The sequence below is a fragment of the Rosettibacter primus genome, from assembly GCF_036860675.1.
GTDB lineage: Bacteria > Bacteroidota > Ignavibacteria > Ignavibacteriales > Melioribacteraceae > Rosettibacter > Rosettibacter primus.
Window position 1 is genome coordinate 57,672 of record NZ_JAYKGK010000004.1, and the last position, 115,343, is coordinate 173,014.

95 protein-coding genes (2 of these 95 cut by a window edge) are annotated in these 115,343 nt (G+C 30.4%); 26 read left to right on the forward strand and 69 right to left on the reverse strand.

Features of this window, described 5'->3' with window-relative positions:
- From fliQ to VJY32_RS06755, 28 genes are all read right to left on the reverse strand, one after another.
- Window positions 1-251: the 5' portion of a flagellar biosynthesis protein FliQ gene (gene fliQ, locus VJY32_RS06620; protein ID WP_353677117.1), read on the reverse strand. Its footprint begins 19 nt before the window's first position; 251 of the gene's 270 nt are visible here — the first part of the coding sequence; it begins with the start codon at window positions 249-251; its stop codon lies off the left edge, out of view.
- Window positions 251-1,009 carry a flagellar type III secretion system pore protein FliP gene (gene fliP, locus VJY32_RS06625; RefSeq protein WP_353677118.1) on the reverse strand — a complete coding sequence of 253 codons (759 nt, stop codon included), beginning with the start codon at window positions 1,007-1,009 and terminating at the stop codon, window positions 251-253. Before fliP ends, fliQ begins: the two co-directional genes overlap by 1 nt.
- The gene (locus VJY32_RS06630; protein ID WP_353677119.1) at window positions 1,006-1,347 is read right to left on the reverse strand and encodes a FliO/MopB family protein; all 342 of its coding nucleotides are present in this window, start codon (window positions 1,345-1,347) and stop codon (window positions 1,006-1,008) included. Before VJY32_RS06630 ends, fliP begins: the two co-directional genes overlap by 4 nt.
- Complete coding sequence (gene fliN / locus VJY32_RS06635) at window positions 1,347-1,730, reverse strand: flagellar motor switch protein FliN (RefSeq protein ID WP_353677120.1); 384 nt, start codon at window positions 1,728-1,730, stop codon at window positions 1,347-1,349. The genes VJY32_RS06630 and fliN overlap by 1 nt, the downstream gene beginning before the upstream one ends.
- A 7-nt stretch (window positions 1,731-1,737) precedes the next feature.
- Window positions 1,738-2,721 carry a flagellar motor switch protein FliM gene (fliM, locus tag VJY32_RS06640; RefSeq protein WP_353677121.1) on the reverse strand — a complete coding sequence of 328 codons (984 nt, stop codon included), beginning with the start codon at window positions 2,719-2,721 and terminating at the stop codon, window positions 1,738-1,740.
- Window positions 2,722-2,723: 2 nt separating this feature from the next.
- Entirely contained in the window at window positions 2,724-3,263 is a 540-nt protein-coding gene (locus VJY32_RS06645) for a flagellar basal body-associated FliL family protein (RefSeq protein WP_353677122.1), read from the reverse strand.
- An 817-nt stretch (window positions 3,264-4,080) separates the two neighbouring features.
- Window positions 4,081-6,216 carry a flagellar hook-basal body complex protein gene (locus VJY32_RS06650; protein ID WP_353677123.1) on the reverse strand — a complete coding sequence of 712 codons (2,136 nt, stop codon included), beginning with the start codon at window positions 6,214-6,216 and terminating at the stop codon, window positions 4,081-4,083.
- A gap of 99 nt (window positions 6,217-6,315) precedes the next feature.
- Entirely contained in the window at window positions 6,316-6,693 is a 378-nt protein-coding gene (locus VJY32_RS06655; protein ID WP_353677124.1) for a TIGR02530 family flagellar biosynthesis protein, read from the reverse strand.
- Window positions 6,693-7,370, reverse strand: coding sequence for a flagellar hook assembly protein FlgD (locus tag VJY32_RS06660; protein WP_353677125.1), 678 nt, complete (start codon window positions 7,368-7,370; stop codon window positions 6,693-6,695). Before VJY32_RS06660 ends, VJY32_RS06655 begins: the two co-directional genes overlap by 1 nt.
- A 10-nt stretch (window positions 7,371-7,380) precedes the next feature.
- Window positions 7,381-9,921 carry a flagellar hook-length control protein FliK gene (locus VJY32_RS06665; RefSeq protein WP_353677126.1) on the reverse strand — a complete coding sequence of 847 codons (2,541 nt, stop codon included), beginning with the start codon at window positions 9,919-9,921 and terminating at the stop codon, window positions 7,381-7,383.
- Window positions 9,918-10,508, reverse strand: a complete 591-nt coding sequence (locus VJY32_RS06670; RefSeq protein WP_353677127.1) for a MotE family protein — start codon at window positions 10,506-10,508, stop codon at window positions 9,918-9,920. The genes VJY32_RS06665 and VJY32_RS06670 overlap by 4 nt, the downstream gene beginning before the upstream one ends.
- Entirely contained in the window at window positions 10,505-10,942 is a 438-nt protein-coding gene (locus VJY32_RS06675; RefSeq protein WP_353677128.1) for a flagellar export protein FliJ, read from the reverse strand. The genes VJY32_RS06670 and VJY32_RS06675 overlap by 4 nt, the downstream gene beginning before the upstream one ends.
- The gene (fliI, locus tag VJY32_RS06680) at window positions 10,942-12,264 is read right to left on the reverse strand and encodes a flagellar protein export ATPase FliI (RefSeq protein ID WP_353677129.1); all 1,323 of its coding nucleotides are present in this window, start codon (window positions 12,262-12,264) and stop codon (window positions 10,942-10,944) included. Before fliI ends, VJY32_RS06675 begins: the two co-directional genes overlap by 1 nt.
- Window positions 12,261-12,884 carry a FliH/SctL family protein gene (locus VJY32_RS06685; RefSeq protein WP_353677130.1) on the reverse strand — a complete coding sequence of 208 codons (624 nt, stop codon included), beginning with the start codon at window positions 12,882-12,884 and terminating at the stop codon, window positions 12,261-12,263. Before VJY32_RS06685 ends, fliI begins: the two co-directional genes overlap by 4 nt.
- Complete coding sequence (gene fliG, locus VJY32_RS06690) at window positions 12,877-13,926, reverse strand: flagellar motor switch protein FliG (protein ID WP_353677131.1); 1,050 nt, start codon at window positions 13,924-13,926, stop codon at window positions 12,877-12,879. Before fliG ends, VJY32_RS06685 begins: the two co-directional genes overlap by 8 nt.
- A complete protein-coding gene (fliF, locus tag VJY32_RS06695; RefSeq protein ID WP_353677132.1) occupies window positions 13,916-15,517 on the reverse strand; it encodes a flagellar basal-body MS-ring/collar protein FliF in 1,602 nt (533 codons plus the stop codon). The genes fliG and fliF overlap by 11 nt, the downstream gene beginning before the upstream one ends.
- 1 nt (window position 15,518) lies before the next feature.
- Complete coding sequence (gene fliE / locus VJY32_RS06700; RefSeq protein WP_353677133.1) at window positions 15,519-15,809, reverse strand: flagellar hook-basal body complex protein FliE; 291 nt, start codon at window positions 15,807-15,809, stop codon at window positions 15,519-15,521.
- 1 nt (window position 15,810) lies between these two features.
- Window positions 15,811-16,035 (reverse strand): hypothetical protein, encoded by a 225-nt coding sequence (locus tag VJY32_RS06705; protein WP_353677134.1) that lies wholly within the window; start codon window positions 16,033-16,035, stop codon window positions 15,811-15,813.
- Window position 16,036: 1 nt separating this feature from the next.
- Window positions 16,037-16,537, reverse strand: a complete 501-nt coding sequence (flgC, locus tag VJY32_RS06710; RefSeq protein WP_353677135.1) for a flagellar basal body rod protein FlgC — start codon at window positions 16,535-16,537, stop codon at window positions 16,037-16,039.
- Window positions 16,534-16,926, reverse strand: a complete 393-nt coding sequence (flgB, locus tag VJY32_RS06715) for a flagellar basal body rod protein FlgB (protein WP_353677136.1) — start codon at window positions 16,924-16,926, stop codon at window positions 16,534-16,536. Before flgB ends, flgC begins: the two co-directional genes overlap by 4 nt.
- Before the next feature lie 120 nt (window positions 16,927-17,046).
- Window positions 17,047-17,292: a hypothetical protein gene (locus tag VJY32_RS06720; protein ID WP_353677137.1), complete on the reverse strand. Its 246-nt coding sequence runs from the start codon at window positions 17,290-17,292 to the stop codon at window positions 17,047-17,049.
- Window positions 17,285-18,358 (reverse strand): protein-glutamate methylesterase/protein-glutamine glutaminase, encoded by a 1,074-nt coding sequence (locus VJY32_RS06725; RefSeq protein ID WP_353677138.1) that lies wholly within the window; start codon window positions 18,356-18,358, stop codon window positions 17,285-17,287. Before VJY32_RS06725 ends, VJY32_RS06720 begins: the two co-directional genes overlap by 8 nt.
- On the reverse strand, window positions 18,351-20,123 hold the full coding sequence (locus VJY32_RS06730) for a chemotaxis protein CheA (RefSeq protein ID WP_353677139.1): 1,773 nt from the start codon (window positions 20,121-20,123) through the stop codon (window positions 18,351-18,353). The genes VJY32_RS06725 and VJY32_RS06730 overlap by 8 nt, the downstream gene beginning before the upstream one ends.
- Complete coding sequence (locus tag VJY32_RS06735) at window positions 20,123-20,881, reverse strand: protein phosphatase CheZ (protein ID WP_353677140.1); 759 nt, start codon at window positions 20,879-20,881, stop codon at window positions 20,123-20,125. The genes VJY32_RS06730 and VJY32_RS06735 overlap by 1 nt, the downstream gene beginning before the upstream one ends.
- A 13-nt stretch (window positions 20,882-20,894) precedes the next feature.
- Window positions 20,895-21,272: a response regulator gene (locus VJY32_RS06740; RefSeq protein ID WP_353677141.1), complete on the reverse strand. Its 378-nt coding sequence runs from the start codon at window positions 21,270-21,272 to the stop codon at window positions 20,895-20,897.
- Between the two features lie 10 nt (window positions 21,273-21,282).
- Entirely contained in the window at window positions 21,283-21,648 is a 366-nt protein-coding gene (locus VJY32_RS06745) for a response regulator (protein ID WP_353677142.1), read from the reverse strand.
- A gap of 9 nt (window positions 21,649-21,657) precedes the next feature.
- Window positions 21,658-22,557 carry a CheR family methyltransferase gene (locus VJY32_RS06750; protein WP_353677143.1) on the reverse strand — a complete coding sequence of 300 codons (900 nt, stop codon included), beginning with the start codon at window positions 22,555-22,557 and terminating at the stop codon, window positions 21,658-21,660.
- A gap of 8 nt (window positions 22,558-22,565) precedes the next feature.
- Entirely contained in the window at window positions 22,566-23,963 is a 1,398-nt protein-coding gene (locus VJY32_RS06755; RefSeq protein WP_353677144.1) for a HEAT repeat domain-containing protein, read from the reverse strand.
- A 306-nt stretch (window positions 23,964-24,269) separates the two neighbouring features.
- On the opposite strand from VJY32_RS06755, the gene VJY32_RS06760 reads away from it, so the two are divergent.
- Both VJY32_RS06760 and VJY32_RS06765 read left to right on the forward strand, forming a co-directional pair.
- Window positions 24,270-25,499: a sensor histidine kinase gene (locus VJY32_RS06760; RefSeq protein WP_353677145.1), complete on the forward strand. Its 1,230-nt coding sequence runs from the start codon at window positions 24,270-24,272 to the stop codon at window positions 25,497-25,499.
- Window positions 25,500-25,508: 9 nt separating this feature from the next.
- A complete protein-coding gene (locus VJY32_RS06765; protein ID WP_353677146.1) occupies window positions 25,509-27,482 on the forward strand; it encodes a PAS domain S-box protein in 1,974 nt (657 codons plus the stop codon).
- Window positions 27,483-28,302: 820 nt separating this feature from the next.
- Here VJY32_RS06765 and VJY32_RS06770 read toward each other — a convergent pair.
- The 11 genes from VJY32_RS06770 to VJY32_RS06820 form a co-directional block, all read right to left on the reverse strand.
- Entirely contained in the window at window positions 28,303-28,977 is a 675-nt protein-coding gene (locus VJY32_RS06770; protein ID WP_353677147.1) for a sigma 54-interacting transcriptional regulator, read from the reverse strand.
- 17 nt (window positions 28,978-28,994) lie between these two features.
- Window positions 28,995-29,699 carry a sigma-54-dependent transcriptional regulator gene (locus VJY32_RS06775; RefSeq protein WP_353677148.1) on the reverse strand — a complete coding sequence of 235 codons (705 nt, stop codon included), beginning with the start codon at window positions 29,697-29,699 and terminating at the stop codon, window positions 28,995-28,997.
- Between the two features lie 5 nt (window positions 29,700-29,704).
- The gene (locus VJY32_RS06780) at window positions 29,705-30,412 is read right to left on the reverse strand and encodes a sensor histidine kinase (protein WP_353677149.1); all 708 of its coding nucleotides are present in this window, start codon (window positions 30,410-30,412) and stop codon (window positions 29,705-29,707) included.
- A gap of 122 nt (window positions 30,413-30,534) precedes the next feature.
- On the reverse strand, window positions 30,535-31,479 hold the full coding sequence (locus VJY32_RS06785) for an SDR family oxidoreductase (RefSeq protein ID WP_353677150.1): 945 nt from the start codon (window positions 31,477-31,479) through the stop codon (window positions 30,535-30,537).
- 7 nt (window positions 31,480-31,486) lie between these two features.
- Window positions 31,487-33,397, reverse strand: coding sequence for a molecular chaperone HtpG (gene htpG, locus VJY32_RS06790; RefSeq protein ID WP_353677151.1), 1,911 nt, complete (start codon window positions 33,395-33,397; stop codon window positions 31,487-31,489).
- Between the two features lie 80 nt (window positions 33,398-33,477).
- Window positions 33,478-33,648, reverse strand: coding sequence for a twin-arginine translocase TatA/TatE family subunit (gene tatA / locus VJY32_RS06795; RefSeq protein WP_353677152.1), 171 nt, complete (start codon window positions 33,646-33,648; stop codon window positions 33,478-33,480).
- A 53-nt stretch (window positions 33,649-33,701) separates the two neighbouring features.
- Window positions 33,702-34,196, reverse strand: coding sequence for an Aq_1264-related membrane protein (locus VJY32_RS06800; RefSeq protein ID WP_353677153.1), 495 nt, complete (start codon window positions 34,194-34,196; stop codon window positions 33,702-33,704).
- Entirely contained in the window at window positions 34,193-34,711 is a 519-nt protein-coding gene (locus tag VJY32_RS06805) for an FMN-binding protein (protein WP_353677154.1), read from the reverse strand. The genes VJY32_RS06800 and VJY32_RS06805 overlap by 4 nt, the downstream gene beginning before the upstream one ends.
- Before the next feature lie 22 nt (window positions 34,712-34,733).
- A complete protein-coding gene (locus VJY32_RS06810; RefSeq protein ID WP_353677155.1) occupies window positions 34,734-35,798 on the reverse strand; it encodes a putative outer membrane beta-barrel protein in 1,065 nt (354 codons plus the stop codon).
- Between the two features lie 195 nt (window positions 35,799-35,993).
- Window positions 35,994-36,380 carry a peptide-methionine (R)-S-oxide reductase MsrB gene (msrB, locus tag VJY32_RS06815; protein ID WP_353677156.1) on the reverse strand — a complete coding sequence of 129 codons (387 nt, stop codon included), beginning with the start codon at window positions 36,378-36,380 and terminating at the stop codon, window positions 35,994-35,996.
- A 12-nt stretch (window positions 36,381-36,392) separates the two neighbouring features.
- The gene (locus VJY32_RS06820) at window positions 36,393-37,214 is read right to left on the reverse strand and encodes an SPOR domain-containing protein (protein WP_353677157.1); all 822 of its coding nucleotides are present in this window, start codon (window positions 37,212-37,214) and stop codon (window positions 36,393-36,395) included.
- Window positions 37,215-37,415: 201 nt separating this feature from the next.
- Between VJY32_RS06820 and VJY32_RS06825 the strand changes: the two genes are divergently transcribed.
- The 11 genes from VJY32_RS06825 to VJY32_RS06875 are packed head-to-tail and all read left to right on the forward strand — an operon-like array spanning window position 37,416 to window position 47,700.
- A complete protein-coding gene (locus VJY32_RS06825; RefSeq protein WP_353677158.1) occupies window positions 37,416-37,829 on the forward strand; it encodes an NADH-quinone oxidoreductase subunit A in 414 nt (137 codons plus the stop codon).
- 3 nt (window positions 37,830-37,832) lie between these two features.
- The gene (locus tag VJY32_RS06830; RefSeq protein ID WP_353677159.1) at window positions 37,833-38,324 is read left to right on the forward strand and encodes an NADH-quinone oxidoreductase subunit B; all 492 of its coding nucleotides are present in this window, start codon (window positions 37,833-37,835) and stop codon (window positions 38,322-38,324) included.
- Window positions 38,321-38,851 carry an NADH-quinone oxidoreductase subunit C gene (locus VJY32_RS06835; protein ID WP_353677160.1) on the forward strand — a complete coding sequence of 177 codons (531 nt, stop codon included), beginning with the start codon at window positions 38,321-38,323 and terminating at the stop codon, window positions 38,849-38,851. Before VJY32_RS06830 ends, VJY32_RS06835 begins: the two co-directional genes overlap by 4 nt.
- A gap of 12 nt (window positions 38,852-38,863) precedes the next feature.
- A complete protein-coding gene (locus VJY32_RS06840; protein WP_353677161.1) occupies window positions 38,864-39,979 on the forward strand; it encodes an NADH-quinone oxidoreductase subunit D in 1,116 nt (371 codons plus the stop codon).
- On the forward strand, window positions 39,979-41,046 hold the full coding sequence (nuoH, locus tag VJY32_RS06845; RefSeq protein WP_353677162.1) for an NADH-quinone oxidoreductase subunit NuoH: 1,068 nt from the start codon (window positions 39,979-39,981) through the stop codon (window positions 41,044-41,046). The genes VJY32_RS06840 and nuoH overlap by 1 nt, the downstream gene beginning before the upstream one ends.
- 2 nt (window positions 41,047-41,048) lie before the next feature.
- Window positions 41,049-41,582, forward strand: a complete 534-nt coding sequence (locus VJY32_RS06850; RefSeq protein ID WP_353677163.1) for a NuoI/complex I 23 kDa subunit family protein — start codon at window positions 41,049-41,051, stop codon at window positions 41,580-41,582.
- Window positions 41,583-41,596: 14 nt separating this feature from the next.
- Window positions 41,597-42,103 carry an NADH-quinone oxidoreductase subunit J family protein gene (locus VJY32_RS06855; protein WP_353677164.1) on the forward strand — a complete coding sequence of 169 codons (507 nt, stop codon included), beginning with the start codon at window positions 41,597-41,599 and terminating at the stop codon, window positions 42,101-42,103.
- Window positions 42,104-42,120: 17 nt separating this feature from the next.
- Window positions 42,121-42,435 carry an NADH-quinone oxidoreductase subunit NuoK gene (gene nuoK, locus VJY32_RS06860; protein ID WP_353677165.1) on the forward strand — a complete coding sequence of 105 codons (315 nt, stop codon included), beginning with the start codon at window positions 42,121-42,123 and terminating at the stop codon, window positions 42,433-42,435.
- Between the two features lie 4 nt (window positions 42,436-42,439).
- Window positions 42,440-44,524 (forward strand): NADH-quinone oxidoreductase subunit L, encoded by a 2,085-nt coding sequence (gene nuoL, locus VJY32_RS06865; RefSeq protein WP_353677166.1) that lies wholly within the window; start codon window positions 42,440-42,442, stop codon window positions 44,522-44,524.
- A 53-nt stretch (window positions 44,525-44,577) separates the two neighbouring features.
- On the forward strand, window positions 44,578-46,155 hold the full coding sequence (locus VJY32_RS06870) for a complex I subunit 4 family protein (RefSeq protein WP_353677167.1): 1,578 nt from the start codon (window positions 44,578-44,580) through the stop codon (window positions 46,153-46,155).
- Between the two features lie 30 nt (window positions 46,156-46,185).
- The gene (locus tag VJY32_RS06875) at window positions 46,186-47,700 is read left to right on the forward strand and encodes an NADH-quinone oxidoreductase subunit N (protein ID WP_353677168.1); all 1,515 of its coding nucleotides are present in this window, start codon (window positions 46,186-46,188) and stop codon (window positions 47,698-47,700) included.
- Between the two features lie 71 nt (window positions 47,701-47,771).
- Here the strand turns inward: VJY32_RS06875 and VJY32_RS06880 are convergent, their stop codons facing one another.
- The 5 genes from VJY32_RS06880 to VJY32_RS06900 are packed head-to-tail and all read right to left on the reverse strand — an operon-like array spanning window position 47,772 to window position 58,324.
- Complete coding sequence (locus VJY32_RS06880) at window positions 47,772-49,667, reverse strand: sodium:solute symporter family protein (RefSeq protein WP_353677169.1); 1,896 nt, start codon at window positions 49,665-49,667, stop codon at window positions 47,772-47,774.
- A 58-nt stretch (window positions 49,668-49,725) separates the two neighbouring features.
- Window positions 49,726-50,907 carry an ROK family protein gene (locus VJY32_RS06885; RefSeq protein ID WP_353677170.1) on the reverse strand — a complete coding sequence of 394 codons (1,182 nt, stop codon included), beginning with the start codon at window positions 50,905-50,907 and terminating at the stop codon, window positions 49,726-49,728.
- Between the two features lie 18 nt (window positions 50,908-50,925).
- Window positions 50,926-53,868, reverse strand: a complete 2,943-nt coding sequence (locus VJY32_RS06890) for a GH92 family glycosyl hydrolase (RefSeq protein ID WP_353677171.1) — start codon at window positions 53,866-53,868, stop codon at window positions 50,926-50,928.
- 7 nt (window positions 53,869-53,875) lie between these two features.
- Window positions 53,876-56,374: a carboxylesterase family protein gene (locus VJY32_RS06895; protein ID WP_353677172.1), complete on the reverse strand. Its 2,499-nt coding sequence runs from the start codon at window positions 56,372-56,374 to the stop codon at window positions 53,876-53,878.
- Between the two features lie 15 nt (window positions 56,375-56,389).
- Complete coding sequence (locus VJY32_RS06900; RefSeq protein ID WP_353677173.1) at window positions 56,390-58,324, reverse strand: sodium:solute symporter family protein; 1,935 nt, start codon at window positions 58,322-58,324, stop codon at window positions 56,390-56,392.
- Between the two features lie 299 nt (window positions 58,325-58,623).
- On the opposite strand from VJY32_RS06900, the gene VJY32_RS06905 reads away from it, so the two are divergent.
- The 4 genes from VJY32_RS06905 to VJY32_RS06920 are packed head-to-tail and all read left to right on the forward strand — an operon-like array spanning window position 58,624 to window position 66,834.
- Complete coding sequence (locus tag VJY32_RS06905) at window positions 58,624-60,873, forward strand: family 20 glycosylhydrolase (protein ID WP_353677174.1); 2,250 nt, start codon at window positions 58,624-58,626, stop codon at window positions 60,871-60,873.
- A gap of 17 nt (window positions 60,874-60,890) precedes the next feature.
- The gene (locus tag VJY32_RS06910) at window positions 60,891-63,158 is read left to right on the forward strand and encodes a glycoside hydrolase family 20 protein (protein ID WP_353677175.1); all 2,268 of its coding nucleotides are present in this window, start codon (window positions 60,891-60,893) and stop codon (window positions 63,156-63,158) included.
- A gap of 18 nt (window positions 63,159-63,176) precedes the next feature.
- Window positions 63,177-64,607, forward strand: a complete 1,431-nt coding sequence (locus tag VJY32_RS06915) for an alpha-L-fucosidase (RefSeq protein ID WP_353677176.1) — start codon at window positions 63,177-63,179, stop codon at window positions 64,605-64,607.
- Window positions 64,608-64,614: 7 nt separating this feature from the next.
- Window positions 64,615-66,834 carry an alpha-L-fucosidase gene (locus VJY32_RS06920; RefSeq protein WP_353677177.1) on the forward strand — a complete coding sequence of 740 codons (2,220 nt, stop codon included), beginning with the start codon at window positions 64,615-64,617 and terminating at the stop codon, window positions 66,832-66,834.
- A 3-nt stretch (window positions 66,835-66,837) separates the two neighbouring features.
- On the opposite strand, the gene fucP is transcribed toward VJY32_RS06920, so the two are convergent.
- From fucP to VJY32_RS06990, 14 genes are all read right to left on the reverse strand, one after another.
- Window positions 66,838-68,106, reverse strand: coding sequence for an L-fucose:H+ symporter permease (gene fucP / locus VJY32_RS06925; RefSeq protein WP_353677178.1), 1,269 nt, complete (start codon window positions 68,104-68,106; stop codon window positions 66,838-66,840).
- A gap of 42 nt (window positions 68,107-68,148) precedes the next feature.
- A complete protein-coding gene (locus tag VJY32_RS06930; protein WP_353677179.1) occupies window positions 68,149-71,466 on the reverse strand; it encodes a glycoside hydrolase family 38 N-terminal domain-containing protein in 3,318 nt (1,105 codons plus the stop codon).
- Window positions 71,467-71,518: 52 nt separating this feature from the next.
- A complete protein-coding gene (locus VJY32_RS06935; RefSeq protein WP_353677180.1) occupies window positions 71,519-73,312 on the reverse strand; it encodes an L-fucose isomerase in 1,794 nt (597 codons plus the stop codon).
- A 111-nt stretch (window positions 73,313-73,423) separates the two neighbouring features.
- Entirely contained in the window at window positions 73,424-75,778 is a 2,355-nt protein-coding gene (locus tag VJY32_RS06940) for a glucosamine-6-phosphate deaminase (protein WP_353677181.1), read from the reverse strand.
- A 16-nt stretch (window positions 75,779-75,794) separates the two neighbouring features.
- A complete protein-coding gene (locus VJY32_RS06945; protein ID WP_353677182.1) occupies window positions 75,795-76,904 on the reverse strand; it encodes an ROK family protein in 1,110 nt (369 codons plus the stop codon).
- Window positions 76,905-76,918: 14 nt separating this feature from the next.
- Window positions 76,919-78,103, reverse strand: a complete 1,185-nt coding sequence (locus VJY32_RS06950; protein WP_353677183.1) for an MFS transporter — start codon at window positions 78,101-78,103, stop codon at window positions 76,919-76,921.
- Between the two features lie 125 nt (window positions 78,104-78,228).
- Window positions 78,229-80,004, reverse strand: coding sequence for a T9SS type A sorting domain-containing protein (locus VJY32_RS06955; RefSeq protein ID WP_353677184.1), 1,776 nt, complete (start codon window positions 80,002-80,004; stop codon window positions 78,229-78,231).
- Window positions 80,005-80,112: 108 nt separating this feature from the next.
- Window positions 80,113-83,082 (reverse strand): TonB-dependent receptor, encoded by a 2,970-nt coding sequence (locus VJY32_RS06960; protein ID WP_353677185.1) that lies wholly within the window; start codon window positions 83,080-83,082, stop codon window positions 80,113-80,115.
- A 169-nt stretch (window positions 83,083-83,251) separates the two neighbouring features.
- Window positions 83,252-85,831 (reverse strand): glycoside hydrolase family 3 C-terminal domain-containing protein, encoded by a 2,580-nt coding sequence (locus tag VJY32_RS06965; protein WP_353677186.1) that lies wholly within the window; start codon window positions 85,829-85,831, stop codon window positions 83,252-83,254.
- Between the two features lie 7 nt (window positions 85,832-85,838).
- Window positions 85,839-87,170 (reverse strand): glycoside hydrolase family 125 protein, encoded by a 1,332-nt coding sequence (locus tag VJY32_RS06970; RefSeq protein ID WP_353677187.1) that lies wholly within the window; start codon window positions 87,168-87,170, stop codon window positions 85,839-85,841.
- A 2-nt stretch (window positions 87,171-87,172) separates the two neighbouring features.
- Window positions 87,173-88,288, reverse strand: coding sequence for a carbohydrate-binding family 9-like protein (locus VJY32_RS06975; RefSeq protein ID WP_353677188.1), 1,116 nt, complete (start codon window positions 88,286-88,288; stop codon window positions 87,173-87,175).
- Entirely contained in the window at window positions 88,272-89,234 is a 963-nt protein-coding gene (locus VJY32_RS06980) for a glycoside hydrolase family 130 protein (RefSeq protein WP_353677189.1), read from the reverse strand. Before VJY32_RS06980 ends, VJY32_RS06975 begins: the two co-directional genes overlap by 17 nt.
- 17 nt (window positions 89,235-89,251) lie before the next feature.
- A complete protein-coding gene (locus VJY32_RS06985) occupies window positions 89,252-91,627 on the reverse strand; it encodes a GH36-type glycosyl hydrolase domain-containing protein (protein WP_353677190.1) in 2,376 nt (791 codons plus the stop codon).
- A 336-nt stretch (window positions 91,628-91,963) separates the two neighbouring features.
- Complete coding sequence (locus VJY32_RS06990; protein WP_353677191.1) at window positions 91,964-92,362, reverse strand: hypothetical protein; 399 nt, start codon at window positions 92,360-92,362, stop codon at window positions 91,964-91,966.
- Window positions 92,363-92,559: 197 nt separating this feature from the next.
- Here VJY32_RS06990 and VJY32_RS06995 point away from each other — a divergent pair, with 197 nt between their 5' ends.
- From VJY32_RS06995 to citF, 8 genes are all read left to right on the forward strand, one after another.
- Entirely contained in the window at window positions 92,560-93,081 is a 522-nt protein-coding gene (locus tag VJY32_RS06995) for an O-acetyl-ADP-ribose deacetylase (RefSeq protein WP_353677331.1), read from the forward strand.
- A gap of 90 nt (window positions 93,082-93,171) precedes the next feature.
- Window positions 93,172-94,350 (forward strand): isocitrate/isopropylmalate dehydrogenase family protein, encoded by a 1,179-nt coding sequence (locus tag VJY32_RS07000; RefSeq protein WP_353677192.1) that lies wholly within the window; start codon window positions 93,172-93,174, stop codon window positions 94,348-94,350.
- A 225-nt stretch (window positions 94,351-94,575) separates the two neighbouring features.
- Window positions 94,576-96,210 carry a carbon starvation CstA family protein gene (locus VJY32_RS07005; protein WP_353677193.1) on the forward strand — a complete coding sequence of 545 codons (1,635 nt, stop codon included), beginning with the start codon at window positions 94,576-94,578 and terminating at the stop codon, window positions 96,208-96,210.
- An 11-nt stretch (window positions 96,211-96,221) separates the two neighbouring features.
- Complete coding sequence (locus VJY32_RS07010) at window positions 96,222-96,755, forward strand: HDIG domain-containing metalloprotein (protein WP_353677194.1); 534 nt, start codon at window positions 96,222-96,224, stop codon at window positions 96,753-96,755.
- Between the two features lie 68 nt (window positions 96,756-96,823).
- Window positions 96,824-98,797, forward strand: coding sequence for a homoaconitase (lysF, locus tag VJY32_RS07015; protein ID WP_353677195.1), 1,974 nt, complete (start codon window positions 96,824-96,826; stop codon window positions 98,795-98,797).
- Window positions 98,798-99,147: 350 nt separating this feature from the next.
- Window positions 99,148-100,581 carry an MmgE/PrpD family protein gene (locus tag VJY32_RS07020; RefSeq protein ID WP_353677196.1) on the forward strand — a complete coding sequence of 478 codons (1,434 nt, stop codon included), beginning with the start codon at window positions 99,148-99,150 and terminating at the stop codon, window positions 100,579-100,581.
- A 96-nt stretch (window positions 100,582-100,677) separates the two neighbouring features.
- The gene (locus VJY32_RS07025; protein ID WP_353677197.1) at window positions 100,678-101,913 is read left to right on the forward strand and encodes an aldolase/citrate lyase family protein; all 1,236 of its coding nucleotides are present in this window, start codon (window positions 100,678-100,680) and stop codon (window positions 101,911-101,913) included.
- An 86-nt stretch (window positions 101,914-101,999) separates the two neighbouring features.
- The gene (citF, locus tag VJY32_RS07030) at window positions 102,000-103,556 is read left to right on the forward strand and encodes a citrate lyase subunit alpha (RefSeq protein ID WP_353677198.1); all 1,557 of its coding nucleotides are present in this window, start codon (window positions 102,000-102,002) and stop codon (window positions 103,554-103,556) included.
- 15 nt (window positions 103,557-103,571) lie between these two features.
- Here citF and VJY32_RS07035 read toward each other — a convergent pair whose 3' ends face one another.
- From VJY32_RS07035 to VJY32_RS07065, 7 genes are all read right to left on the reverse strand, one after another.
- The gene (locus VJY32_RS07035; RefSeq protein ID WP_353677199.1) at window positions 103,572-104,315 is read right to left on the reverse strand and encodes a hypothetical protein; all 744 of its coding nucleotides are present in this window, start codon (window positions 104,313-104,315) and stop codon (window positions 103,572-103,574) included.
- 55 nt (window positions 104,316-104,370) lie between these two features.
- Window positions 104,371-105,717, reverse strand: coding sequence for an MFS transporter (locus VJY32_RS07040; RefSeq protein ID WP_353677200.1), 1,347 nt, complete (start codon window positions 105,715-105,717; stop codon window positions 104,371-104,373).
- 1,075 nt (window positions 105,718-106,792) lie between these two features.
- On the reverse strand, window positions 106,793-107,689 hold the full coding sequence (locus tag VJY32_RS07045; protein WP_353677201.1) for a DUF1848 domain-containing protein: 897 nt from the start codon (window positions 107,687-107,689) through the stop codon (window positions 106,793-106,795).
- Window positions 107,690-107,757: 68 nt separating this feature from the next.
- Window positions 107,758-108,846, reverse strand: a complete 1,089-nt coding sequence (locus VJY32_RS07050; protein WP_353677202.1) for a hypothetical protein — start codon at window positions 108,844-108,846, stop codon at window positions 107,758-107,760.
- Entirely contained in the window at window positions 108,839-109,723 is an 885-nt protein-coding gene (locus VJY32_RS07055; protein ID WP_353677203.1) for a hypothetical protein, read from the reverse strand. The genes VJY32_RS07050 and VJY32_RS07055 overlap by 8 nt, the downstream gene beginning before the upstream one ends.
- A 14-nt stretch (window positions 109,724-109,737) precedes the next feature.
- On the reverse strand, window positions 109,738-110,811 hold the full coding sequence (locus tag VJY32_RS07060; RefSeq protein WP_353677204.1) for a hypothetical protein: 1,074 nt from the start codon (window positions 110,809-110,811) through the stop codon (window positions 109,738-109,740).
- Entirely contained in the window at window positions 110,804-111,265 is a 462-nt protein-coding gene (locus VJY32_RS07065; protein ID WP_353677205.1) for a hypothetical protein, read from the reverse strand. Before VJY32_RS07065 ends, VJY32_RS07060 begins: the two co-directional genes overlap by 8 nt.
- 243 nt (window positions 111,266-111,508) lie before the next feature.
- On the opposite strand from VJY32_RS07065, the gene VJY32_RS07070 reads away from it, so the two are divergent.
- A complete protein-coding gene (locus VJY32_RS07070; protein ID WP_353677206.1) occupies window positions 111,509-112,348 on the forward strand; it encodes a DUF3078 domain-containing protein in 840 nt (279 codons plus the stop codon).
- Window positions 112,349-112,418: 70 nt separating this feature from the next.
- On the opposite strand, the gene VJY32_RS07075 is transcribed toward VJY32_RS07070, so the two are convergent.
- The 4 genes from VJY32_RS07075 to VJY32_RS07090 all read right to left on the reverse strand — a co-directional run.
- Window positions 112,419-113,945: a hypothetical protein gene (locus tag VJY32_RS07075; RefSeq protein WP_353677207.1), complete on the reverse strand. Its 1,527-nt coding sequence runs from the start codon at window positions 113,943-113,945 to the stop codon at window positions 112,419-112,421.
- 142 nt (window positions 113,946-114,087) lie between these two features.
- Window positions 114,088-114,456, reverse strand: a complete 369-nt coding sequence (locus VJY32_RS07080) for a hypothetical protein (RefSeq protein WP_353677208.1) — start codon at window positions 114,454-114,456, stop codon at window positions 114,088-114,090.
- 8 nt (window positions 114,457-114,464) lie between these two features.
- The gene (locus tag VJY32_RS07085; protein WP_353677209.1) at window positions 114,465-115,262 is read right to left on the reverse strand and encodes a hypothetical protein; all 798 of its coding nucleotides are present in this window, start codon (window positions 115,260-115,262) and stop codon (window positions 114,465-114,467) included.
- Between the two features lie 34 nt (window positions 115,263-115,296).
- Window positions 115,297-115,343 carry the final stretch of a hypothetical protein gene (locus tag VJY32_RS07090; protein WP_353677210.1) on the reverse strand. The gene runs 325 nt beyond the window's last position, so 47 of the gene's 372 nt are visible here — the last part of the coding sequence; the start codon falls outside the window, past its right edge; the stop codon is at window positions 115,297-115,299.

Sequence of the window (115,343 nt, forward strand, 5' to 3'; positions counted from 1 at the left end):
AACATTGTAAACATTTTATTCGTAAGTGCTGTAAGTTTATCAACAATCCAGGGCAAAAGAAAAATTATCACAACAACTGTTGCAATTAATTTTGGAACAAAAGTCAATGTCATTTCTTGAATAGAAGTTGCTGCTTGAAATATTGAAATAAAAATTCCAACAATTAATGAAACACCGAGGATTGGCAGTAAAATTATAAATGCAGTAAAGAAAGCATCTTTTAATACTTCAATAATTACTTCTTCAGTCATTATGAAAAACTCCTGACAAGTGAACCAATAATTAAATTCCAGCCATCAACAAGAATAAAGAGTAAAATTTTAAATGGCAGTGATATCATCATTGGAGGCATCATCATCATTCCCATTGACATTAAGATACTTGAAACAATCATATCAATCATCAAAAATGGGACAAACAGGAAAAAGCCAATTATAAATCCTGCTCTTAATTCACTTAAAACAAAAGATGGAATTAAAACATAAGTTGGAAGTTCACTTCTGTTTTTAGGTCTTGGCATTTGAGATAAGCTTACAAACAGTTCCATATCTTCATCACGAGTATTTTTGAACATAAATTCTCGTATTGGTTCAATTCCCTTGTCGTATGCTTCTTTAACAGTAATTTTATTATCCATCAATGGTTGAAGTGCCTGTTCATTTACTTTTGACCATGTAGGAGCCATTATAAAAAATGTAATAAACAATGCAATCCCAGCAAGCAATTGAGAAGGCGGCATTTGCTGAGTGCCCATAGCACTTTTCAAAAAATGGAATACAATAATTATTCGTAAGTATGATGTGGTCATTATGATAATAGAAGGAGCAAGGGAAAGAATTGTCATCAATAGAAGTATCTGAAGCGTTACCGAAACATCTTCTCCTTTCGTAGCGGTGCCAATATCAAGATTAATTTTTGGGAATGGAATTGTTTGAGCTTGAGCAAATAAATTACCTGCGGTTAAAAATGTCATAACAAAAAAAGTTATCAATAAAAATTTCTTTTTCATCTTATACCTAAATTCTGCTTCAATAAATCCAAAAAAGTTTTTTTGACTTCACCTTGAATCAAATCGTCATCTAATGACGGAGAATAATCATACTCTTTGAGTAATGTTATACTGTTTTCACTTATTCCAAGCAATAAAATTTTATCCTGAACTTTTACAACAGATAAATATTTTTTAGGCATTATTAAATGATTATTAATTACTTCTATCTTTAGTAACTTCGATCTTTTACCATTAATTGAAAAAGAATATTTTCTAACCATTAAAAGAGCAAAGAAAAGAAGCCCGAATATTAAAATTAATGGCAAAAATGTTTTTATAATATCTAAGAATGACATTAATAAATATCCTTAATTCTTTGTGCTGGGTCTACAAGTGCAGTAATTCTAATTCCAAAATGTTTATCAATTACAACAACCTCACCTTCTGCAATTTTTTTATTGTTGACAAATATATCAACTGGTTCACTTGCTAATTTTTCCAGTTCTATTACATAACCTCTTTCGAGTTCAAGGATATCTTTAATTTGCATTTGAGTTCTGCCAAGTTCAATGTAAACATTCATCTGAAGGTCTTTGAGCAAACTAAGCTTTTCTTCAGCTCCTCCCATTGTTCTTGTTGAATCATCAAACTCGTCAAATTGAGCTAACGATGCCTGGAAATTATCTTCAATGTTTTCAAAGTTATCCATAGTGTTATTGGTTGTGTTATTTTCGTCCATAACAACCTCATTTAGATTTTTTTTCAAATACTTTTTCTGTGACTTTTACTGCTTTGTGATTATTTGAAATACCAGCTCTTCCTAAAAATAAAATTCTATCGCCAGTTTTTACTTTTATATCTTCGTCAATTTTATTCTTTAGCTTTATAATATCTCCAACTTCCAATTCCATTAATTCTTTTAGAGATAATTTTGTAGTACCAAATTCAACTCTTATTGGAATTGATGTTCTGGTTAAATGATTAGTCAATAATTCTCTTGAAGTAACTCCAAAATATTTCGTTGCACGTATAGATGACAATTTTTGAGTTGTCATCTTTGCTAAAATGCTGTCGAAAGCAAATGTAGCAAAGCAAATATTCATCAAGTAAGATTGCTCGCCAATAACAATTTCAAATGTGATTAAAAGTACTGATTCGCTCTGAGATGTTATTTGAGCAAAGTCTATATCAGGTTCAAATCTTTCAACAACAAATTCAAGGTTATCAATTATTTGCCATGATTTGTTCAAATCATACATTACTCTGTCAACAATTACACGAAGAACTTTTTGTTCAATTGGTGTGATTACCTTTACCTGTTTTGTTCCTGTTCCGCTTCCTCCCAATAACTTATCTACAAATAAAAATGCCAAATCATTATTAATTTCTAAAATTCCTTTAATATCAGTGTTTTTGATTTCGAATGTAAACAAACAAGCAGGATTTGAAACCGATAAAACATATTCTGAATAATAAATCTGGTCTACTGTTGCTACATTAATGCTTACCGTTGTTTGCAGTTTAGTAACAAGAAATGATGTAAAGCTTTCAGCAAAATTATCGCAAATGCTTCTTATAATACGAAGCTGATTTTTGGAAATTCTATTCGGCAGCCTGAAATCAAAAAGAACTGCTTCTTTTTCAGAACTTTGTTCAATCTTCTGCTCCTGTCCACTTTTAAGATTATTGAGCAGTTGGTCTATTTCCTGTTGCGATAATATTTCTGCCATAATTATTGTAAAATATATTTGCTGAAATAAACATTATTAATTTTTACATCTGGCATTAATTGATTAATTCTTTGAGAAATTTCCATTCTCAATGTGTCGCGATAAACTGCATCACTTAAGTGTTGTAAGTCTTTGCTGCTGAGAACTGAAATTATGGCATCTTTAACTAATACTTCTTTTTCTTTCAGTTCTTTTTGATGTTGTTCTGTGAGAAGGTCGAAGCCAATGGAAGAAAGAAGAAGTCTTTTACCATCTGTGCCGGCTGGGTTAATTATTAAGTCTTCTACTACATAAACATATTTTCCTAATTCTGCATGCTGAACAGAATCAGTTCCATTGGCTTCGCCTGTCTCTACGGAGTCTGTTGCGACAGAAGAGGTGTGTGATTGAATTTTGGGCAATAATATATTTGCTGTTATAAAATAAACAGCAATTAATTGAATTATAAATAAAGGCAATCCAATTAATAATATTTTTGAATTGAATCCTCTGGATTCTTTGATTCTCTCTTCTGCCTTTTCTACGATATTTTGATTGTTCATCTCTTCCATAGTGACAATGATTTTTCAATTCTAATGCCACTAAAAATCATCAAAAATTGTAATGTTATAGCAGGCAGGCAAGATTTTATTGGCTAATATTAAGCAGTTGGATAAGTTTACAATATTTTTTTCTCGCAGATTTCACAGAGATTTGTACTGATTATTTTCTGCGAACATCTGCGATAATCCGCAATAATCCGCGATATCTGCGTGAAACTTATTATGTCATTCTGAGGAATCCGCCATTATTTTTTTCCTGTCATTCTGAGGAGTCTCACCGTTAGGTGGACGACGAAGAATCTAATCTTTTTTTAATAGATTCTTCCTTGCCTTCGGCGAGTCAGTATGACAGTGTTATTTCTTTCCTGTCATTCTGAGGAGTCCCACCGTTAGGTGGACGACGAAGAATCTAATCTTTTTTAAGAGATTCTTCCTCGCCTTCGGCGAGTCAGAATGACAGTGTTATTTCTTTCCCGTCATTCTGAGGAGTCCCACCGTTAGGTGGACGACGAAGAATCTAATCCTTTTTTAAGAGATTCTTCATCCGCTTCGCTCCATTCATAATGACAGTGTTATTTCTTTCCTGTCATTCTGAGGAGTCCCACCGCTAGGTGGACGACGAAGAATCTAATCCTTTTTTAAGAGATTCTTCCTTGCCTTCGGCGAGTCAGTATGACAGTGTTCTTTCTTTCCTGTCATTCTGAGGAAGGGGTGTCTAAAAAGTAATTTTTAATAATATCTGTGAAAATCTGTTAAAACCCGTGTTATCAGTGTTCTATTTAAAAATCTTACTTTTTAGACAACCCCTTAAAATCAATTATCTAATTAAGTTAGTAATTTCTTGAAGCATTGTATCTGCTGTTGTAATTACTCTTGCATTAGCCTGAAAACCACGCTGCGATATAATCATCTTGGTAAATTCTTCAGACAAATCAACATTCGATTGCTCGAGAGCACCGGATTGAATCGTAGTAACAGAATTTTCGCCTGGAGTATCAATTCTCGGGTCACCGCTGTTTGCAGCTACATTGTACATATTATCACCAACACTTACCAAAGCATTCAAGTTTCTAAATGTTGCAACCATAATTTGAGCTAACTTAAGTGAATTACCATTTGAGAATATTCCAATAATATTTCCATACTGGTCAATGTTAAGATTGGATAAAGCTGCAGAAGCAGACCCATTTTGTGAAAGTGCTGCAATTTGTGAACTCAAGTTTGTTTGAGTAACTCCTGCTGTCCCTTTACCAAAGTCTAAATCAACAATTTGAACTTCTGCACCTGTAGCTGGTGTAAATGTAATTTGTGGAGTTGGCGGTGTAGTTGTAACCTGATTACCAGCCTGCCATATACTTTGAATTTGTCCACTTGCATCAAAATAAATTTCACCAAATGCATTTGGGCTTAATGTTCCGCTTGTTGTTGGCACACTAACTTTCCAGCTCCATCTGTTATTATCAATATGTTCAAATGTTATAGATAAAGTATGTGAATTCCCAAGAGAATCAAAAATTGTTACTGCACCTAATACTGGCTCTGGAACTTCGCCTTTATCAACTCTGCTTATTGGATTTGTAGTGGCATTTAAGTTTGTTAAAGAATTCAAATTAATTTTGAAATCAAGCTTATTTGTTGAATTTGAGAAATTAACATTAGTTTCACTGCCATCTTCTATTCCAGTTAATAATCCAGTAATTGAATCGAAGGATAATTTTATTTTACCATCACCATAAGGGGAAGCTAACGGTTCTGAATCGTCATCATTACTTGCTGTATTTTCATTATTTACTAATAATCCGTCACTATCAAAAATTTTATAATAGTAATACCAATCAGAACCATCAAATTCATAATAATTTACTAATGAGAATTCTTTACCATCTTTACTATAAATTTTATTCCCTGTAACTGGTTGAACAGTTCTATCAATACTTGAACTTCCTGCTAAGTTGGTAATTTCTGTTAAATCAATTTTGAATTTTAAATCTTGGAAGTCGGGCTCATCATCATCATTTGCATCATATAATCCAATATCAACAATATCAGTTCCATCGAATTCAATTGATTCGGTTTTATCATTTGCAGAAGAAATACTACTTTGTTGAGAATTATATAATTGATACTTCATTTCCCATTTACTTGAAACGGAATTATACTCAAATTTATAGTATAAATAATAAGGTTGATTTTTATTATCGTAAACAAGCATTTCCTTATAACCATCAACTATATCTGTATCACTCGAGCTTGGATTGGGATATGGTGTTGTTGTATCTGAACTGCTTAAGTTTCCAAACATTTTTAGGTTATAAGTATAACCATCATCAGGGTATCTTGAATTTATAGGTGCAGTATTACTTAAGTTACCAACTAAATCTACAACATCAGTTCTAATTGTAGGTGAACTGCTTTGCAAGTTACCACCCCATGAAACATTCGTAGTTTTTACTGCAGGTAATCTCATGTTTTTATCAATTACAATATCCTGCAAAGTTGTTCCTGGAGGAATTTCACCCAAGCCATTTGCAATTTTACCTTGAACAACTGCGCCGTTTTGAGGGTTAACAAGTTTGCCGTCTGCATCAAAAATAAATGCACCGGCACGGGAATATAGCTGCTGACCATTGCTCTTTAATATGAACAATCCTGGTCCCTGCAATGCTAAATCTGTAGTTATACCAGTTCTTTCAAAAGTTCCCTGGTTCCAGTTGCGGTCAATTGAATTAATCTTGGTACCTAATCCAATTTGAAATGAATTTGTTCCACCAGTTGATGCTGTTGGATTAGTACCAGCTTTAACAAACTGATTGAAAGTATCACTAAAAGTAACTCGTGAACCTTTGTAACCAATTGTGTTAACATTAGAAATATTGTTACCAATAACATCCATCATAGATTGATGGTTACGAAGACCGGACACTCCGGCAAAGAGTGAGTTTAGAAGTGCCATATTTAACCTCCTTTAGATTTTTTGATTCGGCTTCAGTCAGTCCACCGAATCTGGAGCGTCCTCGGAAGGTCCCGCTCCATTGTTTATTACTTTAGTTAATTAAAATGCAAATACTACACTATCAATATTTGTAAAAACACTTTCGTTCGAGTTTTCGACCTCGATTGCAGTTACAACAGTACGATTCGGAATATTGACAATAAATGCAGTGTTATTCATTAATATTAAAGAATCACGCGAACCTTTTGCTTCTGCTTTTTCTACAGCATCTTGAATCTTTGCAATTTCTTCTTCACTTAATTGAATTTTTCTGGATTCCAATCTTTTCATAGCATGATTCGAAAATTTAATTTTCTCAAGCTCTTCCTTAAATATCGAATCAAAAGATGCTTTAACCGGGTCACGGTGATTCCTTACCGAATCGCTGCTGCCTGTAATCGGAATAAATGGAACAGATATTCCATTAATTTCCGGCATTAATTATCACCTCCCTTTTTATTGATTATTTCAAGTATATCTCCAGCTGAATATTGAGCACCATTAATAATTAGAAGTGTTCCATTTTCTGTATACTTTATTCCATCAATTAATCCAAGAACATACGATGTAACATTTACACCATTATCTTTATAATCACTTGCTATCACTTCGAACTTATAATCCCCATTAATTACTTTTTCACCATTATTATCGGTTAAATCCCACAAAAGTTTATTGCTGCCTTTTCTATTAGAAGCTTCAATTGATTTAATTAAAGTTCCATATTGATTGTAAATATTTACTTTTACTGATTTAACACCTTCAGGCAAATCATATCCAATGCTAATATTTTCTTGTCCATTCACTTGAATTTCTTTCGAATTTACTTTTACTTCCTTACCAATCAAATTTGCAAGCATAGTATTGTTAATTGATTGAGTAAGCATATAATTTGCATCTATACTTTGCTTTAGATAGGAATTTAAATTTGTTATTTGCTCGAGTGAACTGAACTGTGCTAATTGAGCAGCATATTCAGTTCCATCCATCGGATTTAAAGGGTCTTGATTTTTTAATTGAGCAATCATCAGCTTTAAAAAATCATCTTTCCCCAACACACTTTTGTTCGAAGATACTGTCGTAGTGTTCGAATTGTTATTAACCCCGCTTACCATTTTTTGCCTCTCATATTAAATAATCATATGTGTTATAGCCCATCAATTTCTTTGTTGATGGAGCTTTTGGATTTTCTACTTTAATTTCTTTACTGTAAGATTTTGAGTAAGATTTTTTCTTGATATTAGAATTTCTTAAAGATTTTTGTTCATAATTTCCTAAGCTTACATTGACATCATTTAGTTGAATTCCTGATGACTGCAATGAATTTTTTAATTGCTCAATATTATTCTGTATTAATAGCTTAACCTGTTCATTCTCAACTTCAATATTTGCACGCAGTTGATTTTCTATAAAGTCAATCGAAAGAGTAAGTTTACCAAGATTTTCTGGACTTAATTGAAACGTAATGCTTTGTTTGTTTCCGCTGTTGATATATTTTGAAAGTTCTTCCCCAATTTGATTGGCATTAATTACTTTTATTGTTTCTTTTAAATTCCCAAATTCATTCTGAATTTTGCTCTTTAATGTATTTATCTGATTATCAGTCAATTCAATTTTGGAACTTGAATTTTCATGAGTACTTGCCTGTATATTTTTAGATAGTTCTTTTGTAACCATTTGTTCAGATTTACTTATATTTTTTTCAAAATCTTCAGCTATTGATTCTGCCTGCTGTAATGTTTTCTTTGTTCCTTTTTCATCTTTACTGCCTTTAGAAAAATTAGTTTCGTTTGAGCTGTAAGTTTGGTTTACTTTAATTTCATTTATTCTTAAAGATTGAGAATCAACATTTTCATTTAATCCGGGTTTATGAGTCAAATTAATTTGATTTGTATTTACATCGACTTTATTATTTTCATCTAATTTACTTGTATTAATTGATTTTGTTTTATCAGAAACATCTGATGTTTGATTCTTTTTATTTTCATTTATGAATGACTTTAAACTTACTTTCGAAAAACTTTCAATTAATTTTTCTGGCTGTGTTTCTTTTATCTGTTCAGAACTCTCAGAACTTGCATTTTGATTATTATAAACTTCATTTGAATAAGATTGACTCTTGAAATTTCCTGATGTTTTAATATCTCCTTTTTGACCAGCATTTTTTACTTCAATTTTTATGCTTTCTACATTTAATTCATTTATTTTACTTTCGAATTCATTTGCAGCAAATTCATTTTTAACCTGAGTAAAATCTTTTTTATTAACATCTGCCGATTTATTATCGATGACTTCTGGATTAAACTTCTTTATATCCTGCTCAGCCGCATCTTTAATAACTCTTACTTTGGAAAATTTCCCTCCAGTTAATAAACGAAAATCTATTTCAGAACTTGTGGAAGGAATAAAACTACTTTCTTTTAATGGATTGACTTTATTGAAAAGATGAATGGAATTATTAGAAGATTGCTCGAACTCTTTTTTTATATCTTTTTGTTGAGCATAAGAATATTCATCAACAATATTTTTATTCTCTTTAATTTGATTTAATCCATTTGCAGAATCATACTTTTCTAAATTGATAACATTATTACTTTCGTCATATGTTTTATTAAATTGAACTTGATTTGACTTTTCATTGGCTTCAGATCTTTCAACAGGATTAATAACACCTGCAATTTTTGATGAATCAACTTCATCATTTGAAATAAAAACTTTTGTTTGTGTATCACTATTTTTTTCTAAGGATAAATTTTCATTAAAAGTGTATGCTTTAACATCTTTGCTTGGCGCATAAATAAAATTATTATTTTCAAATGATGTATGAATTACCTCCAATTTATAATACTTTACTTCAGAATTAGTATCTAATTGATTTTCTATAGTCGTATTTTGCTCTGCATACTCATTTACTTTTGTTTTATCTAATTCATAAAAATTATTAAGGACTACATCATAGTTCTGATATTTATTCGAAGCAATGAAATCATTTTGCGATTTATTTCCCAGAAGCTTTTTATTGAATTTATTCTTGTTCTCGTTCGAAGGGTCGGTGCTTGAAATTGTTAATGTTAATTTTTCTCCATTTGTTTTAAGAGTAACATTAAAAATATCTTTATTATCAATTGATTTAATTATTGCTTCAGGATTAAAGCCAATAAAATCATATTCACTTGAACCAAAAGAATTAGTTTGTTTGTTCTTTATTTCTTTTTCGTTGAGATATACAATATTTGAATCCTGGGAGTCATTGGTTTTAGAAAAATCTTTTTGTTTGAGCGACTCATTAATCTTATTAAAAAACAGTTCTAAGTTTTCGTTATCAAGAATAAAAATTTTTGAAGTAATATGAGCTGAATTAACATTAACTGAACTGGAGTTTGATATAAGAGCAATATTTTCTAATAATTCTATTGCCTGCTGAATACCTTCAACGGTTTCTTTATTTGATTTGGTGATAGTTAAATTCTTCAAATCATTTATATCAAGAAGTATCTCTTTTTCTGTAGAATTTATATTCGACTGGTTGGAGTCAAGTTCTTCTTCACAAATCTTAATGATATCTGAGAATAAATAATTTTTGTTAGAATTACCCGATGAACTTAAAAAGTTCTTATTCTCAATTAAAAATGTTTTATCAAAAAATAATGGATTAAAGTTCATCATTGCACACTAATTATTCTATTTGCCACTTCTGGTTTAAGTTCTGCAATTATTTCTGCTGCTTTTTTCTTCTTCATCGAAAAGATTATATCTCTTGCTATATTATCGGAATAACTCTGAATAATTTTAGCAGCTTTTTTCGAATCCATTGCTTCATAAAGTTTTACTGTATTTTTAATCCAGACCTTGTAAGCACTATCTTTTTTTATTGCTTCTTTATTTTTATCAGGTTGAACATTGACCGGAACTACCTGTTTAGCTTCTTTTTCTGCTTTCAATCTTTTTAATTCTTCCAGCAAAATGCGCAAGCTATCAATCAATACAGAATCTTTTACATTCATTGATAAAACGTCATAAGCTGATTTTTCTTTATAAGCTTGAAGAGAGTCAATGAGTTCTTTTCTCAACTTTGAAATATTTTTACTTAAGTTAACTGGTGGTACATCTGATTTAGTTGCTTGAATATTACTTACTGGAGTAAAATCAAATGTAAATACATTTCTGTAATTTGATGCTGCATAAATCATTAATAATGTCACGATAATAAATGCAGCTGTAAATGCAAATCCATAAATAATTTTTTCTTTCACGATTCTTTCCTGTTAAAATTATTTATAGCAATTTCATTCAGTTGTTTTAGTTCTTCTCTATTTGATTCAAATAAAAAATCTTCATATTGTTTTTCTTTTAATGCTTCGAGTATTTTTTTTTCTTTCTTACGTTCAAGTAATTCATTTAATTTTTGTGACTTCTTGATATTCCAATCTTCTATTTTTCTTCCCAAATTCGAAATTTCTTTTTCTAATGTCCTGCAAAGTGATTTTGCGCTTTTATAATCAATTGCTTTTATCTTTCCGCTGCTAATTTTATCTCCAAGTATCTTTCTCTTTGTTATTAATTTCTTTTTTTCATCTTCGAGTTTTTCAATTTCTTTTTCTATTTCTGAAATTTCTTTTAATATTTTTTTTTCAAGTACTTCTTTAATTCTTAAAATTGATTCATACTTATAAACAAACTTCGACATCAGTTATCCATTATGTGATATAATTTATCTATAGTATCAGGATAATTTGCTTTTTCAAAAATATCCTGCTTCAGAAATGTTCTTAATTGATTAATTTTGCTTATAGCTCTGTCAATTTGCGGATTGCTTCCTTTTACATAAGCACCAATGTTAATTAAATCTTCTGCTTCTCGATAAGTTGCAAGCAATTCATTAAATGCCATAATTTTTTTATAATGTTCCTGGTCAATAATATCAGGCATAACTCTGCTTACACTTTGAAGAGTATCAATAGCAGGATAATGGCCTTTATTTGCAAGTTTTCTTGAAAGAACAATATGTCCATCAAGAATCGAACGAACTGCATCTGCAATCGGTTCGACCATATCATCCCCGTCTACAAGAACTGTATAAATTCCAGTTATTGAACCGCGTTCAGAATTTCCTGCACGTTCGAGAAGTTTTGGAAGTATAGCAAAAACAGAAGGTGTATAACCTTTTGTCGTAGGCGGTTCTCCTATAGTTAATCCAATTTCTCTTTGAGCCATAGCAAAACGAGTTACAGAATCCATCATGAGCATTACATCTAAACCCAAATCTCTAAAATATTCAGCTATAGTTGTTCCAACATAAGCACCTTTCATTCTAATTAATGGGGATTTATCACTTGTTGCTACAACAACTACTGAACGTTTTAATCCTTCTTCACCAAGATCTTTTTCTATGAATTCGCGGACTTCTCTTCCTCTCTCTCCAATAAGAGTAATAACATTTACATCTGCACTTGTATTTCTTGCAATCATACCAAGAGTTACACTTTTACCAACCCCACTTCCAGCAAAAATTCCAATTCTCTGACCTTTACCAATTGTTAATAATCCATCAATTGCACGAATTCCTGTTTGAATTGGTGTAGTAATTCTTTTTCTTTCAAGTGGATTAGGTGGTTCACGATGTGCTTCTCTGTATGATGTATAAAAAATTTCTCCCTTGCCATCGATTGGATTTCCAAGTCCATCAATAACTCTTCCAAGTAATTCTTTTCCTACTCCTACTGTAAATCCTTTTCCTGTTGCTTTAATTTCGCATGCAGGAGAAATATTATGAACTTCGCCAAGAGCAATAGATAAGACTTTACCGTTCTTAAAACCAACTACTTCTGATTTACAGATTTCATTTCCATTTTGGTCTACAATTGTGCATACTTCTCCCATTACAACATTTGGTCCTACTGATACAATAATTAATCCAACAACATCAACTACTTTTCCATTTACTTTTAATGTATCAGATTTTGAAATCACTTTCTGATATCGTTCGAGTATGTCACTTACAATATTCATTTTTCTTTCTTAGGAATACTTTCTTCTAATTTTTTTCTTAATTCATCAAGTTGACTTGAAATTCTTGCATCAACATTTCCAATTTCTGTTTCTACAAGACAACCTCCTTTTTCAATTCTATTATCGGGTTCAAATTTTATTTTATTGAAAGAACTGTTATTCAAAAGATTTTTGCTGTATTCATTCAACTTATCGAGGTCATCAGGATTTAATCTAATTTTTACTTCATTTGCTCCTATAATTTTTGAAATTGCTGCTTTGAGATTTTCGTTTATTAAAGTCGCAATTTCAATTTCACGTTGAAGTATTTTTTTAGAAATTTCATACGCAGTATTAATTACAAGGCTTTCAAAAGCAGTTTCAAATTCTTCCATTCTCTGGTCGTATGCAGAAAGTATGTTAAAAACCTCTTCGTATTTTTTATAAAGTTTTTCAGAAAATTCTTTTTCTAAATCTCTTCTTAATTTTTGCTGACCATCATTAAAACCTTTCTTATACGCATCTTCAATTCTCTTTTGTATTGATTCAGCTTCCCTTTCTTCCTGAATTGACTCTTCACCAGAAAGAACTTTTACAATGGGTTTAGCTTTTCCTGCAGTAACTTTCAGAACATTAGACATAAACTTCTTCTGGACCTCCTCTAATGTTAAGAGAAATTTCACCAGCTTCTTCAAGTGCTTTTATTACATCAATAATTCTTGCCTGAGCTGCTTCAACTTCTTTTAATTTTACCATTCCCATGTATTGTAATTCTTCTTTTAATAAATCAGCAGCACGTTCAGACATATTCTTGAATATTTTTTCTTTAAGTCTATCATCTGCAATTTTAAGAGCTAAAGCCAAATCTTTTCTATCAACTTCGCGCAATATTTTTTGAATATCTCTATCAGCAATGTTGATAATTTCGTCAAATATGAACATCAGTCTTTTTACTTCATAAGCAACTTCGGGATCTTTATCTTCTATTCGATTAAGAATTTCTTTTGTAAGGGATACATTTAATCTATTTAAAATTCCTGCCAATGTTTTTGGACCCCCAAGTTTTCCAACTGACTGGCTCATCGACAAACCTGCAATTTCATCAACTACATGTTCAATTTGTTTTAATGTTTGGGGAGCTATTTTGCCTAAAGTTGCAATTCTGAATGCCACATCAATTCTTAAATCTTCTGGAAGTTCCTTCAATGCAGCTGCTGTTTGGTCAGGACTTAACTGTGAAAGAATTAATGCCATTGTTTGAGGATGTTCTTTATTCAAGAAATTAATTAATTGTGCAGGTTCAGCTCTTTTAAGAACATCAAAGCCTTTAAGTGTTGTAAGTCTTTTTACTTTTTCAATAATTTCCTGTGCTTTAGGTTTACCAAAAGTTTTTTCTAGAACAGCTTCTGCATAATCAATTCCGCCTTCGAGAACATATTCACGAGCAGTAACCATATTATAGAATTCTTCAATCACACTATCAGCAACTTTTGAAGGAATATTTTTCACTTTTGTGATTTCTGCAGAAAGAACTTCAATATCAGCAGGATCAAGATGTTTCAGAACTGCTGATGCTGCTTCTACATTCAAAGCAACCATCAGCATTGCAGCTTTTTGCATTCCTGTTATTTCTGAAAGCTGATCTTGTTTCTGTGGTGTTTGTACATTTGCATTAGATTTCATATTCATGCATCCATGCGTTTATTAGTTTTGCTGCTTCTGCAGGATTTTTTGTAACATAGTTAATAATTTTTTCCTGTTGATTTTTCTTTAATAAAGCTTCATCAGAAATTTCATCTTCTAAATCACCAATAGGAATAAGTGGCCGTTTTTTAGATGCAGCTAATTGATTCATTAAGTTCGATTCTGATTTTTGCTGCAAAGCAGAAGTTGTTGGGACAACAGCTAAATCGCCTGGATTTATTGTACCTATTACAATTTTTTCTGTTTTTAATTTTTTCATTAAGCTCTTTAGAACAAATATCGAAGCAACAATAGCAATAAGCATAAAGATTACATTTGTCAGTTCATCTGCATTTGGTATTACTGTGTTTTTTTCTTCAAAACCTTCTTCATTTGTCCTTACTTCAAAAGGTATACTGACAAGCGAAAACTGGTCATTTCTGTTAGGGTCAATACCTACAGCATTTTTAACAAGGTCTTCTAATTTTTTAAGTTGTTCTGGTGGTCGAGGCTCATATACAATTTCTGTTTTGTCTCCATTTTTTACTTCCTTCGGAATATCATTAATAACTGCAGCTACACTTAATCTCTGAATGTTACCGCTTCCTTCAATTACCTTTTGAATTGTTTTGCTGATTTCATAATTGGTCAAAGTATTTTCATTGTTCTGTGCAGTAGAATCTTTAGAACTAACTCCCTGATTATTTGATTTAATTGTTTGTTCACTTACTGCAACTTGCGATTCAGGGTCATATTGTTCCATTGTTTTTTCTACCTGGTCAAAATTCAAATCTGCATTAACCTGAACAACAGAATTTCCATAACCAACAACATTATCAAGAATAGCCTGAGCTTTTTTAGCAAGATAATTTTCAACTGATTGTTTTATTTCATATTGTTTTGTTGATGCAAATGCAAGTGGTCCTTCTTCATCTTCATTTGAAAGCATTCTTCCTTTTGTATCAATTATTGAAACTTTGCTTGGTTGTAAACCTTCTACACTTCCACAAATTAAATTAACAATTGATGATATATTTTCTTTACTGATAAATGCTCCATTTCTTAATTTCAACACAACAGAAGCAGAAGGCAGCTTTTCTTCTTCTTTAAAAATTGTTTTTTGTGGAATCACAATATGAACTCTCGCACCCTGAACCCCATCCAATTGTGAAATTGTTCTTGCAAGTTCTCCCTCAAGTGCTCTTTTGTAATTAAGTTTTTGCATAAACTCAGACATCCCCATTGATGTCTTATCAAATATTTCATAACCAATCACACCAGAGCTTGGAATACCGCGACTGGCAAGTGCCAATCTTGTTTCATAAACTTTTTCTCTTGGGACTTTAATAGTTTGCCCACCATCATCAATTTTATACAATATTTTTTGACTTGATAGATATTCCACAACTTTAGATGCATCTTCAGCAGACAATCCACTGTAAAGCGTTGTATAGGTTGGTTCATTCAGGAAAAAAATCATTACAACAAGTAATACTGCTGTAAGCAGTATTCCGCCAATCAACATAAATTTTTGTTTGGGATTAAGTTTATTTATAATTCCCAGCAATGCTTGTAATGGATTTGAATTCATATTAAACTGGCATCCTTGTTAATTCTTTATACATATCAATTGCTTTGTTTCGAATTTCCATTAAAAGTTCCAGACTGGTTTTAGCTTTTTCCCCAGCAATCATAACTTCATGAAGTTCAACACCATTACCAGAAACAAAATCTTCTATAGCTTTTTGTGACTCTTTTTGTGCTTGATTAACATTATTAATCAGTTCTGCAAAAGTATTTGTGATGTTATTTTCTTCGTTCGGCTTCTTTACTTCTGAATTAAGAGAATTAACAACAAAATTATTTAGTCCTTCTATTTTCATTTTATCCTCTCCTATCAATTATGGAACCGATAGTAACTCCTGTAACTTTACCTTTTGCATTGTAGAATTCATAACTTAAAATTTCTTTTTGTTTTTCTGGATAAAGATTTGCAAAGAACTTTTTTTCTTCTTGAGTTACTTCCGGTTTTTTAATTTTATTGGTGTTGTTTAATGTTCCATGATTAACTAAAGAATAATTCCCAATTGAATTTGTAGTTATTTTCATTTTATATCTCCAGTGAATCTTTTACCATTTGTTTTGAGGAATTAAGTGCAGTTAAATTTGCCTCGTAAGCCCGGGTAGCAGCAATCATATCAACCATTTCGTTAATGATATTTACATTAGACATCTGAACATATCCATTCTTATCTGCATCAGGATGGTCGGGCATATAAACAACATCGCCAGGTTTTTCATCGGTTAACTCATTTATCTCTACATTATCATTCACTGGCGGCAATGAGACATTCTTAGTTTTAACTCCAGTAAAATGATTTTCTTTTGTTGTGTTTAGTTTAAGAATCTGCCCTTCAATTGCAAGTTTAGAAGCAAAGCTTGTCTTTTCTTCCTGCACTTTTAAATATTTTCTTTGATATGGTTCGCCGTTCTCCGTTCTTACTGTATCTGCATTTGCAATGTTCTGAGCAATGAGTTCCATTTTTCTTCTTTGAATACTCATTCCTCGAGCACTAATTCCAAAACCAAATAAACTTCCTAAGATTTTCAAGTTCTACCCCCTCCTCGTATTACATTTTGTAATGTTTTATAATATTCCCCTACTTTTTTTGAAGCAAATTTGAATCGTAGTGTATTTTCTGCTAATTCAGACATTTCTTTTTCGATATTTACATTATTAATTCCAGAAATATTTTCACTGCTTTCATCATAAATTATTTCAAAAGCAGGATTATTATCTTGAGTTGAATTTATTGCAGGCAGATGTTTACCGTTAGTAGTCTTTAGAATTGCATCGGAATTTTCTTTCAAAAGACTTTTAAAAGAAACATCTTCTCTCTTATAATTTTCTGTATGAACATTGGCAATGTTATTTGCAATAACCTTATTCTTTACAACACAGTAATTAAGCAAGTTTTCAAGCAGTTTAATTGTCGACATACACTTTTGGATTTTTTGAATATTATATCCAAAAGAAATGCCATAATAAATGATTGATTTTTAATGAAATGTTTAAATGATAACTAAAAAGATTGGCTAAATATGAACAGTTGTAAATTATTAATCATTATAATCAAGAATAATACTTTTAGTTTGACCACATGAACATACAAATTTAATTTCCTTTACAATATCATTTGCATCTTTCTTTATAAATATTTTAACACCCTCAATATCATCTTCTTCAACAGTAATTTTTGTATAACCTTTGATTTCAACATCCGAGGCTTTAATTAAATTGCCTGTATGAATTTTGTTCTTTGTAAAAATATCTTTCATTAAAGCTTCTTCAAAACGATTAGGCATGGCAAAGCACCTTATTAATTTGTTCTGGAATTTTTTCTAATGGCAAAACTGCATCTGCAAGACCTGCATCAACAATTGCTTTTGGCATCCCATAGACCACACATGATTCTTCATCCTGAGCAATTGAATAACCGCCAACACTTTTCAAATATCTTACTGCTTCCAGTCCATCTTTCCCCATTCCTGTCATTATAACACCAAGTGTATGCTTACCATAAAAATCTACAACTGAACTCATCATTACATCAACAGAAGGTTTATGAACTGAATCCTTTGGTTCTTCTGTAATTTCAATTGCTGCATTTGTGAGATTAATTTTTTTCAATTTCATATGATAACCGCCTGGTGCAATATAAATAACTCCATTTTGAACTGATTCTCCATTCTCAGCTTCTTTAACAGATAAACTGCATATTGAATTTAATCTATCTGCAAGTGATTTTGTAAACTTAGGAGGCATGTGCTGAACTATAAAAATGGGAACTTTGATGTTAGATGATAACATTGGTAAAATTTTTTGTAATGATAAAGGTCCACCAGTTGATATTCCAATTGAAACTGCACGAAAATCATTTCTTGAAATTTCTTTCTGCGAAACTGAAACAGTTTTTTTCTTATTAATTTCAGAAGATTTGGCAAGTCTTTCTAATCTTTCCTTAAGAAATTTTTGACGATAAATTTCTTTTACTTTTGTAATTAAGCTGTCTTTAATTTTTGTTATGTTAACATTAACATAAGACAATTCTTTAGGAATAAAATCAACCGCTCCTAATTCTAAAGCAGTTAATGTTGCTTCTGCTCCTTCTGTAGTAAGCGAACTGACCATTAAAACTGCGGTTGGTGCTTCTGCCATTATTTTTTTTAATGCAGTAAGCCCATCCATCACGGGCATTTCAATATCAAGAGTTATAATGTCAGGTCTTAATTTTTTTGCAAGTTCAACCCCTTCCTGACCATTGCGTGCAGTTCCAATTACTTTTATTTTTTCATCGCTTTCAAGCATTAAAGAAAGAGATTTACGCATGAAAGCAGAATCATCTACCACCAAAACAGAAATATTAGGCATTAATTTTCTTTTCCAGTTTGTTAAACAATTCGTTAATATCAAGAATTATTACAACTGTTCCGTCTCCCATGATTGTTGAACCTGCAATGCCATCAATTTTTCCGAGGTAATTGCCAAGCGATTTAATAACAACCTCCTGCTGACCAACTAAATCATCTACTTTTATCCCAAATCTTTTTTCTGCTACACCTACTTCAACAATATATTGCCATTGTGTTTCTTTCTTATGACCATTTTCTCTATTGTCTATAAGTTCTTCTAAACCAATAATCGGTAAAATTGAATCCCGTAAATTAATTACCTCTTTACCTCGTACTGTTTCTATTTGATTTCTATTTACTCTAATTACTTCAATTACAGAATGAAGAGGAATAACAAGAGTTTGATTGCAGGCTTTTACAATCATTCCTGAAATAATTGCAAGTGTTAAAGGAAGTCTCAAAATTATTTTTGTTCCTTTATCCACTTCTGATTCAACAGAAATTGTTCCTCTTAATTTTGCTACATTAGTCTTGACTACATCCATCCCTACTCCACGACCTGAAACATTGGTAACAACTTCTGCTGTGGAAAATCCTGGATGGAAAATTAGATTGTATGCTTCCTGTTTAGATAATTCTTTTGCTCTTTCTGCAGTAATGAAACCTTTACTAATTGCTTTTTCTTTAATTACTTCAGGATCAATTCCTTTTCCATCATCTTCAATTTTAATTACGATATTATTTCCTTCATGTTCAGCAGATAAAATAACCGTGCCTTTTCTATTCTTTCCTTTAGCCAATCTTACATCAGGTTTTTCTATTCCATGGTCTATTGCATTTCGAACGAGATGAACAAGTGGGTCGTTTATTTCTTCAATTAAATTTTTATCAACTTCAGTATCTTCACCATAAATTTTTAGTTCTACTTCTTTTTCAAGTTCTTTACATAAATCTCTTACAACTCGTGGAAATCTATTAAAGACTTTTCCAATTTTAATCATTCTTAATTTCATTACAACAAGCTGAAGTTCACTTGTCATCAAATCAATTTGCTTTGTTGCATCAGCTAAATCCTTAGCAATGTTTGAATTTTCAAATTCGAGTGCAACTTGACTATTAACTTGCATCAGACGATTTCTTCCTAAAACTAATTCAGAAGCAATATTTAATAATGCATCCAGCCTTTCAACTTCTACACGAATTGTATTATCTGTTTTCTTTGATTCCGCAGTAGAAGATAATTTAGCCGCAGCATTTTTTTCTTTTACAGTTGTATTAACTGATTCTATATTGGGCTGATTTGCTTCAATTTGACTTGTAGTTTGGACATGAGTTTCAATTTGAATATCACCTGCAGGATTATTCCCCATGCTTTCTAGTAAACCTGCCAGAACCTTAATAACATTTTCTACATCTACATCTTCATTTTTTTCATTTTCAATTTTTATTAGCAGTTCTTTAATTGTATCATAACCTAAAATGATCCCATCCATTAAATTAGAATTTAATTTTGCTTCTCCCTTTCGCAGCTTATTTAAAATATCCTCGCACTTATGTGTAACTGCAGGCAATTTTTCCAGACCGAGAAAGCCAGATGTTCCTTTAATTGTATGAAACGAACGAAAGATTTGATTTAATAAATCCAAATCATCCGGGCGTTTTTCAAGTTCTATTAAGTCGACATTGAGATTTTCGAGAATTTCTTTTGTCTCCAGCAAAAAGCTGTCGACAATCTCCTTCATCTCAGGGTCGATTAGCATCGGATTTTGAGTTGTACCTTCCATTATTTACCAAACAATTTATCTATTTCTTCCTGTGAAGTTTTATTGTTACCATTAATTAATTCATCAGCAACTTTTTGCATTTCATGATTTCTATCATATTTAGCATTTGGATTATAGGGCTTTTTATGGTCATGTATTTCTTCAAAATGAGGAATTTGAAAACCATCCTGTTTATTAAAATCAAAAAGCAAAGAAGAAAGCCGCTTTTGGACAGAATCTATTAAATGATTTACAGAAGCTAATTGCTGAGCAGTTATATCCTGCACCTGAAGTGAAATTGTAATATTTGTAATATCATTTTCTATTTTTTGAATGACGCTTTCTAATCCAACAACTTTACTTTCTAGCTCATCAATAACAAGTGCAGATTTTAATTCTTCAAGTCTGCCATTGAGACCTGGATATTCATTAATTAATTTATCTAAAGCTACTCTCTGATTAAAAAATCCATTCTTCAAATCTTCAAGTTCATTTTTAATTTTAGTCATATCCGTAGACATTGAATCAACAATATCAAGAATTTCACTTGTTGCTATTTCAGTTGCATTTGTAACACTGTTAATCTGATGAGCAGCTTTGGGCATTTTACTTGTTGTATCTTGAATTGAATTATTTACATTTTCAAGCAGAGGAACAATATCGGTCATAAAATCAATAATTTTTTTGAATAAAGGGACAATTTTTTGACCGAATATGAAGAATTGCTTTAAGTCCCCTAACTTTTGAAACACCTGTTCCATGCTTAATTGATTTTCCATATTTAACTCCATTTTATGAACTTGCTAAAATTTGTTCAATCTTCTCCCGCAGAATTTGGGGTGTAAATGGTTTTACTATATAATTATTTACTTTGGCTTGAAGGGCTTCGAGAATATCTTCTTTTAGTCCTCTTGTTGTAACCATTAAGATTGGGAGAGATTGAGTTTTTTCGTTTGAGCGTATTGCTTTTACTAATTCAAGCCCGGAAACTTCCGGCATGTTCCAATCGGTTATAACAAAGTTAATTGAATCATCGGAATTTAACTTTGAAAGTGCCTCTTTGCCATCGGCAGCTTCAACAAAGTTATCATAACCGATTGATTTGAGGGAATTGGCTACAATTCTCCTCATTGTTACTGAATCATCGACTACTAAGAATTTGAGTGCCATAGTTTTACTCCTAATTCAAATATTTTGAAACTTCGTATAAAACTCTTTTGGGATCAAATGGTTTTATTAAATATGAATTAGCTCCGCATTCTAAACCTCTGTGTATATCTTCACTGTTACCTAACGAGGTTAGAACAATGATTGGCAAATCTTTATATTCTTCATTATTTCGGATAGAACGGATAAGTTGAAAACCATCAACATTAGGCATATTTAAATCTGTTATCAACAAATCAATTTTATAATTAGGCAGCTTTTCCAATACTTCCATTCCATCCGAGCAGGTGATGATCTCGTAACCTTTAACACTCAAGGCTACAGATACAAATTTTCTTATTGTCGGAGAATCATCAGCAACTAATATTACCCGTTTCATTTTATATTATTACTCCTTCTTATATCCGACAGTCTTAGGAAAACTAACAAGATTAAATGCTTTCGAAATACCCTGCAAAGTTTCAGAATAACCAATAAACAAATAGCCTCCTCTGTTTAATGAATTATATAAATGCGAAACCACTTTTATTTTCGAAGCATTATCGAAATAAATTAAGACGTTGGCACAAAAAATTATATCAAAATTGTACATTGTTTTCATCATAATATCATCATATAAGTTGAGTATACTAAAAGAAACAAGCTTTTTTAATTCTTGTTTTACTTCGAAAGTATTGCCATTTATTAAAAAATATTTTTTTAAGTAGTATGGAGGAATATTACGAACCGAGTATTCTTTATAAACTCCATTTTTAGCCGTTTCAATAACAGCTGAACTTATGTCGGTTCCAATAATTTCTATTTCAATATTTGGATATTTCGGTTTCACTAAATCATCAAATACCATCGCAATCGAATATGCTTCTTCGCCAGATGAGCAAGCTGCACTCCAAACCCGCACTCTATTTTTCTTTTGTGAAATTTTATTTTGAATTATTTCAGGAAATACTTTAGAAGCAAGTGCGTCAAGCTGTGGTTGATTTCGAAAGAAGAATGTTTCGTTTATTGTTATTGCTTCGTAAAAATATTTCTTTTCTTCTGTATTTCTATTGCTTTTTAATAAGTTGAAATATTCTTCATAATCTTTTAATCCAAGAAACGAAATTCTCCTCTGCAAACGGCTTTCGAGCAAATATTTTTTATTATCCTGAAAATAAATACCAGTCAAATCGTAAATATATTTTCGTATTTCCTGAAATAACTGAAGCGACATAGTCATCTGCTTCGGTAAAACACTGCTTAAGTTCTTACTTATATCAGAAACATTTAATTCAGTAAATTGGCTCATATTTTTAATTATTTTGTAGTGGAATTAATTTTCTTTCTTAATTCAATTACTTCCTGTGCTTTACTTCTAACCATCTCATCTTCATCCTGTGCTAAGCGAATTAATGCGTTTGTCGATTCAGAATTTTCAACGGTCTCAAGTAATTCTATTAATCTTAATTTGTTCCATATATTTTCATCATTAATCATCGAATCAATAAACAGTAGTGCACTTTCCGGGTCAAGATTAAATATTATTTCCATACTTGCTCTTCTTACCTCTTCGTCTGGATGAGTTAAATATTCACTAACAGAATGAATCAGATTACGTATCATCATTAAAGATATTTGAGATTGGGCTTCGGAATTCATGGCGTCCGATATAATTGACAAAAGCAAATTCAAAATATGAACTACATTTTCTGGTTTTTCATTTAGTATGCGGGGCATTTCTTCAAAAACAAAAATTATATTATTTGTTACCTTTGAGCGAATTATTTCATCAAGCTCGTAATCTTCTCCAAGAAATCTTAAACTTGCAAGTAAAATATCTTTATCATTAAAAACATTTATCAATGATAAAGCAATTTTTTTATGTTCAGCATTTCCCTCTCTCAATGTATACATTAACAAACTTTTCATTTTATCATCAAAAGGAATATCAAGATTGTATTTTTCTTTTAATAAAAAGATAGACGTTATCAGTGGCCATACAAGTGGTCCGTGAACATTTAAGATTTGCTCAAGAAGAAAGAAATATGTGTTCACATCTCCTATATATCCAAGACTTTCCAGAATTGAATATTTTGTTAATTCATCTTCAGAATTAAATTTCGAAATTAGAAAATTAAGAGCCTTTTGAGAACCAATTTTCCCTAAGGCTTCTACAATTGTTGGTTTGTATAATTCATTCCTTTCATAGAAAAGAAGCAATATATCAACAGCATCTTCATAACGAATATTGCCAAGTGCTTCAATACAGGCAAGAATAACATTATCATTATCTGTTGTACTCAAAACCTCGATTATATGATTAACTGATCTGGGATTAGCAATTATACCAAGTAAATCGATTATAAATTTATTATCATCATCACTTCTATCATGATTATATTCCATTAATGCATCAACAGATAAATCTCCAAGTTTTGCTAAAATTTCTCCAGCAAGATTTCTAATCGATATATCAGGAGAAGAAATATAATGGACAAGATGAGATGGAGCTTCTTTTGGACGATGATTTAATAACAACATTGTAGCAGCATTACGCACACCTTTATCTTCATGCGATATGAGTGAACATATTTGAGGTACAAACTTTTCAACATCTGAACTTTCATCTAATGAATATAAAACATCAATTATTTCGTCGCTTGAATATTTTTCTAATTCATTAAAAAAATTTTCATTGATAGAACTACTATTCATAAAAGACCATTATTTGTTTTTGAATAACTTTCAAGTTATGTGCCTGTCATTATCATCAAAAAAAATCTTCTTATGTATGTTTTTTAAAGTTTATAATGAATAATATTAGCCAAATGATAATAATCGTCCACTTTGATTATCGAAAAGTTTCTGAAAAGATTTAGCTCGAAATGATTATATTCGGAACCAAAATTTGAATTTTATATTTTGATTTAAATTAAAGAAAACAAAATCTTTTTCGATAATAAAATGTGAAGTAATTTATTTTGTGCAGATAAGTCTAATTTGAATAAATAAATTTTTATAATGATACAAAACAACAATCTTATACAGAATAATTCAGAGAATGTAAAGCTTAATGTAAAAGGTTTGCACACTTTATATTTATTATTAAATGCTTTCGATATTGGATTTTTAGTAAGCGATAATTCAGGTTCGATAATTTATTCTAACACTTCATTACTCAAATTATTTGGAATAAATTACGAAGAGATTCATTCAAAAAATATTCAGGAGTTCATCGATTATCTTGAAAAAAATTGTTTGAATGAATTGGGAAATGTGAATCTCTTAAAAGAATTATCTAAAAATGAAGAAAAAAATGTAAGTCTTATCTTAAGCTGCAAAGAAAACCGATTTATAAAATTTTCTTCTTATCCATTAAAGACTTTTGGATTCCCCTACCGATTATGGGTTTTTGTAGATTATACAGATAAAATTGCAGGCGGGATCACAATTAAATTTGATGTCCAATCAGAAATCACAGAAGTAAATTTAGAAGATTTAATCAGGAAACTCGAAGAAAATAATTTACAACTTCAAAAACAGATTGAAGAATTAACTCAAGATAAATCATCAAAAGAAAAATTTATTTCTGTTATTGCACACGATTTAAAAAGTCCATTTCAAGGTCTGCTTGGAATTTTTGATATAATTTCCGAAACATTTGATGAACTTACAACCGATGAACTAAAAAAATATCTTGGTTATGCTAAGACATCAGTGAAAAATTTATATAATCTTATAGAAGGATTATTGCAATGGTCTCGGTTTGCACTTGGCACTGTTCAATTTAACCCAACAAAGTGTAATTTATATCAAGAAATGGTTAATGTAATTAACTTAAATAAAAACGCTCTCGAGAATAAAAAGCTAACTGTGATTAATTACCTGAAAGAAAATCTTGAAGCTTTTGCAGATGAAACTATGGTCAACGCAATATTCAATAACTTACTATCAAATGCAATTAAATATTCGAAGAGAGGTGGAACCATAGTTATCGATGCAGAAAGACATGAAAATTATATTCAGGTATCAATAGCGGACCAGGGTGTTGGAATGGATAAAGATATTCAAGAAAAATTATTTAAGCTTGGTGAACAAATTACAACACACGGTACAGAAAATGAGACAGGTACCGGCTTAGGATTAATTTTATGCAAAGAGATGGTTGAACTAAATAGTGGCAAAATCTGGTTTGAAAGCGAACCCGGAAAAGGTTCTACATTTTATATAACACTTCCAAAAGCAAAATAATTAAAAATTATGGAAAGAGAACAGACAGTAAAAGCAAAAAAATACGAATCAAATTTTCAAGCTGAACACTCTTTAGAGTTATTCCGCTTCATTTTTGAAAATTGTGCACAGGCTTTTGCTGTTCTACAAAATGAAATAATTGTAATGCATAATCCCGCATTCAATAGATTATTTGGAATTGATAAAAATGATTCATTTAATGGGAAATCAATTTTAGAATTCATTAATCAAGCAAATCAAAACAATGTAAAAAAAATATTATCAAATGCCATTAACCTTAGTTCTCATTTAGAATTCAACAATATCAAAGGGAAAAGAAAAGACGGTAGTGAATTCGACTTAAAAATTTATGTATCGGTTTATTCATTCAATAACGAAAAATATTTAATTACATATTTTCAAGATGTGACTGAGAAAAAGAAAATTCTTGAACAGGTTAATAAATTATCAAGAATAGTTGACCAGAGTTCTTCGATTATAATTATTACTGACTTAGATGGGAAAATTGAATATACCAACCCAAAATTTACAGAAGTAACAGGCTATTTCTTCGAAGAAGTTCGAGGCAAAAAAATTAACTTCTTAAAATCAGGTTATACACCGGATCATGAATATGAAGAATTATGGCAAAGAATTCTATCTGGCAAAGAATGGAGAGGGGAATTCAAAAACAGAAAGAAAAATGGTGAGTTTTATTGGGAATCTGCAACAATATCACCTATTAAAAATGATGAAGGTGAAATAACTCATTTTCTTGCAATTAAAGAAGATATTACTGAAAAAAAAGAAATGGAGTTCGAATTAAAACGTGCTCTTGACAGCGCTGAAGAAGCAAGCAGATTGAAATCCACTCTGCTATCAAATATGAGTCATGAACTGCGAACTCCATTAACAGGAATTATTGGATTTGCAAGTTTATTAAGGGATGAATTAAAGAACGCAGAACACGTTGATATTGTAGATAAAATATTAAAATCCGGCAAAAGACTTTTAGTTACATTAAACTCCATCCTCAACTTATCTGAAATTGAATCTGGAACTTTTCCTATAAATATTACAGAATTTAATCTTGCATCTTATACAAAATATTTCTTAACAAATTATGACAGAACAGCCGCTGAAAAATCACTGTCATTTAGTATTGAAGTCCAGGATGAAGAAATTTGTGCAATTGGCGATGAAAATCTTTACAAACAAATTTTACTGCATATAGTAGATAATGCTTTCAAATTTACTTCTGTTGGAAGTGTTAGAATTGTAGTCACATCAAATCATGATTCGAAAAATTGTTATGCAATTGTAAAAGTTATTGATACTGGTATTGGAATTGCAAAAGAAGACCAATCAAAAATTTTTAGGGAATTCAGACAGCTTAGTGAAGGAATACGCAGAAATTTTGAAGGGAGTGGATTAGGGCTATCAGTAGCAAAAAAAATGGCAAATTTAATGAACGGAGATATTACTGTTGAAAGTGAGCTTGGAAAAGGTTCAACATTTAGTATAATTTTACCAGGGACTAAAATTCAAGAAAGTGATAATATTAATAAGAACAAACCTTTAACAGCTATTTCAGAAAGAAAAACTAAAGATATAAAACTCCATAGAAAACCTAAGATATTAAGCATTGAAGACAATTTGCTAAATGCAGAATTAGTATCACTCTTTTTACGTGACATTTGTGATGTTGACAGTGCTCATAATTATTCACAGGCTATAGAAAAAATCAAAAATAATAAGTATGAAGCAATTCTTGTGGATATAAATCTTGGAAGTGGTCCGAGTGGTATTGATTTTGCAAAAGAAATCAAAAAGTATCCTGAATACAAAAATCTGCCCCTTATTGCTATAACCGGCTATGCATTACTTAGAGACGAAAAAAAACTTTTAAATGACGGTTTCGATTATTATCTCGCCAAACCATATGATAAAGAAGACCTTATCAATATTTTAATACAGGCAATAAAATTCGAAAAGAAAAATTAAGATTGTAACTATTATTTCTATCATCATTTTCAACTTTTTAAATGTTTTATATAAGATTGTGTAACAATTATAAATTAACAAATTAACTCATGCACCGTCCCTTGTTAGAGTCCAACAATGATTTATTCATAAAAAATTTTTATTCATTCTTTCTATTAGAGATTCTACTCCATATTTGACTGGCAGAATTACTTTTTCATATTTTCATTCATTCTCATTCTGATGAGACAAACCGTAATTCTCTTCTCTGTCATTCTAAGGAGTCCGCCGTTATTATCTCCTCTATCATTCTGAGGAATCCGCCACTATTTTTTCCCCTGTCATTCTGAGAAAGCTGCGGTAAGGCGGACGACGAAGAACCTAAAACAATATTATATTTAATAGATTCTTCCTCACCTTCGGTGAGTCAGAATGACAATTCTACTTTTTCCTGTCATTCTAAGGAGTCTCGACGTTAGGCGGACGACGAAGAATCAAATTCCAATTTTGCGTTTAAGGGATTCTCAATATCAAATGCTTCATTTACTTTTTCTATTTAATCATCATAATAAATTCACTCGATCATTCCTCAATTAAAAAAGACTGCGTGATAATTATAAAGCGAAATCTATTTCGATAATAAACAATGTAAAAAATTTTCTTTTCGCAATAAACGAGATAAATTTCGCGTTAAATTGATATTATCGCGCAGTCTCTCAGGAGGGAGGACCGCATTTTTATGCGGTCCTTTTATGAAATATTCAGGGCAATAATTTTTTGAGGCACTTTATTATCGTTAAAAAATATTAAAACTTTATAGCGATAACCTTACAGCTGCATCCTAATTTTGATTAATTTGTTTTGTTACTTCAATTCCAAGTTGTTCCATTCTATAGCGAAGTTTGGAACGAGATAATCCTAAAATTTTAGCAGCTTTTACCTGATTGCCATTTGTAATTTTAAGTGTCTTTTGAATTAAAGCCTTTACGACCTGATCCATCTTAATTCCTTTAGATGGAATTTGCAGTATGAATTGGTCACTGTTTTCTTCAATATTACTTTTACTATCAATTAAAAAGCTAAAATGATGTTCACTCAAAACATTATCTTCACATAAAAGAACAACTCTCTCCATAACATTTCTTAATTCTCTAATATTTCCCTTCCAGTGATATGATTTAAGAAGCTCAAGTGCACCAGAATCAATGCCTGTTATTTCTTTATTAAACTTCTGATTAAATTCTTTTAGAAATGAATAAGCGATATATGGAATATCTTCTTTTCTTTCTCTTAAAGGAGGAATATAAATTTTTACAACATTTAATCTATAAAACAAATCTTCTCTGAAATTCCCTTTTGCTACTTCTTCTTCGAGATTTCTATTTGTAGCTGCAAGAACTCTAACATTGACACTAATTTCTTTTTCTCCGCCAAGTCTATAAAATTTTCTTTCTTGAAGTACACGCAACAATTTAACCTGCATATCCAGACTTAATTCGCCAATTTCATCTAACAATAATGTTCCGTTATTAGCTAATTCAAATTTGCCGAGTTTTGTTTTTGAGAAGCACCTGTAAAAGCTCCTTTTTCATGACCAAACAGTTCGCTTTCAGCTAATTCTCTTGGAATTGTTGCACAGTTTATGGTGATAAATGGAGCACTGCTGCGTGGACTTTTTTGATGAATATATTTTGCAAAAACTTCTTTGCCAGTACCGCTTTCTCCTTCAAGCAAAATTGTTGTATCTGGACTTTTAGCTAATTTTTCCACAGAATGAAGCAGTCTATGAATTTTTGTACTTTTCCCAAAAAAGTCTGGTGTTAATTCATCCTGCATCAATAATGTATGAAGTCTATCTACTTCTGATTTTAATCTTACATTTTCTATTGCTTTATCAAGTACAATTAACAATTGGTCTAAGTCAATTGGTTTAAGAAGAAAATCAAATGCACCTGCTTTAATTGAGGTTACAGCCATCTTTATGTCTGCATAACCTGTAATCATAATTACAGGAATTGAAGGATATTCTTTTTTAATTGTTTTTAGAAGGTCAATTCCATTATGAGTAGTAAGATATATATCAAGAAGAATAACATCGGGTTGAAATTCTGCAATGTATTTTTTTGCTTCGTTGGCATCCAGGCATGCCTGCACATCAAAGTTTTGTTTTGTCAAAACTTTCTTCAACGAAGAAGAAACTAAATCATCGTCATCAATTATTAATACTTTCGGAATCATAGTTTTCAATTATCGTTTGTAACTAAAGAATTAAACTTTACAAAAAACTTTGAGCCTTTACCATATTCAGATTCAAAATTTAATTCAGCATTTATTTCTTCAAGCAATCTTTTGCATACTGTTAATCCCACACCAGTTCCTTTGTCTTTGCTTGTAAAAAATCCTACTAAGATTTTTTCCTTATCTTCTGGCTTAATTCCACATCCAAAATCTTGAACTTCCCATAAAACAATAATTTTATCATTATCAATTTTTCTTTTTGTCCTTACAATAACTTCCCCCCTCTCGTATGACGCTTCAATTGCATTGTTAATCAAATTAATAAATACCTGCAGTAATTTATTTTCATTAGCATATATTGATGGAATATTCTCATCCAATTCTTTAATGATTTTAATCCCCCTTTTTGAAGCTGTTATGCTGACAATTTCTATTGTCCTATCTGTAATTGCATTAATCGATATTGCTTTTTTTGTATCAGGCGACTTGCGTGTAAAATCAAGAATGTCACTAATAATAAAATTTATTCTTTCGAATGCTTCGAGCGAAGATGTAATTGATTCTTGAATTTCACTTGATAATTCATTCTCAAACATTTTCATGTAATCAAGATTCAGCTTGATTACAGTTAGCGGATTCCTAATCTCATGCAATAAACCTGCTGTTAGTTTACCCAATATCGTAAGCTTATTATTCTGAACAAAATCTTCCAATTTCTTGATATGTATCTATTATAAGAAAATATTTATAACAAAAATACAAAAAGATTTTTTATTTATTAAACAATGCAAGTATTTATTAAAAGAATATGCTTAGGAGAAAAGTCTTACCAAAATTACTTCTGCAATTGATTATTTCTGAAGTAATCAACCGTTTCCTTTAATCCTTCAATTAAAGTATTTTCAGGGTAATAATTTAATTGTTCTATAGTTTCTTTAATGGAAGCCATACTATGTTTTATATCTCCTTTTCTTTCTTTTTCGTATATAATCTTACTTTTACTGTTTGTTAATTTAATAATTTCCCTTGCAATCTCATTAATTGAAATTGATTTACCAAGAGCTACATTAAAAACTCCAGAAACTTTATCATTCTTTGCTGCAAGTATATTTGCTTTTACAACATCTTTAACAAAAATAAAATCACGGGTTTGTGTACCATCACCATAAATTGTAACAGGTTCATTAGCCAAAGCCTTTTTAATAAAAATTGGAATTGCAGCTGCATATTGACTGTCGGGATTTTGTCGCGGTCCAAATACATTAAAATACCTTAGTGAAACTGTTCCCAATCCATATTCTTTATTATACATTTTTAAGTAATACTCACCTTCGAGTTTAGTAATTCCATAAGGTGATTTAGGGTCGGGTAATGAATTAATTGATTTGGGTAATTCTTCGTTATCACCATAAATTGCAGCTGAACTGCTGAAAACAACTTTTTTAACTTTATGATATCTTGCTGCTTCAAGAACGTTTAATAAACCTATGATATTTATTTCAACACATTCAAAAGGTTTTTCTATAGACTCAGGGACAGATACAAGAGCTGCTAAATGATGAACATAGTCTGCATCTTTAAGCACATCAAAAACTAAAGATTTATCTGTAACACTCCCTTTATGAAAAATTACACCATTAAGATTTTCTATATTAGATAAAAATCCTGAACGCAAATTATCTATTATATGAACTTCAGCCTCATCTTTCATCCAGTATTCAGCAATGTGACTGCCAATGAAACCAGCTCCACCTGTTACAACAACTTTTATTTTTTTCATTATTGTATTATTGATAATTTTTTATTTTGAGATACCAGTTGCTCGACTCTTCCAGAATTTTGCTGCTTCTTTTAATAAATGAATGAATGTCCTCCAAATCGCTATCATTTAGTTGAGCTAAATCATATAACTGTTCAGTTGCAATCCTAATGAATTCATCATTTGAATCAGATTTAAATATTTTTATAAGATTTCGCACAAGTATATTATCAGGATTTACTTCTAAAATTTTTTTTTGCGGAGCTAAATTTTTATTCGTAATTCTCAATATTTTTTGCATTGTGTTAGTTAATTCATTATCCTTCAGAACAAGACATGCTGCACTATCAACCAATCTTTTAGATTCAATTACATCCTCAACTTTATCTCCAAGTATCTTTTTCATTTTTGATAGCAGACTGCTAAAATGTTTCTTATCATCACTGCTTAATTCTTCGACTTCCTTTTTAGCGTCAGTTAATGATTTGAATTCTTCGAGTTTCCTTGCATCTACAGTTTCAATAGATTTAAAATCATAATCTTTATATTTCCCCAACGAAGTTAAAATCAACTCATCAATCGGGTCATACAAATAAAGAACCTCAAGATTTTTATTCTTGAAAATTTCCATGTGAGGGTCAGAATCAATAGCATTTCTATTTATCCCGCTTGCATAATATATTTCTTTTTGATTTTCGAGTTTTCTACTTATATACTCTTCAAGTGAAATTAATTCTTCTTCGTCCTTGCATTTTGATGAATTAAACCTCAAAAGTTCAATATATTTATCCTTATTGACAAAATCAGTATAACCAAGTTTAAAAACTTTACCATGCTCTTTCCAGAACTTACTATAACCTTCCCTTTCATTTTTTGCTTTTTCAATTAAATAAGTCAATACTGTAGTTGTTACACTTGAAGCAATTTTATTGAAAATTATATTTTCCTGAAGTGTTTCTCTTGATATATTTAATGGCAAATCTTCTGAATCAACAACTCCTTTCACAAAACTCAAATATTCAGGCAGCAAATCTTTATTCTTATGTTGAATTAAAACTCTTCTAACATACAAATCCAGACCATAATTTTCTCTGTCAATCCAGAAATATTCACTGCTTTTCTTTGGAATGAACAATAATGCATTAAATTGAATTGGAGCATCAATTGATTTGTGTATTATATCTGCGGGTTCTTCGGAATCATAAGTTAAAAATTTATAAAACTCATTGTACTGTTCCTTTGTGATGGAACTTTTGGGTTCGCGCCAGATTGCACTTATTGTGTTGATTTTTTCATTGCCAATATAAATGGGATAAGAAATAAAATTAGAATGTTTTTTAATTATTGATTCAAGTCGCCATTTTTCAGCAAATTCTGTTGCGTCATCTTTTAAATAAATTTCAATTTTTGTTCCTCTTGGAATTTTTTCTTCTAGTGTTGTAATTTCATATTCACCTAAGCCATCAGATTTCCACTGAACAGCTTCATCTTCGGGACGAAATGATTTTGTTTTTATTACAACTTCTTTTGCAACCATAAATACTGAATAAAAACCAATACCAAATTTACCAATGAGGTTAGTTGCTTCTGCTTTCGACTCCGAAAGTATTTTAAGAAATTCTTCAGTTCCAGATTTTGCTATAGTTCCAATATTTGTTATTAATTCATCTCTATTCATCCCAATTCCTGTATCAGAGACAATCAGCAATTTATTCTTTTCATCATTAGAAATTTTTATTTCAAGTGGTAAATCTTTATCAACAATTGCAGTTCCCCTGTTGGATTCAAATCTAAGTTTATCAAGTGCATCTGATGCATTTGAAATTAATTCTCGTAAAAAAATTTCTCTGCTTGTATAAAGAGAATGAACAAGAATGTCTAATAGTTTTTTTACTTCAGCTTTAAATTCATATTTTTTTACGGTTGGACTATCGCTCATAAATCCTCCATAAAATTACACACTTTAGCACCGCAAAAATAAAGAGGTTTAATAATTGCAGCAATTAACAACAATGGGGTTTATTTGGAATTGTCATTTTTGGAAGAATCTTCTTCACCACTTAAAGCTTTTTTGAAGGATTTAATTCCTTCCCCTAAGCCTTTCATAAGTTCTGGAATTTTCTTTGCACCAAATAATAGAACCAGAATAAAAATTATTATAATAATTTCAGTTGCGCCTATGTTACCCATATTGACCTCATTTTAACAACCGAAAATAAAAAATTAATCTTCCCTAACAAAATTTATCTTTTGAAAATCAATTCATAAAGTGAAATAAATGCCATAAAATAAAATGATAGATACATTATCGATGCAGATATAACCGCTAGATAAACAAATTTTTCTTCAACAAATCTCATTAGCCATATTGAACCAAAAGAAATTATTATTGATACTAATGGTTCAGTCATAATAAATAATTTCAACCTGCCGTTAATTATCGAATTAAAATAAAATATCAGTCCAATAGAAAAGAATATAAAAGCCAATCCCAGAATATGATTATGTGTTGTAATTAACAATTCCGAGATTGGCTTAGGATAATTTTCTGGAACTTCAAAGTCAGAATCTATGCTCTTTTTATCACCATTAAATCTTTCAATTGTACCTTTTGGTGAAAAAGAAGTTGTATGGTTTAAAAAAGCCAACCCAGTTCCTACTCCTATAGAAATTACTATAGTATAAACAGCAATGAATTTTTTTAATGAACTATTTAAAGATTTTAAGGTGATATTCATAATGTATCTTTAATGAGTGAAAAAAGAATACTCAGCTTTTTTATTCCTGTTGTTACTGAATTTGCAGAAATTGTAGCACCACTAATACTGCTTACATCTTTACCAACTTTGAATTGATGATTTACATCTTTCCCGTTAAATTGATTTAACCAGCTTTTCTCCTGAACAGCATTCCCATAAGATTCTCTATATTTAACTATCTCAGCTGTTAAAATCCTACCTTCACTATCAAATATTACAATGAAAGTAATAGGTAATGATTTACCAAGCACATTATCAAGCATTGCAATACCAATCAATTTACCGTCGTCAAAAATCTTCCATAAATAAATATATTTATTAAAAAATCTTTGATTACATTCTTTTTCTATTTTTGTTTTTATTTCTATTGGCAATTCAAATTTCTGAAATACCATTTTAATATTTTTATTAAAATAACTTGATATTATTTTTTCAGCATTTTCTTTTAAGTCAACTTGTACTAATAACAATAAAATTAATAGAACAGTTTTCATAGATTAACCATAGAATGAATTATTAAAACATATAACCAACACCAAGATTAAATAGAGTAGTTTTTTCGTTGTTAAGCTCTCTTTTTCGTATACCATAATCCAATTTGAAAACAATTTGGTCAATAGGTTTTACTGACAACCCTACCATCCAGTAAGTAAAATGATTTCTTTTTTCTGAATCCCCGCCTAAATTTGTTTTTGCAGCAGTATTGTAATCAGAATAACGAATGAAAGGAATTACTTTTGTATCCCAATTAAAAAAGCTTGCAATATTATAACCTATATCCAGGTAAAAACCTGTTGATCGTTTTAGATTATACTTTTCATAATCAATGTTTCCGTATTCTGCAATAACATCTAAATTATTAGTTTGATATCTGCCATGAAGTTCATATAAATAAATTTTATTTGTTGAAGTATCGCCTGATGCTTTATTATAGGTAAATGAACCTCCAATTTTCAAATTTGGAAAACCCAAATAATCTACTCTTAAATTGTAAAGGGGATTTTTCGCATCTGCCTTATAGCCTTTTCTTCTGCCATCCCTGATAGCATTTGATTCACTAAATTTATCACTATTTAATCCTTCCATTATCGTTAGTTTATAATCGAAAGAATTTATTTTGCCATAAAATGCAATCCCGTTACCAAACCAGGTTGTAGGAATTATTCTTGTATTATAATCTGGACGTTCAACACCAAAAAATAATGGTGGTTCATGAATTTCATTGATTAAGCCAACAGAAGGAAGAACAACCCCAGCTTGAAATCCAAGCCAATCAGTATAATGATAATTAACATAAGCCTGTTCTAATTCTATTTCACCTTCCCCACCTTCAACATAATTATGTTCTAATTCTATTTCAGAATGAAAAGACCATTTATCATTCCATGAAAATCCTATAAAAGTAACAAATCGATGAAAATCAAGAATTTGTTTCAAAGGCTTTTTATCCGTTTTTTCATGATTATAGTGCAATTCACCATACCCATGAACAACAGCATTAAAGTCATACACTCCATTTTGAGAAAGAAGAATAATTTGAAATAAGAACATTATGAATAAAGTAAATCTTAACTTTTGCATTTTTCCTCCTATTTATTTTATGGAATAATAAATTAGTAACTAAAAAATACATGAATTTATTTAGACTAAATATAAATTAGATTTCATATTAAATCAAGCATTAATCTGTCTTCTACTAAATTTTTTTAAAAATTTTATGAAATGATGAGATTATTTTTTTTAATTCAATAGGATTTTATAAATTTAGACAAAATATTAATAATTTGATTTGGGTTGGAAAGATAAAGCTGCAGAATTTATGCAATATCTTAGTCCTGTTGGTTCTGGACCGTCATCAAAAACATGGCCTAAATGTCCTTCACAATTTTTACATAATACTTCTATTCTTTTCATACCATGGCTATTATCCTCTTTGAGAATTATTTTGTTTTTATCAATAACATCATAAAAACTTGGCCAGCCACAAAATGACTTAAATTTTGTTTTCGAATCAAATAATGTTTGGCCACAACCCGCACATTTGTATACCCCCTCTTCAAAAAAATTCCAGTATTTACCTGTAAAAGGTTTTTCAGTCCCTTTTTGTCTTAAGACATAATATTGTTCTTCTGTTAAAATTTTTTTCCAATCATAATTTTGCATAAAGTCTTCATACTATTTCATATTTTTTACATAATCTTCTACTTCTGTTAATGTTGAAAAATATCCTATTCTAACTCTATACCATATGCCTTTTCCAGGAATATTCACTTTAACAATAAATGCATTATGACCCATATTTCTTAATTTGCTTACTTCTCTTTCTGCTTTCCATTTTTCTTTCCATGATGATACTTGAACACAAAATTTATTACCATCTGTAAAAATTGTTTTATAAACCAATCTCTCAGCACCTAAGTCATAATTTTCTTCATTTACATTTAATTCAGGTTCTAGTGAAATAGTTTTTCCTGTATCGTTAATGCTGCTATTTAATTTTTTTGATTCGATGTTGCTTGATTTAATATCAGAAAGCAAATCAACTTTATCCTGTTTATTTTGATTATGAAATTTTATGTAATTGATGCATTTTTCATAAAGAGCAGAAAAAATTTTACTTGTATCAATTAAGCATACGTTATTTTCCCTCGCTATTTGTATTGGCTTATATGCATCCCCAACAATTTTAAGCTTTTTATCATAATATAAATTCCCGATAATATTTACTTTTCTTGAAACAGTATCAAACAATGTTTGTGTTTTGACATATATAATTTCTTGATTTATTTCATTTATAAATTTTGGTTGTTGATAATAAGTAATCATAAGTGCAGATAAGATATTTTTTTCTTGTTTGATGCTTGAAGTGTCAAGATAAATTTCTTTATCATCAATACTAATAACCTTTTCCCATTTTTTGGATAAAATTTGAGCATTAATTACTAAATGAGAAATTATAATCAAAATACACAGAGCAAGACAAAAAAATTTTTTCATAAAAAATATTTAACTCAAAAATCAATTGTAAAATAAATTATTTCAGGTAAAAATAAAATTCATTTAAAAAAGTTATGACAATTATGATAAAAACATTACAATTATCTTTTAACCAAAATTTGCTGTAAGGAATACTAAATTCAGATTTCTTGACAATCATACATTGAAGTATTAATTTGCGCACAAATTTTTTGAAGATTAATGCTTACTGAGTTCGGTAAAATTCTGATATTCATAATATTTGCTGCAATATTTGTAATAATTACACTTTTTGTAGCAAAAATTATAAGCCCAAATCGTCCGACGCATGAAAAATTAAAAATCTATGAATGCGGCGAAAATCCTGAAGGCTCGCCATGGATTAAGTTTAATATTCGTTTTTATGTTGTCGCTTTGATTTTTTTAATTTTTGATGTAGAGGTTGTTCTTCTTTTTCCATGGGCTTTAATTTATAAAGATTATGGAATTTACGGTTTTCTTTCAGGAATAATATTTTTACTACTATTAATTTTAGGAATGGCTTATGAGTGGAGGAAAGGTGATTTGGAATGGGCAAGACCTCAACCAAAACCTCCAATCTTAGATGAACTATTAAAAAACAAAAATCAAGTTTAATCGATGGGCTTACTCGATAAAGAATTCTCAGATGGCAATATAGTAATTACTAAAGTTGAAGATTTATTTAATTGGGCTCGCCTCTCTTCTATATGGCAGCTTGGATTTGGACTGGCATGTTGTGCAATTGAGATGATGGCAACTTCAGCTTCTCATTACGACTTTGACCGCTTTGGAGTTATTCCACGGAATACACCAAGGCAAGCCGATGCAATTATTATTTCCGGCACTGTAACGCTTAAAATGGCTCTTCGTATTAAAAGATTATATGAACAAATGCCAGAACCAAAATATATTATTTCAATGGGAAGCTGCGCTAATTGTGGTGGACCTTATTGGGAACACGGCTATCATGTTTTAAAAGGAGTTGATAGAGTAATTCCTGTTGATGTATATGTGCCAGGTTGTCCACCAAGACCCGAAGCATTATTAGAAGGTTTACTAAAATTGCAGGAAAAAATTAGGAACGAATCATTAATAAAAAAATCTGTATGAAAAGCACAGAAGAAATTTTTGAGATATTAAAAAAAGAATTTGGTGAAGCAATTATTTCAATCGACAAAGATCTTCCAACTGAACCCATAATTTCGATTAATCCATTCGAAATAAAAAAAGTTTGTTTGTTTCTCAGAGATAATGAAGAATTAAAGTTTGACAGCTTAATGGTTTTATCCGGTGTTGATGATGCTAATGGCGAAAAAATAAAAGATGAAGATGGAACTGAAATCATAAAAGGTGGAACATTAAGTGTTTACTATCATTTATATTCGATTCCATTTAAGCATAAGGTTACATTAAAAGTATCAACGCCAAGAGAAAACCCTCAAGTAGAATCTGTTGAATCAGTTTGGAAATGTGCCGACTGGCATGAACGAGAAGCTTATGATATGTTCGGAATTATCTTTCTAAATCATCCTGATTTAAGAAGAATTCTTATGCCTTATGACTGGGAAGCTGGTTATCCATTAAGAAAAGATTATAAAAATCCCGAATTTTATCAGGGAATGAAGGTTCCTTACTAATTTGAATTGACTATGGCCCTCAAAACAGAAACAATGATTTTAAATATGGGACCTCAACATCCATCAACTCATGGGGTGTTGAGACTTGAACTTGAACTTGAAGGTGAATTAATAAAAAATGTAAAACCACACATTGGTTATTTACATAGATGCTTTGAAAAACATGCCGAAGCAATGACCTATCCTCAAGTTATTCCTTATACAGATAGAATGGATTATTTAGCATCAATGTATAACAATTTTGGTTACGTTTTAGCTGTAGAAAAATTGCTGGGTATTCAAGTTCCAGAAAGAGTTGAATACATTCGTGTAATAATGGGTGAACTTCAAAGAATTGCTTCACATCTTGTAGCGATTGGAACATATGGTTTAGATATTGGAGCCTTCACCCCATTTTTATATTGCTTTAGAGACCGAGAAAAAATTCTAAATCTTTTTGAAATGACATGCGGTGCACGACTCCTTTATAATTATATGTGGGTCGGTGGACTATCCCATGATATTCATCCTGATTTTGTTCGATTAACAAAAGAATTTATAAAATCGTTCAGACCCACAATTGATGAACTAAATAATCTTTTATCTTATAATAAAATTTTTATTGAAAGAACTGCTAATATTGGAGTATTACCATTAGAAACAGCAATTAATTATGGTGTTACAGGACCAGTTTTAAGAGGCAGCGGATTAGCATTCGATTTAAGAAAAAATGAACCTTATTCTATTTATGATAGATTTGACTTTGATATTCCTATTGGAAAAGGTTTAATGGGAACTGTTGGTGATTGCTGGGATAGATACTATGTGCGGGTTCAGGAAATGGAACAAAGTCTTAGAATTATCGAACAGGCAATAGACCAGATACCAGAAGGTGATGTCCATGCTGCAATCCCAAAAAGAATAAAACCACCAAAGGGAACAGTTTATTTCAGAGTAGAAAATCCAAGAGGTGAATTAGGATATTTCATTATCAGCGATGGAAGTCCTAATCCGTTTAGAGTTAAAGTTCGAGCTCCTTCTTTTGTTAATCTTGAAGTATTAGGGGAACTCTGCAAAGGTCATCTCGTTGCAGATGTAGTAGCAATCTTAGGCAGTATTGATATAGTTTTAGGAGAGGTAGACAGATAATGTATCAATTATTATATAATTTTACTGGTGATGTAATTATTTCAACAATTGTTGTTGCATTAATTCCACTGACAATTATCTTAATTTATGCACTTTTTGCTATCTGGCTCGAAAGAAAAGTTTCTGCACATATGCAGGACAGATTGGGTCCAATGAGAACGGGCTGGCATGGATGGCTTCAGACAATTGCAGATATGATTAAGATGATTCAAAAGGAAGATACAATTGCAGCAGAAGCTGACAAAAAATTATTTAACATTGCACCTGTCTTAGTTTTTACTGGGTCATTTGCTGCTTATGCGGCAATTCCATTCTCAAGTGCATTAATTGGCAGTGAAATTGAAGTAGGGCTTTTTTACATAGTCGCAATTTCATCTTTAGTTGTTGCAGGAATTTTAATGGCTGGCTGGGCTTCCAACAATAAATATTCATTGCTTGGTGCTATGCGTTCAGCTGCTCAAATTGTAAGCTATGAAATTCCTACTGCACTTGTTGTTCTAACAATGGTTATGTATACAGGCACTTTTAGCTTAACAAAAATCAGTGAAATGCAAACAGCTTATTTCTGGAACTGGAATATTTTTGGCGGACCAGAACCTGGTATAACAAAATTTTTATTAATTCCATTTATGATTGTTGCTGCTTCAATTATGTTTATTAGCACATTAGCCGAAGTGAACAGAACACCTTTTGATATCCCAGAAGCAGAATCTGAACTTGTAGCTGGATATTTTACAGAATATTCAGGAATGAAATGGGGAATGTTTATGCTTGCCGAATATGCAAATATGCTTGCTGTTTCAGCTGTTGTTTCAATTTTATTCTTTGGCGGTTATCAATCTCCTTTTGGATATCTTGGAAATTTATTAAACATAAAATGGTTAATCCCATTTGAACAAATCTTCTGGTTTCTTCTAAAAGGTCTAATTCTTGTATTTGTTCAAATGTGGCTTAGATGGACTCTACCACGTTTGAGAGTTGACCAGCTTATGACTGTTTGCTGGAAATATTTAATCCCTTATGCTGTTGTTAATTTAATTTTTGTCGGAATAATTTCTTTATTGTGATTATGAAAGAATATTTAAAAAATACATGGCAGGCTATTTACACCGTTCTTGTTGGAATGAAAATTACATTCAAACATTTATTTACACCTGCTGTTACAATTCAATATCCCGATGTTAAAGTTCCTTTACCAGAAAGGGTAAGAAATAGGTTATATGTAAATATAGATGATTGTATCGGCTGCGACCAATGTTCCCGAGCTTGTCCTGTAAGTTGTATTGAAATTGAAACTGTAAAATCTTTACCAGGTGAAGACCTTGGAGTTACATCAAACGGCAAAAAGAAAGCTTTATGGGTAACAAAATTTACAATCGACTTTGCTAAATGTTGTTATTGTCAACTTTGTGTATTCCCCTGCCCTACAGATTGTATTTTTATGACCAATGTCTATGAATTTTCTGAATACGACAGAAGAAATTTAATATATAATTTTTCTAATCTAACAGAAGAAGAAGCAGCAGAAAAGAAAGCTAATTATGAAAAATTCTTAGCAGAAAAGGAATCACAGAAAGCTGCTGCATCAAAAACAACACAATAAAATTAGAATTGATTATGACTTATTTCGATGTAATTTTTTATTTGTTTGCATTAATAACAATAATATCAGCAGTTATAGTTGTAACAACAAAAAATATTGTTTATTCAGCTTATAGTCTTTTGTTAACTTTATTTGGAATTTCAGGAATCTATGTTTTATTAGGGGCCGATTTCCTTGCTGTTGTTCAAATTATGATTTATGTAGGTGGAATCCTTATTCTACTTCTTTTTGGTGTTATGCTTACAAATAAAATTACAAGTGTAGATATTCGAACAGGAACAATTCATCTTTTACCAGCTGCAATTGGTGTTGGATTATTGCTTGGTGTTCTCTGGGCTGTTATGATTTGGACTAACTGGAAAACTCAGCCAGCTGAAATTCCAATTACTACAATAAAAAATCTTGGCAATCTCTTAATAACCGACTATATCTTAATTTTTGAATTGCTTGGAGTACTGCTGCTTGTTGCTTTAATAGGCGCTGCCTCCATTGCAAGAAAAGAAGAAGAAAAAATTGATTAATAATAAATTTGTGAATTATGACAATTAATGTTGGCTTAACTCATTTTTTAATAATTAGTGCAATATTATTCTCATTAGGAATATATGGAATTATTACACGAAAAAATGCTGTAATGGTTCTAATGGGAATCGAACTAATTCTAAATTCAGCAAATATTAATTTTGTCGCTTTTGCAAGATATGGCAACTTCGGATTTAGTGGTCAAATTATTGCCTTGTTTGTAATTATTCTTGCTGCAGCCGAAGCTGCTATTGCTCTAGCAATTGTTCTAAATATTTATAAAACTTTTTCAAATGTCAATGTTGATGAAATTGATAAACTAAAAGAATAGTTCTATGACTGAAAACTTACTAATTACACTTTCAATAATTAATCTTTTTCTACCTGTACTTGGTTTCGCAATTCTAATTTTCTTTGGCAAAAGATTTCCTAAATTATATCTTCTCGAAGTATACATTCTTTTTATTGCTCTCATAATTTCTATTTTTATACTCTACTCGAAATTAACTTATTTCAATAAAGACATTGTTTCATCATTAACATGGTTTATTTTAAATAATGCTCCTGATATCGGAACCGTTAATATTGAATTAGGAATCAAGATTGATAACATTACAGCTATAATGCTTTTTGTAGTAAATCTAATTAGTGCTCTGGTTCATCTATATTCAATTGAATACATGCGAGGTGATAAAAGGTATACAAGATATTTTGCTTATCTGGGATTATTTACATTTTCAATGCTTGGAATTGTTCTTACTCATAATTTATTGATGATGTATATTTTCTGGGAATTGGTTGGATTATCATCATATTTATTAATTGGATTCTGGTTTGAAAAAAAATCTGCAGCCGATGCTTCAAAAAAAGCATTTATTGTTAACCGCGTCGGTGATGTCGGCATGTTTATCGGAATTTTAATTTTATTTACCAATTACAAAACTTTTACATTCGACACAATATTTCATCAAATATCAATTGGAAATCTGCCTTTTGGAAGCGAAACATGGCTTACTGCTGCAGGGATTTTAGTGTTTATGGGTGCTGTTGGTAAATCTGCTCAATTCCCATTACATGTCTGGTTGCCTGATGCTATGGAAGGTCCTACTCCAGTCAGCGCATTGATACATGCAGCTACAATGGTTGCTGCCGGAGTTTATCTTGTTACAAGAATTTTTGTAATGCTTACTGCTGATGCAATGCTCGTAATTGCAATTATTGGGGCAGTTACTTCTCTTGTCGCAGCTACAATTGCAATTACACAAAATGATATTAAAAAAGTATTGGCTTATTCAACTGTATCCCAGCTTGGATATATGATTATGTCCTTAGGTGTTGGTGCTTATGTATTTGCATTTTTTCATCTTGTTACACACGCATTCTTTAAAGCATGTTTATTTCTTGGCTCGGGTTCGGTTATCCATTCAATGCATCATGAACAGGATATTCGCAACATGGGCGGTTTAAGAAAGAAAATGCCTGTTACATACATTACATTCCTAATTTCTACATTAGCAATTTCTGGTATTCCATTAACGTCAGGATTTCTTAGTAAAGACGGAATTCTTGCCGGGACACTTGCTTTTGGCAAACTTACAGGACATTGGTTAATTCCAGCAATTGGATTTACTGTTGCTGCTTTAACAGCATTCTATATGTTCAGATTATTAATATTAACTTTTCATGGCGAACCGAGAGACCATCATAAATTTGAACATGCTCATGAATCTCCCTTTGTAATGATTGCTCCTTTAATTATACTTGCAGCATTATCAATTTTTATTTTCTATACTCCAAATCCGTTATCTCCAGACGATGGCTGGTTTCTTAAAAATTGGGTTAAGACTCCAGAACAAGTAACTCCAGCATCTACAAGATTTGATTTTATGAAATCAAGTTCACACAAAGAAAATATTCATGGAGAAATAATTCATTCAGTTCTTTACACAGAAACATTACACTGGGCTCATTACCCTGCTATGATGTTGTCGATTACAGTTGCAGGCTTAGGAATTCTTTTGGCATTTATGTTTTATCAATGGAAAAAAGTTAATATTGAAAAGTTAACAGAAAAAATAAAACCACTTTACAATTTTTCACTTAATAAATGGTATATCGATGAATTATATGATGCAACTGCAGTTGGGCAAACTCTAAACTTCAGTAAAGTTTTAGCATGGTTTGATAATAATATTATTGATGGAATTGTTAACGGTTCTGCATGGATTACAAAATCTTTTTCAAAGTTGAGCGGATTATTTGATACTTATGTTGTTGATGGTATGGTAAACTTTTCAGCATTCTTTAGTGGATTTGTAGGATTTTCTCTTAAAAAATTACAAACTGGCAAAGTGCAAACTTATGTTGTATTTGTTGTTTTTTCTGTAATAATTCTTTTATTAATCTTTAAACCGTTTTGATTAATTGTAGATTTATAAAATTCTTTGTCAAAAATTAAAAATAGGTTGAATATATGAGTGGTTTTCCGATACTTTCTTTAATTACTTTCCTCCCAATTCTGGGAATGATAATTGTTTTAATTCTGCCCAAAGAACAGCAAAATAGTATTAAATATACCACTTTAATAATCACAGCTATTCAGGTTATTTTAGCAATTATTCTATTAGCAAATTATAATTACTCAGCTGCAGGAGTTTACGAAGAAAATTCTTTTCAATTCATTGAAAAATTTAGATGGATTGAGATTACAGGAATATCTTGGTTAGGCACAGTAAAAGTTGATTACTTCTTAGGTATTGATGGCATTAGTATGCCAATGGTTTTACTTACTGCAATAATTTCTTTTATAGCAACAATATCTTCATGGAATATTGAAAAATCAATAAAAGGTTATTTTGCATTATTCCTTTTACTTGATACTGGAATGATGGGAGTTTTTGTTGCTTTAGATTTCTTCCTTTTCTATATCTTCTGGGAATTAATGCTTTTGCCAATGTATTTCTTGATTGGCATTTGGGGTGGTCCACGGAAAGAATATGCAGCAATTAAATTCTTTATTTATACTTTATTTGGAAGCGTTTTCATTCTTCTTGTAATGATTGGTTTGTACTTCAGCGCAACAGAAACATTAAGTGATGGCACAAAAGTTTTCACTTTTAACATGCTTCAATTAATGAACCCTGACAATTATTTGCAGGATGGAATTCTTTCACCATTAAATCCACATAACTTAAGATTCATTGCTTATTTAGCATTGTTTGTTGGATTTGCAATTAAAATTCCAATGTTCCCTTTCCACACATGGCTGCCTGATGCACATGTTGAAGCGCCAACTCCAATTTCTGTAATTCTTGCTGGCGTATTGTTAAAGATGGGGACGTATGGAATTCTTAGAATAAGTTATCCAATCTTTCCAGAAATTACCAGACAATTAATGTGGTGGATTGCATTATTCGGTATGATAAACATTATTTATGGTGCTCTTGTAGCTCTAGCTCAAAAAGATTTTAAAAAGTTAATTGCTTATTCTTCTGTTTCTCACATGGGTTATGTTTTGTTAGGAATGGCTTCATTATCTTCTACTGGAATTACCGGTGCTATTTTTCAGATGTTTAATCACGGGACAATTACTGCAATGCTCTTCTTAATTGTTGGTGTAATTTACGACAGAGCTCATACAAGAGGTTTAAATGACTTTGGTGGATTGGCAGCACAAATGCCTGTTTATACAGGATTTGTCACAGTTGCTTTCTTTGCTGCAATAGGACTTCCAAGTTTAAGTGGATTTATTTCAGAAGCTCTTGTTTTTGTTGGTGCATTCGGAGTTACAAATATTAGAATCATTACAATAATTTCCACTCTTGGAATTCTCTTAGGTGCTGGTTATATGCTATGGACATTACAAAGAATTTTCTTTGGACCATTAAATGAAAAATGGGCTTCGTTAAAAGACCTTGAATTTAGAGAATATGCTATGTTTGCTCCTCTTTCTGCAATTATAATTTTCCTTGGAGTTTATCCTTCTGCAATGTTGAATATTATGAATACATCTGTAAATACACTTGTAAGTTTTCTTTTTAATGGTCAATAATATTTAATTAAAAATGGATTGTAAGTTTTAATGGAACAGACAAATTTAATTCAATCACTAAATTTAATTTTACCGGAAATTGTTCTAACTGTTTTTCTTGTAATACTAATTTTATCAGATTTAATTTTTCATAAAAATAAATCAATCATTCCATACGTAGCTGGAACAGGTATTTTTATAACAGGGCTTATTTTAATAAATCAATTCTATGATAATGGCTTTGCTTTCAGCCAATCAATTAATTCCCTAAGAAATTATGGAATGATTGCAATTGATTCATTTGGTTCATTCTTTAAAGTTATAGTTGTAATATCATCACTTCTTGTTGTATTTTTTTCATATTCTTCATTAGAAATTAAAAATACTCAAGATAGAATTGGTGAATATTATGCTTTGATTTATGGGATGATGATTGGAATGTTCTTCATGATTTCTGCTTCCGACTTAATTTTAATTTACCTCTCAATGGAATTACTTTCTCTCTCATCTTATGTTCTTGCAGGTTTCATCAAATTAAGAGATAGAAACAGTGAAGCTGCATTAAAATATTTAATTTATGGAGCTGTATCATCTGGATTAATGCTATTTGGAATTTCTTTGATTTATGGACTTACAGGAAGTACAAATCTTTACATCATAAATTCGTTAATTCAAGCTCCCAATATCAATTTATTCACACTCTCATTTGCAGTAATTTTAATTTTTGCAGGAATTGGTTATAAAATTTCTTCAGCACCATTTCATTTCTGGACACCAGATGTTTATGAAGGTGCTCCAATTACAATTACAGCATATCTTTCAATTGCAAGCAAAGCTGCAGGTTTTGCACTCTTAATTAGATTTATAAAGACAACATTTGTATCGTTTGTAAATTCAGATGGCTTCTGGAACTTAATTGATGTATTCGACTGGAAATCTGTATTAATCGTAATTTCTATTTTAACTATGACACTTGGAAATTTTTCAGCTCTTTGGCAGGATAATCTAAAAAGAATGCTTGCTTATTCAAGTATAGCTCATGCTGGATATATTTTACTTGGTCTGGTTGTTTTTTCAAATCAAGGATTGATGGCAATATTAATTTATTTTGTATTCTATTTAATAATGAATCTTGGTGCATTTTTTGTAGTAATGCTTATTTCAAATCAAATTGGTTCCGAAGAAATTGATGATTATAATGGACTTGGATATACATCACCTCTAATCTCAGTTTCCTTAGCAATCTTTCTCGTTTCATTGACAGGTATTCCACCAACGGTAGGATTTATCGGTAAGTTGTATCTTTTCATTGCTCTTGTAGATGCTAAAATGATTGCTGTGGCAGTAATTGCACTTCTTAATACAGTTGTTTCGCTCTATTATTACATTCGAGTATTAAAACACATGTATTTGGTAAAAGCTGATGAAAATACACCTGTAATTATTCCGTCAACTGGAAATAAATTATTAGTATCTATATTAGCTTTTGCTGTAGTGTTTTTTGGAGTTTACTTTTCACCAGTCATCAATTTTGCAAAGTCGTGCTTAATAATTCTCGGCTTATAAGAATCTTTATCAAAGAATAAACATTGTAATCTAATTCTTAATGATAAAGGAATAAATCATTGTTAATAACTTCACTTAATAATTTTTTCAAATCCAATTTTCTTTAGATTAATTAAAATCACAATAAGTGATACAATACTTAATATTAATAATACTATGCCTTTTACATACTCAGTAAAAATTAATTCACCTATACCAAACAAAAAGGAGTAAACCAAGATAATTCCTAAAAACCAATTAATGAATAAATAAATAAAAATTTTTGCCGGGTTACTTTTAGAAAATTTTTTCCAGCCTATACCACCTGATTGAATTTTATTATTAAATTCAATTAGTTTATTTTCATCAACAGGTTTTGTAAGATAAGTTACTATTATCCAGACTAATGTTGTTCCCAGTACAATTGGATAAAGTGTTAATGGTGATTCCAGATGCAACACATAAACTGCGAAAGGATAAATAATAACTGGAGCAATCATAGCAGAAATTTCGGACCATGCATTTATTCTCCACCAATACCAGCGTAAAATTAGTACTCCCCCCAGACCTGCACTTGTATTTAAAATAAAAATCCACGCACCTGATATAGTAGTTAAAAAATATTTTGTAAGAATTAATGAAAATATTGTCATTAAAATTATTCCAATTCTCGAGACTATTACATAATGTTTCTCATCAGCATTTTTATTAATGAATCTTCTATAGAAATCATTGATAATATAAGAAGTACCCCAGTTTAATTGAGAAGCTACTGTTGACATATAAGCTGCTAAAAAAACAGCAATTAGAAGTCCAAGCAAACCATTTGGTAAATATCTTACCATTAACTTTGGATACATTATTCCAGGGTCTACAGTATTTTCATATTTATCATAAAATTCCTTGAATTCATTTGAACGAATAATAATATCATCTGAATTAAGAAGTTGTTTATTATTAAAAACTTCTTCGCATTTATTAAATAAGGCTGGATTTTCTTTTTTTAATGAATCTAAACTTTGAGAATGAGGTAATATAATTAATGCTGCTAAAGCAACTAAAATCCACGGCCAGGGTCTAATTGCATAATGAGCTATTGTGAACCAGAGAGTTGCAAGTAGACTGTGTTTCTCATTTTTTGCAGACATCATTCTTTGAGCAATATATCCCCCGCCTCCCGGGTCAGCTCCAGGATACCAGCTTGACCACCATTGCAAACCAACATATGCCAAAAAAGACCATAATGAAATTGAAAGAACATTTGTTTGCATTTGACTGATATTTAAATTTTCTATTCTTGGAAGAAATGATAAAGTTTGTGGTGAAAGATTTTTTACCAATCCTTTTAATCCATTAACTTCGGGCAAATTAATTACAATAACAGCAAGAATGATACAACCAGCCATTGCAAAAATAAATTGAAAACTATCTGTTCTTGAAGTTCCTAGTAATCCAGAAGCAGATGTATAAACAGCAATAATAAAAGCACAAATTATAACCAATGTAAAAGCATTATAATCTGGAAATACAACACTAAATATTTTTTCCATAGCTTTATTTACCCATCCAAGAACAATGGCATTCATGAACAAACCTAAATAAATTGCTCTGAATCCTCTTAAGAATGAAGCTGCTTTACCTGAATATCTTAATTCTATAAATTCCAAATCAGTCATTATACCTGCACGTCGCCACAATCTTGCAAAGAAAAAAACTGTTAGCATACTTCCTATAGCCATATTCCACCATAACCAGTTTCCGGAGATTCCATTTTTTGCAACAAGTTCTGTAACAGCCAATGGAGTATCCGCAGCAAAAGTTGTGGCAACCATAGCAGTTCCAGCAATATACCATGGCAAATTTCTGCCTGATAAAAAGAAATTTGAAGTTGATTGCCCTGCTTTTTTCGAATAATAAAATGCAATTAAAAAAACTACAATGAAATAAAAAATAATAATTGCAAAATCGTAGAAGTTTAGATGTGCCATTATCGACCTCTAAAGAAGTTAAGGTGTATAAGAGTGTGAATTTATTAGAAAATTATTTCTATTGTTTAACAACACCAACTTTAAAGAAATTTTCTAATATTAACGCTGCTGCGCCAACTGCTACAGAATATTGATGATAATTATCTACAATAATATCAAGTGAGTCATTAGTAATTGGTATTACTCTCATTTCTATTTCTTTTCGTACAGCTTCTATTATTACATCTTCTAATTCTGAAATTACGCCGGTCAGAATTAAGGAATCTGGATTTAGTAAAGCTACAGCTGGAGCAATAGTCTGTCCAATAATACTTCCGATTTTAGAAAAAATAAGATTAGCAATTTTATCTCCTTGTTTTGCTGCCTGAACAAGAAATTCAATATTAATATCATCTATTGAAGTAATATAATTCTTTAAATATTCTCCCTCTACAAATCTACTTTTATATGTTGTAAGAAATTCGCGCAATGTTGGTAAATGAGGATAAAGTTCCCCTGCACAAAAAGAGGAACCTCTATACAATTCTCCATTAATCACAATCCCAATCCCGAGTCCACTTACATTCTGGTCAATCTCAATTAACACAACAAGATAATTTCTTTTAGTTTGTTTACTATTTTTGAGCTTATAACCTATTGCAACTGCATTCGCATTGTTTTCTATTTGAATCGGGAAAGGAAATTGTTTCAATCGTTCGAGTAAATTGAAATTTAATTCTGGTAAAATACTCGACATCATCACAACACCATTATAACAATCTACAATACCTGCAAAGGCTATTCCCAATCCTAATATTTTCTGATGTTCCAGATTATTTTCTTGAATAATTTTATTTACAGCATCTATAATATTATTAGCTAATTCATCTACAGTATTCCCGGTTTGCTGTCTGATTGTTTTCTTTGATACAACATCACCTTTAAAGTTCAGGATTACAAGAAACATTTCTCCCACTTCAATATCAAGTCCAATAACATAAGCAGCATCTTTATTTAATGTCCATAAATATGGTTTCTTACCGCCTTTTACTGTGGAATCTCCTTTACCGTAAAATGTAACAAAGGATTTGGCTGATAAACTGTTAAGAATATTAAAAATTGTTGAAGGTCTCATTCCTGTAATTTTTGTTAAATCAGAACTAGCAATAATATCATGTTCTTGAATTAATTTCAGAACTAGTTGTTCATTGATATCTTTCACAACCCTCGCATGAAGTGAAAGTAATTTCCTGCTTCTCATTTTACACCTTCAATAAATTTATTTTATAATTATTTCATCAATAAAAAGCCATGCTTTTTTGCCAGCTCCAATATGCCATGGGGGACAAATACCAATATTTTTTGCGTAAACGCGAATAAACCTAATTTTTACTTTTTCAAATTTTGCTTCTACATTTTTAATTCCATCATTGATATTTTGTTCATCATTATTGATCCTTAACTCATAAATCTTCGAAAATTTACTTCCTTCATCTGAAATATAGTATTCCACTTTCGATGGAAAAAATATCCACGAACCTACTTTTTGTAAATATGATGAATTGATATAACTAACATCCATAATTTTACCTAAGTCTATCACGACATCTAAATCTACCCCTTCATAACCCTGCCATGCATCAGAATTAAAATTTTCTGTTCCTTTAATTCCATCAATTAATCCCCAATGCCCACCTCCAGTATATGAAGGACTAAATTCTGTATTGTATTTTATTTCCCAATTATCCGGAATTTTATAAAATGAACTGGTTACAGTTTTACTAAATTTTTTATTTCTATAACTAACAAATTTTAGAGTGATAGAATTTTTAATTGTTATTGGTTTATTAAACATCAATCCATTTGATTCAGGATTGGAATTATCCAACGAATAATAAATTTCACTGTTATCTATTGTTGCTAAATTTACAACTGTTGAGTCTCTGAAAATTTTATTGCCACTTGATAAATATGGTATAATCAGATAATCATAATCAACAGAAGTAACTGGACAGTAATTTTTATTCGAAGCCCAATCTGTAGGTTTGGAATTCATTTCAAATATAATGTCCCCACCGTTAATAATATCTGCATGTTTTATGTATGAATAAAAATAATTACTATTATTTAAAAAAACTTTACGAATATAGTAATTTTCATCGGTTAAATTTTTTGCTGTTATTGTAAAATATTTTTCATCACTAACTTTTATTCTTACTTTCTTAAAATTCGGAGTACCAATTATATAATTATTATCACCTGGACATACTGGATAAAAACCAAGTGAACTAAAAATATACCAGGCAGACATTTGCCCACAATCTTCATTACCTATTAATCCATCAGGTTTGTCAGTATAAAATGAATTTAAAATTTTATGAACAATTCTTTGAGTTTTCCATGGTTTGCCAACAAAATTATATAGATAAGCTATGTGGTGACTTGGTTCATTTCCATGTGCATATTGACCAATCAAACCTGATATATCCGGCTGATATTTCCCATATAATTTAGTTTCTGCGCTAAAGAGGTCATCCAGTTTTTTCTCAAATGAATCATAACCACCCATTACACTTATTAAATTACTTATATCATGGGGTACAAAGAAACAATATTGCCATGCGTTTGCTTCAGTAAAATCTCTGCTAACCATGTATGGGTCAAATGGTTCTATCCATTTCCCATTTTTCTTTGGTCTAAAAAAGTTTGTTGAGGGGTCAAATAAGTTTAAATAATATTTTGATCTTTCAAGATAGTATTTATAATCTTCCTCTTTCCCCAATTGTTTAGCCATTTGAGCAATACACCAATCATCATAAGCATATTCAAGTGTCTTAGACACACTTTCATGTTCAACGTCTGAAGGTATATAACCCATTTCTCTAAAATAATCTAAACCATTTATATTTTGCATTGAGCTCTTTTTCATTGCTTCATATGCTTTATTTACATCAAAATTTCTTATTCCTTTCATATAGGCATCAACAATAACTGGAACTGAATGATAACCAATCATGGTGCCGGTTTCATTTGAAGCTAATTCCCAAACAGGAAGCAAACCACTTTCTTCATATTTTGCAATTAATGATTTTATCATATCCTCATTTCTTTTTGCATCAATAATTGTTAATAAAGGATGCAAAGCACGAAAAGTATCCCACAAAGAAAATACTGTATACATTGTAAAATCTTTTGCAATATGAACCTTGCCATCCATCCCTATGTATTGTCCATCAACATCTGAAAAAATATTGGGACTTAAAAATGAATGATATAATGCCGTATAAAAAATTTTTTTCTTAGTAACGTTTTTATCATCCACTAAAATTAATGAAAGCTGTTTGTTCCACTCATTATCCGCATTTTTTCTTACAGCTTCAAAATCCCAGTGAGGAATTTCGGTTAATAAATTTTTCTTTGCTCCTTCAAGACTTGTATGAGAGATACCAACTTTAACAAATATTATTTCATTTGATTTTGTTTTGTATTCAAAAAATGCTTTTAGATTTTTGCTATTGATTACTTTTATATCATTATCAATATTTTGATTATTTACAATTCCGTATGAAATAAATGGTTTGGAGAATTCAGCATAAAAATAAACAGTATGGTCTTTTGCCCAGCCATTTGACCTTCTATAACCTTGAATTGTAGTATTATTGATTATCTCAATTTTAGAATCAATTACTTTATCCTGAATTCCATGTTCAAGGTCAATTAGTATATAAGATTTTTCTGATTTTGGGAAAGTATATTTATGAAACCCAGCACGAACTGAAGCAGTTAATTCTACTTTTATTTTATAATCTTCCAAAAAAACAGAATAGTAGCCGGGTTTTGCAAATTCTTTGCTATGTTTGAACCTTGAACGATAACCTGAATCTGGATTTTCTTTTGAACCTGGTTGAGTTTTTAATTCACCCGTAATTGGCATAAAAAGAATATCTCCGTAATCGCCACAACCTGTTCCACTTAAATGAGTATGACTGAATCCAATAATTGAACTATCAGAATAATGATACCCTGAACACCAATCCCAGCCATCAGTGTCTGTATCAGGACTTAATTGAACCATTCCAAAGGGCATAGATGCTCCAGGAAAAGTATGACCATGCCCTCCAGTGCCAATAAACGGATTAACATAATCAGTTAGTTTATTTTGAGCAAAAGTTATTAACGTTATTATTAGGACAAAGCCTATAACTAATTTTATTTTATTCATAATATTCCTAAAATTTATTTATGAATTCACCGCTTTCCAATTTCCAATCATTACCAAAATATCCAATGAATTTAACTCCATCATCATCAGATTTTACAATATTATCATCATAAATAACAACATCCGGCAAATTGATATATGGATGATGATATGCAGCAAAATTTGAAATTCTCATACCTTTAATTCCTGTCCCGGAAATTGCAGCAACACTTGCAATGTCACTGTCTTTTCGTGGGCGAATAATCAAACAAGCAAAATTTTTTCCTTTGTATTCCCTGTCTCCAATTTTGAGTTTACCATTCATAATTTGAATTGGACTATCCTCAAATAAAAGTTTCCATGCAGAGTTAGTATTTGCATTTCCAAATAAAACAACATTTCTATTCTTATATTCTTCTAATTTGAAATCGTCATCTTTAATTAATTCAATTGAAGCATTTCCTTGATACCATAGTTTTTCTGCGTCATATCTTGCTTTTTCATATGCCCACTTATTTTCTTCTTTATTGCCATGTGTGCCATAAACAAAAATTACATCATTATTTAATACTTCTCGAATATTACCACATCTTTCAGGATTTTTATTTTTCTTAGAAGGTTCTTCATAAAGCCTCCATTCATTATTCTGATTTTTTAAGTAAATTTTTCTTGATTCAGGTACTTTTATGTCTTTTATATGTTGATTATCAAGTTCAACTGAAAATGTTTTATCATTAGGTAACATTGAAACGTCCAAACCCAATAGTTCAATATTTTTTGTAGTACCGATAAATTTTCTTTTCCCGAATTCAAGTTTTATATCAATTCTGCTTTCGTCCTGTTGAACTTTCTGATTAATAATTTCAATCCAATTATTCTTAGAAGATATTGCTAAATTAGATGTAACATAGTTAATTGATTTTACTCTTTCTTTTGAAGGAATAGAATGACGCGAAAAGAAATCGAACATTGGAAGCCAGTCGACACAATTGGCACCACTTTCATCAGAATTGTCCCACCAGTGACCTGCTCCTTTTTCAATGTGAAATTGAAAATCCTTATGAAATTTCGATAACACATCTACCATTGATTGTGCTTGTGAAATAGGAACATTATCATCAGCATCGCCGTGAATAATGTAAATTCCATTTTGATTTAAATTCTCTGCAAATTTATATGTATCGCTTTGACGTGCTGATCTTAATAGCATTTCTTTAACTTTTGTAGTGTCAACCAAACTTCTAATTCTATATGACCAAATGCTTATCCATCCTGCACTTGGACCAATTGCAGCAAATTTATCCGGATAATTAATTCCAAGGTGCCATGTGCCATGTCCACCCATTGAGTGACCGGTTAAATATACTCTATTTTCATCAATGTTAAATTTTTTCATTGCAATATCTAAAACTTCGAGAGCATCAATTCTACCCCAATTTTCCCAGTTGAATCCATAAGGTCTGCGATTAGTTGGAGCTACTATATACCCCCAATTTTTATGTCCATAAGAATTTGCCTGATTAATAGCTTCAACACCGGCGCCATGTAAACTTAAAAATAAAGCTGGTTTTGATTTCAAATTTTCCGGGGGATTAACTGCATAATATTGAACACTCCCATCAAGCTTACTTATGAAAGTTTCTTTATGAGTATCTTCAGGCAACAATACTCTTAATTTAATTTTTGTTTCAGCTAAAACTTTTTCATTGTCATTTTGTTTTTCAACCAAATATAATTTTAATTCTATTTCACCTTTTTGATTTTGAGGAGGTAATACAATTTGAAAAGGTGCTTTATAGATTGATAGTGGGTTAATAATTTTTATGGAAGTATAAACAGGGTTAGAGTTTTGTGAACTAATTTTAATTGACAAATTTTTATAAAATTTTTCTGATGCATTTATTATAGGAATAGCCCCATAAAGATTAACTGGTTCATTAATCAAAATATCAGGTAAAGTTAAATCATATTCATTAAAAATTAATTCAGGATTATTAAAATGTAATTTTGCTTTTAATACTCCTCGGTTGCACTCAAATAAAAATTCATTTTTCCCTTTATGAAGTTGAATAGGAATTAAAGAATAATCAAATCTGGGTTCCCAATCTTCATATGTATCTTTAAAGCGATAAGGATTTCCAGAACGAATAACACCATTTACATATACATTTTCGTGACCCATAGCTTCAAGCAAAACTATTTGTTCTTTGTCTGAATTATATTCTAAGAATATAAATGCATTTCTGAGAGCTTCATTTTTAAACCAACCTGAGTTATCTGCTATAATTTCCTGCCATTTATATGATTCATTATCTTTAATTTTGATTTCATCCCCTACTTGTGGAGTTTTCCATTTACCCAATTCAATTTGTGATGTAATTGGATTTGGGGTAATAACATTACTTCTTGAAAATGGCAGTTTAATCATTAATCCTTTCTTAATTACTAAAGTATCGGATGCGCTTGTAAGTGAATTCACAAAAAAAACAATTAAGAAAAGAAATACCTTGCTAAATTTAGCTTTCATAATGTTCCCTTTATTTTAATTTTTAAAATCTGATCGTACTGTTCCATCATCATGATGGTCTCTTACCATATTTTTCAATCGATTCAACATATCCTTAAAATCTTTAAGTCCACCAATAGAAAACCAGACGATAATCATAAATGAAACTATCAGGTTAATTAGAACATAATATCTCCAGAATGTCATCCAAGCAGAATCTGGAACGTCATTAACAAAATTTAGAATAGTACCGACTATAAAAACTGCAACCCAGATGAAAGTCCATACATATGAAATTATATAAATAATTTTATCACCTTTAGTAAATTCTTTTCCAATACCAAGCATTCTCCATCCTTTCAGAGGGACTTCGTTAACAATGATTGTTTCCTCTTTTATTGCATACTTACCACGATGAAGCATTTTATCCATATTAAATTCATTTTTCTTTCCAAGTAGAGAGACAAGTATATAAGTTAATGAGGATAAACCCATTGCGATTGCCCAAAAGTATTGTCCATTTATCGGGAAGTTAGGATAAATTTGCTGTAAAATTATTCCAGTTACGGCTGTAATAGAACCTATTATCAATGCACACCAGGCTGCAGCAGTAGTACCACGTTTCCAATAAAGTCCTCCAATAATAACAGCACCTGAGCCACCTACAAAAATTGCAGCTGTGATAGCAAAATATAGAAATATATATTCTGTCATTGGGAAAACTAAACTAAATAAGAAAATAAAAATGCATACACCGAGAATAGCATATCTTAACATTTTTAAGTGTTGTTCAGGTGCAAATGATTTTTTTCTAAAGGGCATTAATACATCTTGAATAAAAATACTTCCCCATGAATGCATATAAGAGCTATGAGTGCCTATTGTAGCCATTATCATAACAGCAAGTAAGGCTCCTCTTAAATAAACAGGAAGTATTTCTGAGAGAACAAGTGGAACTCTTAATTGATTTCTTACAGCTTCATTATTAATTGTAGATAATGTTTGATTAACATTATCAGTAACTGATTGAAAATTAACATGATGTAAAATTGTGAAGGCAATAACAGGTATGAAGACAAGGAAAAGCCATTTTGGAATATCTCTTAAATTACCTAAAACTTCTCCCATTTTAGCTTCGTGCGCACTTTTAGCTGATGAATAAAATCCTTGTGAACCTTGCCAAGACATCTTCCCATAAATGACACCAACAACATTAATTAAGAAATACCAGAAATTAAAATCCGGCACTTCACTTGTTTTGTAAGGATTAATTAAAGAAGCGTTTTCCGGGACGGTACTTACAGCTTCAAAAATTTGATTCCAGCTTACAATAATGAGGCAAAAAGCAATTATAGCAAGAAAAGTAAGATTAGATAAAACCCCTTGAATAAACTCAGTAATAATAATAGAAATTTGTCCACCTGCAAATACAAAGTATAACGAAATGGATAAAAATCCTATCATAACAAGCGGGAAAGTAGAAATATCAATTCCTAATATATTAACAGATAAAGGTAGTCCGCAGTAATAAATTATAAATCTTGCACTAACTGCAGGAAATATACCAAAATTCAGCAAACCAGATACAAAAGCTAAAATACCAGCAAAAATTCTAAAATTTCTGCTGTATCGCATTTCAAGAAATTGAGCAACAGTAAGAGCTCGAGTTTGCCTGAAGCGATAAATGACCCAACCTGTTACTGTTATTATTAATAACACAACTGCCATAAAAAATTCCCACCAACGCAAACAAAAACCAGCTACATAATTCATTTCCCACTGTCCTACAATTGTAATAGCACCAATAGCTGCCATTCCTTGAGAAACTGTAATCATATATCTTCCTGCAGACCTGCCCGCAGACAAAAAATCTGCAACACTTTGTAAATATCTCTTTCCGAGATATACTCCATAAAATAGAATACTTAAAAAAAGTGCTACAATAACTATTTCTAAAAATGTAATATTCATAAACACCTGCTGTATTATTGAGAACTATTAATTAAGTTAAATTATCATATCAAGCTACTCATATAATCCAAAATTAATTTGAATTAAAATCAAATAATACTTATGATATCTTGTTTATTTAACAGAATTTGATTGAAAACAATTATGTTTTTATTTTACTAAAAAATACTATATTTTTATAACAACTATTCTAAAGAATTTTAACCAAAATATCAAAGAAATTTTTATGTTTTTTTAAAACTTATTTAATAAATTTCTTTAGATTATTTTTATTAAAAATATACATGGGGATATAAGACATGAAATTTTTAACTTTATTTACATTTTTACTATTCTTTATAACTCAACAAATCAAGGTTGATGCATCACAAGTTAAATTAAATTTAATACCCTATCCTGAAAAAGTTCAAATAACAAATGGCTCATTTTCGTTGACTTCAGAAACTATACTAATCTGTAAAGATGATTTTCTTAAAAATTATTTCATAGAAAAGATAAAAGAATTTACGGGTATTCAACTTTCATCATCAAAACCAGCAAAGAGATCTATTGACAGTAAAATTATCTTTGAATTAGACAAATCATTCAAAATAAAAAATGATGAGGCATATAAACTTAATATTACAAGAAATCAAATCAAGCTAATTGCAAATTCAACTACTGGATTATTTAGAGGTTTGCAAACAATTTTCCAATTAATCCCTCCAGAAATTAAAGCTAATAAAAATTGTTCAACTGTAAACCTACAATGTTGCACTATTGAAGACAAACCAAGATTTACATGGCGAGGATTAAATTTAGATTGCAGCCGACATTTTATGACAAAAGATTTTATCAAAAGATACATTGACATTCTGGCTTATTATAAATTCAACACTTTGCACTGGCATATTACTGATGATCAAGGTTGGCGAATTGAAATCAAGAGATATCCCAAATTAACTGAGATTGGAGCATGGAGAAAAGAAGCAGATGGCTCAATATACGGCGGATACTACACACAAGAAGATATTAAAGAAATTGTACAATATGCAAAAAGCAGATTTATTAATATCGTCCCTGAAATTGAAATGCCGGGTCATTGCCTTGCCTCATTAGCTTCGTATCCGGAAAATTCATGTACTGGTGGGCCATTCGAAGTGACAAATTTATGGGGAGTTATGAAAGATGTTTATTGTGCTGGTAGAGATTCTACATTTTATTTTTTACAGAATATTCTTGACGAAGTAATTGAATTATTCCCAGGTAAATATATTCACATTGGGGGAGATGAAGTTTTAAAAGACAGATGGAAAGCCTGTCCAAGATGTCAAGAACGAATGAGAAAAGAAGGACTTAAAGATGAACATGAACTTCAAAGCTATTTCGTTCAAAGGATAGTAAATTATCTTGAATCAAAAAATAAAAAGGCTATTGGCTGGGATGAAATTCTCGAAGGTGGATTAGCTAAAGGAGCAATTGTTCAATCATGGCAGGGATATAAAGGAGCTATTGAAGCAGCAAAACAAAATCATTACACAATTTGCTCTCCAACTTTTTATACTTATTTAAATTATGACCCCGACAATCTTGATTTGCAAACCGCTTATTCTTTTGAACCCATTCCAGAAGAATTAACAGAAAAAGAAAAAAAATATATAATTGGTGGAGAAGCAAATTTATGGACAGAGTATGCTCCTCAAGAGACTGTAGATAGTAAACTATTTCCAAGAATTTTAGCTCTCTCAGAAGTTTTCTGGTCATCTAAACAAAATAAAAACTATGAAAATTTTTATCAGAGACTTCAAGCAACTTATTCTGATTTAACTGCAATGGGAATTCAGTACGGTAGAGAATCAAAAATAATTACATATAATATTAATTATGATGATGCAAATAATAAATTCATTTTAACAATTACACCCAATCAAAAAAATTTACAGATAAGATATACACTAAATGGCACTTTACCTGATACAAATTCTTTTCTTTATAAAGAACCAATTATAATTGATAAATCAACAAGGGTAACAATTGGAGGATTTTTAGGCAATCACTTTATAAATAAAAAAATTGAATTCTCATTTGCACTTCACAAAGCATTAAAAGGAAATGTTAATTACTTAAATGAATATGACTCACGATACAGAGCAAATGGGAATCAAACTCTTATTGATGGGATTAGAGGGACTAATGATTTTCACGATGGTCTATGGCAGGGATTCGAAGGAAAAGATTTTGAAGTTATTATAGATTTGAAAGAAGAAAAAGAAATTAATCGTATCATACCAAGATTCTTTCTCAATGTAAACTCGTGGATATTCCTGCCTAATAAAGTAGAAATATCTCTGTCAAAAGATGGAATTAATTTTAATAACAAAAAAGTAATTATTAATGAGATACCACAAAAAACATCTGAAATACTCATAAAAGATTTTGCTGCAGAATTTAATAATGAAAAAGTAAGATACATAAAAGTATTTGCTGAGAATATAAAAAAATGCCCGGATTGGCATCCAGGAGCTGGAGATAAAACCTGGTTATTTATTGATGAAATTATTGTAGAATAATTTTTATGATATAAAAAATGAATTACAAAATACTTCCAATTTATTTTTTTATTAGCTTAACTTTATTTGCACAAACGGAGAAATTAAATCTTACTGTCAATGGTAAAAGCGAATATCAAATTGTTCTTTCTGATTCTGCTTCACACTGGGATTCTCTTACTGCTCAAGAACTAAAAAAATATATTGAAAAAATATCTGGTGCTATCATACCTATTGTTAGCGATGCTCAACCAATGCAGACAAAGGAAATTATAATTGGCAAAAACAATCGTTCAGTTCACATTGATAATTCTTCAATAAAATATGATGGTTTTATAATAAAAACAGAAGGTGAAAAATTATATTTTATTGGTGGTAAGGAAAAAGGAACGCTTAACGCAGTTTATTCATTTTTAGAAAAATATCTCAATTGCAGAATGTATTCTGCTTCTGTTCAAATAATTCCATATCAATCAACAATTACATTGCCCCAAATAAATACTCTGGAAAATCCTGCATTTGAATACAGAGATATTCATTATTATGAAACAACAAAAGATGAATATTGCAGGTGGCACAAGTTAGTTGATTCTCATGATAAAAAACAATGGGGAATGTTTGTTCATACATTTCAAACTTTAGTTCCTCCAGATAAATATTTTGATTCACATCCTGAATATTTTGCTTTGCGTGGAAATATTCGAGTACGTGAACAATTATGTTTAAGCAACCCGGAAGTACTAAAGATTGTAATTAATGAATTAAGAAGAAGAATGACAGAAAATCCACAAGCAAAAATATGGTCAGTATCGCAAAACGATAATTACTCTTATTGTCAATGCCCTGAATGCAGTAAGATTGATGAGCAAGAAGGTTCTCCTTCCGGTTCTATTATAAATTTTGTAAACAAAATTGCAAGAGAATTTCCGGATAAAATCATTTCCACATTAGCTTATCAATACAGCAGAAAAGCACCTAAAAATATAAAGCCAGAAAAAAATGTAAACATTATGCTGTGTTCAATAGAATGTAATCGTACTAAACCTCTAGATGTTGATCCAAACAGTGCAAGCTTTGTAAATGATTTAATAGAATGGTCTAAAATCACAGATAATATTTTTCTATGGGATTATGTTGTTCAGTTTTCAAATTTAATTAGTCCATTTCCTAATTTTCAGGTTCTTCAACCAAATATTCAATTATTTGTAAAACATAATATAAAAATGATATTCCAGCAAGGTGCTGGTAAACGCTGTGCAACAGAATTTGGAGAATTAAGAACTTATTTAATTGCCAAACTTTTATGGGACCCAAATACCAATGTTGATTCCGTAATGAATGATTTTCTTTATGGATATTACGGACCGGCAGGGGAGCACATAAGAGAATACATAGACTTAATGCGTAACGAATTAATAAAATCCGGTCATGATTTATGGATTTATAGCAATCCAGTAGTCCAAATGAATTATTTTCTAACCCCCGAGCTAATGAAAAGATATAAAAAAATTTTTGATGAAGCTGAAAAAACTGTTAAAGACCAGGAAGATTTTCTTAAAAGAGTAAAAATTGCAAGGCTTCCACTTATTTATGCAGAACTAGAACAAGCCAAAGCTACGGCAAAGGATAATAATATTTTGGTGATTAAAAAAAATAAAAACAAATATGAAACCAATCCCTTCATAATATCTTTACTTAATGAATTTGAAAATACAATAAAAGACTTAAATAATGTATTTATACATGAACATGGTTTAACTGCAGAAATTTATATCTCGCGTTATAAATCAATTCTTTCAAAGACAATGTATAATCCAATCGCATTAAATAAGCCTGTTATTTTTCTGACTGAACCAAATTGGAAATACCCAGCTAACAGGAAAAAATCATTAACTGATGGTTTGCGAGGAGATGAAGATCATCTTTTTAACTGGGTTGGTTATGAAGGAAATGATATGGAAGTAATTGTTGACCTCCAAAAAAATCAAACCATAAGAAAAATTAGTATTGCATTTTTACAAAATGTTTTTTCATGGATTTTTTTACCAGAAAAAGTTGAAATAAGTATCTCAAAAGATGGAAATAATTTCAATACAATTTCAGTTATACCAAATACAATCTCAGCAACAAGAAAAGAATTAGAATCGCCAATACATGCTTTCATAAAAGATTTTACTTGCCAAATTAACTCAGTTAAAACAAGGTTTGTAAAAATTAAAGCAACGAGTATCAAAACATGCCCAAGATGGCATCCAGGTTATCCTGATAAAGCCTGGATTTTTACAGATGAAATAATAATCGAATAAATTTTCAAAGGATATACTATGAGCGAAGAAAAAAAAGAATATCTGCATGCTGGTGCAGTAGAAATTTCCAAAGCAATAAAAGAATATTATCCAGAATCCGACCCTCTGGTTCTTTCAAAATTAGAAGAATGGAAAAAGTTAAAATTCGGATTACTGATTCACTGGGCACCATCAAGTCAATGGGGAATTGTTGAATCGTGGTCACTTTGTTCAGAAGATGAAGAATGGTGCAAAAGAAAAATTGATGATTATTGTGAATACAAAAGACAGTATGAAAATTTATACACAACATTTAATCCAATTAATTTTAATCCCGCAAAATGGGCTGAAGCTGCAAAAAATGCTGGTATGAAATATTTTGTATTTACTACAAAACATCATGATGGTTTTTGCATGTTCGATTCAAAATATACTGATTATAAAATTACAAGCATCAAATGTCCATTTCATAAAAATCCAAATGCAAATATTGCCAAAGTCTTATTTGATGAATTTCGCAAACAAGATTTTATGATAGGAGCTTATTTCTCCAAACCTGATTGGCACTCAGATTTTTATTGGTGGCGAAGATTTGCTACTCCAGACCGTAATGTAAATTATGATATCAAAAAATATCCCGAGCGATGGCAAAAGTTCGTTGAATTTACACACAACCAAATTGAAGAATTAATGACAGATTATGGCAAAATAGATATTCTATGGCTCGATGGATGCTGGGTTCGAAGTTATACCGAAGAAGAGCTGAATGAAGAAAGAAAACGAGCAAACTTTAATATCTACAGAATTCAAAATCAAGATATTGATATGCCAGTACTTGTTAAAAAAGCAAGAGCAAAACAACCAGGTTTAATAGTAGTTGACCGTGCCGTTCCAGGAATATATCAAAACTATCTTACTCCAGAAAATCAAATACCAGATAAAGTACTTCCCTATCCATGGGAAACCTGTATGCCAATGACACCAAGCTGGTCATACGAACCCGGTTTGGAATATAAATCAACGAGTCAACTAATTTCTTCTTTAATTAAAATTGTTGCACGCGGTGGTAATTTTTTATTAAACATTGGTCCAAAACCAGACGGTGACTTTGAAGAAGAAGCATATAAAAGACTTTATGAAATTGGCGAATGGATAAAAATAAATGGTGAAGCAATTTACAATACATCTCCGCTTTATCCTTATCAAGAAGAAAATATATTTTTTACAAAACAATCAGATAAAATCAATTATCTTTTCTATTTAGTTAAAGAAAACGAAACAACATTGCCCGATAAAATTGTTCTAAATAAATTTATTCCAAAAGATGTATCATCAATTTCAATTCTTGGAGATAATAGAAATCTGAGCTGGATTATAAGAAATAACCAAACTATAATTTTTATACCTGAAGAAATAAGATTGAATAATCAATATAAATTTGCATTAACAATTAAAATAATAAACTCATGATAGAAAAATGAAAAAGATAATTTTAATATTTTTAATAAGCTTCCTACATACAAATTTATCAGCTCAAAAATTTGATATAGAAAAACCAGAAAATTTCAAAATAATTCTTCCTTCAGATAGTCAAGAAGATATTATTAGAAAAGCTGCTAATGTAATTCCTTCGAAAAGACAATTTGAATGGCAGAGACTTGAATTTATTGGATTCATTCATTTTGGCATTAACACATTTATGGATGTAGAATGGGGATTGAAAGATGCAGATATTACAAAATTTAATCCCACAATGCTTGATTGTAATCAATGGGTTAAGGTCTTTAAAGATGCTGGTATAAAAATGATAATTCTAACTGCCAAGCATCATGATGGATTTTGCTTATGGCCATCTAAATTTACTGATTATAATATTTCAAGAACTCCATATAAAAATGGCAAAGGAGATATTGTTAAAGAACTTTCTGAGGCTTGTAAAAAAGAAGGATTAAAATTTGGCATTTATCTTTCTCCATGGGATATCCATGAAAAATCTTATGGCACAAATGAATACAATGAATTTTTCAAAAATCAATTAACTGAATTACTAACAAATTATGGTGAAATTTCTGAAGTCTGGTTTGATGGAGCATGTGGTGAAGGACCAAATGGGAAAAAACAAATTTACGACTGGCATTCTTACTACGAACTAATTCGTAAATTACAACCCAATGCAGTAATTGCAATTATGGGACCTGATGTAAGGTGGGTCGGAACAGAGTCAGGTTATGGAAGAAAAACTGAATGGAGTGTATTGCCAGGCTCATTAATGAATTTAGAAGAGATTGCTGCTAATTCTCAACAACAAGTTCTTGATGGTGCATTTGTTCCTAAGGATTTAACCGATGAAGATTTAGGAAGCAGAGAAAAAATATTAAAAGCTTCTTCACTAATCTGGTATCCTGCTGAAATTGATGTATCTATTCGCCCCAGATGGTTTTATCATAAAGAAGATGATGACTTTGTCAAAACTCCTTACAAATTATTTGATATATATTTTAATTCAGTTGGACTTAATGGAGTTCTTTTATTAAATGTTCCTCCAGATAAAAATGGGCTAATTCACAAAAACGATATTAAAAGTTTAAGAGGATTACGATATTTATTAGATAAAACCTTTAAGAACAATCTTGCAAAAAATTCTAAAATTATTGTTTCGAATCAGACCAATAAATACAAAATACAAAATATTCTTGATGACAAATATGAAACATATTGGACTACAGACGATTCGATATCAACTGCATGGATTGAGCTACAATTTCCACGAAAAATAACCTTTAATTGTGCAATGCTTCAAGAAAATATTTTAGTTGGCCAACGCATAGAAAAATTTCAAATTAAGTACTGGGGTGATAATTCATGGAAATTTTTAACTGATGGAACAACTGTTGGATATAAAAGATTATTAAAATTCCCGGAAGTAACAACAAATAAAATAAAAATAATAATTGAACAATCGAGAACCAATCCAACACTCTCTTCTTTTGGATTATATTTAACTCCACCAGAAGTTACAATAGAATCTAAAGAAAAAATTTTCAGAGACAGTACAACTGTTAAGATTTCATCAGACCAAAAAAAATCTACTATCTATTATAAACTCAATTCAGATAAATCTTTCAAAAAATATAATAAAGAATTTAAGATTGATAAATCAACAAGTATAACTGCATATGCAGTTTCAGAAAGTGGGAAACGAAGTCTTTCTATCACAGAAACATTCTATAAAGCAAAATATGATATAATCAATAATTTGGAATTCAGCAGTCAATATTCAGGTGGTGGATTATATTCAGTAGTTGATGGTATTTATGGAAGCAGGCATTTCAATGACGGAAGATGGCAGGGATATCACGGAAACGATATTGATATTATAATTGATTTAGGAAGCATTAAAAGTATCAAAAAAGTATCAGTAAATTTTTTGAGAGATATTTTAGCTTATATATTTCTTCCTGAAGAAATTAATTTTTCAGTCTCATTAGATGGAAATATTTTTGAAAATATTTATACATATAAAGAAGAAAATCAAAACAATAATGAAATCCTGATAAAAAATTACGAAGTTGCTGTTAAAGAAATTAAATGCAGATATGTAAGATTAAAAGCAAAAAACATTGGAATTTGTCCAGACTGGCACATTGGTAAAGGTGATAAAGCCTGGTTATTTATTGATGAAATTACAATCGAATAATTATTAAATATTTTCTAGAATCTCAGATTTATTCAAAAATGATAAACCATAATAAAGAATAATTACAAAACTAATTAATGGTATTATGTAAGATGTATTAATACTTCCCGTGAAATCTGATACAAAACCTTGAACTGCAGTTAAAACTGCCCCTCCTAATATTGCCATTATTAATCCAGAACTTCCAATTTTAGTATCTTCTTTCAAATCTTTTATTGCTAATCCAAATATTGTAGGAAACATCAATGACATACAGGCTGAGATTAGTACCAATGCATAAACTCCAATAATTCCACCAGAAAATATTACTATACTGGTCAACAAAATTGCAAAAAATGATAACAGTGATAATAATTTACTTGGATGTAAATATTTCATAAGACCTGTGCAAAGAAATCGAAATCCACCAAATAAAATCAACGAAGCTAAATAATATGTTGCAGCATCTTTCTCATTCAAGTTCAGTTCTTTCATTGTATATCTAATTGTAAAAGACCACACTCCAATTTGTGCTCCTACATAAAAAAATTGTGCAATTACACCTTTTAAGTAATTTTGCTTTTTCAATAGACGTTTTAATGTTTTAATTAATTCAAGATTTGTAGATTCATCAGAGCCGGCTGGCATTTTTATTATTGCAATTAATATCCAGATTATAACAAGAATTAATGCAACTCCTACATAAGGCCCCATCACTGCTTCCAATTCTTGTGCTTGAATTTTTGTCAATTGTTCTTGAGACATCATTTTTCTTTCTGCAGCAGAAGCACTATTCAAATTGCTCAAAATAAAAAGCTGACTTATAAAAATTCCTGAAATTGAACCAATTGGATTGAAGGATTGAGCTAAATTTAATCTCCTAGTTCCCGTTTCAGAAGGACCCATTGCAATTATATAAGGATTAGCTGAAGTTTCTAATATTGATAGCCCGCCTGCGAGAATATAAAGTGCTAAAAGAAAATGATAATAATTCATTGATTTACTCGCTGGATAAAATAATAATGCTCCAATAATATAAAGTCCTAATCCTAATAATACGCCTGACTTATAACTAAACTTTTTTATAAAAATTGCAGCAGGTAATGCTAAACAAAAGTAAGCTCCATAAAAAGCAATTTGAATCCATGATGTCTGAAAATCTGACATACTCATAATTCTCTTAAAAGCAGCTAATAAAGTATCCGTCATATTATTAGCCAACCCCCACCAGGCAAAACAACTTGTGACTAATATAAACGGCAATAAATTCTTTTTCGGTATTAGATTACTCATATTTCTTTTATGAAAAATTTATAATATTATGCAAACAAATAGTCAATTTTTTATAACTATAAAATTTGATTCATAAGGGTTGAGGTCAATCGTAAATATTCTTTTTTTAATTCTTCCTAAAACATCGGATGAATAAACATAATAATTTTTGGGAATCTTAATGCTAACTTTTTTACCACCTGTTTCTCTTAGTACTACATGAATATCATTATTTTCTTCGAGAGGACAAATCATAGAAACTACGATATTCGATATATCTAAGAATGAAAATTTATTATCATGTAATATTCCTTTTTTATCAGAGTTTGACGGTGGCACTATAAATCCAATCATAGGTAATTGAATATTTTCACCAAATAATTCTGCATATGTGGTAGATGTATCAATTGATGAAGTAAATGAGAATTGCCAGCTCAGCTCCCCTTCTTCCCATGCTTTAAAATTTGTTGTCCAGTAATTATTATAAGGCCATGCAAATATGTGCGTAGTTTCTAATTTTGCCAATGGATTATATCTCCCTGTATTTATATTTCCAAACTGCATCAGAGGGCAATCCGGCGATGATAAAATTATTTGATAATTTTTATTGCGAACACTTACATAATTATGCACTGTGTTCCAGTCATTAGATGTTCCCTCTAATTGGTCAACAGAAGCTAACAATTGACTTCCGTGTAAATTAAAGTAAATCTTACCTTCCTGTAATTTATAAGGGAAACTAATGTATAATGCTTCCGGTTCTAAAATTCTCTTTTTTTGAATCTGGTAAACCAAATCTATTCTCTTAACATTTTTTAATAATCTTATATCAATCACAACTAATTCACTATCAACTGTATATCCATTAATTTTGATACTCTTCCAGAATGAATTCTCACTTAAAGGTTCCAATGATACAATAGATAAACTTGATTGTTTAGCTTCTCCCTTCTTATATAATTCCATATTATGTCTATCGGACAAGAATTCTTTTACTAACATTCCAAAACCCCCGAAGGCTTTGTCATCTACTAATTCGAGATTATATTCTTTGTCAATGAGATGTTTTATCTGACCAGTATTTTTATCAATTTCAATGTAATAATATTCGTTTTCAAGTATATTACTTTTTTCCGATGACAGATTACTCTTTATTGTATTTTCTTTTAGTAACAAATTATAACATTTCCAGTTCATTGGAAGGACATCTTCAGCAAAAATTTTTATATATAATCCCTCTGCAATTTGTTTAATTATTTCCGCTTTAATTTCTTTTCCATTTTCATCAATTAATGAAAAAGATTTGGACAAAGGAATAAATTGTTTATCTACAAAAACATCAACATAAGCTGATCTTTTATGATTAGATGTATTAAAGATATATATCTTACAATTATCCTTAGATTTTTCAAGATAAGGCAAAAATAAACTAAGCGATTTTTGTTTTAATAAATATGTTTTCCATTGAGCCTGCCATGAAAATGAAGATTTAGTTAACCATTGTTCAATAGAATTTTTAGAGAATGGTTCAGAAATACTTTCTGCTGCTCCGAATGTATGTTCACCATAAAAAAGCAATTGTTCTTGAATATCATGCAAATCATTCAATAATACTTGAGGAATATTAATTTTATTTAATCTTGCAAGAGAAAGAATTCCCTGTGTAGCTAATAATTGTTTTTGTGTTTTCAATGCAACTGCAGTTTCTCTTGGTGCTGAACCAAATCCATCTGTCCACCAATCAAGCCAGGCCTTTTTATATACTTTTAATTCTTTCGAATACTTTTTTTCAATAATATTAAGAAATTGGGAAATTGTAGCTAATCGAAGACGAGGCGATTCGTATTTATCATTCCATTGTTTTACAATCTCACATGCTTTTATCGATGGAGGTGAATTATCTGTATGATATCCACTAAATTGCATTTCAATTTCATTAAAGGGATATCCACTATTTAGTAAATTTTCGACATACTTGAACAATTCATCTTCAATATATTTAACATCACCTGAAGGATTAGAAATGAAATTTGCACTCATATAATGGTCAGCTCTAAATGCAAGTAATTTATTGCCCGAGAATGTTTCCCAATAAAAAGGAGTTGGATAATTGAAAGGTCTTAATGCACGATGCGGATGCATTCCCATTGAGACATATTTTATGCCTAATTTACTTAAATAATCAACATAAGCCCACGCAATACCATTAACATCATTTTGCATGGCAGTGGAAACAGAAAATCCTGAGCTAATAATTGTTTTCAAAGGTTGTAGTGAGGCAATTAGCATATTCTCATCAAGAATTTCACCAAAATTAAAAGGGAGAGCTGTTATTTCAATTCTTCCTTCTTTTACTCGCTTTTTTAATTTATTAATATATTCATGTGAGCGGCTTTGTAAATACTCTTTAACCGGGTAACTTGCTTCGCAGGTCCAACGAAATTTTGCTTCATCGGGATAATTATCTGTTAAGTCACAATAATCTAGTGCGAGATCAATATATCGTAGATGTTCTGCTAAAATTTCCTGCTGTGGTCGTGTATATCCAATATCTGTATGAGAATGCTGCACTAAAAAAATTTCGAAATGTTTAACAGGAGTTCTAACATATGTATAAGCTAATGTTTTATCTTGAAAGAATATTTTTATTTCTTCAGTTTTTACATCATTTGTTTGTGGCAAAAATATTTCATAATTATTGATTCCATAAGAAGCTATTGTATCAATTGTTCCAGTAAGATATTTTATTGATACAGGACTTAATTTATCTAAAAAGACAAAAGTAATTTGAACTGGTTGTTTTAATTTGCCATTTATTTTTGCTAACGCAGGTATTGGTTTAACTAACAATTCATTTTTTAATGGATATTTATAGACCATTACCCAAGCCTTACTACCCATCTTATGTCCTTTTATAGTAAGATTAATCTGGCTTTTGGGTTTTATATTACCTCGATCAATTTTCAATTCCATAATACCAAATCGATCACCACTTTTATCTACCATAATACCATTAAAAGTTAATTGACTATTATTCACACCTGAGACCGACCAGTTATCTTTATCCCATGAATAGAAAGTTAAAAGTGAATCATTATTAAGATATAAAGTAAAAGGTTGTTCCCCTAAATTACAACCCAATCCAGATAACCAGACAAATACCAAATCACCACTACTCGTTTCCGGGATAAAATCTGTTTGCCAGTTAATAGCCATATTACCATCGGTTGCTCTTGAAATCAAAGCTCTTTTAACATAAGGATGAGGTGAATGATAGTCAATTTCTGAACCTGATATAGATTTATTAAAACCATTAACTAATGTTTGTCCATAACTTACATACAACGGCATAATCAATAAAAACAATATTCTAAAAAGCATAATAACTTACCTCAATAAATTTTGTATTAAATTAAATATCAATTGATGCACATTAACGGTAAAGCGGACCAAAATTTTTGCAAGCTCTAAAATCAGCTCCTTCCAAATCAGAAGTACCAAAAGCACCCCAAACACTTGGTCTAAAAATTCTCTCTCTTGAAACATTGTGCATGTTAACAGGAATCCTCAACATAGATGCAAGTGTTATTAATTTATCTCCTATATGACCATAAGATACTGCAGCATGATTAGCACCCCAATTAAGCATTACTGAATAGACATCTTTAAAAACTCCCTCTCCTGTCAAATTAGGAACAAACCATGTAGTAGGCCATGTTGGGTTAGTTCTTTCCTGCAAAACTTCATCTACATCTTTGGGTAATTCAACTGTAAATCCTTCTGCAAGTTGTAATACAGGTCCCAATCCTTTTATCAAATTAATCCTGCTCATAGTTACAGGCATTCCTCCTTCGGTCAAAAATTGAGAGGAAAAACCACCACCTCTAAAATACTCTTTAATGGCTGGGCACCACTTTGTAGCCTTTAAGCAATCTTCCATTTCTTGATTTGTTATTTCCCAGAAAGGTTTGATAGAGGGTTTATCATTTATTTTTTGTTTGCCTGAACCATCTAATGCAGATGAACCTGAATTAATTAAATGAATAAAACCATTTTCGGCTAATCCTTTAAGTTGCTTACCAGTAACTCTTTTAACAGCATCAGGACTCCAATAGGATCTAACATCAGAAAAGATTTGAGCTGTATTAGTCAATAAATTACCAAATAACATTGCAATACCATTCAAGCTATCATTTTCAGTTGCTACAATAAATGGTTGTCGAATTCCATTCCAGTCAAAAGATGAATTAAGAATAGCTTCTGTAAAATCACCATTTGGCATGAAATCGGTCCATTGTCTTTGTCCCTGAAATCCAGCTGCAATAGCATTATGTCCATTTGATTCTTCAATAAAACCCAAATCAGCAAGCTTTTTATTTCCAATCATTAAATCCCGTATTATCATTGTCATCTTAATAACTGTTTCCCATTCATATTTTTTTCTTTCCTGTGTCGATTTTTCAATGTTGTAATCTTTGCCTTCAACACAATATTTGTTTACCCAGTGTAATGCAGCTTTAAATTCTTCTTCATCATAAATTTTATTGTCAATTCTTCTGATAATTTCACTCATATCAACAAATTCATTTCTCATTCCCAGATATTCTTTAAAGAAGTGAGTGTCAACAATTGAACCTGCTATTCCCATTGAAACTGAGCCAAGTGACAAATATGATTTACCTCTCATTTCTGATACTGCTAAAGCCGATTTTGTAAATAATAATAATTTCTCTTTCACATCATCTGGAATTGCTTCATCATCTTTATCTTGAATATCCTTGCCATAAATTCCAAAAGTTGGAAATCCAAATTGATTATAACCTGCAAGAGCAGCAGCCAAATAAACTGCTCCCGGTCTTTCTGTGCCGTTAAATCCCCATACTGCTTTTGGAATTAATGGCTCTGTATCCATAACTTCTGTTCCATAACACCAACATGGAGTAACAGTTATTGAAACTCCAACATTATTTTTTTTGAATAATTCCGAACATTCAGCAGCTTCTGCAACTCCTCCAATACAAAACTCTGGAATTATACACTCAACTTTCATCCCGTTAGGATGACGTAAATTTTCTTCAATTAGTTTAGCAGTATTTTTTGCCATTTGCATGGTTTGGTTTTCGAGTGATTCTCTTACTCCACCTCTTCTTCCATCAATAACAGGTCTTATTCCAACCTTAGGAGGTTCTCCTTTTAAACGATAAATGAATTTGCTATCAGCTATCATAAATCACCTCTATTTTTTGATTTTAATTTCTTTTTAATACAACTCTCTCCAACCTTTTGTAAATATCATAATAATCATTTCAATTTTCGAATACTATCATTATATAATTTCTTATAGTGATTCACTTTTTATAAACTCAATTAATTTTCTAAGTTCAATTGAATACTGATAGAATTCATTCACGTTCATTTCTTTCAAAAACAACATTCCATGTGCAGCACGCACACGTGGGACAGGATGATTTAAGAAAAAATCTTTTCCTAAATATGTTCTAATTTTTTGATACTGGTCAACATGAATATGCTGAACAAGGCGACAGAATGGACCATCATATTCCCAGCTAGGGAAACTTGCATCTTTTTGTGAGCCATAACAATTCATAAAAACATTTTCAAGTATTGCCATCGAGTTCAAACTGACAGGCACATAAATATTTGCTTCTGCAGGATGGAATCGATACCAAACATTACGATAACCCCAGATTTTTAAGTTCGATACATCTTCTTCTTTCTCATACAACTTCAAAGCTTCACATATAGCTTGTAAAACTTTGTAATGTGTATCTGGACCACTTCCTTCCGGATCAAAAGCCAGTGTAATGATTGTTGGTTTAATTTTTTTTAACAATTTATAGATTGGTATTACATCCCTGTTTAATTCCGGATTTTCTGTAAATATATTACCTTGATAGAATCCCAATCTCAGATGGGAAATATCTTTCGTGCTAAATCCATAATAAGCCCATGTTAATTCTTCTTCCCATTCTCTTACCATTCCTTTAAGTCGTTGAACATAAGAAATATCTTTTTTACCAGGATACTGAGTTTTGAAGTAATTAATAAGTTCATTTATTCTATCAAGTAAATATTTTTCGCTATCTTCTTCGTATATCTCAATTATATTTCTTAATAATCTTCTTGAAATAGCCTCGGTTCTTTTTGCCGGGTTATTTTCAGCAATGCCATCTAGGAATAAACTTATATCATTGTTTTTTGCCAGTGTGTTATCTGAATCAAAATAACCATCGCTTAATTTAGAATCAAAAATTCCTGAAGTTAAGTGTTCTTTTAATTGTTCTAAAATTTTTAACATATAACTATTTGTAACCGCAGTAAAGCCACTTGTTAAAATTGCGAAATGATGTTTGTTGAGAGGTGTTCTGACCAGATGTGTAATTAAAGCAAGGTAGCCAAGCATTATATCATCATGATGTGGAGCAGTGTGAAGTATAACCTGATTTTCCGGTGTATCCATACCTTTATTAAATCTTTCAATTATTGCTGTGTGAATTTTTTCATTTATTTCTTTAACAGATTTTCCTGATTTCTTCAGTACCAACGAAGCTAATCTATTACTTTCATAATCTGATTTTGTTAAAGAAAGAACAGGTTTATTTACTTCAATCGATAAATCAAGGACTGCCTTTTCAAGAGAAAATTCAGAAAGTGTAGTTTCCTTTTCAACATTCGCATAAATTCTTTCTTTTAATTTTGATGCTGCTCCATTTGTTAAATAAAATCTTGAATCCTTTAGTCTTTGTAAAACAGTGGCTGGATATTTATTAGTTTGAGAACTTTCAATGGATTCTTTTACAATATTGGCTTTTGATTCTCCAGCAGCAATTATGATTGCAGTTGCTTCTGGGTTATAAGTAATTGTATCAAGTCCAATTGTTATAACCAATCTTGATGAGGCTACTTCAAATCCTCCTAAATCCGTTGATGCAGCTGCTTGTGTTTGATAATTAGTTGCAGTTAATCGAGTTGTAGAAAAATGGTCGCTCCCCTGCACATTAAATCCTATATGTCCATCAGGTCCAATTCCACCAAGGAAAAATCCAATACCTCCCATCTCTCTAATTTTTTTCTCATACTGAGTACAAAATTCGTCTACAATTTCAATTGTTTCTTTTTGAAGTCTTTCAAGGCGATTTGAAGGCAATTTTGTTCTTAAGCTGAGGTCAACACGATTATCCGGGAAAATTAAATTAATCGGGAGATTTTCAGCTGTTCCAATTTTATTTACATTTATAAGTAATGCATTATTAATATCGAATCCAAATTTTTTTATATAAAATTTTTTTACGTAGTAATAAAAACTATTATGCTGCGAAGAATCAATAGGATAAAATTCATCTATTTGAACAAATTTAATTTTTTTCATATCAGGTTTTCTTTTGGGATCTAAATCAACTTTCTTGAGTCTTTCTACAACATCAGGTTTATCCCAATTTTTCATTAAGTAAGTAAACCAGTAAATAAAATATTCAGGAGTTTTACCAGTAGGAAGTGATACTACTCCTTCAGGATTATTTTGCAGCCATTCGATAAATCTCAATGCTGTTAATTCTCCAAGTTCAGGGATATTTTCAACCTGTATAACTGGTATCTTTTCTGTTGGTTTATAGATAAATTTTTTGCCTGACTTTTTTAAGAAATAATATTCTACCTTAGAATTTGTCTCCATTTCTCTCCTTTTTGAATTATTTATCATGTTTATTCAATTCATTTATTGCAAAAGAATAAGCTCCAAGAGCTATTGCTTTGCTTGTTCCTAATTGTGATATACCAACGCCAATTTTCTTAGAAGAATTATATTTTACTTTTTTGTTAGTTCCATATACATTTATTTCTGCTGATTCATCTTTCAAAAATTTTTTCATGTCATTTTCATCTGTAAGATTATAAATCTCTGCCATTAATCTTTTAACTCTTGTTCCATCAGAAGATTTTACATAATAGCTTCTCATTTCTTCAATTAAAAAAGGCATAAAAAGTGAACTTGCGCCAGCCAGTCCTCCTCCAATAACTACATTACAATCAAGTAATGTAACAGCATTAGCAATTGCATCACCGACAACAGTAGCCATTGTTTTGTAAGCTTCGATTGCAGCATTTTTATTTCCTGGAATTAAGCCTAATGCAATTTCGTAGATTTCTTTTGGAGAAGGTGATTCTGAAAATTTAATTTTAGCTTTATCACTATAAACTCTTCTTACTCCTCGTATACTTGCATGTTCTTCAACATATTCATCTGGTGATATTTTATTTCTTAACAACCAGATTTCTCCAGCCATAGAATTATCTCCAATATATAACTCACCGTTTACCGCTAACCCAAAACCAAATCCAGTTCCTAAAGTTATTCCAATAAGATTTTTATATCGTTTAGGATTTCCTGATTTTTCTAATTCATTATTTATCCAGGGAAGAAAACCCCACAAAGCTTCGCCATAAGCATATAAATCGCCGTCATTATTTATAAAGACAGGTAAATTAAATTTATCTTTTAATAATGGACCCAGCGCAACACCACCTCTATATGCTGGCAAATTTCCTAAGTCACCTAAGATTCCATTAGGATAATCTGCTGGACCTGGGAAAGCAATACTTATTGCATCAGGTGGAACATTAAGTTTATTTTTAATTAATGTGAAACCATCTATTATATTTTTTAAAGATTTATCAAGATTATCAGCTTCGGAACTGAAAACTATTTCATCTACAATTTGATTACCAGATTGAATTGCAGAAAACACAAAGTTTGTGCCTCCTGCATCTAAAGTCATTACTACACGAGAATCTGATTTCATAATTTATTTCCTCATTACAGTTGAGATTTTTTGTAAGAAATTATCGCAGTAATTAATATATACAACAAACAAATCAAAGGGACAGTAAACCCAATTAACAAACTTTTCATATCACTAATTTTACCCATAATTAATGGTACTATTGCACCTCCAGAAATTGCAGTAATCATTAATCCAGAAAGTTCGTTTGACCTTGATGGAAATTTCTCAATAACAAGTGAAAATATCAGCGGGAAGATATTAGCAAATCCAAAACCAACTATAATAATTCCAGAATAAACTAAATATTCTTTAGAAGTAAATAATAAACATAAACCAATAATTGATAGAGATGTAGTAATCAAAAAAAATTTTCTTGCATGAATTTTATTCAATATTTTTGCTCCAGAATATCTTCCAATCACCAATGGAAGAAAAAATAAAGACCAGCTTAGCCATAAAGAATAATCTGAAATCCCCATATATTCTTTTAAATAAATTGGAATGCCTGAACTCATAGATACTTCAGCACCAACATAAAGAAAAATAGCTATTACCATTAATGCAACATATTTTTCTTTTAACAAACTAAAACATGAGTTAAATGTCGCATGTTTTCTTTCTAATTTTGTATCATTAATTTGTAATTGTTGAACAGAAATGAAAGTCAATAAAACCAAAGCAGCAAATACCGGAAATAAAATACTCCAATCTAAATTCAAATAAATTGCAGCTATTGGAGGAAGTATAAATCCTATCGAAGAACCAATAGATTTATAAAATTGTGCTAAAGATAAATTTTTTGAATATTTTCCTTCTGGTGAAACATCATAAACAATTGGATTACCAACAACTTGAAGTATAGTAGCTCCTGCACATAAAGATACAATTGTAATTAATAACAAAAAAAAGTCTAGTGTATTTTTATTTGTATAAAAAATATTATTGCCATATAACCCGCTTGCAATTGCAAGAAACAAACCAGTTAATGCTGTAATTAAACCAATTCTTAAAACTATTTTTTTACCTACTCTATCCTGAATAATTCCTACAGGAATTGAAAGCAAACCATACATAATAAAACCTGTAAAGGGGATTAACTGAGCCATAGTATAAGATAATGTAAAGGATTCTTTAGCTAAACCAACCAAAGGTCCAACAACATCCCCAAAACCCATGCATAAAAAAATTAAATAGATTGGAAAGGTTCTTGTTTTCATGAGCATAAATTTTTGTTTAGTGAACAGAAAAGTTAAGTGAATGTAAATTTGTAAGAACTAAAAACTTGATAAAATTAGTCAGCCGGTTTTTACACCGGCTGACCTGAACAACAAATAATAGGAGGCTATTTCATCAAAACAATCTTTTTGAAAGCTTTGTATGAATCTGATTCAAAACCAATTAAGTAAACACCACTTACAACTTGTCTGCCTAAATCATCTTTGCTATCCCACGAAGCAGAATATTTTCCAGGTTGCATTTCTTGATTAATCAATGTTCTTACTTTTTGACCAAGAATATTATAGATAACTAATTTAACATTAGCTTGTTTTGGAACACTGAAATTAATTTTTGTTTCTGGGTTAAATGGATTAGGATAAGCATCAGATAGTGAATATTCAGCTGGAACTACATGTTCAATTTCTTTAATTCCAGTTAACCATTGATTTTTCTTTTCTGGGAACCAGTTCAAATCGCCAACAGGATAACCATCAGAACCAAAGGTCATCAAAGCAGAATTTGAGTAAGCAAGATTTTCTGGTAATGGCCATTTTGGCGGGAAGTTCAATTCATAATGCCATGGATTATCAAGCTTACGAGCAGCGATTCTATAAACATACCCAATTAATTCATCGAGATGAGCAACTACTTTAGAATCTGTAAATCCTGGGTTAGCATCAATATTATTAGTACAAGAAATAAATGGTGAATAATCACTTGATTTTGGATTTGTGAGAGAATCTAATGCCCATAGTCCATAGTCATTAATCCATCTTGCAAGAGTAAGTTTACGAACGAAGTAACCTTTACCACCTGATGGAATTTCGACACTGTCTGCTATTTTAACTGTGTCGTTCCAATCTTGATAAAATTTTACAAGTTTCTCTGGGAAATGATAAACATTATTCTCTGTTATATGCACTCTCTTGCTTGGTACGAATAAGTCTCTTGTAATTCCTTTAGCTTCTTCTACAAAAGCTTCAGGACCAACAACTGACCGTCCTTGATATGTTCCTGTTCTTCTTATTTGATAAATACTTGATGAAACAGTATCAGGCCAGTTAAAGAACCATCCGCCCATTACTTGTTCTGGATCTCCACCCCATGCATGGGCAGCATAGAGAAGATTATTCTTCATATATAAATTAGAAGCTTGACGAGTTAAGAATGGATTAACAGCTCCATATACTATTGTGTTATGTTCAAAAATTGAATATGGGTCATATCCACGAATTGAGAAGATATAAGAGTTGCAAGCGAAGAAAGTATTATTAATAAATTTTATAGTATCTGGTTGATCAAGACCTCCAGAGAGGAATGGCTGACCACCGAAATACGAAGTTGAATGAATAAAGTTTCTGAAGTGACAATCTTGAACATCCAACTTAACAAAGTCTGCACCATCAACACGAATTCCAGCTTCAGTAAATGCATCGAATACAACTCTTCTTAATTTAAGTGTAATGTTATCTGCCCCAATATGTATAGCTCTACTCCATCCTAATGTTTTGCCATCAGCACGCATAGATAACAAATACAAATCATTTAATTCAACTTGGATTCCATTTTTAATAAGTTTGAAGAACCATTCTTCTGAAGAACCATCAGCTCTAATAGCAGGAGCTAAAACTGGTGGTCTCTTAGTTGGATCACCTTTTGCCATAAATTTGCATGGATGAGTAATCTCAAATGCTTTTTCAATGTAATAAATTGCCCCACGGTCAAGAACATAAACTCGATATCCGGTAACTGAAGTATCTGCATTAATAATATCACTTATTTTTAATGATTGAGCACCAGGTATATAAACAGTATCTGTTTTTGATTGAGCGAATAATGAACTCATTAATGGTACTACAATCAATAAAAACAGGTAAATGTAATGCTTTTTCACCTTCATAGTATTACTCCTTATAATGTTGTTAAAATATTGCCTTTGCAGGCAGTTATTTATTAGAGTTAAACAAGAATTAAATTTCATCTCATAATTACCTCCTTATTTTTTATTTCATAATTTCAAACGCATACCAAGTTCTGCTGTCATATCATATCTCTGTCTAAGAGTAACAAAGCCCGTCTTTTGATTAATATCGACATCATCTTCACCTGTGAAGTTATTGAGGTTAAAATATACTTGAATTCCATACCATGGTAATTCTTGCTTAACTGACAAATCAAATCTCACATACTTATCTGAGTGAACTCTATTCTGCAACCAGAAATCAGGTTTCTTAAATATGTTATCCTGATAGAGCATGGAAACTCTTAATGAAAATCCTTTATAATCATAGCCCAGTGCTACATTAACTATATCATTAGGTTGATTTAGTAATCTCGTAGTGTAAAAAGTATCGACATTAACAGTTTTTTGGATATATGTTTCAGGGTCGAGATAAGTATATAAATAAGATTTAGGATAATCTGCTTCTGAAAAAATATGAGTATAATTAACATTCAAAACCAAACCAGATAATGGACCTGGCAAATACCAAAAATGAGTCTGCCACTCAGTTTCCATCCCAATTACATCTATAGGAATTGAATTATTATCATATGTATATAAAGTGTATTTTTCCTTTTTATTCTTTAATTTTTCTTGAAGTTCAGTATACTTGATAAAATCTTGAGGGTAGGTTTTAAGCGGGAAAATTAAATTTTCAATTCTCTTTTTAAATCCACCAATACTAAATAAACCAATATTATTGGTATAAACAGATAGAACAACATCAATATTTTCTGAAGTAGCAGGTTTTAATTTGTAATTATTATAGTAAATAAAATTAGTTCCAATATAATACCTTGGAATAATTGTATTATAGTCTGGATAATTCAAAGTATTTGTATAAGCAACATGCAATTGCATCCAGTCAAAAGGCTTAAATCTAAAATGGAACATTGGGAGCCAATAACCGTGAGATACTTTTTCTTCTGCGTTTGTATATTGAATTCCACCTGGAATTTGTTCACCTCTTATACCTTTATACTTTGTAGTTAAATTTTGATATCTAACACCAGGCAAAATTGAGAACATTTGACCAATGTTTAATGTTGCCATTATGTATCCAGCGCTTTTTACTTCGTGACCAGAATAATCGTACAAAGTTGATTGTAATTGTCTTGGTTTATAACCGCCACCACCTGCCCCAACTCCATAATTATTTTTTGCAACTTGTATTACATCAAGCATTAAATTAACATTGAAAGGAGGGCCAAGTGTGTAATCACCATTTAAAAATTTTCCATAGCTATAGCTTGAATCAATAAAGTCAGCAAATGTTATACTTGTTCCTAATTGTGGAAATGCACGCATAATAGCTGCAGAGACCTGAGCCCCATCATCATAAAATACTGAACCACTATTTTCATTATAATCATAACTACGGCTTCGATACTGATAGGCTCCACCAAATTTTAATTTACTAGTTAATAATTCTGAAATCGTAAAATCCCTTGTAATATCTAAAGCTGCATTATATGTTCTATCTTTAGTAATGTTTGAAACATTGTAAATATCAAAGAAGACTGCATTTTCAGGGTCATGAATTACATGTTTAACTATTTCATTTGGAGGTGCATATCTCAACAAAGTAAATTTGTTTGCAAAACCTGCAGCATTTTGCCAGAAATTAAATCGTACATCCTCAGGATATTTACTGCCAGAAAAAGAGTGAGATAGTTTTGCATCAATTCCAAATCCAAATAGGTTATGTTTAATTGTTAATAGATTGCTATAAACATCAAGAATATTTTTAGAATTAGTTGCAGAATAAAATAGATCATCATCAAGTAAAGAATAAGACTCATTTCTCGATATTGCTCTTGTATCACTTCTACTAAAGAAATTCATAAATCCAATGCTACCGTTTTCATATTGATAGTCAAGAACAACAGTGGCACCATATCTATAACGGTCTCTTACAATATCAGTCAAACTCATTGATTGAAATTCAGGATTTCCTTCATCTGTTACGAACAATTTTCCTGCAAAGTTATAACTAGAATTAAGTTCATTTGAGCTAAGATTTCTTTTTTCTACACTCCCTTGCAAAAAAATTCCAAAACTATTATCCCAGAAACGTTGTTCGTATGAACCTACAAACTTATAATCATTATATGTGTTTTTAAGATTGTTGTATCCCCCTTGTGAAAAGACTTCAAAGCTTGGTTGTCCAAATTGTGTTTTTACAGCTTTTCTCATCGTGAAATTAATTACACCACCTAACAAGGTTGCATCCATATCTGGTGTAATAGCTTTAACAACTTCAATACCTCCTAACATATTAGAAGAAATCATACTCAAATCTGTAGCTCTATCTTCAGAAAAAGAAAGTTCATCATTACTTCTGTATTCAGATTTATGTTCATTAGGGTCACTTGAAGTAACATTAGAAGGAAGTTCTACTCCATCAATAGTTACTCTATTATACTGAGGAGATAAACCACGAACTACAACTTTTGAACCTTCCCCGCCAGTTCTAATAATAGATACACCTGGTAGTCTTGCAACAGATTCAGCAGCATTAGCATCAGGCAATTCTCTTATTCTTGCAAATGAAACAACATTTTTAATTGCAATTGAAGTAAGCTGTTCATTAATAGCTTTAGCCTGTCCTTCTGCCTGCGCAGTAATGATCACAGTATCACCGTAAACTGTTTCAGGACTTAGATAAAAATCATGAACAGTAGTTTTCCCATTTTGCACTTCAACAGAAATTTCCGAACTTTTATATCCTAGAAATGATGCTCTTAAAGTATACTTTCCTGCAGGGACAGATTTAATTATGTAGTTGCCATCCATATCAGTGGCACTTCCAAAGCTTGTCCCTACCAAAATTACGTTACTAAAAGGTAAAGGCTCTTTTGTTTGCACATCTCTGACTCTTCCTTTTACAGTTCCACCTGGTGCAGAGAGCACTATTGAACTCATCAATAAAAGCAACAATAAAACGTAATTTCGAAATGATAATTTTGGGGTCATATAAACCTCATTTTTAATTAAACTAAAGTTATGATAGATTAGTTTTTTTGTGATAAAAATAAACTTATCAAAAATAAAATGCAATAATAATCATAAATAAAAAATATTATTTTTTTAGTTATAGTATTTCAATAAATATATTTTGGTATAGAATAAACTGAATGCAAATTTAATTATTTACAAATACATTAATTTTCTTAACATTCTGTTTATCTGAAGAAGAGCCAATCATTATTATATATTCACCAGCATTTACTTCATAACCTTTTTCATTCCATCTCTTCAGTAAATCAGGTGTAATCTTAAATTTAACTGTACTTTTTTGACCGGGATTAAGGATAACTTTTTTAAAACCCTTTAATGCTTTTAATTCTTTTTTATCATTTTTGTATTTAATATACATTTGTATAGTTTCTTCGCCCCTAATCTTCCCTTTATTTATAATATCGCATGAAACATAGAACGTATCATTTTTATCAATTATTTTTCTTTCAGATTTTAAATTACTAATACCAAATGAGGTGTAACTTAATCCATAACCAAATGGATAAAGAACTTCTCCTTTGAAATATCTATAGGTTCTGTTATCCATATTATAATTTGTAAATGGAGGAAGTTGATTAACAGATTTGTAAAAAGTTACAGGAAGCTTAGCTGATGGATTATAATCTCCAAATATTATATCCATAATTGCTTCACCCCCCGACTGTCCTGGATACCATGCTTCAATAATTGCAGGAATATATTTGTTTTCCCAATTTATTGATAATGGACTGCCATTTATCAAGACTAAAATTATTGGTTTACCAAGTTTATGAATTTTCTTAATGAATCTTGATTGGACTTCGGGCAAATTTAATGTTAGTCTATCACCGCCTCTAAATTCTTTTGATTCAACCTGTAATGCCTCTCCTTCAAGTCTTGGTGTTAATCCCATAAACATCATAACTAAATCAGATTTTTTTACTGCATCAATCGCTTTCTTTTCTGCATACTCTTCCGGCGGTGCCCATAATAATTGTATAAATGAATATCTCTCTTTTTTATATAACTCGACTTTTATTTTATAAAGTTTTTCTTTTTCTAATTTGATAAAGCTATATGTAATTGCTGGATCAAATTCTCCATAATAATTTACAATCAGTGAGTCATTAATATAAATTCGGAAGCCATTATACCCATATCCGCCAATTGCATATAAACCAGATTCTGGAGGCATTAAATAACCAGTCCATCTTACACTAAATGTATCTGAATTTGAAACAGGATTTTTGATTAACCATTTAAAATCAATCACACTATCAATTCGTTCAAAATCAGCTAGTCCATTCATATTTGTATTTGAAAAATATTCTCCTCTTAAACCATTTTGTTTTTTATCTTTTGTAACAAATAAATAATCACTAATAATCAAATCAAATGAAGGAATATTTTCAGCAAAGTAACAACCCCGCTCATAATAAATTTTCGAATCTTTCATTCTTTCTTTTATTGCTTTTAAAGGTGTAACTGGATTTGAAGGAAATCCATGATAACTACCTAATAAACTTTCAAGATTATCTGCATTGGGACCAATAACAGCAATGTTTTTATAATCTCTTTTTAATGGTAAAATATTTTTTTCATTCTTTAATAAAACAATAGACTTACGTGCAGCTTCAAGTGCAAGCAACTTATTTTGTTCTGAATCAATGTAGCTCTCATCAATTTTACTATATATAACTTTTTCAGGTGGATCAAACATTCCTAATTGAAACCTTATCTTAAATATTTTTCTCAATGCATCATTAATGTCATTTTCGGTAATTAATCCATTTTTAAGTGCATTTAGTAACAAATGATAAGAATTCCCACATTCTAAACTTGTTCCAGCAATCAACGATAAAGAAACTGCTTCTTCTAATGAATTAGTATATTTATGAGAATTAAAAATATCCGATACAGCCCAGCAATCAGAAACAACAAAACCATCAAATTGCCATTCTTTATGTAAAATATCTTTAAGTAAATAATTGTTCCCGCAGCATGGTTCACCTAAAACTCTATTATAAGCACACATAATTGATTTTGCATTACCTTCTTTAATGCTTTTATAAAAATGCGGTAAATATGTTTCTCTTAAATCATACTCGTTTACGATAGCATTAAAATGATGCCTTTCTGATTCCGGTCCACTATGAACTGCAAAATGTTTTGGAGTAGCAATAGTTTTAAGATAATTTTTATCATTGCCCTGAAGCCCTTTAATAAATTGAACTGCTAATTCACCTGTAAGGAATGGGTCTTCACCATAGGTTTCCATTCCTCTACCCCATCGCGGATCTCTAAAAATATTAATATTGGGTGCCCATAATGTTATGCCGTTATAAATTCCTACTTTATTTTTTTTTACTGCCAAATTGTATTTTGCTCTTGCTTCGTCTGAGATAACATTAGCAATTCTGTATATTAAATCTTTGTCCCATGTTGATGCTAAAGCAATTGGCATAGGGAAAACAGTAGCCAATCCATTACGCGCTACACCATGCAATGCTTCGTTCCACCAATTGTATGCTGGAATTTTTAATCTTTCAATTGCTGGAGAATTATGACTCATCTGAGAAACTTTTTCTTCAATAGTCATTCTAAAAATTAAATCTTCAACTCTCTCATCAATTGATAAATTATAATCTAAATATTTTGGTATATCCTGTGCGGATACAAAATTCACTAATGCAATAATTATGGTAATCCAAAAATTTTTTTTCATAAGAATTTTAAAATATTCTTTTTAATAAATCCGGGTTTTCTTTATACAATTTTAATATCATTTCTCCAAAGAGTGAGTTGGGCCATGGGAACCAACTTCTTGTATATTCATGAGGATTATCTTTATTAAATGATTCATGCATAAAGTACTTATCAGCATGAGTATTTTTCAAATATTTTATATTTTGAATAATTTCATCTTCGTTAATGCTCGTCATAATTCTCATAATAATGCTCAAATGCCAGATATTATTAATTAATGTATGGGGACTGCCTATTCCTTCTGCAAATTTTCCTCTGAAGAAATATGGATTATCCTCACTTAAAATAAATTTTCTTGTTTCCTGATATATTTCACTTTTTCCATCAATACAATTCAAGTATGGAAGAGACAATAAACTTGGAATATTAGCATCATCCATAAATAATTTATTTCCAAAACCATCTACTTCATATGCAATAATTTTATTGTAATTAAGATGAGATGAGATAGCAAATTTATTTATTGCCATTTCAACTTCATCAGCAAGTGATAAACATTTATTTGCAAAATCAAAATCTTGAAAGATTTCTTTATACATTTCTGACAATTGTCTTAACGAAACTACAGCAAAGTAATTTGATGGGATTAAAAATGGGAATATCGTAGCATCATCCGATGGTCTGAATATAGAAACTATTAATCCATTTGGCTTGATTGGATTTCCATAGCCATTACCAGGAACTGTATCTGTACTCCACGATGTAATTCTACCAAATTTGTAAGACCCTCTATCATTCTTACGTTGTTGTTCGTTAAATGTAATGTAGATTAATTGAGTTGCCTTTTTCCATTCATCTGTAAAGCAGGAAATATCCCCAGTCAATTTCCAGTAATTATAAGCTAATCTTATGGGATAACATAAAGAATCTAATTCCCATTTTCTTTCATGCAATTCAGGTTTCATTTCTGTTAAATCGTTAATCCATATACTTTCTTTTTTCTCATAATTAAATGCATTTGCGTAAGGGTCAGTGAGAATACATTTTGTTTGTCTATTGATAAGTCCCTTTATTAGCAACTTGAGATTATCATCTTGATTAACAAGTTCTAAATAAGGCCAAATTTGAGCAGTAGAATCACGCAACCACATAGCTGGTATATCCCCTGCAAGTACATATACATCGGGCATTCCATTATCAAATTTGAAAATTACACTTGTATCCAATGTATTAGAAAAACAATTTGAGAAAAGTCGGGCTAAATCTTTATCAACTAAAAAATCTGAAATCTCTTTTATTTTTTCTTCAACAGTTTTGCTAATAAATTTTCGTTCTTTTAAGCTTGGACGGGTGTTCATTATTATTTTTCATTTTTTATAAAAATTAATCCATCACTATAAATAACAATGTTTATTTTATCAAAAGTAGTTATAGAACATCTGAAATAGTCATTTATTGTTTCAATCTCCGGTTTATATTTACGTCCATTAATTATCAATGGGTTAATCCCTAGCGCTGATATATTCTTGGCATATTTTTGATTTTTTTCAAAATATGATTTTTGCAGATAGTAAATATTTCTCAAATACCATTTAATTCTTTCCAAATCACTACTGATAAAATCAACCTTTCCACTACCAGCTTTCAGAACAGAAAATTGAACATAGCCCCACATTTCGGGATAATGCATATTTATAACCCCCTGAGGACTCCATACCCAATTATCTTCTGGATATGGTTTATTTGTTTCTGGATTAATTATTTTTTCATATTTATTATTTCTAACATTAGTTTTCCATTCAACACGTGAAAAATTTATTCTCCATTGGTCACCATTAGAAGGTGGAATTTTGACTGACGTAATTTCTTTAAATGCTTCCCAGGGAAATGCAATTTCTAATGTCCAGCAGCTATCAACATCATCAGGATGATTTATTGTGCCATAAATTTTAACACCAGATTTTAAGTTTTTAATATCATATCCATGTAATGCAGCTTTATCCATATCTCGATATGGTTTAATCAATAATAAATCCCACACAGTATTGAACGCATTCATTTCAAATTCTATATATTTATGTGTATCGCCGTCAGGGTCAATAAACACTTCAAAATCATTATCATAGAAAATTATATCGTCACGATTTTTTAATGTAGCCCAGATATGAGGTTCTTCTAATTCTGCTGCAATATAGAAATAATTATTATCCCATAACATTTTCACTCTTGTTCTAAAACGAGGCTTTGGTTTTAACTCTCCTTCAATATCTACGAAATCTTCTGACCAATCAACTTTTTGCCATGATATTTCATCAAGTTTACCATCGACAATAATATTCTCATCTGTAAAATAGCATATATAATTTCGTGGATTAAAATCAACTTGTGGTATTGGAATTGATTGAGCAAATGAAAAATTATACAATAAAAGAAGAGCATAAAATGAGTAATAAAATTTTTTATTGCTTAGCTGCATCAATTAATTCTCCTATTGTTGAAAAAGCCAAACATACTGAAGTATCAGCTGCACCGTAGTAAATCAATATTTTACTTGAATTAACAGCAAAACCGTCCTCATCAAACTCTTCTACAATTGCTCCAGATGGGAAACAAACATTTTGAACTTGACCAACCATTTCATATAATTCACGAGGTTCAAGAATATTATATTTCCCACGATGAATAACTTTACCCGGGTCCGATAAATCATGAAGTGCTACTCCAACTTGATAAATATTTGATGCTGCAAAATGAGTAGCCACACCATGATAAATATGCAGCCATCCTTCTTTTGTTTTTATTGGTGGTGGCCCTGAACCAATATTTTCATCCCAGTAATGAAATCTTCCTGACATAACTGGTTTAATAATTTTCCAGTTCAAAAGATCTTCTGATTCAGATAGATAAATTGTATTACCTGTAGTTGGTCCACCTTCAAGCTGTACTTTATTTAGTCTTTCGAACCTTAAAAATTTTCCATTTATTTTCTCTGGAAAGAGTACTCCATTTCTTGAGTCATCATTAGACACTATCCCTAAAAAGTTGTATTCCTCAAAATCATTTGTAGAAGCTAAACCAAGTCTGCATCCATCATCCATATCCATTGCAAACATTATAAAAAAAGTATTATCTATTTTAGTTATTCTTGTATCATATATATGATAAACTTTTTTTGTTAGTTTTTCTAAACCAATGAAGTTGACAATCTTATCATCAACTTTATAATTAATTCCATCATCACTCACAGCCTTAACAATAAAGGTTTCTCTTCCTCTGTTTTGTACTCTCAGAAGCAACAAATACTTACCATTAAATTTTATTGCGCCAGGATTAAAAACAGATGAAACATCAATTAGATGAGGTTTAATTTCAGGAATATCTTTTCTGGTAATAATCGGATTATTATTATATCTGCGAAGCATAAAAAATCCTTTTATAATTACTTACCCATTTTAACCACTACATTACAAACTTTTTTGTTTGTAACAGGGATAATATTTGACGGTAATTTTTCACCATCAACTAAAATTTCTTTAACCCCGCTTTCTAAACCTTCAAAATTATGTATTTCAATTATGTATCTAGTGCCTCTAAAAACTCGTTCTACTTTAACTAATTGCCAGTTGGAAGGTATTACAGGGTCAATTAATAAACCATTATAAGTAGATCTAACACCTAAAATATAATCATAGAAAATCCTATACATCCAAGCTGCGGTTCCTGTCTGCCAGGAATGACTTGCTTTACCCGGTGATGTATGTTCATTGCTTGTTATATATTGTGAAAATACATAAGGTTCGACAGTAAAAATATCAGAATCAATTCTGTTTGGTAATATTTTTTTGAGATAACCAAAAGCAATATTACCACGTTTCATAATAGCTTCGGCTTGTATAAGCCATGTAATAGGATGACAGAATATACCACCATTCTCTTTCTTACCAGCAACACATCGTGTAATTAAACCGACATTAGTATCAATCTCTTTAAATGCAGGTGCACATATTTTAGGACCATATTCTGTATCAAGATATTTCACGACACTATCCAGTGCTTTAATTAATCTTTGTTTGTCAGGTAAATTTGCAATTACTGGCCAGGTTTGAGTATTAATAAATATCTTACCGTACTTATTTTCCTTAGAACCAATTTTTCTTTTACCGCTTCCAAATGCTCTAATATACCACTCTCCATCCCAGCATAAATCATCTATACTTTTTATTATTTTATTTTTTAATTCATCGATTTCTTTATAATCTATGTTTACATGTTCAAATAATTCAATTAATCTGTTCAACATTGCTACATAAAACATAGCAGCCCAAACACTCTCTCCACCATCATCTCCTCCAATGTAATCTAAAGTATCATTCCAATCACCTCTACCAAAGACAGGTAAATTTCTGGGAGTTAAAATATTTTTTATAAAATTAACTACTGAATATAAATGACTTAATACAGTTCCTTCCTCACTGTCAACATAAGGAACTTTTTCATTCAGTATTTTGATATCGCCTGTCTCACGTATGTATTCTGTTACAGCTAAAATGTACCAGACGGGGTCATCACAATGTTTGGTTAGTTCTCCATCAGAGTCATTATAGAAATGATGGTATACTCTGCCATCTTTGAACATTTGTCTTGATAGCAAAAGTATTCTTTCTTTCGCTTTTTCAGGCATTGCAATAGTAACAGCAATTGTATCCTGAGCTGTATCTCTAAAACCAAAACCTCTACTAATTCCCCAATAATAAAAGCTTGCAACTCTTCCTATGTCAAAAGCAACCTTCGCCTGATAAGGAATCCAGTTGTTCATAAAAATATTTATATCCTTATCCGGTGTATTACAACAAGTATGATTTATAAATTCTTCCCATTTATCACGAACTTTTAGGAAAGCATCATTTACAGATTCACTATCGCTGTATCTTCTGATTGTCTGTTCTTTTTTCTCATTAAATTCTTTTTTAGGAATAACTCCAAGAGAAAAAATTATTTCCTTAATTTCATTTGGTTCTAACTCAACATCAACTCTAAGTACTCCAACAGCATTCCCATAATCTGTATCTTTACAAGACAATTCATTTAGTTCTAATCCTAAAGGATTACTCTCAGTACGATAATTTCCAATAAATCGTTCTCTTAGAGTTTCATATTGCACAACTGGAATATTAACAGTAAAAAATGCCCACTGGTCCCATTCTTGATTTTCTTGCTGCTGCGTGCCATTGGATTTTGTAACCCAGTAAGTTTTAGTGGCAAATAAAGTATTTAAGCCCTTATCAAAATAAACTCTATTAAAATGCTGGTCATCACATTGATTTATTAAATCTATCAAACCATGCCCTAATGCAAATTCAACATAAGCATATAAAGAGAGTTTACGAGTATTGTTTGAATTGTTTTTAATAATCACTTTCCATATTTCTCTATTATCATCTAATGGAACAAAAAACAAACCTTCAGCAAGAATATTATTAACAAAGGATTCTATTTTAGTATAACCAAAACCATGAACTGTTTTGTAAGAATCTTTATATTTACCAACAGGCTGCCAGCTTAATGACCAATATTCTTTACTTTCTTTATCTTTTATATAAACATATTTTCCTGGTCTATCTGGCGGGACTTCATTAATACGATATCTGGTTATTCTACCATGAAGTGGATTTTTAAAATAGCTAATTCCTCCAGCATTATTAGAAATAGTGGAGAAATATTCATCATTATAAATATAATTTATCCATGGAGTAGGAGTACCTACATTATTAATGATAAACTCTTTACCGTTTTCAGAAAATTCTCCATAATTCATTTATCATCCCCTAATATAATTAGTATATTTTTTTCTAAAAATAACTTATCTAAAAATATGGAAGCAATATTATAAAATCAATCAAATAAATAAAAAAAGTTATATTTTTTTTTATAAAAACAAGTTTATTTACTTAGTTTTTTTTGTTACAATAAATATTAAATGAAAAATTTAAATGATATTAAATGAAGATAGAAAATTGGAATGATATTTTTATTAAAAAAATTATTTTATTATTGACTGCGCTAATAATTGGAATGTAATTCTCTGAGTTGTTCTTCTGAGACTATATCTTTAATAAATAATCATTCAAAAAAATGATTATTAAATATGCCTTCACCAGAAATTTATTACAGAATTATTTGATTTTTTCCTCATTTCTTCATTTATAATAGTATAACGAGTTTTGCTGTCATTATGTTTTACATTGTTAAAATGTTTCTTTGGTCCCTGAAAAATATCATGGCTACTTTTCAAATATCTTAAATTCATATTTGAAGCTCTAAATTGATTCATACTTATATTTAATGCTTTGCTGTAATAAAAATTATTTTTTAAGATTGTCTCTGGTTGAATTGAGGGAATATTAATAAAATTCAAATTAGATTTATTGTCTTTGCTTATTTTTTTATTATTCAATCGAAATCTTGATATTAAATATGACAATATTATTACCACTCCAAGCAGTGCTATGGAAATCTGCAAGCCGACATATATTATATCAATTAATTCCATAAGAAATATTATTTATTATTCATTTTTATAAGCCAATATTAATGCCAATATCGGTATATCATTTTTTAGCTTTTTGTGGATATTTTATAATAAAAAAGTTTCACTATGAGAAATTGATTTTTTTTAAAACATTTTTTATTTCCAGATTAAAATTGTTTTATTATTTTTTCATTAAGACAAAATTAAATTAACACAATATTCTTAGCAGAATTGAAATAATTAAAGGTGACATTACTAAATTAAAAGTTGACGCCATCGTTAATGCTGCAAATAATTCTTTATTAGGAGGCGGAGGAGTTGATGGTGCAATTCACAGAGCTGCAGGACCAATGCTTTTAGAAGAATGTAAAAAATTAGGAGGATGTCCAACAGGTGAAGCAAAAATAACCAAGGGTTATAATTTGCCTGCTAAGTTTGTAATTCATACTGTTGGACCAATATGGAAAGGAGGCAATTATAACGAAGATGAATTATTATCTAATTGTTATAAAAATTCTTTAAAACTTGCTCTTGAAAATGGAATAAAAACAATAGCCTTCCCTTCTATCAGTACTGGAGCTTATCGATTTCCTGTTGAACAAGCTTCTAAAATCGCATTTAATACAGTAATGGAATTTTTACAACAACATGATAAAATTGAAAAAGTAATTTTTTGCTGCTTTGATGATAATACTTATGCACTCTACACGCAATTAAAAAATATTATGATAAGTAATTGAATCTGCCACCCATTAAAATATTTTCTATTTGCCAAATAAAATTTACATCTATAAGTTATATCATAAATTTTTATTAGTTAGGAGAAAAAGATGAAAACAATTGTAGCTCTTCCTGGTGATGGAATTGGGAAAATAGTTTTACCTGAAGCAATTCGATTGTTAAATGCTGCAGGATTTCAAGCTGAATATATTTGGGGTGACATTGGCTGGGAATTCTGGTGCAAAGAAGGAAACGCACTGCCACAAAGGACAATTGATTTAATTGCTAAACATAAAATTGCCCTTTTTGGAGCAATAACAAGTAAACCAAAAGATGCTGCAGAAAAAGAACTTGATGCTTCATTAAAAGGAAAAGGTTATGAATATTTCTCTCCAATTGTGGGTTTACGACAAATTTTCAATTTAGATATTTGTATTCGTCCTTGTATTTCATTCAAAGGAAATCCACTGAATTTCATTCGTAAAAAAATTGATGGTACTTATGAAGAACCATTTGTAAATGTTGTAATATTCAGACAAAATACAGAAGGACTTTATTCCGGGGTTGAATGGACTAATCCACCTAAACATGTAAGAGCTGCTCTTGAAACTCATCCTAAAATGAAAGCTTTTGCAAATGTTCCAAGTGAAGAAATGGCAATATCCACTCGCATAGTAACAAAAAAAGCCTCTGAAAGAATCATTAGAGCTGCATTTGAATACGCCCGCAAACATGGATACAAAAGTGTAACTCTATGTGAAAAACCAAATGTACTTCGTGAAACTTCAGGATTGATGTTAAAAATTGCTAAAGAAATTTCCAAAGATTATCCAGATATTGAGTTATGGGATACTAATATCGATGCTATGATGATGTGGCTTACAAAAAATCCTGAAGATTATGGAATTATTGTTTCAGAAAACATGTTTAGCGACATAATCAGTGATGGCTTTGCAGGATTAATAGGAGGTTTGGGATTTGCCTGTAGTGCAAACATTGGAAATGATGTTGCAATATTTGAACCGACTCATGGTTCAGCACCTAAATATGAAAAATTAAATCCATCAATTGTAAATCCTATTGCAATGTTTATGAGTGCTGTGATGATGCTCGAACATATTGGAGAAAACGAAATTGCTTTAAGAATCAGAAATGCTATTGCAAAAGTAATAGAAGAAGGTAAAATTAGAACATATGATATGTTAAAATTAAAAGGCGGGCCAGATGTTTTTGAAAAAGGTGCAGCATCTACTCAACAAATGACAGATGCTGTTATTGATAAATTGTAAGATGAGGCGTTATTAATAATAATGGAATATTGGAATTATGGAATAATGGGATTGAAGTAAAGTAATAATACAATTTTATATATCGCCCATAAGTCAGATTTGAAGAACAAATGGTAATTATTTTATTAAATTTTATTGAAAAATATTTTAACGTAGTCAATATAATTTAGTAATTATGTTAATTTATTAATTATAATAATTTTGCAATTAAGCAATAGGTAAAAAATGAGCGGCATATTATTAATTTTATTTGCAATTATAATGTTTGCAGGCGCATATAATATTTATGGCGGATACATTGCAAAAAAACTCAATATATCAAATTCAAATTCTACTCCTTCACATTCAATGTATGATGGAGTTGATTATTGCCCGGCAAAATCACAGGTATTGTTAGGTCATCATTTTGCATCAATTGCTGGAGCTGGACCAATTGTTGGTCCTATCATTGCCGCAAGTTTTGGCTGGATTCCAGTTTATCTATGGATTTTACTTGGCGCTACTTTGATTGGTGGTGTTCATGACTATACTTCCATTGTTGCATCAATAAGACATAAAGGGAAATCAATTGGTCAAATAATTGAAAATTATATTGGTATTAGCGGAAAAAAACTTTTCTTGATTTTTACATGGTCAACTTTGATACTTGTTATTGCAGTATTTACAATTATTGTTGCAGATACATTTACACATATTCCAAGTTCTGGAACTTCTTCTACTTTATTTATCTTTTTAGCAATTCTATTTGGTTTGAGCGTATATAGATTCAAAGCTCCATTATGGGTTTCATCAACAGTTGGAATTATATTTCTTGCGTTAGCTATCTATCTAGGATACATTTTTCCGCTTCAACTTGACAGAAATACATGGATTATAATTTTACTCGTTTACATTTTCTTGGCATCTGTGACTCCAGTGTGGATTCTTCTTCAACCAAGAGATTATCTCAATTCATTTTTCTTATATGGTTTAATGATTGCAGGAGTAATTGGATTATTTTTTACAATGCCCGAAGTTCATTTATCACCAATTACTAATTTCACAGTAGATAAAGTTGGCTACCTCTTTCCTGCTCTTTTTGTTACTGTCGCTTGTGGAGCAATTAGTGGTTTTCATTCAATTGTGGGAAGTGGAACAACTGCAAAGCAGCTTGATAAAGAAACTGATGCAAAAATAATTGGTTATGGTGGAATGTTGATTGAAGGATTACTTGCAGTTCTATCTCTATTATCAGTTGCATCTTTGGATCAACAACATTTTCTTGAATTACTAAACACCAAAGGAGCAGTTGCTGCATTTTCAACAGGAATTGCAATTTTTATTCATAATATTCCTTTATTAAATATTCCAACTGATGCAGCTACCAGTTTTGCTGCTCTTGCCGTATCTGCATTTGCTTTAACATCACTTGATACAGCTACAAGATTAGCCCGCTATTCATTTCAAGAATTTTTTGAAACTAAAGATAGTAAAGAACATAGCATCTTTGTAAAAAACAGATACATAGCAACAGCTATAACAGTTTTGTTTGGAGCTGCATTAACTTTAAGTGGACAATCAATGTCCATCTGGCCTGTTTTTGGTAGTGCAAATCAATTATTGGCTGCAATTGCTCTTTTAGCTGTTACAGTCTGGGTTGCTAATTTAAACCTTGATATGAAGTTTACATTAATTCCAATGCTCTTTATGTTCTCTGTTACTTTAACTTCTTTATTGATGCTTTTTTATACAAATATTTTATTAAAAAATTATGTACTATCTTTTGCTTCACTATTACTCTTTATTCTTGCTGTTACTTTAGCTGTTCAAGCTTATCAAGTATTAAGAAAGAATCAAAAAGAAACTATTATTGCAAAATAAATATTATAAACATGATAAAAGAAAAAATTAAAAAACTCTGGCCTGAAATTGATTGGATCAAAGACGAATCATTAAAAGAAAAAGTAATTGACTGCTGGACTTATGCAATCGAAAATTCTTCTCTTACTGTAGAAGATTTAGAAAATATTCCGTTTACACTTTTAATTAAAGATTGTAAGATTTCTTTTATCAATCACAAAAGGACATGTGTTCAGCTTTCAGTAGAAATTGCAAAAATTATGAAAAAAAATTTTGGCGATTCATTAAATATAAATATGGATTATTTAATAGCAGGAGCAATTTTAATTGATGTCGGAAAATTATTTGAGTATGAAAAAGTAAATGGCAAAATACAAATTAGTAAAGCAGGTGAATTAATTCGTCATCCTTTTAGTGGTTTAGCAATTGCAGCAAGATTTAATATTCCAAACGAAGTTCAACATATAATTGCTACACATTCAAAAGAAGGTGATTTAGGAAAACGAACGGTTGAATCTATAATAGTTCATCATGCAGATTTTGTTTCATTTGATATATTTAAATAAATATTTCTTTTATTCTCTCTAAAACTGAATTTAGACAAAACTTAATCTGGACTAATTAGGTAAATAATATGCCTCAAACATTAATTGAAAAAATTGCTCAGCGTTATGCTGTTAATCTTTTGCCAAATCAAATTGTTCAATCTGGGGATTATATTACAATTCGTCCAGATTATGTAATGACTCACGATAACACGGGTGCAGTGATACCCAAATTTAAAAGTATTGGTGCAACTAAGTTAGCAAATCCAAGACAGGTAGTTATTACACTTGACCACGATATTCAAAACAAAGACGAAAAAAATTTACAGAAGTATAAAAAGATTGAAGAGTTTGCAAAATCTATGGGAGCTGATTTCTATCCTGCTGGTCGTGGAATTGGTCATCAAATTATGATTGAAGAAGGTTATGCTTGGCCTGGAACCATGGTGGTTGCATCAGACAGTCATTCAAATATGTATGGCGGAATTGGTTGCTTGGGGACACCAATTGTAAGAACTGATGCAGCTGCAATTTGGGCAACCGGTAAAACATGGTGGCAGGTGCCCCCAATTGCCAAAGTAGAATTAAAAGGGAAATTACAAACTGGTGTTACAGGTAAAGATGTGATTATTGCTCTTTGCGGATTTTTTAATAATGATGAAGTTTTAAATCATGCAATTGAATTTACCGGCGATGGAGTAAAATATCTTAGTATTGATGAACGACTAACAATCGCTAACATGACAACTGAATGGGGTGCTCTTGTTGGTTTATTCCCTATTGATAAAATTACAATTGAGTGGTTGAAACAAAGAGCAAAATATATTGAGCAAAGAGGACTCGAAGGAGTTCCATCTGATGTTGATGGTAATGGAAAACATCCTAGAATAAATGAAGAAAGAATTTTAGAACTTGAAAAAAAGATTCCAAATCTAGTTGCAGATGTTAATGCATTTTATTCAAAAGAATTATCAATTGATCTTTCTTCAATTGAACCTTATGTATCAGGACCAAATTCAGTCAAAAAAATTGCACCTGTTTCAGAAATTAAAAAACAAAAAATAAAAATCGACAAAGCTTATTTAGTATCATGTGTAAACTCACGTGTTGAAGATTTATCTGAAGCTGCAAAAATTTTAAGAGGCAAAAAAGTTGCAGAACATGTAAATTTTTATATTGGAGCTGCTTCAAGTGAAGTACAAAAAGAAAGTGAGAGAAGAGGAGACTGGCAGGCATTAATTGAAGCAGGAGCAATTCCTCTGCCTCCTGGCTGCGGTCCATGTATTGGATTAGGCACAGGTTTACTTGAAAATAGCGAAGTTGGAATTTCAGCTACTAACAGAAATTTCAAAGGTAGAATGGGTTCCCCAAATGCTTTCGCTTATCTCGCATCTCCTGCTGTAGTTGCTTATTCAGCTTTATCTGGTTATATCAATTATGAATGGAATGGACCTAATCAAAAAATTATTGGTGAAATAAAAACAAATTCAAAAAGAAATATTTCTACAACATCTATTCAAATCATCAATGGCTTCCCTGATGAAATTACAGGTCAATTAATCTTCTGTCCACAAGATAATTTAAACACAGATGGAATTTATCCCGGTAAATACACTTATAATGATGATATGACTCCTGAAGAACAGGCTAATGTAGTTATGGAAAATTATGACCCGAATTTTAAAAACATAGTTAAAAAAGGTGATATCCTTGTAGGAGGATTTAATTTTGGAACGGGCAGTTCACGTGAACAAGCTGCAACGGCATTAAAATACAAAGGGATTCAACTTGTTATTGCTGGTTCATTTAATGAAACTTACAAACGAAATGCAATTAATAATGGTTTCTTGATAATTGAATGTCCGGAATTAGTAAATGATTTGAAAAATAAATTTGGGCAGAATCAATTAACTATTCCAACAGGAATAACAGCTAAAATTAATTTCCAAAATTCTACAATCACAGCAAATGACAAAACATATTCAATCAATCCAGTAGGAATTGCTGCACAAGAATTAATTGTAGCTAATGGACTTGAGAATTGGGTAAAATTTAATCTTTGAACTCAGACTTTTTTAAATTATGGAGTTGATTAAACAATAAGGTCTTTATAAAAAATAGAACACTGAAAACACAGATTTTAAAAGATTTTCACAGATTATGAAAAAATTGAACAATTACTTTTTAGATGATCTTTTATAATTTTATCCACATGTTAACATTACACTTTCATTTAATTCATAAAAACCATAATTTATTCTTAGTTAAATTCAAAATTTGTTATGATAATAAAATATAATATTTCCAAACATTCCTTCCCTTTCCTCAATTTTCCCAAGATTTACGAAACCAACTGGCAAAATAAGTAAGTAACAATCTTATATTTTCATTAATACAATTAAGGATTAACACTATGGAAAAGTCCATATCTCGTGTTATCTCTGAATTTGCTGTGAATCTGAATTACAAAGATTTACCAATTAATGTAATTGAAACAGCAAAAAGATTTTTATACGATTCTATTGGTTGTGCATTTGGCGCTTACAACACAAAAGATGTGAACATCATTCGGGATTTTTATAAAAATATTGGTGGAAGTAATGAAGCTACTGTAATTGCATTTGGCGACAAAATTCCTGCAGTTAATGCAGCACTAATAAATTCACTTATGATTCGTTCTCTCGACTTCAATGATATTTACTGGAAAGAGGATCCATCACATCCATCTGACTTAATTCCAGCAGCTTTAGCGACTGCTGAACTTGTTAATGCATCAATGAAAGATGTTATTGTTGCAATTGTCCTCGGATATGAATTTGAACAACGGCTCTGCGAATTTGCTATCCCAGGAATTCGTGAACGAAAATGGCATCATGCAACTTTAACTCAATTTGTTTCTCCTATTGTTGCAGGAAAAATTTTAGGTCTATCTATTGAACAAATGGTAAACGCAATCGGAATAAGTGGCTCCCATAATTTTACAATTGGCGCTCCAGCTTCAGGCAAATTATCAATGATGAAAAATTTTGTCGACCCATTAGCAGTTCAAAGTGGAGTTATGGCAGCATTGTTAGCTCAAAAAGGTTTTACAGGGTCAGAACTTATTTTTGAAGGCAAAGAAGGTTTAATGGATTGTTTGTTTGGATGGGATTATGAAAATCAAAATGTAAGTCCAATAAAAATTCCTAAAAGAGAAAAATATGGGGAATGGAAATGGAATATTGAAAAATTAATTAATAATCTTGGAAGCAACTTTAAAATTCTTGAATGCAGCATGAAAGCTTTTCCAACGGAAGCTTTAACACATACTCACATTTCTGCGGCTTTAAATGTTGTTACAATAAATGATATACATTATGATGAAATTGAATCGGTAACAATACATACTATTGCAAGAGTTTGTGATATTCTATTCGATAAAGAAAAATATAATCCTCAAACAAGAGAAACTGCTGATCATTCACTCCCCTTCTGCATTGCAGCTGCAATTGTTGATAGAAAAATTACTACTCAATCTTTTACAGAAGAAAAATTAAAAGATCCGAGAATTTGGAAAGTAATTGATAAAATTAAAGGTGAGGCATCAATTGAATTCGAAAAATTATTTCCCGAAAAACAACCATCTAAAGTTGTAATCAAAACTAAAGACGGGAAAGAATTTTCTGAATATCTTGAATATCCTAAAGGTCATCCTAATAATCCTATGACAATGCAAGATTTAGAGAATAAATTCAATTCACTAACTGATGAATTAATAACCATGGAAAGAAAATCTCAAATTAAAGATATGATTTTTAACTGCGAAGAATACATGGCAAGAGACTTTATGGGGAATTTAATTTTGTAATTATATATCACAATATAAATTGATTAAATTACTTATACATAATTAAATTGAAATTTCACTAAAGAAATAATTTTATAAAAATAAATTATTAGAAAAATGAAACAAGAATTCAAAATTGGCAAAGCTGGAAAACGAGGGGATAAAATCCGTTCCGATTGTTACCTCGAAATTAAATTGACTAAGTCTGGTGGTATAAATTTTTCGGTTCAGAGCAAAGTTGGTTCTTTATACGGAGAAAGTATAAATGAAATATTATTTGATATGTGCAAATTTTTTGAAATCAAAAATGCAAATATTTATCTGGAAGATTATGGTGCACTTCCTTTTACTATAGCTGCACGATTTGAAGCTGCTTATAAAATCATATGTCCTGACGACCCGCGTGAATATTTATTGCCAATGAATAAAAATAATTTTTACAAAAAAGAAAAAGACAATTTTCGAAGAAGCAGACTTTATTTACCCGGCAATGAACCAAAATATTTTCCAAATGCCGGACTTCATAAACCCGATGCAATTATTCTTGACCTCGAAGACAGTGTACCTCCAGAAGAAAAAGTTGCTGCAAGATATTTAGTTAGAAATGCTCTGCGCGCTGTAGATTTTTATGGTGCAGAAAGAATGGTTCGAATTAATCAACTGCCAATGGGTTTAGATGATTTGTATTTTGTTGTTCCTCATAATGTTCATGTCATTTTAATCCCAAAATGTGAATCTGCTATGACTGTCAAAGATGTTGAAGAAGAAATCAATATCATAAAAGCACAACAAAATATTTTTGATACAATTTATCTTATGCCAATAATTGAAAGTGCTCTCGGCGTGATTAAAGCCTATGAAATTGCAACTGCTTCGGACCTCATTTGTGCATTGACAATTGGCTTGGAAGATTACACGGCAGACATTGGTGTTGAAAGAACAATTGAAGGCAAGGAAAGCTTTTATGCAAGAAGTGTTATAATAAATGCTGCGAAAGCCGCCGGCATCCAAGCAATTGATTCTGTTTTTTCTGATGTTAATGATATGGAAGGATTGCGTCAAAGTGTTCTTGAAGCAAAAGCTCTTGGTTTTGAAGGCAAAGGCTGCATTCATCCTCGACAAATAAAAATTGTTCACGATGCATTTGCACCATCTCCAAATGAAATTGAAAAAGCAAAAAAAATAATTCTTGCTTTCGAAGAAGCAAAGAAACAAGGGACTGGTGTAATAACAATTGGAAGTAAAATGATTGATGCCCCTGTAGTAAAACGAGCTCAAAGAATTATCGAACTTGCTATAAAAAATGGATTATTAGATAATGATTGGATGAAAAATGAAAAATTATCTTTATAAAACTTGAGATTTTATAATTATCAATCTGAATTTAATTGCAATTAAAAATTAATTTAAAAAATAACAAACAATTAATAAGTTAAACCATGAAACTAATTAAGAATGCCGCTAACAGATTAGTGCCTTCAGAAGTTAATGGACAAAAACAAATTGCATTTCAAGGAATTGGCAAATATAAACCAGAGGGTCGGAAAGCAAATCCGCCAATTAGAAGTTGTATTGATTATCCATCAAATGGGAATAAAGTTGTAAAAAATCTAAAGGAAGCTTTGAAAAAATGTGGCATCAAAGATGGGATGACAATTTCTACACATCATCATTTAAGAGATGGAGACACACTTACAAATTATTTATTTGATATAATTCACTCAATGGGAATAAAAAACATACGCTGGTTTCCGAGTGCATCATTTCCAATTCACGAACACTTAATTCAGTATCTTGAAGATGGAACAATTCATCACATTGAAGGAAGTATGAATGGACCTCTTGGAAAATTTGTAAGTGAAGGCAAGATGAAAGGTGTTGGAGTATTACGTTCTCATGGTGGAAGATATCAAGCAATTCAAGATGGTGAAGTTCACATTGATATTGCAGTTATAGCAGCTCCTACAGCTGACCCATTTGGCAATGCAAATGGAGTTTATGGTAAGTCAGCCTGCGGTGGATTGGGTTTTGCTTTAGCAGATTCTCAATATGCAGACAAAGTAATTGTCGTTACTGATAACCTCGTTCCATTCCCCTGCATACCCTGGCAAATTTTGGGTAATTATGTCGATTGTGTTGTCGAAGTTGAATCACTTGGTGACCCATCAAAAATTGTAAGTGGAACAACTGAAATTACAAAAAGTCCAGACAGACTTTTAATAGCAGAATACATTGCAGAATTTATGGATGCAGCAGGAATAATCAAAGAAGGATTTTCATTTCAAGCTGGAGCTGGCGGAACAAGTCTTGCATTTATTCCATTTCTAAAAGAAAAAATGAAATCAAAAGGCGTAAAAGCTCGATTTGTTCGCGGCGGTTCTACAAAATATTTAGTCGAATTGCTCGAAGAAGGTTTGACTGATTACATTTTAGATGGGCAAACATTTGACCTCGAAGGGGTTCGTTCAATGCGGGAAAATCCAAATCATATTATGACTTCTCCATTTGTTAGCTACAATTATCACGGCAAAGGAAATATTGCTTCAATGGTTGATGCAGCTGTTCTTGGGGCAACAGAAGTCGATATTAATTTTAATGCGAATGTTGTTACACATTCAGATGGTTATCTTCTTCATGGAATAGGCGGCTGGCAAAATTGTCTATTCTCTAAATGTACAATACTTGCAGTTCCTTCTTTTCGAGATAGAATTCCAATCATTGTTGATGAAGTTACAACATTATGCGGCCCTGGCGAATTAATTGATGTAGTGATAACTGAAAGAGGCATTGCAATTAATCCCAGAAGAAAAGATTTAATTAATGCTGTAAAAAAATCTTTACTACCTATACGCTCAATAAAAGATATTCAAAAAGAAGTGTACGAAATATGCGGAGGCAAACCGCAAAAACCAAAATTAAATAAAAATAAAGTTGTAGCTATTGTTAAATGGGTTGATGGGACAGTTCTTGATTCTATTTATAAAGTCGAAAATTAAAAGGGCTAAAAAATTTTAGAGTGGGAACCCAACATTCAATTGAACAGTTGCTGAAAATTTACTTTTATTAATTGCATTATTTTTTGAAGTTGGAACAGGAACAATCAAATTATTATTTTCATCATACAATTTATCAATTACAAAAAATGAATAACCTGCTGTTGCTTCAATACTCACATAATCCGGGATAAGATGAAAAATCAAACCTGACCCCACGAAGTAACCAATTTTCACTTTATCAGTTGCAATTTTATCTTCTTCCAAAACATTATTATTGATATCTAAAATCTCAGTATTAAATTCCGGATTCATGAAAGTAACATGGCCCTCTAAAAGTTTTATATCAAGAATTGAAAAAACGGGAAAACCCAAATCTAATCCTACTCCCCAATGATTCATTGATAATTCATATTTATAATTTCTCTCCCCTGTAATTTCATCGTTAATTTGTCTTGTATGAGATTCTTTAAGAAATTGATAATAACCTTTGGCAGTTATAAAAGCTTTTGCAAAACGTGCACGAAATATATTTGCTCCAAATCGATAACCTGTTGCCTTTTTAAAATCAAATTCGGGATTGAAATTAGGATTGGTTATACTTTCCGGAAATAGATATTCTTTTATGCCTGCTGATTCATATTGTTGTTGTGTAATTCCTGCATAAAATCCACTTAAGCCAAGACAACCAAAACCAAATGTTTGGCTGAATAAATTAATATAAAACAAAATAAATAATAAAGTAAACAGTAGTTTTTGCATTGTCTCAAGATTTTTTCTAATTACAATTTACAAAAAAAGAACTAAAGATTTGAAATTAGTTTGAACGATTTTCAAGACCATGACCATTTAGACTTCTTTCACTTTTTCTAAGAAGATAAGCAAACAACAAACCAAAGAAACCAAGAGATGAAAAAATCCACATCCCTAAATTATAACCCGAAGGATTTTGTGCGCTTGCTCTTGAAATATCATTTGCAAAACCAATGATAATATTAAAAGAAAATAATCCAATATTTTGAATCATTGTCATTAAACCATAAGCTGTTCCAAGCTTAGAATTCTCAACTATCAATGCAACTGAAGGCCACATAACAGCAGGTACCAGTGAAAATGCAATCCCCATAATTGACATTGGAATCATTAAATAAATTGGTATAGAAGCATGAATATCAAAGAAATCTAAATTTATATTTATGAAATCACTCTGAGTCATTATATCAGGCTTGCCAACTTTATATGCCATCATAAGATATACAGGAATAATCAGTAAAGAACCGAACATCATCAACAGAGACCTTTTCCCAATTTTATCGGCTAATAACCCAAAAAGAGGAGTAAATATCATTGCAGCTAATGTTAACATACTCGATAGATTACCCCCAACTTCTCGTGTGGTATTATGTGCATCCTGAAAAAATTTTATAGCAAAAGTTTGAAATGGGAACATTGCAGAATAAAAAGTTACACACAACGCAGTGATGTACCAGAAAGATTTTGGGAAATTAAAAACTTCTTTAAGTATAACTTTTTCCTGAGTCCCCTCTTCAGGTAATGTAAATCTTTTTGTCCCCAATACATCAAGGAAATAATAAATTATAATTGCGATTAATGCAAAAATTCCTGCGCCTACAGTTATTAACAAAGGGGACTGCCAGTAATTATATAAACTTTTACCCCATGTTGGAGAATTTAAAGCCAAGAATGAACCAAGACGTGCTACTGTTAAATTTAATCCAAAGGCAAATGATAATTCTTTCCCTTTGAACCATCTTGCAATTATTGTTGTAATTGCTACAATCATTGATTCTGCACCTAAACCAAAAATTAATCTTCCAGAAGCCATTAAAATCAGGTTTCCAGTCAATGCAGTTATTATTGAACCAATCATTATTAAACATGTAAAAATTAAAACTGAAGTTCTAGTACCAATTTTATCTATAATAATGCCACCAATAAGAACCATGATAATGTTTGGGAAACTATAAATTCCCTGCAGCAATCCGATATCGGCATCAGTAAATTTTAATTGTTTAACAAGTAAATCTGCAAGAGGACTTATACTATCATAAATATAATAATTGCCAAACATGGCAAGACTAATAAAAAGTAAGATTGTCCAGCGGTAAATAAATGTTGGTTGTGGTTTGATATTACTTTGCATTTATTTTCATTTTAATAATTATTTAATATTTACAAACATAATATTTTTTAAGTAAAATGAATATAAATTAAAGTCAGTCTAAAATTTCTAATAATAACAGAATAATATTTTTTAAGTTATAAACAGCTTCCTAAAATTTTAATTTTAGTACAAAAAATTTATGTCTATGCAAGATAAACTTCTAGTTACATATTTTTTAAAACATTGATTTGTGTTACTATACTTAAATTAGAAATTCTTCCTCGCCTTCGGCGAGTCAGAATGACAATTATACTCTTTCCTGTCATTCTGAGGAGTCCCGCCGAAAGGTGGACAACGAAGAATCTAAAATCCATTCCTCCATGTTCTTAGAGATTCTTCATTCCGCTTCGCTCCATTCAGAATGACTTACTAATCTCTTCTGTCATTCTGAGTCCGCCATTTGGCGAACGAAGAATTTTAAAATCTTCTCTTCATCTTAGAGGATTTATTCTTGTCTATAAAATTTCTTCATTAATAATAACAATAAATCAAACTATCTTGAGTGATAATTGTTTCTCGCAGATTTCGCGGATTTGCGCTGATTACTTTCCGCGAATATCTGCGACTATCCGCGCTATCTGCGTGAATATTATTTTGTCATTCTGAGGAATTCGCCAAAGGCGAATGACGAAGAATCTAAAACAATTTTATATTTTTAATAGATTCTTCCTCGCCTTCGGCGAGTCAGAATGACAATTATACTCTTTCCTGTCATTCTGAGGAGTCCCACCGAAAGGTGGACAACGAAGAATCTAAAATCCATTCCTCCATGTTCTTAGAGATTCTTCATTCCGCTTCGCTCCATTCAGAATGACGATGTTATCCTATTCTGTCATTTTGAAGAGTCCCGCCGAAAGGTGGACGACGAAGAATCTAAAAATATCTTCTACATTTTTTTAGAGTCTTTTCTTTTAATCAGAAAATTTTTGTGTGCTAGTGTTTATATTACTTTCACAAAACTGTTGCTTCGTGTTACAATTATGTAAGTCGAGATTTATTTCAATTATGAAATGAAGTAATGAATATAAAAAATTGCATTAATGTGAATATATAATTACCAGAATTTTATATTATCTTCAATTTTTAAATTGTAATTCTTTTTGAATTTTCTTGGGTTGGTATTTGCATAACAATATATACAACCATAAAAACAACTGTCATAAAATCCAATATCTTTGCTTTCATAGCAACTGCAATCGAAACGTGTTGGAGAGATTTTGTAATTACATTTTTCATCTTCATTACATATTTTATTAATTATTTCAATATCAACGCAATGAGCTTCATTTAGTTCCGGAATTATTTTTAGTAAATGGTTTTCAGCACATGCATACACATCTATCTTTTTCTCTTTTGCTATATCTATAATTTCTTTTACTAAACTAACTTGCTCTTCAACTGAAGGTTCATAAAATTTTATATTATAGTCTTTCTCTGCTTTTGACAGATTCATTTTCGTTTTTTTATATAAATCAACAAAACTTATATAACATCGTTTAGTTATGCCAGTTAGCTTATCTGCTATGTATTTGAATTTATTGATAATGAATTCATAAGAAGTAATACTTGAAATAATAATTGGATCAAAACGCCACTGAATGTAATTATCACCATACCTTTTTGCTAAAAATTCCGCAGAAGAAATTGCATAATCCACATCAGGACTTCTTTTCTCTAAAATTTTCGGATATCCATTAATTGTTAAATGCATATAATGGTGTTTATTATATTTTTCGTCAATAAAATCTAAATGCTTAAAAATTGGTTTGGGATTACGTGTCCAGAATACAATTGATTTTACCGCATCTGTGCTTAAATCTATATAGACAGGTTTTTGTGAGAATGGATTAGGATAGTATAAATATCCAAGTTTTATTCTTTCAATTAACCAGTCTGAATAAAAAGCTAATATATCAGTTCTTCTGCTAACAGAGATTATTACCTTTTTCATTTTATAAATATTTTATAACAAAAACATACTGCACATAAACAAAATAGTGTTCAGGCTTCCTAAATACGTCAGGTAATTTTATAATTAAGAATTTGACCTGGTTTTAGCTTGGACATTCCAGCTTGGGAAGTTCTAATTACTATTGCCGTTTTGGATAAATTATCTTCAACATTTTGAGTTGATGAATAAGTTACAGCTAAAAAATTGGGAAGTGAGTTTATTATTTCAGGGAAACTAGTAATCATCGTATAGACAGAAATAGGAGCACGACCGTCAATGATTATCCCATTACCTTCATCCTTAAAATAATTTATGTTGGCATGTAAATATTCCGGCAATTTTATAAAATCATCTATTGATATTGAGCCATTAATCTTAATCGAAATAATTTTATGAGAACCATATTTTGATTGAGCTGAATTTTTCTCCAGTAGAATGTATCTTTTTATAAATGGAGACTTTAAGATTTTTTCAAGAGTGATGTTTAAATTTTTTTTAACAATTTCCGCTAATTCAGCATTCGAATTTTCTGGATGGATAAAATCATTAATGAATGGTAGTTCTTCATTTATAATTTTTTGTTTAATATCAATGCCATCAACTTTTTTGAGAAAATATTTATTATTTATTTTTTCAATGTCTCCTGTAAAACAAATATTTTCTGGCAATTTTTCTTCGATTAATAATGATATAAAAGATAAAATTAAAGGCAGAATATAAGACCTGCCTTGAATATCATAGTTATTCTTTAAATATGAATTCTTTTTCACACCGCATACAATTTCACTAAAATCCCAATCTAAAATCAATAACTCAGGAAATTCTTTTTTTATGTAATTATTCATGAATTCTTTAACAATACTTATCGCATTCGTTTTCCATTCATCATTAATAAAAACATCATCTTGATTATCATTAAATAAAGCAGATTTGATTTTAAGAATTCTACCAGTCCTACTTTTTGTATCCACCAAAGGAAGGTAAGTTTCACCTATGCTGTTTGAGACAAAATCTTTATAATACCTCTCAATTAAATTCTTTTCTTCTTTGAAATGAACTCTATCTTCAAGATTAGAACTATTGATTTTTTCTTCACATAGTTTTATTGCAGAATTAAATTTACCTTCTTGAATCAGTTGAGATATTTGCTCAATCATAATTTATCATAAAGTATGATGTATAAATATTATTATCAACTTTTAATTTTATTTTATAAATAAATTCGTCATTGAATTTTTTATTTATTAAAATTGGAATGCGCTTAGTATCTGGTATATCAATGTTTTCTTTAGCAAAGAATTGTTCTTCATTTTCAGTAATTTCAATTTTATTTATGGTTTTATATTTATCTGTGATAATTATTAAATAGTATTTATTATCAACATTAGAAATTCTTACAATCATATCAGGTATTTTCAGTGGCAATTCAGTTTGATAATTAGAATCTCTTTCTTTTCGCCAGAACTCTAACATTTTTTCTTCTGCTGACAAATCTGAGGCAGCTAATAAAACTGTTTCTTCTACTTCATCATAAATTGGTGAAGGAAGATTGATTATTATTGGTTCGTTATAATCTTCTTCTTGTTCAGACAATGAACTTAAATAAAGTTCTAATGCTTCTTCTCTCAATGGTTCTAATGAGCCAAGCAACTCAGTAATCAATATTTTTTGAACTTCATCGTGCTCAAAGGTTTTAATTTTTAATGAGTCTTTAATCTTTTTTAAAGTTGTATCTTCAACTTTCCCCGCGTAAATTTGAAACCAATAGGTTGTCACAGGACCATCGGTAATACGCAATACAAATCGTTCACGTGGAAAGACCTCTCTTGCAATTTTATCGTTTTTCAATGAAATATCGTTGCTATCTGCCAAATATTTTACTTTCGTTAACAATGCCGCTCTCACAATTTTTTGATTTATAACTTCTGTTATAACAAATTCTAAATTTTTGGCAGGATATTTCCAAAGCTGTCCTTCTTCAAACTTATTTGGAGGATTCAGCATATATTCAATGTATTTGTATTCATTCTTCATTTTATTCTCACCTCTCATTCATCTAATAAATTATATTCATTAGCAATAAAACTCATAAATTTTTCGATGGCATTTTTAAATTCTTCGCTTTCTACATCATAATCTTCACCAAAATTTAAAATTACTATTAAATCATCTATATAATTTTTAACAGTCTGGATTGATAATTTTTTATGAAATTTTTGCAAGAGATATTCACTGATTTCTGCATAAGTGAAATCAGCTTTGTAGTATAAATAAAAACATATTTTGGAATAATCAGCTTTCTTTTTGTTTTGAAAATAGTAATCTATTTTTTTATTACAGTCATCAATAAATTTACTACAATCAATAGGATTTGGGAGTAATGAATCTTCCGTATTTAATTTTTCTTCATTTATTATATGAAAATTATTTACATCCGAATACCTATCAATTTCTTCATCTCTTTCGCAATTGCCTAATGATAATACTGTATATTTACGAACATCACTGTTATCCATTAATATTTCTATTATATCAGAAAGTGATAAGTAATAATTTTCTAAATTTTCTAAAATTTCCTTAACAGCTAAATAAACTGCTTGGTAATTAATTTTGCCAAATCCTTCTGAACTTTTTCTTCTCAGTATATAAAAATTTCTTATTTGAGTGTATTTATCATATAACATTTTTTCTGAATCTGTATTAATTGAATAATATTCCTGCCCAAATTTTTCAATCTTATTTATGTAATTATCGTTTATTAATTTATTAATAGCATCACGAATGGCTGGTTTTAAATTTCTTTCTTCTTCAGTAAATATTGACTTTTTTTCGCTGTTGTAACAAGAATTAATAATTGAGTAAACATAAGAAATAATAACCCTATCATTATCTTCGTTTACAGAAAGTCTTTCCTGCCAGAAAGAGTTTTTTGTAAATGATGTCCATAAATTTTCAATTACATTTTGCTTTATATCATTAAGAATATCATCATAATATTCATTCTTTGATTGAATAAAATTACCTACCATTTTAGTAATTTGTTTGTCGAATTCAATTAAATCATTATGATTTGCAGTATTGGTAAGGATTTTTCTGATAAGGTCTGGAATTCTTTCATTCATAATTGGTTACCAGAATTTCTTTTAGTTTGTCTTTTAATTTGGGACTTAATTCAGTTAATTTTCTTTTTAATAATAAAGCTCTTTTATATTGTTTGAATTTTATTAAAAAGAAAGTTGTTTTTCTTAGATTTTCTGGCGGGACTTTCGCTACTAATATCTTAGGTTCTGTTTTATGGACCTTTGATGTCCCCGGTGCAAATTCTACATAATCATAGTAATAATTATTTATCGTTTTATCTTCTAAAATCAATACAGGTCTATATACATCCTTTACATTTCTTTCTTCCCCGCCAAAATCTACATTACTATCATGAACACTCCATACACTTCCAAGCTCCAGAATTATATTTTCTTTTTCTTCTTCATTAATAACTCTTTTTATTAAACGAACTTCCATTAATTTTATATTTCTATTTGTATTTAATTTCTTCTTTAAATACTCAATTGTATACATTTTTCTATAAAATATTTTTTGAATGTATGCAATCTATAAATTTGATTTTATTAGTCAAATAATTTTTATTAATAATATATCTAAAAAAATTATTTATATGCACGCGACATTAATAAATGAGTCTGAATATGAAATGTTACTTTTAATAATAATATGATTTTAAGAGACATTATAATAAACATAAGTTATTAGAAATAATTTCATAATAAAAATTATAATATGAATACAAATTCAGAGGTAATAATGAAAAAAGTCTTATTTATAATTATTCTCACAACCGAATTAATATATTCTCAAATTCCAGATTCGTTAAAAGGCAAATGGATACCTGGGTTAATTACTGGCTTAGGAATTAATCAAGTATCATTCAATAATTGGGTTAAAGGTGGGGAAAGTTCTATATCGTGGACATTGTATGGAAATTTTAAATTAGAAAATACAACAGATTTATGGACACTTAAACATCAACTAAAAGCAGTTTATGGAAGAGCTAAAATTGGGGAATCTACTTATAAGACAACCGAGAATGACCTTTATATGGAAGATGTATTAACTTATAATGCTGGCTGGGCAGTAAATCCATATTTTTCTAACTCATTACGTACTCAAGTGACTACTGGTTATGATTATAAAATAACTCCGGCTCCTGTAGTATCAAACTTTTTTGACCCTGGATATATAACACAAACACTTGGTTTTGGATATAATAAAATCAGTAATGTTACAACACGATTGGGAATAGCACTTCAAGAAGTTATAACAAATAAATTTTATCAATACACCGACGATTTATCTACACCAGACAAAAAAGAAAAATTCAAATTCGAAACCGGAATCGAATCGGTAACTGATATGAATTTTAACTTAGATAAAAATGTAATGCTCACAAGTAAACTCAGATTATTCTCGAGATTTGAAAGTCTTGATGTATGGGATATAAGATGGGATAACCTAATTGTTGCTAAAGTGAATAACTGGCTAAGTGTGAATTTTACTTATCTACTCATTTATGAAAAAGCACAATCATTCAAAACGCAAACAAAAGAAGCTCTGCAGATTGGTATAACATATACAATTTTATAATTAATAACCTCTAAGTGCCTTTTGGTATAGTAGCTTTTAAGCTTATTTTTATTTTGTAATTATTAAAAAATTAGTAAACATTAAATTGTTTTCTTTTAATATCTTCTATGAATTGTTTGTCATAAATTCTATATCCTACCACATTTTCAAATTCAACAATGTTATATGAATTATCAAAAAATGTTTGATTTACTTTTAAAACTGCACTGATATAACTTTCAATACATTTCTTTTCAATAACTTCAGGATCATAAGAAATTAATTTTATAAAAGGTATTGTAAAAGAATAAACTGTTTGATCATTTTCATCTAATAAACACCCAGAACTAACTATAGCATTCAATATATCTTGAAGTTGATTTTTTGATATGACAATTTTTTTTGCCAATTCATTTTTTACCTCAACCATTGTAGTAGGTTTAACTAAATTTTCAACCGCGTTAATCAAACTTTTTATAATCACATTTCTGAATTGAGGGAAAGGTCTCAATTTTGATTTTTTTAATAATGTAGATAATGATGAGTTATATGAATTGCCCCCGCAAATAATATTTGGTATATTCAAGTTGTGGATTTCAAAATCATGCTCATTAATATTTTTAGTCTGATATATATCAATTGCAGAAGAAGCAGCATCAACATTATCACTTTTAGAAATACTTACATTATCATCTTGAATAGCAAAAATATTGGAAATCCAATTAAAAATATTTTTTTCATTTTTTACAGTAATATCATACAAATCTGTTAATGTTTGGCACAAATTATCATCTAGCCCCAAAATAATTAGAATTGACCTTTCTTTAGGTATCTTTAATAATCTTCTTGTAGAAGAATATCTCTCAATATACGCTTGATAATCACCTGTCTTACACTCAACCCACAACGGGTTACCGTTAATTAAAAAAATATGGTCAAATTCAAATTGATTGCCATTTGGCAGTGTAACTTGAATATTTTGCAGATGAGAAAATTTAATTTTATTCTGTGAAAAGAAAGAATTTAATTTTAAGAAAATAAACCTCTCAAACCATTCACCATTTAAAAAATTTATTACTTTTGGAATTCTTTGAGGTTGAGCTAAAATTGTCCTTGTTTGACGAATATATCTATAGCTCGATAAATATGCATATTCATAAAGCCATGTGCAAAACTGTGTAGTATCTGATATTACTGATTGTGGGTAATCATACAAATTTAATCTTAGTACATTACCATTTGATAAACAGCGCCGAATACCATCATGAAATAGAACTAAATTTTCAAATCGATTTCCTAAAAATAAAGACAATTTATCATGAACATGATCATTATTGTTCAACGATTTGTAATTTATAATTGTTATCCCTCTAGACATTAACCAATAATAAATTGAAGATAAATTTTTATCTTCAATTTCATTTTCAGCTATATTATCATCATTTACTTTTTTAGATGAGGAAGAATTTTCTGTGTTTTCATTTATGTTTTTTTTGATTGGTCCATTTTTATTGTCAGTAGTTTGCATTAACACCAATATCAATTTATGAATATCACTTCTAATTTGCATTAATTCATCAAGAATTAATTCAAGTATATTGGTTTGCTCGTTACTCATTTTATATTACTCCTTAACTAAGAATATAAATGTTACATTGGATTTTAATTATCATTAATTTTTTTCATGAAAATATATTACTCATAAGAAATATCATTTTTTAAGAATATTATAAAAATAGAATTGAGTGAAGAATTAATCTTTAATAATAATCTCTGAACCTGACAAATGAAAACCTTGATAACTTTCCTTCTTGAATTTCAATCACATTTCTTTTTGTAGTTGAAGCAACGGCTTGGATTCCTTTTTCTCTTAATTTGTTTAATAAAACATAAGTAAATGTAAGTTCGCCCATTAAATGGACAGCATTATTTTCATAATTAGCATTTTTAAGAAGAGCTTCAATTTTTTCAAGATATTCATCTGATAACTTTTGGACATAATCTAAACCTTCATCAGGTGGAATTATAGGGAATGGCAAATCAACTATTTTATTATAAATACTTTCAGCAATTTTTTTCTGGTTTTCTTCCCATGTATCTAGAGGATGATTTGTTAAATTAATTAACATAACTCACCTTATAACTTTTTAATATTTCCTGCCCCCAAAAGTGCTGAAGCAACACCATTTGCATTCATAATTAAATTGTGATGTTCCAGGCTTAAACTTGCAGGCAAATCAGAGTAAGATTTAAAATTTCCAGCAATTATTCCTGTATCTTTAATTAAATGAGCTGCTATTCCAAACCAAATTGCTGCTACAGTCAGATTCTGATTTTTTTGTATAAAGTCATTTAACTTATCCCATACTGCATGATGGTTTTCAGGTAAATTATCAATAACTGTCAGCAAAGTCTTAAAAGCTAATCTCATAATAAATTCTAAAGTAAACCCGGCAATAATTGAATGAAACCATATACTTCTGTGCAATCCTAAACCACCCAATTTAATATCAAGATCAGGAACCCCACCTTCTAAATCTGACCCTCCAGAAACAGCATAAAAAATTATTATACCCCACAATATTGAAATTAACATCTCAATCTTTTCTTGTTTTGACATTTTATTTATATACTCATAAGCATTTTTAATTTTATCAGGTAGATTTATTGAAAAATTTATTACACTATTAAAATCATCTTTAAATGCTCTTCTAAAACCTTTTACTTTGTAATCATTAATTTTCTTTTTAAAAAATTCATTCACATCCAAAACAATTTGTTTTTTATTTTCATAAGTATCAATAGCTGAGTTTTTAATCAAAGAAATGATAATTTTATTTATTTCTTTTTCTTTTAGTGAATTTAATGCGAATTTAAGTTCATCAAGAATTTGATTTAAAGTATGAATTTGTGCTGGATTGAATACTGCATCCATAAATAAGCCCTCGTATTTTATTAATTATAAGATATCATTTATATAATTTGTTCGTATTGATTAGGATTTCTTTTCTTTTTT

Bases quoted from the DNA above. Each gene is read 5' to 3' on its own strand.
- nuoL (WP_353677166.1), top strand. From the start codon at position 42,440: ATGACTGAAAACTTACTAATTACACTTTCAATAATTAATCTTTTTCTA.
- VJY32_RS06955 (WP_353677184.1), bottom strand. From the start codon at position 80,004: ATGAAGGTGAAAAAGCATTACATTTACCTGTTTTTATTGATTGTAGTA.
- VJY32_RS07020 (WP_353677196.1), top strand. From the start codon at position 99,148: ATGGAAAAGTCCATATCTCGTGTTATCTCTGAATTTGCTGTGAATCTG.
- VJY32_RS06665 (WP_353677126.1), bottom strand. From the start codon at position 9,921: ATGATGAACTTTAATCCATTATTTTTTGATAAAACATTTTTAATTGAG.
- VJY32_RS07075 (WP_353677207.1), bottom strand. From the start codon at position 113,945: ATGAGTAACGAGCAAACCAATATACTTGAATTAATTCTTGATGAATTA.
- VJY32_RS06990 (WP_353677191.1), bottom strand. From the start codon at position 92,362: ATGGAATTAATTGATATAATATATGTCGGCTTGCAGATTTCCATAGCA.
- VJY32_RS06705 (WP_353677134.1), bottom strand. From the start codon at position 16,035: ATGAAAATAACTACAAATTCAATTGGGAATTATTCTTTAGTTAATCAT.
- VJY32_RS06940 (WP_353677181.1), bottom strand. From the start codon at position 75,778: ATGGAGACAAATTCTAAGGTAGAATATTATTTCTTAAAAAAGTCAGGC.
- fliF (WP_353677132.1), bottom strand. From the start codon at position 15,517: ATGAATTCAAATCCATTACAAGCATTGCTGGGAATTATAAATAAACTT.
- VJY32_RS07000 (WP_353677192.1), top strand. From the start codon at position 93,172: ATGAAAACAATTGTAGCTCTTCCTGGTGATGGAATTGGGAAAATAGTT.
- VJY32_RS06900 (WP_353677173.1), bottom strand. From the start codon at position 58,324: ATGAATATTACATTTTTAGAAATAGTTATTGTAGCACTTTTTTTAAGT.
- VJY32_RS06630 (WP_353677119.1), bottom strand. From the start codon at position 1,347: ATGTCATTCTTAGATATTATAAAAACATTTTTGCCATTAATTTTAATA.
- tatA (WP_353677152.1), bottom strand. From the start codon at position 33,648: ATGGGTAACATAGGCGCAACTGAAATTATTATAATAATTTTTATTCTG.
- VJY32_RS06905 (WP_353677174.1), top strand. From the start codon at position 58,624: ATGAAATTTTTAACTTTATTTACATTTTTACTATTCTTTATAACTCAA.
- VJY32_RS06920 (WP_353677177.1), top strand. From the start codon at position 64,615: ATGAAAAAGATAATTTTAATATTTTTAATAAGCTTCCTACATACAAAT.
- VJY32_RS06775 (WP_353677148.1), bottom strand. From the start codon at position 29,699: ATGATTCCGAAAGTATTAATAATTGATGACGATGATTTAGTTTCTTCT.
- fliE (WP_353677133.1), bottom strand. From the start codon at position 15,809: ATGAAAATAGAAGGACTAAATAATTTTGTTGTTAATTCTCTTAATTCA.
- VJY32_RS06820 (WP_353677157.1), bottom strand. From the start codon at position 37,214: ATGAAAAAATTTTTTTGTCTTGCTCTGTGTATTTTGATTATAATTTCT.
- lysF (WP_353677195.1), top strand. From the start codon at position 96,824: ATGCCTCAAACATTAATTGAAAAAATTGCTCAGCGTTATGCTGTTAAT.
- VJY32_RS06965 (WP_353677186.1), bottom strand. From the start codon at position 85,831: ATGAAAAAAAATTTTTGGATTACCATAATTATTGCATTAGTGAATTTT.
- VJY32_RS06975 (WP_353677188.1), bottom strand. From the start codon at position 88,288: ATGCAGCTAAGCAATAAAAAATTTTATTACTCATTTTATGCTCTTCTT.
- fliG (WP_353677131.1), bottom strand. From the start codon at position 13,926: ATGAAATCTAATGCAAATGTACAAACACCACAGAAACAAGATCAGCTT.
- flgB (WP_353677136.1), bottom strand. From the start codon at position 16,926: ATGTCGACAATTAAACTGCTTGAAAACTTGCTTAATTACTGTGTTGTA.
- VJY32_RS06755 (WP_353677144.1), bottom strand. From the start codon at position 23,963: ATGAATAGTAGTTCTATCAATGAAAATTTTTTTAATGAATTAGAAAAA.
- fliN (WP_353677120.1), bottom strand. From the start codon at position 1,730: ATGGACGAAAATAACACAACCAATAACACTATGGATAACTTTGAAAAC.
- VJY32_RS07055 (WP_353677203.1), bottom strand. From the start codon at position 109,723: ATGAAGAATGAATACAAATACATTGAATATATGCTGAATCCTCCAAAT.
- VJY32_RS06840 (WP_353677161.1), top strand. From the start codon at position 38,864: ATGGCCCTCAAAACAGAAACAATGATTTTAAATATGGGACCTCAACAT.
- VJY32_RS07025 (WP_353677197.1), top strand. From the start codon at position 100,678: ATGAAACAAGAATTCAAAATTGGCAAAGCTGGAAAACGAGGGGATAAA.
- VJY32_RS06830 (WP_353677159.1), top strand. From the start codon at position 37,833: ATGGGCTTACTCGATAAAGAATTCTCAGATGGCAATATAGTAATTACT.
- VJY32_RS06655 (WP_353677124.1), bottom strand. From the start codon at position 6,693: ATGCCGGAAATTAATGGAATATCTGTTCCATTTATTCCGATTACAGGC.
- VJY32_RS06835 (WP_353677160.1), top strand. From the start codon at position 38,321: ATGAAAAGCACAGAAGAAATTTTTGAGATATTAAAAAAAGAATTTGGT.
- nuoK (WP_353677165.1), top strand. From the start codon at position 42,121: ATGACAATTAATGTTGGCTTAACTCATTTTTTAATAATTAGTGCAATA.
- VJY32_RS06675 (WP_353677128.1), bottom strand. From the start codon at position 10,942: ATGTCGAAGTTTGTTTATAAGTATGAATCAATTTTAAGAATTAAAGAA.
- VJY32_RS07010 (WP_353677194.1), top strand. From the start codon at position 96,222: ATGATAAAAGAAAAAATTAAAAAACTCTGGCCTGAAATTGATTGGATC.
- VJY32_RS06945 (WP_353677182.1), bottom strand. From the start codon at position 76,904: ATGAAATCAGATTCTCGTGTAGTAATGACTTTAGATGCAGGAGGCACA.
- VJY32_RS07040 (WP_353677200.1), bottom strand. From the start codon at position 105,717: ATGCAAAGTAATATCAAACCACAACCAACATTTATTTACCGCTGGACA.
- VJY32_RS07080 (WP_353677208.1), bottom strand. From the start codon at position 114,456: ATGTTAATTAATTTAACAAATCATCCTCTAGATACATGGGAAGAAAAC.
- citF (WP_353677198.1), top strand. From the start codon at position 102,000: ATGAAACTAATTAAGAATGCCGCTAACAGATTAGTGCCTTCAGAAGTT.
- VJY32_RS06735 (WP_353677140.1), bottom strand. From the start codon at position 20,881: ATGGAAAATCAATTAAGCATGGAACAGGTGTTTCAAAAGTTAGGGGAC.
- VJY32_RS06885 (WP_353677170.1), bottom strand. From the start codon at position 50,907: ATGAGAAGCAGGAAATTACTTTCACTTCATGCGAGGGTTGTGAAAGAT.
- VJY32_RS06850 (WP_353677163.1), top strand. From the start codon at position 41,049: ATGAAAGAATATTTAAAAAATACATGGCAGGCTATTTACACCGTTCTT.
- VJY32_RS06880 (WP_353677169.1), bottom strand. From the start codon at position 49,667: ATGGCACATCTAAACTTCTACGATTTTGCAATTATTATTTTTTATTTC.
- VJY32_RS06725 (WP_353677138.1), bottom strand. From the start codon at position 18,358: ATGCCTAATATTTCTGTTTTGGTGGTAGATGATTCTGCTTTCATGCGT.
- VJY32_RS06890 (WP_353677171.1), bottom strand. From the start codon at position 53,868: ATGAATAAAATAAAATTAGTTATAGGCTTTGTCCTAATAATAACGTTA.
- VJY32_RS06750 (WP_353677143.1), bottom strand. From the start codon at position 22,557: ATGAGCCAATTTACTGAATTAAATGTTTCTGATATAAGTAAGAACTTA.
- VJY32_RS06930 (WP_353677179.1), bottom strand. From the start codon at position 71,466: ATGCTTTTTAGAATATTGTTTTTATTGATTATGCCGTTGTATGTAAGT.
- VJY32_RS06915 (WP_353677176.1), top strand. From the start codon at position 63,177: ATGAGCGAAGAAAAAAAAGAATATCTGCATGCTGGTGCAGTAGAAATT.
- fliP (WP_353677118.1), bottom strand. From the start codon at position 1,009: ATGAAAAAGAAATTTTTATTGATAACTTTTTTTGTTATGACATTTTTA.
- fucP (WP_353677178.1), bottom strand. From the start codon at position 68,106: ATGAGTAATCTAATACCGAAAAAGAATTTATTGCCGTTTATATTAGTC.
- VJY32_RS06800 (WP_353677153.1), bottom strand. From the start codon at position 34,196: ATGAATATCACCTTAAAATCTTTAAATAGTTCATTAAAAAAATTCATT.
- VJY32_RS06805 (WP_353677154.1), bottom strand. From the start codon at position 34,711: ATGAAAACTGTTCTATTAATTTTATTGTTATTAGTACAAGTTGACTTA.
- VJY32_RS07060 (WP_353677204.1), bottom strand. From the start codon at position 110,811: ATGAATGAAAGAATTCCAGACCTTATCAGAAAAATCCTTACCAATACT.
- VJY32_RS06910 (WP_353677175.1), top strand. From the start codon at position 60,891: ATGAATTACAAAATACTTCCAATTTATTTTTTTATTAGCTTAACTTTA.
- VJY32_RS06760 (WP_353677145.1), top strand. From the start codon at position 24,270: ATGATACAAAACAACAATCTTATACAGAATAATTCAGAGAATGTAAAG.
- VJY32_RS06745 (WP_353677142.1), bottom strand. From the start codon at position 21,648: ATGAAACGGGTAATATTAGTTGCTGATGATTCTCCGACAATAAGAAAA.
- VJY32_RS07005 (WP_353677193.1), top strand. From the start codon at position 94,576: ATGAGCGGCATATTATTAATTTTATTTGCAATTATAATGTTTGCAGGC.
- VJY32_RS06935 (WP_353677180.1), bottom strand. From the start codon at position 73,312: ATGATAGCTGATAGCAAATTCATTTATCGTTTAAAAGGAGAACCTCCT.
- VJY32_RS06645 (WP_353677122.1), bottom strand. From the start codon at position 3,263: ATGAACAATCAAAATATCGTAGAAAAGGCAGAAGAGAGAATCAAAGAA.
- VJY32_RS07045 (WP_353677201.1), bottom strand. From the start codon at position 107,689: ATGAAAAAGGTAATAATCTCTGTTAGCAGAAGAACTGATATATTAGCT.
- fliI (WP_353677129.1), bottom strand. From the start codon at position 12,264: ATGAATATTGTAAGTGACATACTCGAACGATATCAGAAAGTGATTTCA.
- VJY32_RS06650 (WP_353677123.1), bottom strand. From the start codon at position 6,216: ATGGCACTTCTAAACTCACTCTTTGCCGGAGTGTCCGGTCTTCGTAAC.
- VJY32_RS06685 (WP_353677130.1), bottom strand. From the start codon at position 12,884: ATGTCTAATGTTCTGAAAGTTACTGCAGGAAAAGCTAAACCCATTGTA.
- VJY32_RS07065 (WP_353677205.1), bottom strand. From the start codon at position 111,265: ATGTATACAATTGAGTATTTAAAGAAGAAATTAAATACAAATAGAAAT.
- VJY32_RS06980 (WP_353677189.1), bottom strand. From the start codon at position 89,234: ATGCTTCGCAGATATAATAATAATCCGATTATTACCAGAAAAGATATT.
- VJY32_RS06765 (WP_353677146.1), top strand. From the start codon at position 25,509: ATGGAAAGAGAACAGACAGTAAAAGCAAAAAAATACGAATCAAATTTT.
- msrB (WP_353677156.1), bottom strand. From the start codon at position 36,380: ATGCAAAATTATGATTGGAAAAAAATTTTAACAGAAGAACAATATTAT.
- VJY32_RS06720 (WP_353677137.1), bottom strand. From the start codon at position 17,292: ATGCCTAATCGTTTTGAAGAAGCTTTAATGAAAGATATTTTTACAAAG.
- VJY32_RS07035 (WP_353677199.1), bottom strand. From the start codon at position 104,315: ATGCAAAAACTACTGTTTACTTTATTATTTATTTTGTTTTATATTAAT.
- VJY32_RS06740 (WP_353677141.1), bottom strand. From the start codon at position 21,272: ATGGCACTCAAATTCTTAGTAGTCGATGATTCAGTAACAATGAGGAGA.
- VJY32_RS06810 (WP_353677155.1), bottom strand. From the start codon at position 35,798: ATGCAAAAGTTAAGATTTACTTTATTCATAATGTTCTTATTTCAAATT.
- VJY32_RS07050 (WP_353677202.1), bottom strand. From the start codon at position 108,846: ATGATTGAGCAAATATCTCAACTGATTCAAGAAGGTAAATTTAATTCT.
- VJY32_RS06895 (WP_353677172.1), bottom strand. From the start codon at position 56,374: ATGAAAGCTAAATTTAGCAAGGTATTTCTTTTCTTAATTGTTTTTTTT.
- VJY32_RS07070 (WP_353677206.1), top strand. From the start codon at position 111,509: ATGAAAAAAGTCTTATTTATAATTATTCTCACAACCGAATTAATATAT.
- VJY32_RS06855 (WP_353677164.1), top strand. From the start codon at position 41,597: ATGACTTATTTCGATGTAATTTTTTATTTGTTTGCATTAATAACAATA.
- nuoH (WP_353677162.1), top strand. From the start codon at position 39,979: ATGTATCAATTATTATATAATTTTACTGGTGATGTAATTATTTCAACA.
- VJY32_RS06785 (WP_353677150.1), bottom strand. From the start codon at position 31,479: ATGAAAAAAATAAAAGTTGTTGTAACAGGTGGAGCTGGTTTCATTGGC.
- VJY32_RS06660 (WP_353677125.1), bottom strand. From the start codon at position 7,370: ATGGTAAGCGGGGTTAATAACAATTCGAACACTACGACAGTATCTTCG.
- VJY32_RS06870 (WP_353677167.1), top strand. From the start codon at position 44,578: ATGAGTGGTTTTCCGATACTTTCTTTAATTACTTTCCTCCCAATTCTG.
- VJY32_RS06960 (WP_353677185.1), bottom strand. From the start codon at position 83,082: ATGACCCCAAAATTATCATTTCGAAATTACGTTTTATTGTTGCTTTTA.
- VJY32_RS06730 (WP_353677139.1), bottom strand. From the start codon at position 20,123: ATGGAAGGTACAACTCAAAATCCGATGCTAATCGACCCTGAGATGAAG.
- VJY32_RS06985 (WP_353677190.1), bottom strand. From the start codon at position 91,627: ATGAATTATGGAGAATTTTCTGAAAACGGTAAAGAGTTTATCATTAAT.
- VJY32_RS06875 (WP_353677168.1), top strand. From the start codon at position 46,186: ATGGAACAGACAAATTTAATTCAATCACTAAATTTAATTTTACCGGAA.
- fliM (WP_353677121.1), bottom strand. From the start codon at position 2,721: ATGGCAGAAATATTATCGCAACAGGAAATAGACCAACTGCTCAATAAT.
- htpG (WP_353677151.1), bottom strand. From the start codon at position 33,397: ATGAGCGATAGTCCAACCGTAAAAAAATATGAATTTAAAGCTGAAGTA.
- VJY32_RS06950 (WP_353677183.1), bottom strand. From the start codon at position 78,103: ATGAAAACAAGAACCTTTCCAATCTATTTAATTTTTTTATGCATGGGT.
- VJY32_RS06970 (WP_353677187.1), bottom strand. From the start codon at position 87,170: ATGAACACCCGTCCAAGCTTAAAAGAACGAAAATTTATTAGCAAAACT.
- VJY32_RS06825 (WP_353677158.1), top strand. From the start codon at position 37,416: ATGCTTACTGAGTTCGGTAAAATTCTGATATTCATAATATTTGCTGCA.
- VJY32_RS07085 (WP_353677209.1), bottom strand. From the start codon at position 115,262: ATGGATGCAGTATTCAATCCAGCACAAATTCATACTTTAAATCAAATT.